The sequence below is a fragment of the Bradyrhizobium sp. USDA 4011 genome, assembly GCF_054063415.1.
Genome location: NZ_JBSSGG010000002.1, coordinates 1 through 114,364, shown reverse-complemented (window position 1 = coordinate 114,364; position 114,364 = coordinate 1). Strand labels below are relative to the sequence as shown.

General features: G+C 62.4%; 106 protein-coding genes and 6 pseudogenes (1 of these 112 cut by a window edge). 63 read left to right on the top strand and 49 right to left on the bottom strand.

Annotated elements, in window-relative coordinates:
- The 12 genes from virB11 to ACVW1C_RS40860 form a co-directional block, all read right to left on the bottom strand.
- Positions 1–763: the 5' portion of a P-type DNA transfer ATPase VirB11 gene (gene virB11 / locus ACVW1C_RS40915; protein WP_028133092.1), read on the bottom strand. Its footprint begins 269 nt before the window's first position; 763 of the gene's 1,032 nt are visible here — the first part of the coding sequence; it begins with the start codon at positions 761–763; the stop codon falls past the left edge of the window.
- A complete protein-coding gene (virB10, locus tag ACVW1C_RS40910) occupies positions 760–1,905 on the bottom strand; it encodes a type IV secretion system protein VirB10 (RefSeq protein WP_028133093.1) in 1,146 nt (381 codons plus the stop codon). Before virB10 ends, virB11 begins: the two co-directional genes overlap by 4 nt.
- Before the next feature lie 11 nt (positions 1,906–1,916).
- Positions 1,917–2,768: a P-type conjugative transfer protein VirB9 gene (gene virB9, locus ACVW1C_RS40905; protein ID WP_028133094.1), complete on the bottom strand. Its 852-nt coding sequence runs from the start codon at positions 2,766–2,768 to the stop codon at positions 1,917–1,919.
- The gene (locus ACVW1C_RS40900) at positions 2,765–3,436 is read right to left on the bottom strand and encodes a virB8 family protein (RefSeq protein WP_028133095.1); all 672 of its coding nucleotides are present in this window, start codon (positions 3,434–3,436) and stop codon (positions 2,765–2,767) included. Before ACVW1C_RS40900 ends, virB9 begins: the two co-directional genes overlap by 4 nt.
- 343 nt (positions 3,437–3,779) lie before the next feature.
- Positions 3,780–4,766, bottom strand: coding sequence for a type IV secretion system protein (locus ACVW1C_RS40895; RefSeq protein ID WP_028133096.1), 987 nt, complete (start codon positions 4,764–4,766; stop codon positions 3,780–3,782).
- 11 nt (positions 4,767–4,777) lie between these two features.
- Entirely contained in the window at positions 4,778–5,023 is a 246-nt protein-coding gene (locus tag ACVW1C_RS40890; RefSeq protein WP_028133097.1) for an EexN family lipoprotein, read from the bottom strand.
- Positions 5,020–5,742, bottom strand: a complete 723-nt coding sequence (gene virB5 / locus ACVW1C_RS40885) for a P-type DNA transfer protein VirB5 (RefSeq protein WP_049819862.1) — start codon at positions 5,740–5,742, stop codon at positions 5,020–5,022. The genes ACVW1C_RS40890 and virB5 overlap by 4 nt, the downstream gene beginning before the upstream one ends.
- Positions 5,739–8,105, bottom strand: coding sequence for a VirB4 family type IV secretion/conjugal transfer ATPase (locus ACVW1C_RS40880; protein WP_028133099.1), 2,367 nt, complete (start codon positions 8,103–8,105; stop codon positions 5,739–5,741). The genes virB5 and ACVW1C_RS40880 overlap by 4 nt, the downstream gene beginning before the upstream one ends.
- A complete protein-coding gene (locus ACVW1C_RS40875) occupies positions 8,095–8,436 on the bottom strand; it encodes a type IV secretion system protein VirB3 (RefSeq protein WP_028133100.1) in 342 nt (113 codons plus the stop codon). The genes ACVW1C_RS40880 and ACVW1C_RS40875 overlap by 11 nt, the downstream gene beginning before the upstream one ends.
- Positions 8,436–8,732 (bottom strand): TrbC/VirB2 family protein, encoded by a 297-nt coding sequence (locus ACVW1C_RS40870; RefSeq protein WP_028133101.1) that lies wholly within the window; start codon positions 8,730–8,732, stop codon positions 8,436–8,438. Before ACVW1C_RS40870 ends, ACVW1C_RS40875 begins: the two co-directional genes overlap by 1 nt.
- A 76-nt stretch (positions 8,733–8,808) precedes the next feature.
- The gene (locus ACVW1C_RS40865) at positions 8,809–9,375 is read right to left on the bottom strand and encodes a lysozyme family protein (RefSeq protein ID WP_028133102.1); all 567 of its coding nucleotides are present in this window, start codon (positions 9,373–9,375) and stop codon (positions 8,809–8,811) included.
- A gap of 38 nt (positions 9,376–9,413) precedes the next feature.
- Positions 9,414–10,049 carry an acyl-homoserine-lactone synthase gene (locus tag ACVW1C_RS40860; protein WP_049819863.1) on the bottom strand — a complete coding sequence of 212 codons (636 nt, stop codon included), beginning with the start codon at positions 10,047–10,049 and terminating at the stop codon, positions 9,414–9,416.
- Between the two features lie 424 nt (positions 10,050–10,473).
- On the opposite strand from ACVW1C_RS40860, the gene ACVW1C_RS40855 reads away from it, so the two are divergent.
- On the top strand, positions 10,474–11,202 hold the full coding sequence (locus ACVW1C_RS40855) for a helix-turn-helix transcriptional regulator (RefSeq protein WP_028133104.1): 729 nt from the start codon (positions 10,474–10,476) through the stop codon (positions 11,200–11,202).
- A gap of 48 nt (positions 11,203–11,250) precedes the next feature.
- On the opposite strand, the gene ACVW1C_RS40850 is transcribed toward ACVW1C_RS40855, so the two are convergent.
- Positions 11,251–11,538, bottom strand: a complete 288-nt coding sequence (locus ACVW1C_RS40850; protein WP_080672093.1) for a WGR domain-containing protein — start codon at positions 11,536–11,538, stop codon at positions 11,251–11,253.
- A 410-nt stretch (positions 11,539–11,948) separates the two neighbouring features.
- Here ACVW1C_RS40850 and ACVW1C_RS40845 point away from each other — a divergent pair.
- From ACVW1C_RS40845 to ACVW1C_RS40760, 18 genes and pseudogenes are all read left to right on the top strand, one after another.
- Positions 11,949–13,375, top strand: a pseudogene (locus ACVW1C_RS40845) (replicative DNA helicase).
- A gap of 490 nt (positions 13,376–13,865) precedes the next feature.
- Complete coding sequence (locus ACVW1C_RS40840) at positions 13,866–14,042, top strand: hypothetical protein (RefSeq protein WP_028133105.1); 177 nt, start codon at positions 13,866–13,868, stop codon at positions 14,040–14,042.
- A 209-nt stretch (positions 14,043–14,251) separates the two neighbouring features.
- The gene (locus ACVW1C_RS40835) at positions 14,252–15,151 is read left to right on the top strand and encodes a DUF3991 and toprim domain-containing protein (RefSeq protein ID WP_028133106.1); all 900 of its coding nucleotides are present in this window, start codon (positions 14,252–14,254) and stop codon (positions 15,149–15,151) included.
- A gap of 309 nt (positions 15,152–15,460) precedes the next feature.
- On the top strand, positions 15,461–16,063 hold the full coding sequence (locus ACVW1C_RS40830) for a DUF1419 domain-containing protein (protein ID WP_028133107.1): 603 nt from the start codon (positions 15,461–15,463) through the stop codon (positions 16,061–16,063).
- Between the two features lie 10 nt (positions 16,064–16,073).
- Positions 16,074–16,631: a hypothetical protein gene (locus tag ACVW1C_RS40825; protein WP_049819864.1), complete on the top strand. Its 558-nt coding sequence runs from the start codon at positions 16,074–16,076 to the stop codon at positions 16,629–16,631.
- A 160-nt stretch (positions 16,632–16,791) separates the two neighbouring features.
- Positions 16,792–21,885, top strand: coding sequence for a helicase-related protein (locus ACVW1C_RS40820; protein WP_319335182.1), 5,094 nt, complete (start codon positions 16,792–16,794; stop codon positions 21,883–21,885).
- 251 nt (positions 21,886–22,136) lie between these two features.
- The gene (locus ACVW1C_RS40815) at positions 22,137–23,825 is read left to right on the top strand and encodes a ParB N-terminal domain-containing protein (protein WP_319335179.1); all 1,689 of its coding nucleotides are present in this window, start codon (positions 22,137–22,139) and stop codon (positions 23,823–23,825) included.
- Positions 23,826–23,909: 84 nt separating this feature from the next.
- The gene (locus ACVW1C_RS40810) at positions 23,910–24,380 is read left to right on the top strand and encodes a hypothetical protein (protein WP_319335176.1); all 471 of its coding nucleotides are present in this window, start codon (positions 23,910–23,912) and stop codon (positions 24,378–24,380) included.
- Positions 24,377–25,249, top strand: coding sequence for a DUF7007 domain-containing protein (locus ACVW1C_RS40805; protein WP_456763314.1), 873 nt, complete (start codon positions 24,377–24,379; stop codon positions 25,247–25,249). Before ACVW1C_RS40810 ends, ACVW1C_RS40805 begins: the two co-directional genes overlap by 4 nt.
- A gap of 3 nt (positions 25,250–25,252) precedes the next feature.
- Positions 25,253–25,462, top strand: a complete 210-nt coding sequence (locus ACVW1C_RS40800) for a hypothetical protein (RefSeq protein WP_319335172.1) — start codon at positions 25,253–25,255, stop codon at positions 25,460–25,462.
- Complete coding sequence (locus ACVW1C_RS40795) at positions 25,459–25,782, top strand: hypothetical protein (protein WP_319335169.1); 324 nt, start codon at positions 25,459–25,461, stop codon at positions 25,780–25,782. The genes ACVW1C_RS40800 and ACVW1C_RS40795 overlap by 4 nt, the downstream gene beginning before the upstream one ends.
- Positions 25,783–26,177: 395 nt before the next feature.
- Positions 26,178–26,765 (top strand): hypothetical protein, encoded by a 588-nt coding sequence (locus tag ACVW1C_RS40790; protein ID WP_319335167.1) that lies wholly within the window; start codon positions 26,178–26,180, stop codon positions 26,763–26,765.
- A gap of 295 nt (positions 26,766–27,060) precedes the next feature.
- A pseudogene (locus tag ACVW1C_RS40785) lies at positions 27,061–27,777 on the top strand (ArdC family protein); the annotation flags it as partial.
- Positions 27,778–28,108: 331 nt separating this feature from the next.
- Entirely contained in the window at positions 28,109–29,464 is a 1,356-nt protein-coding gene (locus ACVW1C_RS40780; RefSeq protein ID WP_254985791.1) for a tyrosine-type recombinase/integrase, read from the top strand.
- Positions 29,461–31,302, top strand: coding sequence for a hypothetical protein (locus ACVW1C_RS40775; protein WP_089172861.1), 1,842 nt, complete (start codon positions 29,461–29,463; stop codon positions 31,300–31,302). Before ACVW1C_RS40780 ends, ACVW1C_RS40775 begins: the two co-directional genes overlap by 4 nt.
- Positions 31,303–31,337: 35 nt before the next feature.
- Positions 31,338–33,464 carry a hypothetical protein gene (locus ACVW1C_RS40770; protein ID WP_254985788.1) on the top strand — a complete coding sequence of 709 codons (2,127 nt, stop codon included), beginning with the start codon at positions 31,338–31,340 and terminating at the stop codon, positions 33,462–33,464.
- On the top strand, positions 33,461–33,901 hold the full coding sequence (locus tag ACVW1C_RS40765; protein WP_089172863.1) for a hypothetical protein: 441 nt from the start codon (positions 33,461–33,463) through the stop codon (positions 33,899–33,901). The genes ACVW1C_RS40770 and ACVW1C_RS40765 overlap by 4 nt, the downstream gene beginning before the upstream one ends.
- A 221-nt stretch (positions 33,902–34,122) precedes the next feature.
- Positions 34,123–35,046: an ArdC family protein gene (locus ACVW1C_RS40760; RefSeq protein ID WP_089172864.1), complete on the top strand. Its 924-nt coding sequence runs from the start codon at positions 34,123–34,125 to the stop codon at positions 35,044–35,046.
- 14 nt (positions 35,047–35,060) lie between these two features.
- Here ACVW1C_RS40760 and ACVW1C_RS40755 read toward each other — a convergent pair whose 3' ends face one another.
- Complete coding sequence (locus ACVW1C_RS40755) at positions 35,061–35,489, bottom strand: MerR family transcriptional regulator (protein ID WP_089172865.1); 429 nt, start codon at positions 35,487–35,489, stop codon at positions 35,061–35,063.
- An 86-nt stretch (positions 35,490–35,575) separates the two neighbouring features.
- Between ACVW1C_RS40755 and ACVW1C_RS40750 the strand changes: the two genes are divergently transcribed.
- From ACVW1C_RS40750 to ACVW1C_RS40710, 9 genes and pseudogenes are all read left to right on the top strand, one after another.
- Entirely contained in the window at positions 35,576–36,001 is a 426-nt protein-coding gene (locus tag ACVW1C_RS40750; RefSeq protein ID WP_089172952.1) for a mercuric transporter MerT family protein, read from the top strand.
- A 23-nt stretch (positions 36,002–36,024) separates the two neighbouring features.
- Positions 36,025–36,312: a heavy-metal-associated domain-containing protein gene (locus ACVW1C_RS40745; RefSeq protein ID WP_089172866.1), complete on the top strand. Its 288-nt coding sequence runs from the start codon at positions 36,025–36,027 to the stop codon at positions 36,310–36,312.
- 1 nt (position 36,313) lies between these two features.
- Positions 36,314–36,553, top strand: a complete 240-nt coding sequence (gene merF / locus ACVW1C_RS40740; protein ID WP_089172867.1) for a mercury resistance system transport protein MerF — start codon at positions 36,314–36,316, stop codon at positions 36,551–36,553.
- 4 nt (positions 36,554–36,557) lie between these two features.
- Complete coding sequence (merBA, locus tag ACVW1C_RS40735; RefSeq protein WP_089172868.1) at positions 36,558–38,795, top strand: bifunctional organomercurial lyase/mercury(II) reductase MerBA; 2,238 nt, start codon at positions 36,558–36,560, stop codon at positions 38,793–38,795.
- A gap of 126 nt (positions 38,796–38,921) precedes the next feature.
- A pseudogene (locus ACVW1C_RS40730) lies at positions 38,922–39,137 on the top strand (zincin-like metallopeptidase domain-containing protein); the annotation flags it as partial.
- 672 nt (positions 39,138–39,809) lie between these two features.
- Entirely contained in the window at positions 39,810–40,121 is a 312-nt protein-coding gene (locus tag ACVW1C_RS40725; RefSeq protein WP_454652795.1) for a DUF736 domain-containing protein, read from the top strand.
- 136 nt (positions 40,122–40,257) lie between these two features.
- Positions 40,258–40,566 (top strand): type II toxin-antitoxin system RelB/DinJ family antitoxin, encoded by a 309-nt coding sequence (locus tag ACVW1C_RS40720; protein WP_028133125.1) that lies wholly within the window; start codon positions 40,258–40,260, stop codon positions 40,564–40,566.
- Positions 40,563–40,859, top strand: a complete 297-nt coding sequence (locus tag ACVW1C_RS40715) for a type II toxin-antitoxin system RelE/ParE family toxin (RefSeq protein WP_028133126.1) — start codon at positions 40,563–40,565, stop codon at positions 40,857–40,859. Before ACVW1C_RS40720 ends, ACVW1C_RS40715 begins: the two co-directional genes overlap by 4 nt.
- Positions 40,860–41,312: 453 nt before the next feature.
- Positions 41,313–41,624 (top strand): DUF736 domain-containing protein, encoded by a 312-nt coding sequence (locus tag ACVW1C_RS40710; RefSeq protein ID WP_028133127.1) that lies wholly within the window; start codon positions 41,313–41,315, stop codon positions 41,622–41,624.
- Between the two features lie 147 nt (positions 41,625–41,771).
- Here ACVW1C_RS40710 and ACVW1C_RS40705 read toward each other — a convergent pair whose 3' ends face one another.
- The 7 genes and pseudogenes from ACVW1C_RS40705 to ACVW1C_RS40675 form a co-directional block, all read right to left on the bottom strand.
- Positions 41,772–43,706: an ATP-dependent nuclease gene (locus ACVW1C_RS40705; RefSeq protein ID WP_028133128.1), complete on the bottom strand. Its 1,935-nt coding sequence runs from the start codon at positions 43,704–43,706 to the stop codon at positions 41,772–41,774.
- Between the two features lie 29 nt (positions 43,707–43,735).
- A complete protein-coding gene (locus tag ACVW1C_RS40700) occupies positions 43,736–47,257 on the bottom strand; it encodes an ATP-binding protein (RefSeq protein ID WP_049819869.1) in 3,522 nt (1,173 codons plus the stop codon).
- 3 nt (positions 47,258–47,260) lie between these two features.
- Positions 47,261–48,559 carry a metallophosphoesterase family protein gene (locus tag ACVW1C_RS40695; RefSeq protein ID WP_245269306.1) on the bottom strand — a complete coding sequence of 433 codons (1,299 nt, stop codon included), beginning with the start codon at positions 48,557–48,559 and terminating at the stop codon, positions 47,261–47,263.
- A 453-nt stretch (positions 48,560–49,012) separates the two neighbouring features.
- Complete coding sequence (locus tag ACVW1C_RS40690; RefSeq protein ID WP_028133130.1) at positions 49,013–49,927, bottom strand: nucleotidyl transferase AbiEii/AbiGii toxin family protein; 915 nt, start codon at positions 49,925–49,927, stop codon at positions 49,013–49,015.
- Positions 49,924–50,661 (bottom strand): type IV toxin-antitoxin system AbiEi family antitoxin domain-containing protein, encoded by a 738-nt coding sequence (locus ACVW1C_RS40685; RefSeq protein WP_028133131.1) that lies wholly within the window; start codon positions 50,659–50,661, stop codon positions 49,924–49,926. Before ACVW1C_RS40685 ends, ACVW1C_RS40690 begins: the two co-directional genes overlap by 4 nt.
- A 61-nt stretch (positions 50,662–50,722) precedes the next feature.
- Positions 50,723–50,924: pseudogene (locus tag ACVW1C_RS40680) on the bottom strand (hypothetical protein); the annotation flags it as partial.
- Positions 50,925–51,503, bottom strand: a complete 579-nt coding sequence (locus ACVW1C_RS40675; RefSeq protein WP_249762023.1) for a DUF1612 domain-containing protein — start codon at positions 51,501–51,503, stop codon at positions 50,925–50,927.
- Between the two features lie 40 nt (positions 51,504–51,543).
- Between ACVW1C_RS40675 and ACVW1C_RS40670 the strand changes: the two genes are divergently transcribed.
- Complete coding sequence (locus tag ACVW1C_RS40670; RefSeq protein WP_245269307.1) at positions 51,544–51,645, top strand: DUF4326 domain-containing protein; 102 nt, start codon at positions 51,544–51,546, stop codon at positions 51,643–51,645.
- 12 nt (positions 51,646–51,657) lie between these two features.
- Here the strand turns inward: ACVW1C_RS40670 and ACVW1C_RS40665 are convergent, their stop codons facing one another.
- Positions 51,658–51,846 (bottom strand): WGR domain-containing protein, encoded by a 189-nt coding sequence (locus tag ACVW1C_RS40665; RefSeq protein ID WP_049819871.1) that lies wholly within the window; start codon positions 51,844–51,846, stop codon positions 51,658–51,660.
- A gap of 332 nt (positions 51,847–52,178) precedes the next feature.
- On the opposite strand from ACVW1C_RS40665, the gene ACVW1C_RS40660 reads away from it, so the two are divergent.
- Positions 52,179–52,895: a hypothetical protein gene (locus ACVW1C_RS40660; protein WP_456763313.1), complete on the top strand. Its 717-nt coding sequence runs from the start codon at positions 52,179–52,181 to the stop codon at positions 52,893–52,895.
- Between the two features lie 125 nt (positions 52,896–53,020).
- Here ACVW1C_RS40660 and ACVW1C_RS40655 read toward each other — a convergent pair whose 3' ends face one another.
- Positions 53,021–54,205, bottom strand: coding sequence for an RHE_PE00001 family protein (locus ACVW1C_RS40655; protein WP_049819873.1), 1,185 nt, complete (start codon positions 54,203–54,205; stop codon positions 53,021–53,023).
- 257 nt (positions 54,206–54,462) lie between these two features.
- Here ACVW1C_RS40655 and ACVW1C_RS40650 point away from each other — a divergent pair, with 257 nt between their 5' ends.
- Both ACVW1C_RS40650 and ACVW1C_RS40645 read left to right on the top strand, forming a co-directional pair.
- A complete protein-coding gene (locus ACVW1C_RS40650) occupies positions 54,463–54,696 on the top strand; it encodes a DUF433 domain-containing protein (RefSeq protein ID WP_028133134.1) in 234 nt (77 codons plus the stop codon).
- Positions 54,696–54,890 carry a DUF5615 family PIN-like protein gene (locus tag ACVW1C_RS40645; RefSeq protein ID WP_413815323.1) on the top strand — a complete coding sequence of 65 codons (195 nt, stop codon included), beginning with the start codon at positions 54,696–54,698 and terminating at the stop codon, positions 54,888–54,890. Before ACVW1C_RS40650 ends, ACVW1C_RS40645 begins: the two co-directional genes overlap by 1 nt.
- Positions 54,891–55,297: 407 nt before the next feature.
- Here ACVW1C_RS40645 and ACVW1C_RS40640 read toward each other — a convergent pair whose 3' ends face one another.
- Entirely contained in the window at positions 55,298–55,570 is a 273-nt protein-coding gene (locus tag ACVW1C_RS40640; protein WP_028133135.1) for a type II toxin-antitoxin system VapB family antitoxin, read from the bottom strand.
- A 140-nt stretch (positions 55,571–55,710) separates the two neighbouring features.
- Here ACVW1C_RS40640 and ACVW1C_RS40635 point away from each other — a divergent pair, with 140 nt between their 5' ends.
- The 11 genes and pseudogenes from ACVW1C_RS40635 (at position 55,711) to ACVW1C_RS40585 (ending at position 67,354) form a co-directional block, all read left to right on the top strand.
- A complete protein-coding gene (locus ACVW1C_RS40635; protein ID WP_028133136.1) occupies positions 55,711–56,799 on the top strand; it encodes a hypothetical protein in 1,089 nt (362 codons plus the stop codon).
- A 144-nt stretch (positions 56,800–56,943) separates the two neighbouring features.
- Positions 56,944–57,162: pseudogene (locus ACVW1C_RS40630) on the top strand (integrase); the annotation flags it as partial.
- A 540-nt stretch (positions 57,163–57,702) separates the two neighbouring features.
- Positions 57,703–58,908, top strand: coding sequence for a plasmid partitioning protein RepA (gene repA, locus ACVW1C_RS40625; RefSeq protein WP_049819874.1), 1,206 nt, complete (start codon positions 57,703–57,705; stop codon positions 58,906–58,908).
- 2 nt (positions 58,909–58,910) lie between these two features.
- Positions 58,911–59,930: a plasmid partitioning protein RepB gene (gene repB / locus ACVW1C_RS40620; RefSeq protein WP_028133138.1), complete on the top strand. Its 1,020-nt coding sequence runs from the start codon at positions 58,911–58,913 to the stop codon at positions 59,928–59,930.
- Positions 59,931–60,146: 216 nt separating this feature from the next.
- Entirely contained in the window at positions 60,147–61,379 is a 1,233-nt protein-coding gene (repC, locus tag ACVW1C_RS40615) for a plasmid replication protein RepC (protein WP_028133139.1), read from the top strand.
- A gap of 650 nt (positions 61,380–62,029) precedes the next feature.
- Positions 62,030–62,836, top strand: coding sequence for a ParA family protein (locus ACVW1C_RS40610; RefSeq protein WP_245269309.1), 807 nt, complete (start codon positions 62,030–62,032; stop codon positions 62,834–62,836).
- Entirely contained in the window at positions 62,826–63,812 is a 987-nt protein-coding gene (locus tag ACVW1C_RS40605) for a ParB/RepB/Spo0J family partition protein (protein ID WP_049819875.1), read from the top strand. The genes ACVW1C_RS40610 and ACVW1C_RS40605 overlap by 11 nt, the downstream gene beginning before the upstream one ends.
- 415 nt (positions 63,813–64,227) lie before the next feature.
- Entirely contained in the window at positions 64,228–64,746 is a 519-nt protein-coding gene (locus tag ACVW1C_RS40600) for a plasmid mobilization protein (protein ID WP_049819876.1), read from the top strand.
- Positions 64,743–65,816 carry a relaxase/mobilization nuclease domain-containing protein gene (locus tag ACVW1C_RS40595; protein WP_028133146.1) on the top strand — a complete coding sequence of 358 codons (1,074 nt, stop codon included), beginning with the start codon at positions 64,743–64,745 and terminating at the stop codon, positions 65,814–65,816. The genes ACVW1C_RS40600 and ACVW1C_RS40595 overlap by 4 nt, the downstream gene beginning before the upstream one ends.
- A 519-nt stretch (positions 65,817–66,335) precedes the next feature.
- Positions 66,336–66,626: a hypothetical protein gene (locus ACVW1C_RS40590; RefSeq protein ID WP_155253177.1), complete on the top strand. Its 291-nt coding sequence runs from the start codon at positions 66,336–66,338 to the stop codon at positions 66,624–66,626.
- Between the two features lie 56 nt (positions 66,627–66,682).
- Positions 66,683–67,354, top strand: a complete 672-nt coding sequence (locus ACVW1C_RS40585) for a hypothetical protein (RefSeq protein ID WP_155253178.1) — start codon at positions 66,683–66,685, stop codon at positions 67,352–67,354.
- A gap of 41 nt (positions 67,355–67,395) precedes the next feature.
- On the opposite strand, the gene ACVW1C_RS40580 is transcribed toward ACVW1C_RS40585, so the two are convergent.
- A complete protein-coding gene (locus tag ACVW1C_RS40580) occupies positions 67,396–67,872 on the bottom strand; it encodes a hypothetical protein (protein WP_454652785.1) in 477 nt (158 codons plus the stop codon).
- A 178-nt stretch (positions 67,873–68,050) separates the two neighbouring features.
- Between ACVW1C_RS40580 and ACVW1C_RS40575 the strand changes: the two genes are divergently transcribed.
- The 5 genes from ACVW1C_RS40575 (at position 68,051) to ACVW1C_RS40555 (ending at position 71,544) form a co-directional block, all read left to right on the top strand.
- On the top strand, positions 68,051–69,001 hold the full coding sequence (locus tag ACVW1C_RS40575; protein ID WP_049819878.1) for a restriction endonuclease: 951 nt from the start codon (positions 68,051–68,053) through the stop codon (positions 68,999–69,001).
- Between the two features lie 72 nt (positions 69,002–69,073).
- Complete coding sequence (locus ACVW1C_RS40570) at positions 69,074–69,436, top strand: hypothetical protein (RefSeq protein WP_028133152.1); 363 nt, start codon at positions 69,074–69,076, stop codon at positions 69,434–69,436.
- A 67-nt stretch (positions 69,437–69,503) separates the two neighbouring features.
- The gene (locus ACVW1C_RS40565) at positions 69,504–69,752 is read left to right on the top strand and encodes a hypothetical protein (RefSeq protein ID WP_028133153.1); all 249 of its coding nucleotides are present in this window, start codon (positions 69,504–69,506) and stop codon (positions 69,750–69,752) included.
- Positions 69,753–69,779: 27 nt separating this feature from the next.
- Positions 69,780–70,948 (top strand): IS3 family transposase gene (locus ACVW1C_RS40560; RefSeq protein ID WP_152343783.1). Its coding sequence is split into 2 segments (ribosomal slippage): positions 69,780–70,068 and positions 70,068–70,948, totalling 1,170 coding nucleotides; the frame shifts between segments, so codons are not numbered across the junction.
- Between the two features lie 74 nt (positions 70,949–71,022).
- Positions 71,023–71,544: a hypothetical protein gene (locus ACVW1C_RS40555; RefSeq protein ID WP_319335154.1), complete on the top strand. Its 522-nt coding sequence runs from the start codon at positions 71,023–71,025 to the stop codon at positions 71,542–71,544.
- Between the two features lie 67 nt (positions 71,545–71,611).
- Here ACVW1C_RS40555 and ACVW1C_RS40550 read toward each other — a convergent pair.
- The 5 genes and pseudogenes from ACVW1C_RS40550 to ACVW1C_RS40530 all read right to left on the bottom strand — a co-directional run.
- Positions 71,612–72,017: pseudogene (locus tag ACVW1C_RS40550) on the bottom strand (GGDEF domain-containing protein); the annotation flags it as partial.
- Positions 72,018–72,089: 72 nt separating this feature from the next.
- The gene (locus ACVW1C_RS40545) at positions 72,090–72,881 is read right to left on the bottom strand and encodes a hypothetical protein (RefSeq protein WP_319335151.1); all 792 of its coding nucleotides are present in this window, start codon (positions 72,879–72,881) and stop codon (positions 72,090–72,092) included.
- Between the two features lie 325 nt (positions 72,882–73,206).
- Positions 73,207–74,454 (bottom strand): type II toxin-antitoxin system HipA family toxin, encoded by a 1,248-nt coding sequence (locus ACVW1C_RS40540; RefSeq protein ID WP_028132960.1) that lies wholly within the window; start codon positions 74,452–74,454, stop codon positions 73,207–73,209.
- A complete protein-coding gene (locus tag ACVW1C_RS40535; protein WP_028132961.1) occupies positions 74,447–74,782 on the bottom strand; it encodes a helix-turn-helix domain-containing protein in 336 nt (111 codons plus the stop codon). Before ACVW1C_RS40535 ends, ACVW1C_RS40540 begins: the two co-directional genes overlap by 8 nt.
- Positions 74,783–75,032: 250 nt before the next feature.
- A complete protein-coding gene (locus ACVW1C_RS40530) occupies positions 75,033–75,191 on the bottom strand; it encodes a hypothetical protein (protein ID WP_456763312.1) in 159 nt (52 codons plus the stop codon).
- Between the two features lie 510 nt (positions 75,192–75,701).
- Here ACVW1C_RS40530 and ACVW1C_RS40525 point away from each other — a divergent pair.
- From ACVW1C_RS40525 to ACVW1C_RS40510, 4 genes are all read left to right on the top strand, one after another.
- Positions 75,702–78,134, top strand: coding sequence for a TerB N-terminal domain-containing protein (locus ACVW1C_RS40525; RefSeq protein WP_319335191.1), 2,433 nt, complete (start codon positions 75,702–75,704; stop codon positions 78,132–78,134).
- Entirely contained in the window at positions 78,131–79,462 is a 1,332-nt protein-coding gene (locus tag ACVW1C_RS40520; RefSeq protein WP_319335148.1) for an ATP-binding protein, read from the top strand. The genes ACVW1C_RS40525 and ACVW1C_RS40520 overlap by 4 nt, the downstream gene beginning before the upstream one ends.
- Entirely contained in the window at positions 79,431–81,671 is a 2,241-nt protein-coding gene (locus ACVW1C_RS40515) for a DEAD/DEAH box helicase (RefSeq protein ID WP_319335145.1), read from the top strand. Before ACVW1C_RS40520 ends, ACVW1C_RS40515 begins: the two co-directional genes overlap by 32 nt.
- Before the next feature lie 291 nt (positions 81,672–81,962).
- Positions 81,963–82,379, top strand: coding sequence for a hypothetical protein (locus ACVW1C_RS40510; protein ID WP_319335142.1), 417 nt, complete (start codon positions 81,963–81,965; stop codon positions 82,377–82,379).
- Positions 82,380–82,836: 457 nt separating this feature from the next.
- On the opposite strand, the gene ACVW1C_RS40505 is transcribed toward ACVW1C_RS40510, so the two are convergent.
- Positions 82,837–84,393: an ISL3 family transposase gene (locus ACVW1C_RS40505; protein WP_028132974.1), complete on the bottom strand. Its 1,557-nt coding sequence runs from the start codon at positions 84,391–84,393 to the stop codon at positions 82,837–82,839.
- 820 nt (positions 84,394–85,213) lie between these two features.
- On the opposite strand from ACVW1C_RS40505, the gene ACVW1C_RS40500 reads away from it, so the two are divergent.
- From ACVW1C_RS40500 to qatD, 6 genes are all read left to right on the top strand, one after another.
- Positions 85,214–85,555, top strand: a complete 342-nt coding sequence (locus ACVW1C_RS40500; protein ID WP_049819828.1) for a nucleotidyltransferase domain-containing protein — start codon at positions 85,214–85,216, stop codon at positions 85,553–85,555.
- Positions 85,545–86,015: a HEPN domain-containing protein gene (locus ACVW1C_RS40495; RefSeq protein WP_028132975.1), complete on the top strand. Its 471-nt coding sequence runs from the start codon at positions 85,545–85,547 to the stop codon at positions 86,013–86,015. The genes ACVW1C_RS40500 and ACVW1C_RS40495 overlap by 11 nt, the downstream gene beginning before the upstream one ends.
- A 402-nt stretch (positions 86,016–86,417) precedes the next feature.
- A complete protein-coding gene (locus ACVW1C_RS40490; protein ID WP_028132976.1) occupies positions 86,418–88,298 on the top strand; it encodes a KAP family P-loop NTPase fold protein in 1,881 nt (626 codons plus the stop codon).
- A complete protein-coding gene (qatB, locus tag ACVW1C_RS40485; protein WP_028132977.1) occupies positions 88,279–89,148 on the top strand; it encodes a Qat anti-phage system associated protein QatB in 870 nt (289 codons plus the stop codon). The genes ACVW1C_RS40490 and qatB overlap by 20 nt, the downstream gene beginning before the upstream one ends.
- Positions 89,145–90,419, top strand: coding sequence for a Qat anti-phage system QueC-like protein QatC (qatC, locus tag ACVW1C_RS40480; protein WP_028132978.1), 1,275 nt, complete (start codon positions 89,145–89,147; stop codon positions 90,417–90,419). The genes qatB and qatC overlap by 4 nt, the downstream gene beginning before the upstream one ends.
- The gene (gene qatD, locus ACVW1C_RS40475) at positions 90,416–91,162 is read left to right on the top strand and encodes a Qat anti-phage system TatD family nuclease QatD (RefSeq protein ID WP_028132979.1); all 747 of its coding nucleotides are present in this window, start codon (positions 90,416–90,418) and stop codon (positions 91,160–91,162) included. The genes qatC and qatD overlap by 4 nt, the downstream gene beginning before the upstream one ends.
- Positions 91,163–91,349: 187 nt before the next feature.
- Here the strand turns inward: qatD and ACVW1C_RS40470 are convergent, their stop codons facing one another.
- The 5 genes from ACVW1C_RS40470 to ACVW1C_RS40450 form a co-directional block, all read right to left on the bottom strand.
- Entirely contained in the window at positions 91,350–91,484 is a 135-nt protein-coding gene (locus ACVW1C_RS40470) for a hypothetical protein (RefSeq protein WP_283805916.1), read from the bottom strand.
- 1,374 nt (positions 91,485–92,858) lie between these two features.
- Entirely contained in the window at positions 92,859–94,748 is a 1,890-nt protein-coding gene (locus ACVW1C_RS40465) for a cytochrome c/FTR1 family iron permease (protein ID WP_028132980.1), read from the bottom strand.
- A 313-nt stretch (positions 94,749–95,061) separates the two neighbouring features.
- Complete coding sequence (locus tag ACVW1C_RS40460; protein ID WP_028132981.1) at positions 95,062–95,337, bottom strand: hypothetical protein; 276 nt, start codon at positions 95,335–95,337, stop codon at positions 95,062–95,064.
- Entirely contained in the window at positions 95,337–96,017 is a 681-nt protein-coding gene (locus ACVW1C_RS40455; protein ID WP_028132982.1) for a methyltransferase family protein, read from the bottom strand. Before ACVW1C_RS40455 ends, ACVW1C_RS40460 begins: the two co-directional genes overlap by 1 nt.
- The gene (locus tag ACVW1C_RS40450; RefSeq protein WP_409907716.1) at positions 96,014–96,217 is read right to left on the bottom strand and encodes a DUF2933 domain-containing protein; all 204 of its coding nucleotides are present in this window, start codon (positions 96,215–96,217) and stop codon (positions 96,014–96,016) included. The genes ACVW1C_RS40455 and ACVW1C_RS40450 overlap by 4 nt, the downstream gene beginning before the upstream one ends.
- 336 nt (positions 96,218–96,553) lie before the next feature.
- Between ACVW1C_RS40450 and ACVW1C_RS40445 the strand changes: the two genes are divergently transcribed.
- From ACVW1C_RS40445 to ACVW1C_RS40435, 3 genes are all read left to right on the top strand, one after another.
- Positions 96,554–96,805, top strand: a complete 252-nt coding sequence (locus tag ACVW1C_RS40445; RefSeq protein ID WP_080672070.1) for a hypothetical protein — start codon at positions 96,554–96,556, stop codon at positions 96,803–96,805.
- Positions 96,806–97,025: 220 nt separating this feature from the next.
- Positions 97,026–97,718 (top strand): helix-turn-helix domain-containing protein, encoded by a 693-nt coding sequence (locus ACVW1C_RS40440; RefSeq protein WP_319335139.1) that lies wholly within the window; start codon positions 97,026–97,028, stop codon positions 97,716–97,718.
- Positions 97,719–97,869: 151 nt separating this feature from the next.
- Entirely contained in the window at positions 97,870–99,072 is a 1,203-nt protein-coding gene (locus tag ACVW1C_RS40435) for an acyltransferase family protein (protein WP_080672071.1), read from the top strand.
- Between the two features lie 267 nt (positions 99,073–99,339).
- Here the strand turns inward: ACVW1C_RS40435 and ACVW1C_RS40430 are convergent, their stop codons facing one another.
- From ACVW1C_RS40430 to ACVW1C_RS40410, 5 genes are all read right to left on the bottom strand, one after another.
- Positions 99,340–99,849 carry an RNA polymerase sigma factor gene (locus ACVW1C_RS40430; RefSeq protein WP_245269293.1) on the bottom strand — a complete coding sequence of 170 codons (510 nt, stop codon included), beginning with the start codon at positions 99,847–99,849 and terminating at the stop codon, positions 99,340–99,342.
- Positions 99,850–100,342: 493 nt separating this feature from the next.
- Positions 100,343–100,648 carry a copper-binding protein gene (locus ACVW1C_RS40425; protein WP_028132987.1) on the bottom strand — a complete coding sequence of 102 codons (306 nt, stop codon included), beginning with the start codon at positions 100,646–100,648 and terminating at the stop codon, positions 100,343–100,345.
- Between the two features lie 33 nt (positions 100,649–100,681).
- Entirely contained in the window at positions 100,682–101,161 is a 480-nt protein-coding gene (locus tag ACVW1C_RS40420) for a cupredoxin domain-containing protein (RefSeq protein ID WP_028132988.1), read from the bottom strand.
- A gap of 47 nt (positions 101,162–101,208) precedes the next feature.
- Positions 101,209–102,564, bottom strand: coding sequence for a multicopper oxidase family protein (locus tag ACVW1C_RS40415; RefSeq protein ID WP_028132989.1), 1,356 nt, complete (start codon positions 102,562–102,564; stop codon positions 101,209–101,211).
- A gap of 10 nt (positions 102,565–102,574) precedes the next feature.
- Positions 102,575–104,023 carry a TolC family protein gene (locus ACVW1C_RS40410; RefSeq protein WP_028132990.1) on the bottom strand — a complete coding sequence of 483 codons (1,449 nt, stop codon included), beginning with the start codon at positions 104,021–104,023 and terminating at the stop codon, positions 102,575–102,577.
- Positions 104,024–104,625: 602 nt separating this feature from the next.
- Here ACVW1C_RS40410 and ACVW1C_RS40405 point away from each other — a divergent pair.
- Entirely contained in the window at positions 104,626–104,892 is a 267-nt protein-coding gene (locus ACVW1C_RS40405) for a hypothetical protein (protein WP_250173577.1), read from the top strand.
- A gap of 111 nt (positions 104,893–105,003) precedes the next feature.
- Here ACVW1C_RS40405 and ACVW1C_RS40400 read toward each other — a convergent pair whose 3' ends face one another.
- From ACVW1C_RS40400 to ACVW1C_RS40380, 5 genes are all read right to left on the bottom strand, one after another.
- Positions 105,004–105,333, bottom strand: a complete 330-nt coding sequence (locus ACVW1C_RS40400; protein WP_028132993.1) for a hypothetical protein — start codon at positions 105,331–105,333, stop codon at positions 105,004–105,006.
- 32 nt (positions 105,334–105,365) lie between these two features.
- Positions 105,366–106,142 carry a cytochrome c3 family protein gene (locus tag ACVW1C_RS40395; protein ID WP_028132994.1) on the bottom strand — a complete coding sequence of 259 codons (777 nt, stop codon included), beginning with the start codon at positions 106,140–106,142 and terminating at the stop codon, positions 105,366–105,368.
- On the bottom strand, positions 106,139–106,846 hold the full coding sequence (locus ACVW1C_RS40390) for an iron reductase (protein ID WP_028132995.1): 708 nt from the start codon (positions 106,844–106,846) through the stop codon (positions 106,139–106,141). Before ACVW1C_RS40390 ends, ACVW1C_RS40395 begins: the two co-directional genes overlap by 4 nt.
- 1 nt (position 106,847) lies before the next feature.
- Positions 106,848–108,575: an FAD-binding oxidoreductase gene (locus tag ACVW1C_RS40385; protein ID WP_454652788.1), complete on the bottom strand. Its 1,728-nt coding sequence runs from the start codon at positions 108,573–108,575 to the stop codon at positions 106,848–106,850.
- Between the two features lie 345 nt (positions 108,576–108,920).
- Positions 108,921–109,607: a Spy/CpxP family protein refolding chaperone gene (locus ACVW1C_RS40380; RefSeq protein WP_028132997.1), complete on the bottom strand. Its 687-nt coding sequence runs from the start codon at positions 109,605–109,607 to the stop codon at positions 108,921–108,923.
- Between the two features lie 222 nt (positions 109,608–109,829).
- Here ACVW1C_RS40380 and ACVW1C_RS40375 point away from each other — a divergent pair, with 222 nt between their 5' ends.
- Entirely contained in the window at positions 109,830–111,566 is a 1,737-nt protein-coding gene (locus tag ACVW1C_RS40375) for a DUF3141 domain-containing protein (RefSeq protein ID WP_456763311.1), read from the top strand.
- On the opposite strand, the gene ACVW1C_RS40370 is transcribed toward ACVW1C_RS40375, so the two are convergent.
- The 3 genes from ACVW1C_RS40370 to ACVW1C_RS40360 all read right to left on the bottom strand — a co-directional run bounded on the left by ACVW1C_RS40370 (position 111,563) and on the right by ACVW1C_RS40360 (position 113,870).
- A complete protein-coding gene (locus ACVW1C_RS40370) occupies positions 111,563–111,871 on the bottom strand; it encodes a DUF1622 domain-containing protein (protein ID WP_319335132.1) in 309 nt (102 codons plus the stop codon). The genes ACVW1C_RS40375 and ACVW1C_RS40370 overlap by 4 nt on opposite strands.
- Before the next feature lie 129 nt (positions 111,872–112,000).
- On the bottom strand, positions 112,001–113,239 hold the full coding sequence (locus ACVW1C_RS40365; RefSeq protein ID WP_456763310.1) for an OpgC domain-containing protein: 1,239 nt from the start codon (positions 113,237–113,239) through the stop codon (positions 112,001–112,003).
- Entirely contained in the window at positions 113,232–113,870 is a 639-nt protein-coding gene (locus ACVW1C_RS40360; protein ID WP_049819832.1) for a YqaA family protein, read from the bottom strand. The genes ACVW1C_RS40365 and ACVW1C_RS40360 overlap by 8 nt, the downstream gene beginning before the upstream one ends.
- Between the last annotated feature and the right edge of the window lie 494 nt (positions 113,871–114,364).

The window sequence follows — 114,364 nt, the reverse complement described above, 5'->3', positions numbered from 1 at the left end:
CGTCGCGCAGCTCCTGCAGCAGAATGCGGTCAGGCCGCATGCGCAAGGACGATTCCAGGAGTTCGCGGGGGCCGATCTTGGCCACACCCTGCCCATCCTTGGCATAGAGCAGCCGGACGCAATTTTGATGTGGGATGACCAGCTCGGCGGTGTCTTCGATGGTGATGAGCCGCTCGTGCTCCGGGATCGCCGCAATCAACGCCTTGGATAAAGTAGTCTTGCCCGACCCGGTTGCTCCCGAAATCAGGATATTGCGACGGGTGCGCACCGCAAGCTCTAGGAACTCGCGCCAATGGCCGGCTTCTTTCAGGGCCAGCAGTCGATGCTCGTCGGCATCCAGGTCGTCACTCGCGGAGCGGACCGCATCAAATAGCTCTGCCCGCTCGAGCGCTTTCAGGTTCATGGTCAACGATGAGGGCTTGCGGATCGTGAGACTGATCATGCCCGCCGGGACCGCGGGTGGCACAACGATCTGACAGCGCTCGTCGCCGATCAGGCTGGTCGAGACCACCGGGTATTCCGGCCCTATATCCTGTCGGGTGTGGCTGGCGGCTGCGGTTGCAAGATGTGAGAGGTAAGTTTGCGTGAGGGCAGCTAGCTCATGCCGGGTCCAACCGTCAGTCCCCTCCACGAAAACCTCGCCCGGACGGTTGACGACGATTTCAGTGAGGGTGTCGTCGGCTAGGTATGGAGCCAGCGGCTCGAGGTACCGCGCCAGCACCAACCGTCCGCCATCGTGATTGCCCGATGTGCCTGCGCTCATTTCGTCACCACAGCCGGACCCACGATGCCTCCGGGGAGGGTACGGTCGAGAATTTGGGTGCGGCTCTCGATCCGCTTGAGTTGGTAGACAGACGAGAAATCAAGATCGCGCGCGACAAAGATATTCACGAGCTCGCCTTGGTTCTTGCTCAGCGTCGGCGGGATGTTGATGGACTGCTCGACGGCGATGCCGGCGGCGGTGTTGCTCGCACCAGCAGTGTTGTTGATCTGGATTGAGCCGTCTTGCAATTGCTGCCGCCCGATCGAGGAGGCATCGCTGACGATCGACAGCAACAGCGCCGAACCGAAGCGCTCCCAGAAATGCGTGTCGATATCGCCGTCGAACCCTGCGCGGCCCAGTCCATCCGTGGCAGGCGAGGCCAGCGCCACGATCACGCCCGTCGGCGTCTTGGCGCGCGCCCATAGCACAAACATCCGTTTGGAGCCGCGCCGGACATTGCCACGATATTCCCCGACGACTTGCGTGCCCTTTTCCATCAGCACCACGTTGCCGGAATCTGACATCACATCGCGCAATACGACGCAGGAGACGAAGCCAGCCACATCTGAGGACATCGCGGTCTCGAGTACGCAAGGGATCGACGTGCCCTGGGTGACGAGAAGATTGCGATTGGGAAGTCGGGCTGCGCGCACGCCTTCGATTGGCGTGGGTTTCAGCTTGTCCGCAAGCTCGTTCCGTGGCTCGGCCCGCCCAAAATCAAAGGGATCGACCGGGACGCTTCCGGTCAGGCCATCACGGGGCGGACGCCCCGATGCGACCGGCCGGTTATAGGCCAGTACCGGCGCGCGCCGCGCGCTTTCGAGCATCTGGTCCGCAGCGGATACGGCGGCCGCCGGTGTGACAGCAATAGGTGCGACCGGAATGGACGCGGTGGTGATGGGTGCGGCAGGTGGCTCTGCGGCGGGCTCGAAGGCGGCCGCCTGGCGGATCATGAGCTTGCGGGCGGACTCGCCGACCGGCTTGTCGCTTTTCCAGGTTCCCCAGATGACCAGAAAGGCGAATGCGGAGAGCGCTAGCGCGCCGAAGCCGCGTTTGAGCATCGCTGTTCGACCGTTGTCCCCACCTCCAACCGGGGTAATGCCGCGCTCGCCGGCAAGCGTCTCGTTCTCAAGCTCGGTCATGTTGCGCCCGCCTATCGTGCCTTAAGGATTGGAGATGGCCTCTTCGCCCGCCGCTCGATCGAGGGGCTCGTGGTGTTGGTGCCGGGATTGACGCCGACAGCATCGAACGCTTCATTGAAGATGCAGAGCACGATGTCGCCCTTGCGCAGCCGAAACTCGCGGGCAGTGGCGTGGACTACCACAAGCTCGCCGCGGACATCTTTAGGGACGAGACTTTCAGAGCCGTCCGAGTTGATCAGGTAGATCGCCGGGATCTCCCGATTGCCAGCAAAGCGGAACGTGGTCTCCTTGCCGTCGTCGAAGACGGCTTCGGGTTCGAGGTCGATCGAGCCCTGGGCCGAAAAACGCCAGTTGCGCGCGCCGTAGGCATGGTGCAGGTCAAACGTCTGATCGATCAGCGCGCCTTCCCGCTCGGCGCCCCTGGCAGCGGCCTCGATGCGCCGACGCTCGATCTCGTCGCCTGGGTAGGCGAAGCGGACGACGAAGTAGCTGTCGGCCAGCGTCGTCTCGGCGATCGACAACTCGAACTGATAGGAGCGCTTGCGTCCATCGGGCCGGGTGGTGACGACCTGCAGATTGGTCGGTGGGTGCTTTTCGCGCGGCTTGAGGAACAGGATCGAACCCGCCGGTGCAACTTCCCATGCGATGGCGTCACCAATGGCGACATGGGCGATTTCCTCGTCATCGGCAAACACGACCTGGGTCGAGGCGCGAATGACGCCATTGAGGCGGACCACGTTGGCTGGGTCATAGGTCACGGTGCGTACGCGCGCATCGTGTTGACCGGGCGCCGGCTGCTGCAGCGCCAGCACCGGTGCCGCAAATCCAAGAGCTAAAGTCATCAAAAGCGCAAAACGTTTCATGGCACGACCTCCGGATCGGCGCGATATTCTGAAACCAGAAAGCCGAGCGGATTGATCAGACGGTCGGCGGACGACATCGGTGCGTTGGCGTAAGAGAAGGTTAGGGTCGAGACCCAATGGGTCACATGGGTTTCCTCGCCCTTGCGGGTCTCTTTCATGAACCGCACAGATGCGACATTGTCGGCCAGGAGTGAGATCGCTTTGATCCGGACGGTGGCAACACCAAAACGGCCTTGGACGACCTGTGGGCTTTCGGGATTCGACCCACGGTACCAGGCTGCGAAGCGGGCTTGTTCGCCCTGCCCGGAAAGCAGCGAAATCGTCCGAAAATTGGTTTCGGCTTCCGGATAGCTGTAGCCTTCACGCGCGCGAACGTAGCGACCAAGGAAATATTTGGTCACCGCTTCGTCGTATCGCGCCGGCGTCGAATTGAGGGCGGAGACAGTGTCCACAATGCCAGTGGCATTGTCGACCCGGATCACGAACGGCTCGACTGTCTTCAGCGGCGCCAGCGCTGCGACCGCTCCGACCGAGGCGATCGCCAGTGCGCAGGCGCCCGCGGCAATGACCCAGGCTATTCGCCGCGAGCGATGGGCCGACAGCAGGAGATCTTGTTCCCATCGCCGCGAGTTCTCAAAGTAGGCTTTCAGATCATCATGCCCGACCATCTCACGCCTCCCTGCCGCAAGTGCGATACGAGGCCGCAATGTTGGTCCAGCGGCCAGACGCGGCGAGATGGGTCGAGGGTACGGAGGAATTGCCCTCGCCCTTCCGAATGATGGGTGCGGATGGCGAAGCTGGTGGCTCCGGTGTCGCCGGCGGCGCGCCGGACTCCCAATCCCACAATGAGCGGTTAAGCGGCCGCCGCGCCGTACCGTCACATGACGGCGGTCCCTTTGACCAGGTCCCGCAGCCGCCAAGCTGGCATGCGATGACGCAAATGATGGATAGTCGACGCCACATCGTTCTGATGCCCCTGTCTTGCTTGTCGCCTGGTGCCGGCGACCTTGCTTACGCAGCCGTGGTCCCCTGGGATTTCGCACGCCGGATGCTGCCGCCCTGGCGGCTCGCCCGTATCGCGGCGAGACCGCGGCTGGCCGACCAGCTGGCGCCAGCGTAGGCCCCTCCCGCCGCGGCCGTGGCATTGGCAATCAGTGGGTTTGTGACCAGCCGGCTTGCGAGCGACGCCCCACCTCCGGCGAGACCGCCTGCGATGGTCGGCAACTGAAGCGCGATATATCCGGACAGACCGAGCACGGCACTGATGGCGACCGCGGCGACCACCATCTCGCCCGCCGTTCCTGCGTTGGCTCCAAACCTGTCGATGAAGCCGCTGACGGTGGACAGCATCAACCCGACCAGTGCGACAACCAGGACCAGCAGGATCACGAAGTTCGCGAGCTGCCGAAGCCAGGCTTCTGTAAACGGGCGCGTTGCCTCAAATAGTCCCAGCGCTATGAAGATCGGGCCGAGTGCGATGACGACGCCTAGACCAACCTTGGCATAGAGCAGGATAGCGAACTGTAAGAAAGCACCGACTGCCACAAAAACGAGAAGAATGCCCGCAATCAGTGCCGGCGCCACATCGGTGATTCCCGCTTGATCGTAGATCTTATTGGCGACGTCGATTCCTTTGGAGAGAAGTTGATCGAAGGGCGCTCCCGAACTGGTATTTAGCCCTGAGCCCGCTAATGCATTGCCGATTTCTTTCGGCAACGAGTCGAAGAACAGACTCGTGACATATTGCTGAAACGCGCTGGAATTCGTCGCCAGCAACACCACGACCACGATCCGCATCGCCCGCCAGGCGAATTCCATGATCGGCTCAGAGATCGCGCCGCGCATCACGGCAAAGCCGTAGAGAATGACGTAGAGCGTCACTGCGGTACGAAGTGGACCGTCGATGTAGGTGGCGAGATTCGAGACCGACGTCGACACGAATGCCGTGATCGGTTGCTCGAACTCCTTCAGGAAACTGTCGAAGACGTTTACGGCCATCGTGGCGGTCCTTATTTCAGGGCGTCCTTCATCTCTTTGACGAAGGCTTTCTTGCGGGCTTCATTGGCGTTGATGCAGTCGGGAGTTTTCCCGCGTTCGCCCGGATTGTCGCGGCACGCCTTGAGAGCCGTGGTGAGCTCGTCCCGGTGATCCAGAAACCAGCCGACGGTCTTGGCTTGTTGACCCTTGTCGGCGTCGTTGCAGCCCACGAGAGCCGTGGCGCCGGTGAGGAGAAGAATGGCAAGTCTCGTCTTCATTGCAGGGCTGCCTTCATCTCATCGACCAGTTGCCGCCGTCTCTCCCGTTCCCGCTGCCCATCCATGTCCGCGCGGGCCTGCTGGATCATTGCCAGCCCCTGCATTCGGAGCACGTCGTTCTGCAACAGCGCCTGTTCGGCCTGCAACCGCGCTGAGAGATCGAGAATCTCCTTGGCGTCGGTCGCCGAGCTGATGCGAGCCCTGAGCTCCTCAAGCGCATCGATGCGCTGCGAGGCGGTGTCATACACTGCCTGACCCATGGAGTGCTTCGCCCCGGTCTGCCGAGCGATCCGGTCGAGCTCGCTCCGGTAATAGGAATTTCCGCTGTTGCCGGCATAGGCGCGATTCTGCGAAAGATAATGGTTGATCGCGTCGGCGAAGTTGCCGCCACCCTGCCCCGCGACGAGACGTTCGATGTCCGAGAACTGCTGGGGCAGAACTTTCCGGAACTGTGGCGTGTTCAGGAGCGCGCCGATATCATTGGCATTCGTCCGCTTGTTAAAGCTGTCATAGAGCTGCTTGGCCTGGCTCAATTGATCCTGTGCGACCTTGAGCTGCGACGTCAGGGTGTCGACCTGCTTTTTGAGTTCAGTCAGCTGTTCAAACTGACGCGCATAGACGCTTGGGTCGAACACGATCTCCGCCCCTGCGGGTGAGGCCACCAAGAGGGTGATGACGGACAGGCAGGCGAGAGCCGCCGGCATACGCTGAACCATCATTGGGCCTTCCTCCGTTCCGCGTGAAATAGCGGCAGCCATTGCGCCGGGTCATCGCCGACTTGCTTGCGAATGCCGTCGAGCAGTTCGACGGTTTCGGTGCGTCCCGACAAGACGGCGAGTGCATCGTCAAAACCGCCGAGGTCGAGTTCCGCCACCACCGAATTATGGCCTTGCTTGACCAGGAAGCGCCGGCTTTCAGGAGCGAGCTCCTCCTTGATCAGGCGGAATTCCGTGTCGGTCAGATGAAAGCCATCGACATAGTCCGATCGTGTTCCGCGCGCGTTTGGCAGGAAGATTTGTGTCGGGCATTGTTCGACAATGGTGTGCGCGATCGGCGAGGCCAGCGCGTCGCGTGGCGACTGCGTCCCGAACACCATGACGCCGTTCTGCTTGCGGATGGTTTTCAGCTTGTTGTTGGCGAGATCGCGAAATGCCTCGTCCCCAAGCGCCTTCCAGAACTCGTCAATGTCGATGATCAGGCGCCGGCCGTCGATTAAGCGCTCCACTCGATGGAACAGATACATCATCAGCGGCGTGCGCACCGTGGGATGATCCAGGAGATCGGTCATGTCGAAACCAATGAACCGAGCGTCGAGACCGATCGCATCCTGATCACCATCGAGCACCCAGCCAAAAGGAGCGCCCCGGCACCATCGCTCGAGCCGCGCGCCAATGCCCTCGCGGTCTTGCTGTCCAAGAAAAGCCCGCAACGTCCCGAACGATCGCTCTGATTGCCGCAGCTGACCGAGCGCTCGCAGTCCGGAATCGATTCGTTCCTCCTCGATCACGGTCAGCGGGCGGTCGTCCGGCGTGACGAGTTTCCTCACAAGTTCGCTCAGGAAGGAAAGATTTGCTGGCGTCAGCTCCAGCGCCTTGAGCGGCGCGCACCCGCTCGGGGCGCCGTTGTGGAGCGTCAGATAGGTGCCACCAGCGGCGCGCACGAAAATCTCGGCGCCCCGATCCTTGTCGAAGAAAACGTAGGACGCACCTAACCGCTCGGCCTGCGACAGCAGGAAGTTCTGTACGACGGTCTTGCCGGATCCCGAGGGGCCGCAGATGAAGGTATTGCCGAGGTCGCCATGATGAAAAGAAAAATAGAAGGGCGAACCGGACGCGGTCTTGAGCATTGCAACCGCCGGTCCCCAATGGTTGCCCGCAGGCTGTCCGGTCGGATAGGTGTGGAACGGTGAGAACGCCGCGAAATTCCGCGAGTTGATCGCGCCCGTGCGTGCCCGATATTTGAACAGCCCGGGAAGCTGGGCCCAATAGGCTGCTTCAAGTCCAAGATCTTCCCGGGCGACCACGGCACCCGCATCGGCCAGTGCGCGCCTCGCCACGCTCATGTGCTCCTGCAGCTGCGATGGCGTATCGGCGTAGACCAGGAGCGAGAGGTGATGGTCTCCAAGCACGAACCGATTGGATTCGAGATCGTCGAGCGCATCAGAGAGCTCGTCGATCTGCGAGGCCGCCGGATCTTGGGCCGAGACCAGCTGGTTCTGCTTGCGCGTCAGGACCGTCTTGGCGTCCGCCTTCGCCAGAAACGCGAATGATTGCGTGACGATGAGCTCAAACGGCGCGGAAAGCAGCGCGTTCAACAGGCCAGGCCGGGTCGACGCGGGATATTCCTTGAGGCCGAACATACCGGCGAACCGCGATCCGCCGGCGCTGCGGATTTCGAGGGCTTCGCGGCCGAAGATGACACGGTTTGAATAGAGTGCCGGGCCGATCGGCCCTTGCGGCAATGGCATCGCCATCCATTCCGCCGAGGCGAGCGCATGGAGCAACTCCATCGGTTCCGAGAAGGTGATGCCGTCGCGCTCAAACAATCCAACCGCACGGGCGCCGTAACGGTCGAGTGCCGCGACGATATCTCGCGTTGCATCGTCCAGCCGTTTCAGCGCCCCGCTGTCCACCTCGGTGGAATTCCCTGCGCTTCGGCCGAGCCGCCGAAAGAAGGCGGCCGCCGTATCGGTAGCCGCTCGGCCGGGATGACAAACCAGGGTTAGATAGAGATCGTTGCGAAACAGCGCTTCCTTGCAAAGTCGCTGGCGATATTGTGCGTCAAGCGCCGCTGCAAAGGTCGACCTGAAGGTACCGTCGGGATAGACCGATGTCCGGCGGCGCACCAGGTGGCTCCAGAGCGCCAGCTGCGGATCTGCAACATTGCGCAGGGTGAGATTCAGCTTGGCATGTAGATCGTTCAGGTCCGATGTTTCGGCAGTCTCGAACGAAGCGCCGTCGATCCGGATTACCGCCAGCAGGGCGCGGGTTGTCAGACTGATCACCGTGTCAGTGACATGCCGGCCGAACGGCAGATAGACATCGGGCTCGATCTCTCGGGTTTTAAGCGCCCTATTGCGCATAACCGAGCTCCCTTGTTTGATATCTTCGGACGAGTTTGAGGGGCGTGCAGGACGACCCGCCCCAGAATGCGGCATTGCGCGCGCGTCCTCGGGTTTCGATCCAGGCGAGCAGAATCCGGAACATGTTCGGGTCGTGCCGGCAGATGATGCGGCAGAGCCCATGGATCGGAATCGCGACAAGGCCGTAGACGATGCTCCCAGCCACCAGAAACAGGATGCAGGAAAACATCACGTTGAGCGCCATGGCCTCCATCGTGACGCCGGCGATCATGGCGGGACGCGTACAGGCGAGGAACAAGGTGTCCTCCGTGAGACGCGCGGCCTCAACCATCAGTGACCTCCGGTCAACGTTGAGACCACCTCGGAGGCGCCGAATGTGATGGCGACACCGAGCACGACATAGGCGGCCTTGCGCAGATCGAGATAGCCGAACATCCAGGCGATGCCGACGATGATGACCGCCAGCGTCGCCAGTAGCCGAGCGACGTTGCCGGTCAACATGTTGACGATGTTCTGCAGCACGCCTTCAATGTTCGCGGTCTGCGCCAGCGCCGGCTCGGCCAAAGCGATGCTAAGGACGGCTCCCATGCAAAGGAGGGCAGCAGAGTGTTTAAGAGGAGAAGTCATGGCACGGCTCCGATTGGCGCTGCAGCCGGACCCCAGCCCGGACCGCGGATTGAGTTGAGATGAAAAACGGCGATCTTCATCGTTCGTAAACAAAGGCTGACGTGCCTAGTCCCGAGCGATAGACGTCCCAGGGCCGGCGCTCGCTGGCAGAGGCGGCCGGTGGATTGATTGTTGTATCGCCGGTGGGACGATCACGCCCGGTGGTCGCCATCGGTTCACCGGGCTCCGAGACTTGACCGGAAGCCTTGGGCGCGAAGCTCGCGACAACCTTGGCGATTGCCTGGTCGCGATCCGCGCTTTTCATGCTCGCCGCTTGCAGGCGCGCATCGAACAGTCTGCCAAGGCCAGCAATGTGCTGGCACGCATCGAACGTCGTGGCAGCCGTCAATCCAGCCTTCTTTGTTTCCTCGGCATCAAGTTGAGCGAGACCGGCTCGGACCTGCTGGCGGGCGGCGATAGCCTCGGTCGCGAGCTGGATGGCTTCCTCACGGTCGGTGGCTTGAATTGGAATCGGCTTGCGCCCTTCGATCGTGATGAGCAACGGCTCGAACGAGCTCGCCTGCCGCACGATTGCCATTAGCGGCCGGACCATTGTCGTCGGGGAACATCGCTCGACAAGAGCCGCGAATGCAGCGGGATCCATGTTGAGAGCCTTTTTGTGAGGAGCTGAGACGTTCGATGCTAGGCTGCGATCGCTAGGTTCGACGGCGCGTCAATTGCACGCCCTGAAATCTGCCCGGCCGCTCGGATCGCGCCGAGCGCCTCCTCGCTGATCGGCAGCAATCCAGCCACGGCGTTGGTCGTCCCGATTTGACGAGGCGTGCCGAGGCGATCGAGATGCCATCCGACCCGGCGCAGGATGCGTTCCATGCGCAGATCAGTGACCGTTGCGATGGCCTGAAGATCGTGCTGCTGCCCCCATTCGATCATGGCTGCAAACAGCAGGAACGTCGCATTGCGCAGACCATTCTCTGCTGTTGCCGCCGCACTCTTGGTGTCAACGCAGAAGCGCGAGCTCTCCCAGATTCTGGCCGCCCTCGGCGCCGGGTTGCCATCCAGCAACACCGGGAACGTATCGGCCAGCATGTTGCGTCCGGTGGTGGGCAAAAGGCGAACGCAGCCAACAACGTCGCTCTTCTCGAGCGCCAGGAGATAAGTCGGCTTGAAGGTGTCGTACTGATCGATCTCTAATCCGTCGCGGACAGAGACGTCCCAGTCGAGTCGTTCCTTGAACACACGCCCTCGCAGGCGGTGCATTCCCATTGCCAGTTCAGAATCGTGCAGGAGCGCCGCACGCGTGCGAACAGTGACCTTCATTCTTAACCTCAAACTTACGAATCACAGCTTCGAGATCAAGAAAGCAGTCACGGTCACGGCGTTGCGCTGTCAGTTCTGACAGGGCCTTGTGGTTCTGCTGGGTCGCGAGCCGCATTCGCAAGGCGCAGTTATCCGCGCGCACTTTGGAAACTCTATAAGTTCGTGACGCGCGGATCTGACAGCGCAGGAAATGGAATTCCTTCACCTTTGCAAATGAAGAAAAATGGTTGCTTTGAGTGGCCGCGGTCCAGAGGTTTTTTTCTCCTTCGTCGTGGGTTCGCGTTGCTGCTGTTGTTCTGACAGGACGGTACCGAATTGTTCGTGCCGCAAAGCTGCCGCAACCTCACCATACACGGCCTGCACGTAGAGCGCGAAACGTCGAAGTGCTCACGTTCTAGGAACTTGGAATAGCTGAAGTCGCGCAATGAAAGATGTCAAAAGAACATGCAATGAATTGGTCGATTGTCTTCATTCTGCCCGTACGGAGGATGATTTTAAGCGCATCGCGGAACGAACCGCGCATGCCTTGGGATTCCGGTGGTTCGCTTATTTTGGGCAGCGCGCGAACGGCCCCAGTCTGATCTCATCCTATCCGAAGAGTTGGACCAGCCACTATTTTCGGGAAGGATATGACAACATCGACCCCGTCCTTCAGGAACCGCGAACCACAAGCCGGATGGTCCTATGGGATGGACGGTCAGCGCGAAGCGCAAAGTCGGCGAAACAGCGTCGCCTGTTTGACGATGCCCTGAGTTTCAAGATCAGGACCGGTCTGACGGTACGCATTCCCTCAAGTCAGAATCAGTTTGCGGCGTTCACGCTGGCCGTGGACGAACGCAGTCTTGGATTCGATCGCTTCATCGAGAGCTCGCAAGACATGTTGGAAATGGTGGGTCTCACCTTCCATGCGCACGTGAGTGCCAAGATCGGACGCGCCTTGGTAGGCGACGGGAGCATCAACCCGCTGACACAGCGCGAACGGCAGTGTCTCGGATGGATATCCGATGGCAAAACCATGCAGGATATCGCAGAGCTTCTTGATGTCAGCCCGCGAGGTGTGAAGTTTCATCTGGACAATGCCAGGCGAAATCTTGCTGCATTAACCCTCCCGCACGCTGTGGCGCTCGCATTTCGGCAGGGATTGCTTCCGTAATGCGCAAAACACTCGTCCGGCTTGTAGGGTGCTCCCAAGATCGACCGCTCAATCAGGTTGCGGACTGGGCGGTCGCATCCAGGGCGCGGGACTCTTTGGTACATAACCACGGCGTGTTTTGCGGACGAGCCAATCCTCGAGCGCTTCCACGGCCTGGACTCTCCCGGCAAACAGATCCATCCGCCGGCGGCCGCGTTGGCCAAGACGTCCCCATTCGCGCACCAGCGCCGTATCACCGAACAGAGTCGGTTCGATCGTGAGTACATAGAACCTCGCCATATTGCGGGCCGGATCGCAACGTTGAAGCACGAGGTATGGCACCGTGAGTTCGGACATGCGCAAGAATCGCAATTGTCGGAACTGACGTCCAATTAAGTTATCGAATCGATCAGGCCTAGCGATTCAGAAATTTAATACCTGATTAAGGCCTATCGCGGCGTTCAACGATCGATCTCGGAAAATACACTGGCTGTTGTGCGATTCTGATGGCGAAGAAAATGGGCGTCGCACTGCGGGCCGGGCTGTTGGCTGCGCTGAAGCCCCGCGAGCGGGTCTTCCCCCTTGCGGGCTGCCATCCCTGACGCAAACGGGCGGCAGGCCCGGCCTATTGTAGCGCGAATCGATTGGTTTTGCCCTTATTGGCGGTACACTTCCTCAAGCGAGGGCGATTCGTCGCCTATACCATGCATGATCCCTTGTCCTTCGTAGGTCCTGCACTTCAACATTGGGCCGGCGGACGGACGAACATGACAGAAGCAGTATTCAAGCTGAAATCGCCGCAGGCTTCGCCCTATCGCGAGCTGCCGCACAACATCGAAGCTGAACAAGCGCTGCTCGGCGCCATCTTGATCAATAACGAAGCCTTTCATCGTGTTGCCGATTTCCTGAAGGCAAATCATTTCTTCGAGCCGCTGCACGGTGAAATCTTTGAAGTGATCAGCGAGCTGATCCGCTCGAACAAAGTGGCCAATCCGATCACCCTTAAGACCTTCTTTCCCGCCACGCTCGTTGTCGCTGGAATGTCGATCGCGCAGTATGTCGCGCGCCTGGCCGCGGAGGCGACCACGATCATCAACGCGGTCGATTACGGCCGGACTATCTACGATCTTGCGGTCCGGCGTGAGTTGATCAGGGTCGCCGAGGACATGCTCAACGGCGCATTTGAAGCGCCCGTCGATTGCGCTCCAGCGGATCAGATCCAGCACGCCGAACAGCTCTTATATGAAATCGCCGAAACGGGCCGCTATGGTGGGGGCTTCGAGACGTTCGAGACTGCGCTGGACAGCGCTATCGATAGAGCCGCAGAAGCCTACCAGGCGAGGGCAGGCTTTCTGGCCTTGCAACCGGTCTCAAGGACCTCGATGCCAAAATGGGAGGTCTGCAGCCAACAGACCTCATCATCATCGCCGGTAGGCCCGGCATGGGAAAGACATCTCTAGCCACCAACATAGCGTTCAATGTGGCAAGCGCCTACGATGCCACGCAGCAAGTCGATAGCTCGGCAAGACCGACAGCTGGTGGCATCGTTGCTTTCTTCTCGCTGGAGATGTCGTCGGAGCAACTTGCCACTCGCGTCATCTCCGAGCAAACAGAGATCCCCTCCTCCGACATTAGGCGTGGCGACATCGACGCGACAGCTTTCGGCAAGCTGCTCGAATGCCGTCAGAAAATGCGCCGGCTGCCGCTCTTTATCGACCAAACCGGCGCCGTCTCCATCGCTCAACTCGCGGCCCGTGCGTGCCGCTTGAAACGACAACGAGGACTGCACCTCGTTATCGTCGACTATATTCAGCTCATGCAGGGCAAGTCGCCGCGTGCGGCGCAGAATCGGGTGCAGGAGATCACCGAGATCACGACCGGGTTGAAGGCGCTGGCCAAAGAACTCAATGTGCCAGTCATTGCGCTATCCCAGCTTTCACGGTTGGTCGGGAACCGCGATGAAAAACGTCCGCAACTTTCAGAACTTCGCGAGTCCGGCTCGATTGAGCAAGACGCCGATGTCGTATTGTTTGTGTTTCGTGAAGAATATTATCTCAAGAACAGGGAGCCCAAGCCCGGTACCGACGAACATCTCGCTTGGGAATCGGAGATGAGCGCCGCTCGTGGCAAGGCGGAGGTCATTGTCGCTAAGCAGCGGCACGGTCCGACAGGTACGGTGCCCATGACATTTTAAGGCGAGTTCACCCGCTTCTTCGACCTTGCCGAAGAGGATCACCTGCCACGCCGATCAGGTTAGGCGGCAACACCGATCTCTCATTCACACCCTTGTCGGCGGCGAGAAGAGTTCCTGCTCGCACCGTGTCAGAGCCGACTACACGTTGGTCGAGCTGACTTAGCTCGTTTGCAGGCGTCACCACGCCTTCGCCGTCTCACCCAAAAGGATCACACGTGTCCTTGCGCCGCCCGGATCAAGGCGGCATGGGCGCTCCGCGGACGAAGGATGTGCGGTTCGGCACACCATGCTTCCGGACAAGGACCAGCCCCGCTCTCAAATGGGCTTTCCTTGGTTCAGGTACGGCCTTCCGCGATCAACCCGCAAGGGGTTCGCGACGCAAGCGTGCGACCTCTTCGGCTTCGCCTCTCGAGGTGACCGCAGCCGTCCCCGAACACGTCGGGCGCCTGTCGAGCGGGGATGGTCCCCGCCGCAAGACGGGAGCCTTTCAATGTCGCACAATCTTACTCTCGCTCAGAACCACGCCTTTGATCTCGCCCGCACGCTGATGGTGCCGGTCATCCTTTTTCAGACCGATAGCGAGTTCGGCGTGATGGTCTCCAGCGAGTACGACGGCGATCAGGACGCCATCGTTCATGAGTACGACCCCTGGTGCCCGGCTCATTGAGCCGGGTGACCGGCTGCCGCTGGCGCCATGCCGGCTGCAAGGGAAGCGTTGCCGCGCCCAGGTGTCTGACAAATTCGACAGCTTGTCCGCGCGCCCTTGCGTCCGGCAGGCTTCGCGGCCGGTCGGTGATGTTCCGTGGAAACTTGGAACAGGTGAGACCAACAGACGAAAGGGTCGGACGTCGCTTGCGCGAGATCCGGAGCAGAAAAATGGACAAGAAAGAAATCGAAGAGCTGCGCGAAAAGGTCGGTTGCGCCGCCCTGCTGGAGAAGGACGGCTGGAAGGTCGACGTCAAGGAAAGCACCCGCCGCGCAATCAAATATCGCCGCGACAGCAACATCATTATCGTCATCCACGAAGGTCGCGGCTGGTTTGATCCATTGTCACCGGCGAAAGGGGACGTGTTTTCGCTCGCCGTACACCTCGGTGCCGATGGGTTCGTCGAAGCATCCGAGCGTGTTGCAGATGTTGTTGGCTTCGTCCCCGCTGCACCAGCATGGCAGCACACGGCAAGGCCCAAAGCCTTAGCGTCCATTGTAGAGCGGTGGAGACGTCGTTTCAGACCGCGCCCCGGCTCGCCAGCTTGGCGCTATCTCACCGGCGAGCGCGCCCTGCCGGCCGACATCCTGAAGCAGGCCGTCGCCTGCGATCGGTTGCGAGAGGGCCCCCAGGGCAGCATGTGGGCGGCGCACAGCGATTCTGCCGGAGCCGTCACGGGTTGGGAGGAGCGTGGGCCGGCATGGCGCGGTTTCGCCACTGACGGCACCAAGGAGCTATTCCGCTTGGGACCGGCCGAGTTCGAGCGGATCTGCATCACTGAAGCGGCCATCGACGCCATGAGCCTTGCCGCGATCGAGGACCTGCGGTCCGACACTCTTTATGTCAGCACTGGCGGCGGCTGGTCCCCGGCAACGGATGAAGCCATCCGTGGTCTGGCCAAGCGCGCCAACGTCCACCTCGTGGCAGCAACCGACAACAATCGGCAGGGCGACGTCTATGCGGCTCGTGTTCGTGCGATCGCCGCAGAAGCGAGCGTGGGGTACGCGCGATCACGACCGCGCGCCGACGACTGGAATGAGGATCTGAAGGCCCTGACGGCGACCTCTTGATGTAGTAGCGGACGCAAGCCTTGGCCGGTGGTCGCAGCGGCAAGGCCGTCATCAGTGCGGCCCTGATGCTGCCGGCGATTGGCAGGAGAAGGAGATCGAACAAATGAGAAAGGAAAAATGAAAGGGAATTGAGGCGCTGCCGCATGCCCGGCCAGCGCGTCAAGGGTGAAGCTTTCGCCCGCGTTCCGCGGCCCTTGACCCGCCGAACCGGTGAGGCGGCCGGCGAGGAGGTCTGATGAAGGGCTGAAGTGACGAAGAGATCAGACGGATCGCTCGCGCTTCAGCCCGGCCAGGCCAAGGGAGCCGCCGATGCACACCTCACCCAATATCCGCAAAGTCTTCGAAGGCGTCGCCACGCGCCAGGACATGTATCGTATGTTCAACCGTCATCGCGGCAATCCGGCCATGGCCGCGGGGGAGGCACGGCACCTCTTCGCCGGCGAATGGTTCGAGATCGCGGAGTCCGAGCACGATTACATGCTCGACATCCTGCCGCCGCTATGGATGCGCGGCGACATGTTCGCGATGCGCGAATTCGTGACCGATAGCGTGACGAGCGTCTTCTTGTCGCTCTGGATCGACGGCCGCAAGCGCTTCTTCCATGGATACTGCGACCTCTCCGATCGCAGCACCCCGGAGAGCATGAAGCGGGCCATCATCGAGCGCGAATCGCGGCCGGTCCGCGCCATGACTCGCGACGAACGCCTCGAGCACATCTGGTCGAGCACTCACGACGACTATCGCGGCTATGCCGGCGAGCGCTGGCCCGCCGCGCTGCAAGGCAAGCGCACCGTGCTGGTGTATTGCGGAGGGGCGGGCACGGTGCTGAAGCTTCTCGACGATCTCACCGACGACGAGGTCGCCGCCAAGCTGCCCGTGCAGCTGCGCCATCTTCCGCCGCTTGCGGCCTGAGGAGGGCAATATGGCAGACTATCACTCCCCGACCGTCGTCCAGCCGGATATCCCGGCTGTGGACATGACACCGTTGGAACGCCTGATCCTTGATCTCGTCTTCGACAGCGAGAATAGCGAAGGCGGCATCTACTATTATTCATGGTGTGGACCGAGCGACGTCGTCACCTTGTCCATCGACGATCTGCGGACCGCTTGGGCGGCGTCCCGCGATCACGGCCAGAGCAGCATAGGTGACCACGTCATCGGCCTGCTCTCGCGATACGACGCGGACGCCAGCGACGATCCGCCTGATGATATCGACGTCGATCTCACCGACCCCGACGCCGGCTGGGACCGGATGTTTCAAGACATCGTACGTCGCTCGGCGGCGATCGACGAAATCGTGGTCACAACGGCGTTTACCTGCACGAAGATGCGTCCGGATGGCTTCGGCGGCAGCGTGATGCTGATCACGGTGGATGCCATCCGCTACCGGTCCACGACCGACATCCTTGAGGAATTCCGGATCGAGGCGGCCAAGGCGGCGGCTGCTCGTCAAGTCCCTTCCTCGACGGACAACCGATAGTCCAAGCCCCTGACGACCTGCGACCAGCCCGGCCAAGCGCCGGGCTTCGCTTTTTCGGCGCCGGCAGACCGTCCGGGCCCTCCTCCAACCCACTGTGAACGCCGTCACCCGCCTGCTTGCGGACCGGCGACACGCGCCCTCGCCACAAGGAGAAATTTCAATGGCGCTCAACGATCCCTTCACGCTCGATCTGTTCAGCAATAGCTCACTCTCATCAGGTCTCGGCCTCGGGGTAACGGCTTTTCCTTCCGCGGCAGAGCATGATCACGTTATCTCGCCAGCAACCAATGCTCCTCCCCTTCCGGCTGCGTCTACCGCGTCGAAGCCCGCAGTGTCCTTGGGTGAGAATTTCCATCTCGTTGGCAACCGCGGGCTTGCGAAGAGCTGGCGCGGTCGCGCGCAGGACAATCTCGCCGCCATCCGCCTCGCAGCCGGGATCGAGGCTGACCATCGTCCGGCGACCTCTGAGGAGCAGGCGCAGCTCATCCGCTTCATCGGCTTCGGCGCGTCGGAGCTCGCCAATGGTGTTTTTCGGCGCTTGGGTGAGGATGAGTTCCGCAAGGGTTGGGAGGACATCGGTAAACAGCTTGAGGATCTCGTCGACGCACGCGCCTACGCCTCACTCGCGCGCTGTACCCAATACGCCCACTTCACGCCGGAATTCATAGTTCGTGCCGTCTGGGCAGGTCTTCTGCGGGTTGGCTTCCGAGGCGGCCGGATCCTTGAGCCGGGCATTGGCAGCGGGCTCTTCCCGGCCCTGATGCCGGCCCCGTTGCGCGACCTCTGCCACGTCACCGGAGTCGAGCTCGATCCCGTGACCGCGCGGATCGCGAAGCTGCTGCAGCCTCGCGCCGCGATCCTCAACGAGGACTTTGCGCGGGCGGAGTTGAAGTCCCACTTCGACCTTGCAATCGGTAACCCGCCGTTTTCTGACCGCGCCGTGCGCAGCGACCGCGCGTTCCGCGCGCTCGGCCTGCGTCTGCATGACTACTTCATCGCAAAGTCGATCGATCGCCTCAAGCCCGGCGGGCTTGCCGCGTTCGTCACCTCCTCCGGCACCATGGACAAGGCAGATGCGGCTGCACGTCGGCACATCGCCTCGATGGCGGACCTTGCCGGAGCGATCCGCCTGCCAGAGGGAAGCTTCCGGGCCGATGCCGGGACCGACGTCGTGGTCGATGTCCTTTTCTTCCGAAAGCGCCGTCATGGCGAACCTGCCGATGGCGGCGCGTGGCTCGACCTCGCCGAGGTCCGCGCGGAGACGGAGGATAGCGGAGCGATCCGAATCAACAGGTATTTTGCCGAACATCCCGAAATGGTGCTTGGTGAACATGCGCTAGTTTCGGGTCCATACGGCGAGACCTACACCTGCTTGCCGCGCTCCCGCGGCGATCTGGATGAGGCGCTTTCTGCCGCGATCCTCCATCTCCCGGGAGCCATCTACGACGGCGAGCCGGAGACGGTCAGCCCCGGTGACGCCGAGCCTGCCTTTCATGCGGGCCGGGAGGAGCTTGATCCCTCCATCCGCGAGGGCAGTTATTTCATCGGGTCGAACGGCGCCTTGATGCAGATGGTCGACGGCGCAGCCGTCACCATCAAGATCAGGAAGGGGCGCTCCACCGATGGCATCTTCGAAAAGCACGCGCGCATCATCCGCAAGCTGATCCCGATCCGCGACGCCGTGCGTGAGATCCTCAAATCCCAGGAAACGGACCAATCCTGGAAACAGCCGCAGGTCCGGCTTCGCATCGCCTGGTCGAGCTTCGTGCGGGACTTTGGACCCATCAACACCACCGTGGTGTCGTTGATCGAGGATGAAGAGACCGGCGAGGCTCGGGAAACGCACCGCCGGCCGAATCTTGCGCCGTTCGCGGACGATCCCGATTGCTGGCTCGTTGCCTCGATCGAGGACTACGACCTCGAGAGCAACACCGCGAAACCGGGGCCGATCTTCACCGAGCGTGTGATCGCGCCGCCGCCTGCGCCAGTCATCACCTCGGCCGTCGACGCCCTTGCCGTGGTGCTCAATGAGCGCGGCGCCGTCGACCCGGAGCACGTCGCTGAGCTCCTGCACGGCGATGTCGACACTGTGATCGATGAACTCGGTGATGCGATCTTCCGCGATCCGGAAAGCGGCGCGTGGCTGACAGCGGACGCCTATCTCTCTGGCGCCGTGCGCTCCAAGCTCGCGGCCGCACGTGCCGCCGTCGCGCTCGACCCATCGTTCATCCGCAACGTCGCGGCGCTCGAGCGGGTGCAGCCGCCAGATCTTCGCCCCTCCGACATCACGGCCCGCCTCGGCGCGCCCTGGATCCCCGCGGCCGACATCATCGCCTTCGTCAAGGAGACGATGGATGCCGACATCACCATCCACCACACGGCCGAGCTTGCCTGCTGGACCGTGAATGCGCGGCAACTATCGTGGACGGCGGCGGGCACGACCGAATGGGGCACGCACCGCCGTCACGCCGGAGAGCTCCTCTCGGACGCGCTGAACTCGTCGATCCCGCAGATCTTCGACACGGTGAAGGAGGTCGATAGCGAACGGCGCATCCTCAACACCGTCGAAACCGAGGCGGCCAAGGAGAAGCTCGCAAAAATCAAAACCGCATTCCAGACCTGGATCTGGTCCGATCCGGACCGCACGGATCGCCTCGCGCGGCTCTACAACGACACCTTCAACAACATCGTCCCCCGCCACTTCGACGGGTCGCATCTCCAGCTTCCGGGCGCCTCAGGCGCCTTTTCTCTCTACGGACACCAGAAGCGTGCCATCTGGCGCATCATCTCCTCCGGAAGCACCTACGTCGCCCACGCCGTCGGCGCCGGCAAGACGCTCTCGATCGCGGCCGCGATCATGGAGCAGCGCCGGCTCGGCCTGATCAACAAGGCCATGCTCGTCGTGCCAGGCCATTGCCTGGCGCAAGCCGCGCGTGAGTTCCTGGCGCTCTATCCGAACGCCCGGATCCTCGTCGCCGATGAGACGAATTTCGTGAAGGAGAAGCGCCATCGCTTCCTCTCGCGGGCCGCAACCGCAAACTGGGACGCGATCATCATCACCCATTCCGCCTTCAAGTTCATTCCCGTTCCGTCCGCCTTCGAGCAGCAGATGCTTCAGGACGAGCTTGAGGCTTATGAAGAGCTACTCACCCGCATCGACACGCAGGACGGGCTTTCGCGCAAGCGTGTCGAGCGCATGAAGGAAGGCCACAAGGAGCGGCTGGAGGCGCTAGCGTCGCGCAAGGACGACCTGCTCACGTTGTCGGAGATCGGCGTCGACCAGATCATCGTCGACGAGGCGCAGGAGTTTCGGAAGCTCTCCTTCGCCACTAACATGACCAGCTTGCGCGGTGTCGACCCGAACGGCTCGCAGCGCGCCTGGGACCTCTATGTGAAGTCCCGTTTTGTCGACATGAAGAACCCCGGCCGCGCACTCGTGCTTGCCTCCGGCACGCCGATCACCAATACGCTCGGCGAAATGTTCACCGTGCAGCGGCTGATGGACCACGCGGCGCTGCGCGAGCGTGGCCTGCACGAGTTTGACGCCTGGGCGTCCACCTTTGGCGACACGTCGACCGAACTCGAGCTTCAGCCTTCGGGCAAATACCGGCCGGTGACGCGCTTTGCCCAGTTCGTCAACGTCCCCGAACTCATCGCCATGTTCCGCTCCTTTGCCGACGTGGTGCTGCCCGAGCACCTGCGCGACTATGTGAAGGTCCCACAGATCGCCGGCGGCAAACGCCAGATCATCACCGCGGAGCCGACCGCAGCCTTCAAGGCGTACCAGCGCCTGCTGGATGAGCGCATCACCGCCATCGAGGAACGCGACCGCCCGCCGGAGCCGGGCGATGACATTCTCCTCTCGGTCATTACCGATGGCCGGCACGCCGCGATCGACCTGCGCCTGGTCGATCGAGGCCAGGACAACGAGGCGGGCAACAAGCTCAACGCCCTCATCGCCAATGCCTTTCGCATCTGGATGGAGACTGGCGATAACATCTATCGTCGCAAAGACGGCCAGCCCTTCGAAACGCCCGGTGCCGGGCAGCTCATCTTCTCCGACCTCGGGACGATTTCCGTTGAGGCCTCGCGCGGCTTCTCGGCCTATCGCTGGATCCGGAACGAGCTCGTTCGCCTCGGCGTGCCATCCTCCGAGATCGCCTACATGCAGGAGTTTAGGAAATCCGAGGCGAAGCAGCGCCTGTTCAACGATTTCAATGCCGGCAAGGTACGCTTCATTATCGGCTCGTCCGACACGATGGGCACCGGCGTCAATGTCCAGCTTCGCCTGAAGGCCTTGCATCACCTCGACGTCCCCTGGCTGCCGTCGCAGATCGAGCAGCGCGAAGGCAGGATTGTCAGGCAAGGCAACCAGCATTACGAAGTCGACATTTTTGCTTACGCGACGCTCGGCTCGCTCGACGCAACCATGTGGCAGAACAACGAGCGCAAGGCCCGCTTCATCGCCGCCGCGCTCTCTGGCGATACCAGCGTGCGCCGCCTCGAGGATCTTGGCGAGGGCCAGGCGAACCAGTTCGCGATGGCCAAGGCGATCGCGTCTGGCGATCCGCGCCTGATGCAGAAGGCGGGGCTTGAGGCCGAGATCGCTCGCTTCGAACGGCTCCGCGCCGCCCACATCGACGACCAGCATGCCATTCGCCGCCAGATTCGCGATGCCGAGCGCGAGCTCGAGCGCGCCACCCGTCGCATCAGCGAGATCGGGCAGGACATAGTGCGCTTGGTGCCGACCGCGGGAGACGCCTTCGCGATGACCGTGACGGGTACGGGCTTGAGGGAGCGCAAGCTCGCCGGCCGGGCGCTCATGCAGGAGGTCCTGACCCTCGTCCAGCGTCAGCACGACAAGGAGACGGTCATCGCCTCGATCGGCGGCTTCGACCTCACCTTTGAAGGCCAGCGCCTGGGACGTGACGGATACCACTACACAACCGTCCTTCACCGTACCGGCGCGGAGTTTGAGATCGAGCTTCCCGTGACGGTGACGCCGCTCGGTGCCGTCGCTCGGCTTGAACATGCCCTGTCCAACTTCGACGGCGAGCGGGAGGCGTATCGGCATCGCCTCACTGAGGCGCTCAAACGACTCGCCACTTATGGCGCGCGGGTCGGAGAGGCATTCGCGTTCGACGCCGAACTCGATCAGAAGCGAGCGGAGCTCGCGGCTATCGAAGCCGAGCTCGCCGCGACGGGCGAGGGAGAAGGAAAAGGAGCAGGAGAAGCACGCCGTATCGCGGCGTGATCGGGAGACGGAGAAAAACGTCTCGCAGAGCGGTCGGCGCGGCGCCGCTGGCGCTCAACCGACCGTCTCGCGAACCCGGCCACGGCGCGCTCGCAAGGCGCGCTACGGCGCCCTGCTCACGCCTGCCGGGCAGGGATGCTCGCCGGCAGTTGCGCCGCTCCGACCGCCCTGCGGGCCGGAGGGGGTCTTCGGGAAGAAGACGAAGAAGGCCGGCCGAGGCGGCGGGCCAAACCCCTCGATGGAGCATTGCCATGGAACTGAGATTCGTCGATCCGCGCGCGCTGAAGGAGAACCCCGACAAGGCGCGCCACTCCAAATCCAATCCTCAGGCCGACGCCTTGCTGCTCGCCACGATCAAGGCGGTTGGCATCGTCCAGCCGCCCGTGGTGGCTCCCGAGAGCGACGGCGGCAACGGTTACGTCATCGATGCCGGGCACCGGCGCGTGAAGCAGGCTATTGGCGCCGGCCTCGAGGAGATCGCGGTCCTCGTCGTTGACCGTGCTGAAGATGGCGGCGCCATGCGGTCGCTCGCCGAGACGTTGGCGCATGAGCCGCTCAATCCGGTCGACCAGTGGCGTGCCATCGAACGGCTCGTCGCGCTCGGCTGGACCGAGGAGGCGATCGGCGTCGCGCTCGCGCAGCCGGTGCGGCAGATCAAGAAGCTGCGCCTGCTCGCCAACGTGCTGCCGGCAATGCTGGACCAGATGGCGAAAGGCGACATGCCCGACGAACGCCAGCTTCGAACCATCGCCTCGGCCTCGCTCGAGGATCAGAAGGAGGTCTGGAAGAAACACAAGCCGAGCAAGGCCAATCCCCAGGTTTCATGGTGGAGCGTCGCGCAGGCGCTGACCAAGACGCGGATGTACGCGCGCGATGCAAGCTTCGGCGAAGACCTCGCCCAGGCCTATGGCATCCTTTGGCAGGAGGATCTGTTCGCGCCGGCCGACGAGGACAGCCGCTACACGACCGATGTCGAGGCCTATCTCGGCGCACAGCACGAATGGATGGCGAGCCATCTGCCCAAGCGCGGGGCCATCGTCGAGGTCAATGAGTATGGCCAGCCGAAGCTGCCGCCAAAGGCCGACCGTGTCTATGGCAAGCCCGGCAAATCCGACCATACTGCGATGTATCTTGATCGCGATGGCAAGGTGCAGTCCGTCTGCTACCGCATGCCGACGCCGAAGAAAACCGACGTGGCCACGTCCGACGACGGCGCCGCGGAAGCGCCGAAGGCGCGCCCCGACGTGACACGGCGGGGCATGGAGATGATCGGCGACCTTCGCACCGACGCCTTGCACGAGGCGCTCGGCCGGGCGCCAATCGAGGACGACACGCTGCTCGCGCTGCTCGTGCTCGCCTTCGCCGGCCAGAATGTCAGCACGACCTCCGGCAACGCCGATGGCTACGCGCGCATCGAGCGGCACGGCGCGCGCCTGATCGACAAGGACGGAAAGCTCGCCTTCGACCGCGAGACTCTCCAGCAGGTGGCCCGTGCGGTGCTGATCGACGTGTTGTCGTGCCGCGAGAACCGCTCCGACAGCGGCATCGTCGCGCGGGTCGCAGGCGAAGCGATCGGTGCCGATAGCTTCCTGCCAAATATGGGTACGGAGGAGTTCCTATCCTGCCTGTCTCGCACCGCTCTCGAAGCGGTTTGCGGCAGCACGCCCGTGCTGCCGCGCCCGCGGGTAAAGGACACGCGCGCCGAGCTCGTCAAGCACTTCGCCGATGGGCGCCTTGTGCATTCCGTGGCGTTGTTCGCCCCCGCGCCAGACAAGATCGCGGCCTGGATTGACCGCTTCTCCGCGGCTGACGCGGACGAATTCGACGATGCGCCCGACGAGTCTGACACCGGCGAAGAAGAAGACACCTTGGGCGAGGACGTCGCCGGTGACGATGCAATCTCCGAGCCGGCCGACTCCTTCGCCCTCGCGGCCGAGTAGACCCTCTCTCTTCTTTCGAACACTCGCCGCCGCCGGCCTGGTCCGGCGGCGGTTCCGTCTTCAACGCTCTGACAGGAGGACGATATGTCCGCACAAGAGATCTACGACCGCATGCCGCTCGGCTCTTTCATCCGCTATTCGGACGGTACACCGCGGCCGCCCGAGCGCTTCAAAAAGAAGCTCGCTGCCTGGGAGAATAACAACAATGGCGGTCGCCTCGTCCGCAAAAGCGAGCCGCACATCGTCGGCGCGCATATGACGCCGGCAAGCATCACGCTGCACCAGGGCGACTTCGGCAGTGCCGGCGTCATCGTCCTGAAGGTCTTCAAGACCTTCTCGGTGAATTCGCCGCTGACATTCACCGTGATCGAACGTCCGAAACCCGGACAGGTGCGCGTTCTCAATCGCGTCGGCGCCGATGCCGAACTTCTACACCTCGCCGACACACGCGCCGCCGCCGAAGCGTGGCTCGCGTCGCATCGCTATTCCGACGCCGTACTCGAAGAGGTCACTGCCAATGAGAGCTCGTGCACGGCTGAAGGGAGGGCGGCATGAACACGCCGCAACCCGCCCCTCACATCGAGGATCCCACGCGCGCCTCGGCGGAGGTTTTGTTTGCCCGCACCCATGACGGTCTTCTCGTGGCCAGGGTTGGTGACAACGCCTTTGTCATGATGCCGGGTGCCGATGGGCGCTATTATCTCGCATCGGCCTGGCGGTTGCACGGGTCGATGGAACAGTGGATACGCGCCGACTTTTACGGTCATGGCGGCGAGCTGGAAGACGAAACCGCCTTCCGGGCGCGTGTGCATGAGAATGCCGAACATCAGCGCCAGCGGGCCGCGCTCGGCCGGCGAGAGGTTCGCTCCCGCGCAAATACGCCCTGGGGCGTATCGCAGGGCGCGACCCTCTATTCGGACGGCGTGGTCGCACATTCCACCGCGGGGCACGGCGGTTTCCATCTCGACGCCGCCCACAACGCGAGGGTCCACCCTGCCCTTCGCGCGCCTGACGGTTGGTACGAGGAGGACTGCGCCTGGGCGGCCATCGCGCAGGCCTTCCCGGAGCTGTTCACCGATTACGAACGGCGCTGCGCTGAACGGACGATCCGGGATTGGTATCGCGACGCTTGGGAGGCGATTCACGGCCGGCCCCTTCGACCGGGCGAATCCCACGAGAAGGATCGGCGTGACTTCGAACGCGATCATGCCATCTGCTGGGTCGTGATCTCTGCCATCCGCTCTGACCACCAGGCCGGCATGACGGAATGCGTCGCCACACTTGGTGGCGATCGCCGCGCGGCCGAACAGCGCCGCTATCTCGTCCCTTCCGACGAATACCGCCCGGGCCGCTTCGGCTTCGTCATCGATGACGCGCGGCACCGTCTCTACGACGGCCCCTCGAACTTCGTCGGATGGAGGTGACCTATGCCATGGCATCGCATCGCCAAAGCCTTTGGCTGGCGCGAGGCCACCGACGAGGACGGCATCGCGCCCGTCCTCGTCGTCTGGCACCCGCGGCTCGAACGGCATTACAGCGGAGATGACGCGTGGAAGCTTGCCGTGCGGCTCTCCGTCCACGCGCCGGAGTTCAGCGCGTCTTCGCTCCGGGAAAGGCTACGGAAGACGATTCCATGAACGAGGCGATGCAACAACGCATGCTGCAGGCGAGGATCGAGGCGTCCGAGGGCGACACGCGTCGCCACCTTCGCATCATCGAACGCCAGATCGTCTCCCGCGCGGAGCGCATGACGGTCACCGATCGCGTGAAGCGGCGACAGTCTCGGCGCGGCGCGTTAACCTGGACCCGCGCCGACGAGCGGCTGTTCCAGCAACATGTTGCGGAGCTCACACTGGCGCGGCGTGGCGAAATCGATGCCCTGATGCGCAAGCTCGAGTGGCAGGAGCTAGCGATCGTCGCTCTGCGATCGCGCCACAGCAGCGTGGCGGCGTCGTGACGATGCTGCGTCCGGGCGGACATCATGTCGGCGAGGCCTTGGCGGCACGGACGAAACGGCGAGCTTGGAGGAAAACGGCCGGTCATGGCGAGCCAATCCCGGTTCGCGGTCGAGCGTAGACCCCCGGCCATCGCTCCCTCGGTTTGTGCTGCGGTCTAAACCGGCCGCGGTCCGCTTCAAGGGCAAGTCGCAAGCGATCGGCGGCCGCCGTCTCGACATGGGGGGCCGCGGCCTTCGCAGACCTAAAGGCCCGCTCGGCCGCACCCCGCCCATGCTCGCCGTGCAACCGCCGCCCCCTGAAGCGGCCCGCTCGCGCCGGTTCTGGTCGACCGCACCCGAGGGAGCGACGGCCGCGGGCCGAAGCTCCCAAGGCGAAACCGAGAAAGGATCTCACCATGACCAAAACTGCCCGTTCCGCGCGCGCCAGCGCCCGTGTCATCCCGCTTCGCAAGGGCACCACGCTCGAAATGGTCCGGCTCGCCTGTCCAGACTCCGCACAGGCACAACGCATCTCCGAAAGCTTCGGCCTGGCGATCCTCGACAGCGACGGCATCCGCTATTTGCATGAGCGGTTCATCATCGAGACCGCCGACGCGCTCAGGGACGGCCTAAGTGAACGCGCCATGCAGATCCACCTTCAACGGATCGTCGGTGCTTATGTCGGGTCCGCGCACGGAGCCGGCCAGTTCTACACCCGAGCAGTTACTGAAGCGCGAGATGCGACCGCCAAACTCGCCAACGACAGCCGCGATGAGGACCTCGACGGTCCAGTCGGCTTCGATAGCCAGGCACAGCGCAAGCGTGAATTCGCCGCCGACATGGGCGCCCAGGCTCACGCGCTTCGCATGGCGGCCGAAGGCGCCGTCGCCGCCTACGAAAAGGTCATCGGCGAGGCCTGGAAACCTTTCGAGCGGCCTGTCGACAACACGACCGATACCGTCGGCCGGAAAGCGGCCAAGGCGCAGATGTCCGCGTTCGACTGACCGACCAGCGCGGGGCTTCGGCCCCGCGCCTTTTCCTTCGGCCACCGACGGACCGGTCCCGCCAGACCGGCCCTTTTTCGTGTCGCCACTGCAACGAAGGCAGCCGCCGTCCGTGCTGCTCGCCATCATCGGCTCCTCCCGGTCCGTGGTCCTGCGCCGGACCCAATGTCCGCGCAACGGCTTCGCCGTCCTTCGCGCTGCTTCGGCCCTTCGGGTGCGCGGACTTTGGGCCCGGCGGTGGCGGACCTCGTGAGGAGCCGCGATGGGCGCGGCCTCCCGAACGGAGGTTACTATAATGAACAGGAACGGAGAAAAGGCGCGAGGCGACCTGTATGCCCGCATCACGGACCGCATTGTCGCCGAGCTCGAACGCGGCGTGCGCCCCTGGGTTCAACCTTGGACTGCCCCGAATATCGCGGGCCACATCACCCGTCCGCTGCGACACAACGGCCAACCCTATTCGGGCATCAACGTCGTTTTGCTTTGGTCAGAGGCCGTCGCGCGCGGCTTCCGATCTCCGATCTGGATGACGTTCAAGCAGGCCAGCGAACTCGGCGCGCATGTCCGCAAAGGCGAGACCGGCAGCACTGTGGTCTATGCGAGCCGCTTCACCAAGTCCGAGACCGACGCTCACGGCGACGAAGTCGAAAAAGATATCCCCTTTCTCAAAGCCTATACCGTCTTTTGCGTTGATCAAATCGATGGCTTGCCCGAGCATTACTACGGGCGGCCGGCCGCTATCGCATCAACGATCGAGCGCAACGCGCACGCCGACGCTTTCTTTGCTAACACCGGCGCGATCGTTCGGCACGGCGGCTCGATGGCCTTTTACGTGCCCTCGTCCGATCACATCCAGATGCCAATGATCGACAGTTTTCGCGACACGGCCTCGTATGTCGCCGTCAGAGCGCATGAGACTGTGCATTGGACCGCTCCCGCTCACCGCGTCAATCGCGATCTCAGCCGTTACAGCAAGGATCGTAGCGAACGCGCGCGCGAAGAGCTGATCGCATTATCCTGACACTGTGATCCTGTCTCAGAATCAGGCATGGGGAGGCATCATCGGCGGTTCCGATGAGGCTCTTCAGACGTCCGAGTCAAGCGTTCCCGCAGCGTAAGCGAGGACAACGCTTGACGCGGCGGCGACTCCACAAGCTTGTTCATGGGGTGCAGGCAAAGTCCTGCACCCCTGCCACGTGGCGAACGGGAGAGCGCGAGGGGAACCCCTCGCATTCCAAACAAAAGAGTTGCGCCGAAGGCGCTCCGTTCAGGTATCGTGCGTGCAGTTATATTTTACCGACCTTGGCGCTGTTTCGCGCCCGCTTTCCATAGATGGTTTCGCAGTGAACACTGCGCCCGGCGCGCTTGACACGGCCGAGCGCGCCGGGCTGATCGATGACATGCCCTTCATCCTGATGGATGACGGCAGCTACGATCTTGATCTCAACCGGTTCTTCCGCGCCTGTCCCGCTATGGGGGCGCGATCGCCGAACACGTGGCGCTCCTACGCACGCGATATTCTTGTTTGGGCACGCTTCCTCCACGAACGCCGCGGCGGCAAGACGGTCTGGCAGGCCGACCGCCATGACGTGTTGGCGTTTCATCGGGCACGGCGCCTGTCGGACGCCGCATACCGCATTTCGGCGTCGAGCTGGAACCGTTGCGTTGCCGCGCTTGACAAGCTTTATCGCTGGGCCGTTGAAGAGGAGATCATCACGACCTCGCCCTTCGGCTACGGCGTCGCGCTACGGCGGGCGTCGGGTAGGCGCGCCATGGTGGCCGTCACGACGAACCGGGCACGTGAGCGCGCAGCGCGTCGGCACGATACCCGATACATTGACCTCGGCCGCTACCTGCTTTTTCGCGACGTCGGGCTGAGAGGACGTCTGCCGGACGGTTCCGAGGATCCTGCGTGGCGTGGCCGCAATGGGGAGCGGAACGCCCTCTTCGCCGAGCTTCTCGTCACGACCGGTTTGCGGCTGACCGAGGCCGGCAGCCTGCTCCTGACGGAGCTTCCGCGCCTGACCGAGGCTGGATCGCGCTCAGCGCCGTTCGATCTTGCCGGTCCGATCGCCAAGGGCGGACGGCCACGGCGCATCCCTATTCCCCGCAGGGTGCTGAGGATGATCGCCGACTACATCGACTTCGAGCGCACGATTTCCGCCTCCCGGTCCGAACCGGCGCTGTCCGATCCGCTCTGGCTAATGCCGGTGGACAGGAAGGTAAGAGATGACGCAGGCAAGCGTGTTCGGGTCGACCGCCTGACGCCACGCGAGCGCCGGCGCGTGCTGATCGGTGCACCCGCTACGGCGCAGCATGCCGTGCTCTGGCTGACCGAATGCGGCCAGCCTGTCCCGCCGGCCACCTGGGAAGCTGCCTTCCGCCGGGCCTGCGTCCGCTGTCGTCGCTTCGGCATCGAGATCGACGTGACGCCGCATACCTTGCGGCATACCTTCGCCGGCAACATGCTCTCCATGCTGATCCGCGAGCAGATCGGCTCGGTGTTCGATCCGCAGGACCGGCACGGCGCGGCCTACCGGCGGATTCTCTGCGATCCGCTGCAGAAGCTGCAGCACCTGCTGGGGCACGCCAGCGTGACCAGCACCTACATCTATCTCGACAGCCTTGCCGAGGCGCAGGAGCTGGTCGAGGCGGCCGCGGATCGCTGGGCAGAAGATACGGCTGGAGATGCCGCATGATTGCCGCGATGACTGCCTTAAAGCGGTGGCCGGGCCGCCGTGCACTGTTTCCCGAAGCCTTGCCCGACCCCGAGGGTGAAGCCGTCGCTGCGATCGCGTCGCTGCGCTTCTCCGTCACGCTTGCGGACCGTAGCAAGACAATCGACCTGACGATGCTCAGCGGCCGCAGGGCGTTGGCCCGGAGTTTTGCCGGTGCTCTCTGGCGCGCCTGCCAGGTCGGCGGTCCGGCCGGCTCGATCTCGACCGCTTCCGCCTATGCCAATGCGCTTAAGACGTTCTGGCGGTATCTCGACGCCGTTAGTCCCCACGTCGTCAGATTGTCCGACGTGAGCGCCGCCTGCATCGACGGCTTCGACGCCTGGATGGAGGAGAGCGGCCTGCATCCCAATCACCGGCTGCACCGGATGAGCAAGGTGCTCAACTTGCTGCGGCTCGCCGAAGCCGCCGAGCCCGGCCGCCTGCCGCCCGATGCCTCGCGGCGCTTGATGTACACGAGCGACCGGCCGGGCGTGCGCGCCCGGCCGCGTGATGCCTATGGCGACGATATCGCGAAGGCGTTGCGGACCGCGGCACGCACCGATCTGGCCGCCATCATCCGTCGCTTCGCTGACGCAGATCGAATGCCGACGGTCGAGGACGCCTTTCGAAGCAGCGCGCTCGCGGCGGCACACGAAGCGGCCATGGCGGCGATCGATGCGGAAGGCGTCATTGGGCACAGGCATCCTCTCTTCAAGCGGCTCTACACACTCCGCCGTGAGAGCGGCTTGCCGAACGATCGCCTGATCCACGATCTGCATGGCCGCCGGCACCTGCTCGCCGCCGACCTCGTGTCGCTCATAGTCCTTGTCTCGCTCGACACGGGGCTCGAGATCGAAGCGATCAAGGACCTGCGGGCAGATTGCCTGAAGAATCCGGCGGGTGGCTATGTCGAGATTGAGTATTGTAAGCGGCGGGCGCGCGGCGCTGAGTGGAAGCGGCTGCGCGTGCGCGACGGCGGTTCCTCGACTCCGGGCGGTCTGATCCGCAAGGTGCTGCAGTGGACCGGCCCGGCGCGAGACCGGCTCGGCGCCGATACGCTCTGGGTCCACTACGCCTGGGGCCGCTTGATCCCGCGCGTGCTTGGCATGAAGGAGCCTGTGGCTTCATGGACCCGCCGGCATGACATCCGCGATGAACAGGACCAGCCCCTTCGTCTCAACCTGACTCGCCTGCGCAAGACTCACAAGGCGGCATGGTACCGGCGCACGGGCGGCCAGCTCGAGCGCTTTGCCGTTGGGCACAGCACCGCGGTTGCGGCCAATCACTACGCCGACATTCCCGCGCTTCGCCATATTCACGAAGCCACGATCGCCGACGCCATGAGCGATGCGCTTGACGCAGCCCTGCGTCCCTGCGTGCTGTCGCCGGACGAGGAAGCGGCCGTCCGGGTCGATCCCGACCACGCGACCGGTCTTCCCATTTCCGGCGCCGCCGCTGTCACCGCGTTGCTCCGCGGCGAACAGGATGTCTGGCTCGCCAGTTGCGGCGGGTTCTACGCGAGCCCGTTCGGCCCAGAGGGCGAAGCCTGTCCGTCGCCCTTTTGGGGCTGTCTCGAATGCAGCAACGCGGTGATCACGGCCCGCAAGCTGCCCGCGCTGCTGTCGTTCCTCAGCTTTATCAGGACGCAGAGACAAGCGCTCACCGAAGCCGACTGGACGACCAAGTTCGGCCGCGTTCATGGCCGGATCGCCGATCAGATCCTGCCCCGGTTCAGCGAAGCCGAGATTGATGAGGCGCGACAGGCTGCGGCTGCGGACCCGAGGCTGATCTACCTTCCGCCTGAAGCGGGAGCGCCATGATGCCAGCACCGATCACACTTCCAGCCAGACCTTCTTTGCCCTCGGTCATTTACAGTGACGACGAGCCCGTGCTCGCCGGCGTCGCAATCAGGGACGATGCCGACCGCGCGCAGCTCCACCGTTTCGGTGACGATCACTGGGATTTGAGCGCCGCCATCTTCCGGGTGAACGCGCGCTACAGCAATTACCGGCTCAACTTCGCCCGCATCGCCGATCCGGTCACGCGCCGTCTGGCGAAAGAGTATGTAATCGCCCGTCTGCGCATCCACTTGCCGGGATATCGTGCGCCCTGCGGCGCGACCTCGGCGATCCGGCTTCTGCGCTACATCCAGCACTTTGCCGCGTTCCTTCGGACGCAGCTCGGCGCCGTCGACCTCGGCCGAGTGGATCCGGCTTTGCTCGACGCCTATCTGGTGCATGCCCGCGACGGCGGCCGGAGAACGCCCCACGAGACGGTGAAGTATGTCGAGGTGCCGATTGACCTGCACCACCTGGCGCCGTGGCTGACCGGCGGCGGTATCGGCTTTCTGCCGTGGCGCGGGCGCGCCGCGCACCGTGTCGCCGGCCGGCCGCCGGCGCCTGCCGAGAACGCCACGCCGCGCATTCCCGAGCCGGTCATCGGCGCCATGCTTCGCTGGGCGCTCAAGTATGTTGAGATCTATGCACCCGACATTCTCGCGGCGCGGGCGGAGCTGGATGCTCTCGAGGCCCGCTGCGCCCGGCTGATGGCGCGGGATCAGCAGACCGGACGGGCCGTCGCCAGGACCTATCGGGCCCGCGTGGCGAAGTGGCTCGACGCGCGCCGGGCTGCCGGCCGGGGTATCCCGATCTGGGAGCGCGCGCCCAACGCCGCCCGCCGGATCGATCCGCTGACCGGCCAGGAGCTGCCACCCTACAATCTGCACTTGATGCGGCTGCACGCCGGTGCGCCGGAGAGCGGCCGCGTCAGCCAGTCCGAGGCGACCGCGCGACTGATCGAGGAGATGGCTGCCGAGCTCGGAACCGAGGTTGGCGGTCTCGATACGCCGATCTCCATTGATCCGGACACCGGCCTGTCATGGCGCGAGCGCTTCGACGGCCTCAGTCTCGCCCGCGAGGAGCGGATGCTGCAGGGCGCCTGCTATATCGTCTGCGCCTATCTCACCGGCATGCGCGACAGCGAGGTGCAGGCGATGCAGCCGGGCTGCGTGTCGCCGGTGCGTAGCGGCGACGGCCTGGTCGAACGCTATCGGGTGCGCAGCACCGTCTACAAGCGCCATGGCCCGCGCGGCGTGACGGCCGACTGGATCACCATTGAGCCGGTCGCCCGCGCCGTGGAAGTCATGGAGGTGCTCTCGGCGCGCAATCGCAAGGAGAAGGGACTCTCGTCCCTGTGGGTGACGCTGAAGGATTGGCCCTGGAGCGCCGATCACCTCGGCATGGGCGCAACGGCAACGCTCAATCTGTTCCGCGACGGCCTGGACGCGCGTTCGGAAGGCGGACCAGCGATCCCGCGCCCCGGCGACGAGCCGTGGAAGTTCACGACGCGGCAGCTGCGCCGCACAATTTCCTGGTACATCGCCAACCGGCCGTTCGGCACCATCGCCGGCAAGATCCAGTACAAGCACGCCTCGGTCGCCATGTTCGAAGGTTATGCCGGATCGGCGCGGGCCGACTTCCGCCTCGCCGTCGAGCGCGAGCGCGCGCTCGGCCAGCTCGACGACATTGTCGCCCATTACGAGGCCTATCTGCGCGACGAAGGTCCGGCCGGACCGGGTGCGGCGCGATTGCGACGGGAGTTCGCCCGCGTCCACGACGAGATCGGTGATCTTCCCGGCCGGATCATGGACCGCAAGCGGTTGCGCACCACGCTCGCCCATCTCGGACGGACGTTGCATGTCGGCTTCCTCAATGACTGCCTCTTCGATGCGGCGACCGCCCTCTGCCTCACGGACGTGGCGGATCCCGAGCGAACGGCGCCGGCGCTTTCCCGATGCAGTCCCGATCGCTGCCCGAACGCCTGTCTGACCGCCCGGCATCGCGAGCCGTGGCAGGCCTCGATCGCCGAGGGCGAAGGGCTGCTTGCCGACCGGCGCCTGTCGCCGTTGCAACGCGAAGCCATCGCGCGCGACAACGAACGCAAACGCCGGCTCATCGCACCCCTGATAGAGGGCGCCGCATGAGCGCGCTCGGCCCGAAGAGCGAGGCGGCGCTGCGGGCGGCGATGGCACGGCTGCTCGACGGCCGCCCCGAGCGCACCGACGGCGCGCTGACCGTCGCCAACCTGGCGCGCGAGGCCGGAGTCAGCCGGGCGACGGCGAACCGTGCGGTCGATGTTCTCGCCGAGTTCCGTGCCGCCGAAGCACGCCACCGGCGAGCCACTCCGAGAGCCCTCAAGGAGCGCATCCGCGCGCTCGAGGCCGAGCTGCGCGCCGTGCGCGGCGCCGAGATCGCCGAGCTGCGCGGCCTCGCCCGCACGCTCGCCCAGCACATCCAGGTGCTGACGCTGCAGATCGCCGAGCGGGATGCGGTGATAGCCGGTCTGCAGGACGAGCTTGACCGATCGCGCGAGGCCAAGGTCGTCGCGCTGCGACGCCCGCCGCGAGACGGCGCCGGCTGAGAGCCGCGCAACTGCCTATCGTCGACCGGTCTTGCGGTCGTCGGTCATGGGTGCCTCTTCAAGCTCGCCCGTCGAGGCAGGGGCTCGGGTGTGGCAGACGCTGCCAGCCCATCAACCCTGTTCCGCACCAGCACCGAGAACAGGGTGTGACGGGCCGGCCCCCCCGCGTCTGCCCCTGCCGCCTCGCCCTCGACGGAGAGGGCGAGCTGAAGGAGGCACCCATGACCACAGATCGCAGCAACTCGACCCGGACTGATATCTACGAGCGTGTCACCAGCCAGATCATCGCCGCCATCGAAGCCGGCGCCGGCGACTACCGGATGCCGTGGCATCACGACGGATCGGCCATCACCACGCCGGTCAACGTCGCCTCGTGCAAGGCCTATCGTGGCGTCAACATCCTCTCGCTCTGGGCCGCGGCGCACGCGGCCGGCTATCCCGCCGGCATTTGGGGCACCTACCGCCAATGGCAGGCGCTCGGCGCCCAGGTTCGCAAGGGCGAACGCGGCCATCTGGTCGTGTTCTGGAAGACCACCGATCGCGGCGATGCGGACGCCCAACACGGCGACGAGGATCGCGACGAGCCCGCCCGGCGGATGTTCGCCCGCGGCTACACCGTCTTCAACTGCGCGCAGGTCGACGGCTACACACCGCCCGAGACGCCGGAGCTGCCCGAGGTCGAGCGGATCGAGCGGGCCGAACGGTTCTGCGCGGCCCTCGGCATCGACATCCGCCACGGCGGACCGCAGGCCTACTACCGCCCGTCTACCGACCAGGTGCAGATGCCGGAGTTCGCCTGCTTCCGCGACGCGGTCGCCTACTACGCCGTGTTGCTGCATGAATGCGGCCACGCTTCCGGCGCCAGGCATCGCCTCGACCGCGATCTTTCCGGACGCTTCGGCTCGGCCGCCTACGCGATGGAGGAATGCACGGTCGAGCTCTTGAGCGCGATGATCTGCGCCGATCTCAACCTGAGCGTCGAGCCGCGACCCGACCACGCCCGTTACATCGCCTCCTGGCTCAAGGTGCTGCGTTCCGACTCGCGCGCCATCTTCACCGCCGCGAGCAAGGCGCAGGAGATCACCGACTGGATGCACGCGCAGCAGGTCGGCGATCGCCAGCACGAGGTCCGGGGCGCCGCATAGGCGCCCCTGCTCGATCAGTTGACGGTTCGCTCCTGGAACAGCGTCTCGATCAGCGGACACTCCGGGAGCGTGCCGTCGCCGCACTGGGCAACGACGTCCTCGAGCACCCGCTCCATGCGCCTTAGGTCGGCGATCTTCGCCCGGACGTCGGCAAGGTGGACGGCAGCGACATCGCGTGCTTCGGCACAGGGCCGGTCGCGCTCGTCAACGAGACGCAGGAGCTCACGGATTTCGTCAAGCGAGAACCCGAGCTCGCGCGCCCGCAAAACGAAGCGAAGCCGCCGCTCGTGAGTGCTGTTGTAGCTGCGATAGCCGCTCGCCGTGCGCGGCGGCTCGGGCAGAAGGCCGACCTTCTCATAATAGCGCACCGTCTCCAGATTGCAGCCCGTCCGCCGGGCGAGCTCGGCCCGCTGTATGCCCTTCATCCCGGCGTGATCGCCCATCGCAAAAAGCCCTCTTGACTCTGTAGTTGCTACAGACTGCACACTAGCGCCTGGATAGGAATTCGGCAAGGAAAGCGAGTCCTGACATGAATGCATCGCGATATGGACCAGCAGACATTGCACCGACTGCAGCGAAGCTGACGACGCCCGAGCAGAATGAGGTCCGGCGGCAGCGCCTGGTCGCAGTCGGCGGTATTCTCGGCGCCATCGGCGCCTCGTCCTGCTGCATCATTCCACTCATCCTGTTCAGCCTTGGTATCAGCGGTGCCTGGATTGGCAATCTGACGGCACTTGCCCCCTACAAGCCCTTCTTCGTCGCTGGGACGACAGGCGTTCTCGGCTACGGCTTTTACCTCGTCTACTGGAAGCCACGGCGAGCCTGCGCCGACGGCGAAGCCTGCACACGCCCCGCCCCCAGCCGCCTCGTCCAGATCGGACTCTGGATGGCAACGGTTCTCGTCGTTGCTGCCTTCGCCTTCGACTACGTTGCTCCGCTGCTGCTTTCCGCCTGATACCGAAAGGAGAGCCTCCCCCTATGAAGAGTTTGAGCGTTTGCACCCTGATCGGCTCGCTGATGCTGGCCCCTGCCGCCTGGGCCGGCGAGCGCACCATCACCTTCGCCGTCGACAACATGACCTGCGCCACGTGTCCCTACATTGTGAAGACCACGATGGCGGCGGTCCCCGGCGTCGCGAATGTGACCGTCTCCTTCGAGGCGAAGACCGCGACTGTCACCTTCGACGATGCGAAGACGAACCCCGATGCCATCGCGGCCGCCAGCATGAATGCCGGTTATCCGGCCCACCCGAGGCAGGGCAGTTGACATGAACGACCTTGCCCTGGTCCGCACCGGCGTGGCGGGCGGCATAATAGCTGCGATCTGCTGCGTGACACCCATTCTTGCCGTCCTGCTGCCGCTCGTCGGTCTGGGCGCGTGGCTCGTCAGCGCGGATCTGATGGCGTTTTCACTGCTGGCCGTCAGCCTGGGACTCATAGCGTGGGGCCTCTACCGCCGCCGGGCGAATGCGGCCTGCGGCGAGAGCAAGAACCACAAGGAAGCCTGAAGCCATGAACGATTGCTGTGCATCCTCCTCCCGGGACAAACCTGCCGTTTCTCAGCCCGCGACACTGCCGAGCTTCGCCGTGCGGCCCGATGTTACGTTTCCGGACTGGTCGGCCGTCACATTGCCGGCGGTCCGAGACGCCTTGCAGGCGATGGTCGGCTCCGACCACGTGCTCAATCGCTGGAGCGGCTACGATCCCACCACGGACCGCGTGCGCGTTGCGTTGCTCCAGCTCTACGCCGAAGACGGGCAGGCCCCGGCTATAGGCGCGCTTGCGGAACGTGCAAGTTTGAGCGAGACGGCCATCTGGCCGTTGCTCGCAGAACTTCGCCGGCGCGACCTCGTCGTTCTCGACGGCGAGCAGATCGTCGGTGCCTATCCCTTCACCGACCGCGACACCGGCCATCGGGTCACGCTGGACGGACATGTTCTCAACGCCATGTGCGCGGTCGACGCGCTCGGCATCGGCGCCATGACCGGTCGTGACGTCGCGATCGCCTCGCAATGCCGCCATTGCGGCGCGCCGATCCGGATCACGACGCGTGAGCGAGGACGGGCGCTGGCCGCCGTCGCGCCGTCGACGGCCGTCATGTGGCAAAGTGTCCGCTATGAAGGCGGCTGCGCCGCGAGCTCGCTCTGCGCGACGACCGCCTTCTTCTGCTCGGACGAGCATCTCTCCCTCTGGCGCGACGAACGTTCTGCCGACAAGCCGGGTTTCCGGCTGTCGATCGAGGAAGGACTGCAGGCTGGCCGCGCTCTGTTCGGGCCGAGCCTTGCTGGACTCGATACGGCGTCGAAGAGCACGGCGGTCGCAAGCCGCCCCTTCCCGGCCAACGGCCGCAATGGTGGCACCTACGACCTCGTCGTGATTGGCGCCGGCTCGGCCGGCTTCTCTGCCGCGATCACCGCCGCTGATCAGGGCGCCCAAGTCGCGCTGATCGGCAGTGGTACCATCGGCGGCACCTGCGTCAATGTCGGCTGCGTACCATCGAAGACCCTCATCCGCGCCGCTGAGACGCTGCACAACGCTCGCGTGGCAGCCCGTTTTGCCGGCATCACAGCCGAGGCCGAACTGGCCGACTGGCGCGGAACCGTTCGTCAGAAGGACGCGCTGGTTTCGGAGCTGCGCCGGGCCAAGTATGTCGACCTGCTCCCCGCCTACAACGGCATCGCGTATCGCGATGGGCCGGCGCGCCTCGTCGACGACGGTGTCGAGGTGAATGGTACACGCATTCCGGCCGGCAAAATCATCATCGCTACCGGCGCGCGGCCGGCAATCCCCGCCATCCCTGGGATCGAGACCGTGCCGTATCTGACCAGCACGTCGGCGCTCGAGCTTGAGAAGCTGCCGTCCTCACTGCTCGTCATCGGCGGCGGCTATATCGGCGCGGAACTCGCCCAGATGTTCGCCCGTGCCGGCGTCAAGGTGACGCTCGTCTGTCGCTCGCGACTGTTGCCTGAGGCCGAGCCGGAGATCGGCGCGGCGCTGACGGGGTATTTCGAGGACGAAGGGATCACTGTCGTCTCCGGCATCGCCTACCGTACGATCCGCAAGACTGAGGGCGGCGTTTCACTGACCGTTACGCGCGACGGCGAGGATATTGCTGTCGGCGCCGATCAGGTGCTGATTTCCACCGGCCGCACGCCCAACATCGAAGGCCTCGGGTTTGCCGAGCACGGGATTGCCATCTCGCCGAAGGGCGGCATCGTCGTCGATGACCGCATGCGCACGACGCGCGCTGGCATCTATGCCGCCGGCGACGTCACCGGCCGCGACCAGTTCGTCTACATGGCTGCCTACGGTGCCAAGCTCGCGGCCAAGAACGCCCTTAACGGCGACAGCCTGCGCTATGACAACAGCGCCATGCCGGCGATCGTGTTCACCGATCCGCAGGTGGCGAGCGTCGGGCTGATCGAGGCCGCAGCGCGCGCCGCCGGGCATGCGGTCCGCGTCTCGACGATCGGTCTCGACCAGGTGCCCCGTGCGCTTGCCGCCCGCGACACACGTGGGCTCATCAAGCTCGTCGCCGACGCCGGCAGCGGCCGGCTGCTTGGCGCGCACATCCTCGCGCCGGAAGGCGCCGACAGCATCCAGACCGCAACACTGGCAATCCGGCAGGGGCTCAGCGTCGACGATCTGGCGGACACGATCTTTCCGTACCTCACCACCGTCGAGGGCCTGAAGCTCGCGGCGCTAGCCTTCGACAGGGACGTCGCCAAGCTGTCCTGCTGCGCCGGTTGAATAGTGGCAAGGGCCTCTGAGCACCCCTCGAATCTGTCTCACGCGTCGAGATCGATCGGAAGCGTGTGGATTTTCAGACAAATGCCGCCGAAAAATCCGCCTGAGACAGGTTGACTGTTCAGATAAGTCGCCGAACTCGGGAGCTGCTTCCTCTGCGCGGATCTCGGGATCTCTCCCGAACTCGAACCGCGGCCGGATCATGCGAGCTACCTCGCATCGTGGTTGGAGGTTCTGTCTAATGAGAAGCGCTTTATCTTCTCGGCTGCCGCGCATGCGCAACGCGCCGTCGCCTATCTCCACGACCTGCAGCCGAAAGCAGCAGACGTCGAGGAGGCGGCATGATGAGCGCACAGCGCGATTCGCGCCGACGCTTGCCGGCCCTTCCTTGTCCGGCGATCAGCACAGAGACCCTCGCTCCTTGTCGGCTGCTCGACGGCCAGCCCGCGCCCTTTCCTCGGGCTGGATATCGCGAACCGACAGCGGCCTTGCCGGCCTTCCTTCGAGGGAACCTAACGTTCTGGCGTTGCGCAGGTCATCGCTGTGCCGAGTAAATCGCGGTCGCAGCCTGTGCGTTCACCTTGCGGGCCCTGTGGCTCTTGTCGGCCGGGCAGCGCGCTTACCTTCCCGGTTCGGCTCTCGACCCGCAAGCTTGAGGAATTGAAAGATGTGTGCGGTGATCGGTGATCGGGTTCTTTCGTCGGTCGGGTTTCGATGAGCGCAAATCGTGTCCCTCGGCCGTTTCTTCAGGCACACCCACGTCGTCCTCGATTTGGCATGTCTGACCGAAGGCCGTCGTCGCTAAGGCGCCGCCTCGCTCTTATCCCCGCAACAGCCGGTTACGACTTTCTTCCCCTGGCCGCTCGCGCGTCCATTCCTCGCGCAAGACAAGAAAGTCGTGCCCTGGCTGCCCTCTACTGCGTGCCGGCCCCTTCGGGGTGCGGGTCGATCGCCTCCGGTCTGTCGCCAGCCATCGAGGCCGCGATGGGCGGCCCGGGAAACTGAAAGGACACGACAATGGCGACCATCGGCACCTTCACCTCGAGCGGCACCGGCTTCACCGGCACGGTTCGCACCCTCGCGCTCAATGCCAAGGCCAAGCTGGTTCGGGTCGAGAACCCCTCCGACAAAGGACCGCACTTCCGCATCTTCGCCGGCAGTGTCGAGCTGGGAGCGGCCTGGCAGAAGACCGCCAGGGACACCGAGCGCGACTACCTCTCGGTCAAGCTGGACGATCCGAGCTTCCCCGCTCCGATCTACGCCACCCTGATCGAGGTGGAAGGCCAGGAAGGTCTCCAGCTCATCTGGTCCCGCCCCAGCCGGGATTGATGGGCTCGACGCAGCGGCTCCGCCGAAAGGCGGGGCCGCCTGGCTGCTGTGCTCACCCCCGGTCACGGGGCCGTGACCCCTCTGGCGCATGTCATTCAAATGCATTACATTGGCCGTGAATAAAGGAGGTCGCGCTATGGCTTCGAATGCCCTGGTCCAAACCCGAATCGATGCGGACGTAAAAGAAAAGGCTACCGCGGTTCTGGAAAACATGGGTCTCACGGTATCCGACGCCGTGCGGATCCTGCTGACACGCACGGCCAACGAAGGGATGCTTCCGCTGGAGCTCGTGAGCAACAGCCAAGCTTACGATAGCTGGTTTCGTGAGAAGGTACGCCAAGCGCTGGCGGATACCCGGCCCGATCTCGATGATTCCGAGGTTGAAGCGCATTTCGCGGAACGCCGTGCCGCTGCGCTCCGAAAAGCGGCGGAGCATGAACGGTGAAACTCGTCTGGTCGCGCTTCGCGTTGTCCGATCGCGACGGCATTTTCAGCTACATCGAGGCCGAGAATCCCCGCGCCGCGGTTCATGTTGATGATCAGATTGCCGATGCCGCGCGGCGCCTGCTCGACTTTCCGGATAGCGGCCGGCCGGGGCGTGTCGCTGGGACGCGCGAGTTGGTCATTCCGCGTACATCTTATGTCGCGGCGTACCTGGTCGACGGCGATACCGTTCGCATCTTGCGCGTGCTTCACGGCGCGCAGATGTGGCCCGACGAACTTACCAATGACGATTGAGGCCGGCTCCGTACGATATCCTGCGGCCGGAGCTCCCAGATAGGCTGGTGATCAAGCGCGGCGTTAACTTGGGCTCGACACTGACTTTCAGCGCCGGCCTTAGGGCACGGTTGGTCGGGAATGCATGAGCAGTTGCAACGTCACGGGGAGCGCGTCCGCCATCGCGTTCCTCGGCCGTTTCTTCGGGCACGTCCACGTCGTCCTCGATTTGGCATGTCTGACCGAAGGCCGTCGTCGCTTAAGCGCCGCCTCGCTCTTATCCCCGCAACAGCCGGTTACGACTTTCTTCCCCTGGACCGCTGCGCGTCCATTCCTCGCGCAAGACAAGAAAGTCGCAGCCTGGCTGCCCTCTACTGCGTGCCGGCCCCTTCGGGGTGCGGGTCGATCGCCTCCGGTCTGTCGCCAGCCATCGAGGCCGCGATGGGCGGCCCGGGAAACTGAAAGGACACGACAATGGCGACCGTCGGCACCTTCACTTCGACCGGCAACGGCTTCACCGGCACGGTTCGCACCCTCGCGCTCAATGCCAAGGCCAAGCTGGTTCGGGTCGAGAACCCCTCCGACAAGGGACCGCACTTCCGCATCTTCGCCGGTAACGTCGAGCTGGGAGCGGCCTGGCAGAAGACCGCCAGGGACACCGAGCGCGACTACCTCTCGGTCAAGCTCGACGATCCGAGCTTCCCGGCTCCGATCTACGCCACCCTGATCGAGGTGGAAGGCCAGGAAGGTCTCCAGCTCATCTGGTCCCGCCCCAGCCGGGATTGACGGCCCGACGTAGCGGCCTCGCCGAAAGGCGGGGCCGTTTCTCTAGTAAAATGCCAATACCGCTTCTATGAGCCATTGGCCTAAAGCCTCCTTTCCAGCGTGGGGCTGACATGCCGCTCTCCGATGTCTTCGTTAGGCTTGCGATTGTTACACCTGCCCTTGAGCAAATGTGAGGATGTGGCCAACCAGTTTCTCAAGGCTCGCCGGCACAGCGTTCTCCTTCGCTAGACTTTCGAGATGCATTGCGATGTGGACGGGGTTCTTGGAGAAGCTGCCGGCGGGATTCCCGAGCGCCTTCGTTACCTGGCCGAACGTTTTATCCCAGATCACCCCGTCGACTTCTGACCGGAGTGTCGCGCCCAAATTGATGGGCCACTGAACAAACCGATCATGCCAGACAACGGTCGCCGGAAATGGGTCTCCTGCATTGCCGCCCATAAGCGTCAGAAGGTTACGGTTATCGGCTTCGTGCTTGGGCCGCTCGTTTGCACTGGTCTTGTCACCATCAGCGTCAAAGATTGCAAGGCTGGGAATGGCCAACTCCTCTGCGACGATAAGCGGTTCCAACAAATAGCCCTTTCCATTGACGGGAATGAAATGAGCGCCGAAACGGCGAAAATCATTCCAGCGATCGGTCAGAACGAGCCAGGACGTGAGATAGGCGACATCCTCAAGGCCTTCAACGAAAACCACGCGGGGCGCGAAGAACATCTCCGTCAGGTGGGGCTGCAGTGCCTGATGAAGACGCGCCATCCGGGCGGAGGGCTTTTCCGGCTTTTCGCCGGTAACCGCACTGATTCGGTCCGCGAGCTTTTGAAACTCGAGTGATGTGATGTTCGAGCGCTTGGCAGCGACGTCCCGTCGCACCATCCGCACGCATTCGAACTGCCTGCCAGAAACAAAGTATGGGCTGTGGCTGGAGACCACGATCTGTGCATTACCGGCACAAAGTTGATGGAGCACATCGGCCAGATAGCGCGCTTGCGGCGGATGCTGAAACAGCTCGGGCTCCTCGATGGCGAGAAGAAGGGTCGGAGCCGATGCATCGTCGGCTGTTGCCAGTTCTTGAAGGAGGGCGAGGAGATACGATCTCTGCAGCCCGTGACCAAAGCGCGCCAGTTCGCCTTCAAAATTGCCTTCACCAGCAAATAATCGCGCCATCGGCTCGTCTATCTGTACCGACTTCTTGACGTCCTCCATCCAGGCCAGTCTGGCGGTCGCCTCTGGGTGGGCGAAGTGAGCGAGCCGTTCACTAAGCGACTTGGAGATTTCCGCCAGTGCGCCCTGCTGCGCATCGAGCAGCAAGCGATACCGGTCCCGGGTTTCTTCTTTGAGCTTGCTGATTTCGTCGCCGAAATTGACTTTGGCTCGAACGGTTCTGGCAAGAATTTTTCCAAGCGCGGTGTTCTTCGCCTCCACGTTCTCCTTCGTCGCGTCTTTAATCGCCGGCAGATAAATCCATTGGACGTGGCGAGACAGACGATTGGCGCCCTTGCTGAATCCATAAAATTGATCCTCGCTCGGGATAAGCTCGCAACTCTCCGGATGAGCCTCCTCATAGGCGCGTAGCGCATCTCGCATTGCATCCTTGGCGCCTGGTTTGGGCAGGTCCGCGCCATACTTGCCGAGCAGTTGCTCATAGAGTGCCCTACATTCTCCCGCCGGCCTGCCGTCGTTGTACGCCTTAAAGAACGGCGCAAAATCGGGCATCGCACTCCTTTGTCCAAACTGGCGGACCGATGCGATTTTCGTGTCCGGGTTGAACTCCGCTCTGGCGGTGACGATCAAGACGTCATGGCGGACGTATTCTGCGAAATCAGTTTTTGCAGCTTCAGACAGATCATCAAACGTCACCGTAATTTCGATTGGGTCTCGCGTATTGCGGTTGTGAAAATCTTCTTCATCCAGGTCGATGACATTGGTGGAAGAGGCGTCCTGTTCGCGAAAGAAGATATTTAACGCGCACAAGACAGTTGATTTTCCAGAACCGTTCGCGCCGACCAAGGCGGTGTACTCCTCGAGCTCCACCGTGCACTCGTGGAATGAGCGAAAATTCTTCATATGAATGGACTTGATCTTCACTTACCCTTCTCCCGGTCCAATTATTGATGTTACCCAGCTGCGGCGGTTTGCTCGTCACCGAGCGACTCCACGATGACCGAGAGGTCGTGAACACGAACCGTTGGGCAGATCCTTTTCGCGATCTCGCACAGGTGACGATGATGCGTGAGGTAGACGACTTGTCCAACGCCGGCCATCTCGGCAAACAGCCGGAATGCTTCTTCGGCGCGGAAGTCGTCAAACGTCTCCATGATGTCGTCAGCGATGAACGGCACAGGGCTTCGCGCTCGGACGAATTCGTGGTAGCCGGCCACGCGCAAGGCCAGATAGAGTTGAAAGCGCGTACCTTTCGATAATTCGTCGGCCGACTTTGAGCCGCCGCCCGCCGACAGGGCGATCAAGGTTTCGCCGTCCTTGCTGGGCTGGGCCACGAGCCCGCTGTAGGCGCCGCGGCTGACCGTCCGAAATGCCGCGGAGGCGCGCATCATCATCGCGCTGCGATGGCGCTCGCGATAAGCGCGCAGCGCCTGCTCCATGGCGACCGTGCCAGCACGCAGTTGCAGGTAGCGTCCAGCGCCGTCCTGGATTTCAAGCAACGTTGTGCGGCGACGCTCCTCGATCTCCGCGACCTTCGAGTCCCCTCCGATCGCCTCGACCTGATCGATCGCCTGACTTCGCGTGGCGAACAGTTCGTGACAGCGCTTGTCTTGGTCGTCGAAACGTGCCTTCAGCTCGAAAAGCTCTGCCTCCAGCGCTGGTCGATCGGCAGTATCGAGGATGCGTTCGGCTTCAGTGATATCGGAGAGGCGCAATGCTTCGCGAATTTCATTCTCCGCGTCGTCGACGTCAGCCTGCAGTTCATTTCGTTTGCCGACGTCCAGGAGCTTTCCGGCGACCTCGGCCAGCGAAGTGACGCCGAAGAACGACGTCATCGTGCTCTTCTGCCCTTCGTGAATCGCCAGCGTTTCGGTAAGCAATCGTTCCCTCTTGCGCGCATCTTCGAGACTATCAGTCGCCTTGGCACGGCGGGCGCGATCTGCGACCGCGTCGCGAACACGATCGCCGACGCGTTGCGCCAGATCGAGGACCGTGTTTGCGCCAGCCGGAATCGTCATCTCGCTGCAGATGGCCGCAACTTCATCGCGAAACGCGGTTTGGTCCTTCTCCATCTTTTCGATACGGTCGACCAAACCCGCTCTTTTTTCGAGAGCAGGCCCGAGATCAGCCGCAGCCGATAGAATCTCACGCACGGTCGCAAGCGTCGGAATTTTACCCCTCTCGCCGAACCAGCACCCCTGGCACGCTGTTGTCCAGGACGCGACCCAGGTCTGCTCATCTGCGTTCGCCTGCTCCGCAGCGCGTTCCCGTTGCAGCAGCTCGCGTTTCCGCTCGCCCACCGCGGCGCGCAGAGACCGGAGCTCGCCTTCGTGGTCGAGGATCACTTGAGCCGTCGTGAGAAGACCGTCGAATCCGCACTCAGGATCATAGGATAGGCCGGCGCTATCGAGTGCTGCTCTCAAGCGGTCATTAGCGTCTTCTGCATCGGCCTTGGCGTCGCGCAGGTCGCGCTCGGCCGTAAGAACGGCCTCTCGTGCCTCCAGCGCCTTTTCGCGCCGTGCGAGCCAGCCGTCGAGGTCTGACAGCGTGATATCGTCGGAAAACGATACCGCCATCGTGCGAACAGCGGCAGCGATCTGATCGCGGATTGACTGCATGGCCGCAGAAGTTGCGTCTTTAAGTTCAATGACCCGCGTCAATTCAGCTGCAGCGATGGTGAGTGATTGTCCGTTCTGATGGAGTTTTGCCAAATCTGACATATGCGCTTGGCGGCTCGACGTAACGACGTCGTCGTATCGCAGCGCACTCTCGAACGCATCGGCGGATGTGGCCTCGAGATCACGGCGGTGCGCGGACCAGGCTTGCTCACGCTGTGTCCGGATGGCTGCCGCCTCTTGGTCGGAGACGACGCCTGTCATGCTGGCGATGGCGTCGCGTTCCGCCTCGAACCGGCGGATCTCGCTGGTCAGCCGATCGATATCGACGACATGCTGACGGAACTCCCGCTGTGCCTCGTCAAGCGCCAACTTCCACTGTTGGATGGCATCGCCACTAGGGCATCGCATACCGACGAGATCCTCGACCTCGCCCTGCCAGGGATGCAGTGTACGGAGGCGGTCGCTCAGCGTCGAGATTGCGGTCTCGCGGGCCCGCTCCGCCAATCGGCGCCGTGCGGTATGGTCGGCGTTACGCGAAGCGGCCACGGCGGCCGTCAGTCGGGCGATCGCGCCGTCCCTGCCCCGCTCGGCTTCCCGATTGGCCCCGGCGTCGCGCAGCGCAAGCTCCGCATCGGTCAGACGGCGACGGGCGTCAGCAAGTTCCGCCGCCGTGGTGCGGATGGCGCTCTCAACGCCCGAACGAGATTCGACCAATTCGCGCAAGCCGCCGACCGTCGAGGCGCCGAGTAAGAGTCGACGAGGGTCCGCTTCGCCTTCCCGTTCCATCCGTGTCAAGATGCCGGACACGGCCAATTCCGCCGCTTGCAATTGCATCCGGCGCTCCGGGATGTCCTTCTCCGCTGTCACATGACGGGCTCGCAGGTCGGCGAGCCGCTCCACTCTGCTGAACAGCCGCAACGCAGGCTCGTCAATGACGATCGATTCGGCCTCGGCGCCAAGCCGATCGATTTCGTCGGCGACCGCCCGTGTTTGTACGCTGAGCTCTATCTCCTCCTTCTGCAGCTTCGGCAGGTCCATGTTCCAGGCTGGCTGCGGAGCGGGCAACTTGGCGAGCGGTTGGAGGCGTTCGCGGAGCGTTCGGAGCGCGGCGAGACGCGGCAGAGCAGCGAGGTGTCGCTGGATTTCATCGAGCCGCGCCTGGATTCGCGTTCGTTCACCGATCGCTTCATCATATTGTGACGAAGCTCGGTCGCGGATGTCGATAAGTCGGGCATAATCAGACGCCAGCGTATCCAACCGCTCGCGTTCGGCTTTCAATTCGGCGAGGCGCGTCTTGAGATCGGTGAGAATCCCACTCCGCGCGCGGTATTTATAGAAGCCATCGGCCTCTGCCCTCAAGTCGAGCAGTCTGCGGCTGAGATCAGCAAGGCCCGCACTGGCGGAAAACAGCAGTTCTCCAAGATCGCCCTTGCTGGCGAGAATGCTCTCGCCGCCTTTCTCCAGGGTCTCATCATCAAGTGAAAACATCGTCCGATATGACTCGCGATCGATACCGCCAAGTTCTCCGCGAATGACGGTTTCGGCAATCGGTCGATCGTCGGCATCCAGCAGGCTGTTCTGCGGCCGCTTGATCCGGACGAGTTCGCGGGCTTCAGCGGCGAGTTCAATGAGGCCTCCCACCCGCATAGTTGGATAGGGATGAAGGAAGCCGAACGGACTCTGCGTTCCCATTCCGAACAACAGATCAAGGAAGGCCGCGAGAGCCGTCGACTTGCCCGCCTCATTCGGACCATAGACGATGTGCAGGTCAGGTTGGCCTTGTGGCTTCTCGCCGAAGTCGATGCTGCGGCCGGTGAAGTTCCCGTAGCGGGTGAGATCGAGGCGCTTGAGACGCATGAGCTATGCGCCTCGTTCGGATGCATGGAGCTTTGCAAGAATATCGTCAGCGCCCTCTTGCGCGATAAGCGCGAGGCCAGCCTTGAAGGCTGTTTCGTCGACGCCAAGGCTGTCGCGGCATTCCTGTGGAAGGTGCGCTCGCAGTTCTTCGGCGACCGCCACGAGCTCCGTCTGAAACGCTTCCGACTGAAGCACGTCATCCACGATGAGGCGCCGCAATTCGGCGAGCGGGTCGGCGGTGGAGTTTGCACTCTCGTCTGGGGGACGGGTAGCCACTTCGAGTTTCTCGATCCAGCATGCACCGATGAGAGAGCCACGATCATCCGCCTCGGCTTTCAGAAGATCGAGATCGCGTCGAACCCGCCAAGACAATGGCGTGGCGCCGGTCAAGCGCAGTCGGGCGACGAAATGTTCGGAAACAACGGTTCCGCGCGCGCGTTCCAGCGCGTGCGTCATAGCGGTGATCAGATCGCGCCAGTCATCGAGGCCGGTGACGTCGACAGATATCCGTTCAAATTGCGCTATGCTGGTGAAGCGCTCTTCGATGTGGATCGAACGATCGTCTCGAATGGTGACAAGCGTCACCGACTTTGCGCCGGATTCATTGATGTCGCGCCCTTGCGGCATGCCCGGCATCACGACTGCACAGGTCCCTTCCACGACCGAGCGCTTATGGACATGGCCCAGGGCCCAATACTGGAAGCCGGTGGCTTGCAGATCAGCAAGGCTGCATGGCGCATATGGGTCGTGACCGGGAGCCCCGGCAAGACTCGTGTGCATGATGCCAATGTTCACGGCGCCCGCGACAGGAGACTTGAACTTTGCGATCAGGCTTTCGGGCGCGTGCGGTTGAGCAAAACTCAGGCCATGGATTGCGACTGGAAAGTCCTCCGCCGCCCGATCGACTGCCACGGCTTCAGCGCGGCCGCCAAAGACCTTTACCGAGTCTGGAAAAATCAACTCCTTGGTGATTCGCGAGAGCGCGTCATGATTGCCGCGAATGGCGAAGACGCGAATTCCAGCCTGATGCAGTCGCCGGATCTGTTCGGCCAGGAAACGGGCCGTTTTCATCGACGTCTGGTCACCATCATAAAGATCGCCGGCCAGCAACAGCGCGTCGACACGCTCTTCCAGGCACAGATCGACGATCCGGACGAAAGCCCGCCGCGTCGCGTTCCCAACTAAATTGGCAAGATCGGGATTGCGCAGGGCAAGCGAACGCAGCGGAGAGTCCAGATGGATGTCCGCGGCGTGAACGAAGCGATACAATGCGATGATCCCCTCCCCTGGCAACTCAATCAATTAGGCTTCCGCCCAAACAGCCAACGTCGTCAAAAATGGTTCGCCTCGGGGCGGCACAATCGCGACAGACTTGGGTTGTTATTCACATTCTACCGGAGACATGCAGCTGCCATTCGGCAGCATGACCCCGTTTGTCTCCCGCCTTTTAATTTCTCCGATCGCGCGCGCCGTGGCTTGCCGCGCTTCATCGATTAGCCTCCGCGTGTGGAGGCGATCAAATTCCTTAAGTACATGAAGGCCCCGTGAATAGCTTTTGATATGCGATTCGGGATTATCATTGAGATCAGCATCTTCCGCAATAGTTGAGATGCGCTCCGAATTCAACCAAAGTCTCAGAGCGCAGCTCGATATCCAGTGAAATGATCTGTGCCTGCGGGATGCATTGGTATGTCGTCATCTCCTCCGATAATTGTTACGTGTCATATCTGCCAGTCGAAGCTCGTCAGCCCGTAGTTACCCAATCAACCGCGCGAGCGCGTCAGATTGCTCAGTGAACTTTAGGGCGTTGGCCTTCCGAAGATGTTCCAGGTTCTGTAGCTTCCAGCGCGGGCCGGGGAGCTGCTCTAGGTGCGGCACATCTAGTAGCGACCATTCGGGCGCTGCAGCGACCAGCGAAAGCAGGAAGCGGCGCTCAACCGGGCTCAGACCTTGCTGCAGTTCGCGCATCATTCGCTCGCGCGCTGCCAAGAGCGTATCGAGCTCAATGGGTTCGGCGGTCATGCCCGAAAAATTGTGGTCGAACTCCTGGCGGATATCCCGCAGCGATGGAAACAGGACCTCGTGCACCGGCCGGTTATGGCTTGCGAGATAAACAATGAAAGCGCGGCGGATACCGGCGGTGATTCCCTCGTGTGCGAAAAGCTGCATGACGTCGAACAGATCGCGGGGATGCTGGCGGTCCATCGCCGCAACCAGCTTGCCGCCATACACATCTTCGAACGACACTACCGGGATTTCGAGATCCGCCTGCAGCGTATCGCGCGCAGTCTCTGTCAGCGACGCCATGCGCGCCGGATGGACGGTGCCGCGCATGACGAAGTTAACCTCGATCTTGACCTCGAGGCCGCCTCGCCGCGCCAGCAGCTTGGTCTCGCCGGAATCCGCCGCAGCCGGCGCATGGGTTTGGAAGCCTTGCTTCTGCAGGCGCGCGGCGGACTGGCGGATGGCCTCGTTGATGCGCCGCAGCGCCTGCTCGCGCGGTAGTGTGTGGTCGGCAAACACCAGATCGAGATCGACCGAGAGCCGCGGCATGTTGCGCACGAACAGGTTGATCGCCGTGCCGCCCTTGAGTGCGAACGTATCGTCGACGAGCACCAGCGGCGCCACGCGCGTCAGCAACCGTGCGGTGTCGAGGTAGATCTGGTTCATGGCTTCAACACCAGTAGCCCGTCAGCCGAACGGGATACCCACGGCCGGTCGCTACCCTTGGGCAACTGGGACGGGTCGAGCTTGTCGGCCCAGGGCTGAGAAAGCTCGCGACCGAGCTGCAGGCAAAGGCGCACGGTCTTGACGCTGGTGCAGCGCTTGAGGAGGTCGCGCAGCACGTCGGTACGCAGACTGTAAGTGCTCTCGACCAGCTCGCGCGCTTCCTGCAGCGGCTGTCGTATCCCGACCTCGCTCAGCACCTCCAGCAGTGCGCGTTCGGGCGCCGAGACGAGGGGGCCGTCCTTGCGGTTCTCGAAAGGCCGGGCATGAAACAGCGCACCGGGCTCTTCCTTGAATAGCCGCTTGCGGTGGTACTCGGCCGGGAAGCGCAGGGTAAACCACTCAGGGAGCCGCCCCGCTTTCCAGCCGTAGAGATGGAGGGCAGGCCGTTGGGATAGGTATTGGCGTATGCCGTGCCAGTCGAGCGCGGATTTGCCACCGACATGCAATCCTTCGAAGCTCCGCTGCAGCAAGACCAGGCTTGGGTGTAACGCCGGAGGATCGTTCGGCCGGCAGTAGACGCCGCGTGCGAGCCGTTGCAGCCAGCCGGCACGGACGTAGTGGACGGCAAGGTCGGCCGATATTCCGAGGGCGACGAGGTCATCGGAGGTCAGCGGCGTTCCGGGCGCTAGGTGGGTATAGAGCCTGTTTAGCTTGTCCCTGTGAGTCGTAGCCATGCTACGATAATATGAATAATTCCAAAATTTCGCAAGCTTGGATTTGGTGCAAAAATCGTAGTCAGGCTACGATAATGCTCATTATTCTAAGGGAACCAACGAATTTTAGGTCTCGACCGCCGGACATCGTGTTGGCGATAGAGACGAGAGTTGACCGCATTCCATGCAGGAGCCTGGACGGCGCTCGCGGCATGACGCAGAGCCTGAACGACGGTGCCGGTCGGACTGCCGGGAGCGATCAAGTGCTTGGGCGAAGCGAGCCGCTACTGCTCCAAATGCCCAGGCAACCGCGTCCTTGCTCGGAATGGGGCGTCTAAAGAATCCCCCAGGCCCTGTACCTTCCTCCCGGTCGCCTCGTGCAGCCCAAGTTCGGCGACGAGATCGTGGGCGGCACGGGACGTGATCCTGGGTTCGACCGCGATCATGCCGGCCGAGACGATCGGCCGGGTCAACACGTAGTCGACCAGTGCCGGCAGCTTTGAGGTGGCGCGGCCGCCGGCGAGTTTTCGCGTGAGCAGATTTTTCGTCATCAGCCAGCGGTCGTGGTCCTTGCCGCCGGCGGCGGCAGCAGCCGTGATCGCCTCGAGCTGCACGGCGAGCCGAGCTGCGGCGTCACGCGGCCGCCGGCGTTCGCGCGGGATGGCTTTGAGCCCGTCATGCAGGCAGGGAAGATGCCAGCGGGCCTTGCCGCGGCTGCGCAGCAGTGCCGCGGCGAGCAGCCGGCCGAGCCAGAGGGTGTGCTGAAGCGGTTCGATCGTGACCCAGGCGTCAGCCGCGAGTGCCGCCGCGAGCGTCGGCGGCAGTGTGCGGGATCGGGCGTGCCGTTCGCGCCCCCAGGTCATCGCGGAATATCGCGCGCGGATCGTCGCGCAGCCCAAACTGATGAATGCGCTCGACGAGCTGCGTGGCCGCGATCTCGTCTGCTGGTGCGCGCCGCTGGCTTGCCACGGCGACGTGTTGCGGGAGCTCGCGAACAAGATCTGACGACGCGGCGCCTCAGCAGTCGGCATATCCGCGGCGGCGCTTGCTGCGCTCGAGACGGCCCATCGCGCCGTCGGCCTCCTCCGGCTTGCCGAGGGTCTCGATCATGGATTGGCCGGCAGCTCCGATCCTGCCCCAATTGCGAACCAGCGTCGCCCCGCCGAACAGCGTCGGCTGGATCGACAGCGTATAGAACCGCCGCATGTTCAGCGTGGGATTGATGCGGCGAAGATGAAGCGGCTCTGTCCCAGTTCTGCATGAACGGATTCTCGCTTCCTTCGGAAGCGCCGTCTAATTGCTTTATTGAGTCGGTCCGCTCGATTTATTGTGCTGATAGCTCGGCCGCGCTAGGCCCCGGTCTCGCGGGCCCCATGTCGTGCGAGAGCTCTCCGAACGTCGTCCGCCCATGCTGCCTGGACACGAAGGGATTTGGGCGAGCCGCCTTTGGCGGACGGCTCTATTCGCTTCGCTCACGGAGCCCGCAAGCGGTCTCCGCCCTTCGGGTGACGATCCTCTCGCGACCCGCGGCGGCCGTCGTGCCCTACCTCTTTCTCTTTCTGACTTCCTATTCTGCACCCGCCACTGCGGCGTCAAGGACATCGCGGTCCCCCCAATTTTTTGCCGTCGCCAAGTGGGCGCCGTCAAAAAATCGGTTCCCCCGCTCGCCGGCTTCGCCGGTCGCTACGCGATCCCTGACCCCTCGCGGCTACGGTGCGGCCTCCTTTCGTCAGATCGAAAGGAGACACATCATGTCTGATATCGACCACCTCACGCTGTTCACGCAGTTCTGCGGCTTCAAGATCGTGGTTCTGGCCAATCGGCTCGGATGCGACAACGGTCTCGCGCGCATCGCTCACGACCGCCTCATTGCCAGGCTCGGTGATCTGATCAATTTGATGCGCGACGCACTGGCTGCGGAGCGCAACCTGCTGCTCGATGAATCCTCTCAGCAAAACCGGAACGCTGCCGAGGACCTCTACTGGATCGCCGAGGAATACGCGCATCGCTGGCTGTCGGATCGGCCGGTTCCGCTTCTCGACGACCTTACGATTGATCTGGCGACGCGGGAGGTCTTCGACGCCCACGCGAGGCGCTGGCGTCCTCTCGAGGACGGAGGTCCGTGGCTGCGCAATGTGAGGGACGCCGAACTCTGCGGACTGCGTCGAATCATTGACGAGATCGCAGCGGAGACCGGCGTGAGCTTCTCCGCTTGCCGCATCGTCTATGACGCATCCGATGGCGTGACGCTCTGAGATGCGAACGAGAGGCAGTTCCTGCCGCCTCTCGTCTTTGCTTTACACAGGCCTGGCAGCACCGATCCGATCGACTGGCCGGACCTGCCGGCGGTCGACGCCGCGATGCAAGTGCCGCTTTCCGCTCACAGAATTCCCCATGCTCGGTACCTTCCTCTGCCGGTCGCCTCGTGCAACCCGAGTTCGGCGACGAGATCGTGGGCGGCCCGGGAGGTGATCCCGAGTTCGGCCGCAATCATGCCGGCCGAGACGATCGGTCGGGTCAACACGTAGTTGATCAGCGCCGGCAGTTTTGAGGTGGCGCGGCGGCCGGCGAGTTTTCGCGAGAGCAGGTTTTTCGTCATCAGCCAGCGGTCGTGGTCCTTGCCACCAGCGTCGGCGGCAGCCGTGATCGCCTCAAGCTGCACGGCGAGCCGCGCCGCGGCGTCGCGCGGTCGCCGGCGTTCACGCGGGATCGCTTTGAGCCCCTCATGCAGGCAGGGAAGATGCCAACGGGTCTTGCCGCGGGCGCGCAGCAGGTTAGCGGCGAGCAGCCGGCCGAGCCAAAGTGTGTGCTGCAGCGGTTCGATCGTGACCCAGGCGTCAGCCGCGAGCGCGGCCGCGAGCGTCGGCGGCAGTGTGTGACTCTGGTGGACGATGGCGCGCCAGTCGTCGAGACGCTCGTCATCGTCCCAGTCCAGATCGTACACCAGTGAGTCCCGCTCGGATCGGACTTGGCTCGCGCTGGCGAGCATCCGCTCGGTCTTGGCATTCGCGGCATCGACCGCCGCGAAGGTGGCGGCCAGATGCGGATCGATCTCGATGATGCCGAGCGCGCCATCGAGATCCTCCTCGTTCTGGCCCCCGCCCCCATCGTGGTCCATCGCTGCGTCGCCTTCCTTCCGGTTACTCTTCCCCTCCTTGGCCTGCCCACCCCGGCCGCGCAGCTCGGCGAGGCCGCCCGCAGATAGTGCCCAGTCGGGTTTTTCCGCGGCGATGCGACGGCGGGTGCGCAGGACTGTATGGGCGCGGGTGAGCTCGTGGGTGGGGGCGCGGATGTCCATGCCTTCATCGTGAAGAACGAGATCTTCGAGGTGGACGAGCTCACCTTCCAGCCATAGACTGGCGCACGCATCGGTGAAGTGCGTCCGGCTGATCCACCCCTCGCGGATCGGGCTTTTGGCGAGGCGCTCGTCGAGCCGGGCGAGTGCGTCCTCGGCGGAGGCGAGCGGACCGGCGATAGAGGCCCAGGGTAGCGGATCTGGGATTTGGTAGCCGGATGGCAAGGTCTTGATAACCTTAACGGGAATCGTCGAAACGGAAGCTATCATAGAAGTAGCTTCCGTCATAGCGATGCGTGTTCCCGCCCCTTTTCGATAGTGATAGCGCGGAATCGCAAATCAGCGATTCTGGCCGCCAGAGGTCTGGAAATCGCATTCCCAGGGAGGACTAAGATCGACGAGAGGTCGCGTCCCCGCCCCTCCCCTGCGGAGGGCGCCTGTCCCTTTCCGGACGTCGCTGTTCTTCTCGAATGCCCGCTTGGCGCCGACTTATGATAGGCTGGCGTTGCGATGCCGAGGTGATACGCATGAACGAGTTTAGCCGAATTACGCAAGATCCCGCCGTGATGGGCGGGAAACCCTGCATACGTGGCCAGCGCGTCACCGTCGGCATGATCGTCGGCCAGATCGGCGCCGGCCGCAGCATCGATGCGCTGCTTGCCGACTATCCCTATCTCGCGCGCGAGGACGTGCTCGAGGCCTTGCGCTACGCCGCCTGGCGCGCCGAGGAGCGGGAGGTCGAACTGCAGCGCGCATCCTGATGCGATTCCTGATCGACATGAACCTGTCGCCGAGCTGGGTTCCTTTCCTCCAGAACGCGGGGTTCGAAGCGGCGCATTGGTCGGCGGTGGGTGCTGCGGACGCGTCCGATCGCACGACCTCGATTTTTCGACGATCCTCGCCGCGACGCAGCGCCGCAAGCCGAGCGTCATCCAGATTCGCGCCGATCTACTGACGCCAGTGGCGATCGGCAGCGCCGTGCTCCGCGCACTAAACCGAGCGCGAGCTCGCCGAAGGCGCCTTGGTCTCCATCGATCCCGACCGCGCGCGGGTGCGTATTCTCCCGCTCGGGTCGTAAATTTCACCGTTTATCGGCAGGGTCGGAAATCAACCCGCAAATCGGCGATTCCGGCGGCTAGGCGCCTGCAAATCGGCCCGCCCGGTCCCCGGATGGACGAGAGACCATGCCAGCCCAGCCCCCCTCGCCCCTTCCGCTGTCTTTTCGGTCGGCGCCGGCCGTCTGCGCAGGCGCGATCGTGGTCAGGCGTCGTCGAACGGACCGTCGCAAAATACCTTATCGGCAGCGCGCATTGCGGCGGGCACGCAGCTTCCGGCCAAAGTCGACACCAACATCGAGCAGAGTCACCCCGGCCTCGTCGAACTCGGCGTTGCATCATCCTCGTACAGGCTGTCGCGGAACGCCTTGTCGGCAGGTTTGCCGCTCTGCGGATCGGCCTTTGTCCTCAAATCGCGACAAAATTGGACGCCTAGGTCGACCAAGGACGGCCTGCGCTGCTCGCGCTCGAGTTCATGGGCGAGCGCCGTGTGCACGGCCTCGATCAGTCGGATTTTCTTCAGCCCGGCGACCCTGCGGGCCAGCGCGTCGGTCTCCGGATTCTTGATATGGAAGGCCATGAGGCGCTCCTTTAGCGCGTATCGTGTATCCTTATACAACATTCCGGATACATCTCGTGAAGGCCAGGGATTCTCGCCAAATCTGATGGAAAAGCTCATAAGGACTCGGCGGAGGCCTAAATTTTTATGGTTAACATTCTATGAGCGCCACCCCTCTTCGCATTCCCGATGCGGCCTCGATCGAGGCCGTTCTGGCAGGGCTCGATCCCGCCTCGGCCGACACGGATCTCATGCCCGCGCTCGCCGCGGCCTTTCCGAGCTTCGATTTCAGCCTGGCCCGCGTCGACGATGATTATTGGCGCGACACCCGGTCGGTCATTCGGCCCGACTGCACCCGAGCCGGGGAGCTGCGTCAGTGGATGACGGCCGAGCTCGCCAAAGATGGCGGGGATATCAAGGCGCTCTGGACGCGCCTGAAAGACATTGATCTGCAGATCACCGAGTGGCGCGGGACCAGCGCCTTCGTGTTCGCCCCAACCGGACCCGGGGCGGCCGATTATATCCAGATCGCACTTGGCCGAGAAATGGAGTGGCGCGCTCGTCCGATCGTCAATCCGGGCTATCGACCTTGGGGGGAAGAGGATCTGCTCGATCCCAGCTGGTCCCGCCAGTCCCTGCCCGAAACGGACCGCCTCGCCGGCCCGGTCTACCGCCTGCTCGACCGCGCCGGCGGCGCAGTCGTCCATATCCGCAGTTTCCTTGATCGCTGCAGTCGCGTCGAGCGCGACAAGCGGGAGGCCAAGCGGCCCGAGATGGAGCGGCGTGTGATCCGCGAAGTCGGGCCGCAGGGAACGCGCGAAACGCCATTCCTCGAGGCGGTCCCCGACTGGTTCGACTACGTGCCGCGGGAGGTGCGCTTCTTTCAAGACTGGGAGGGATCGAGTGCCCGCGCCCATCGCGTCTTTGAGCATTGGGCGCTCGATGTTCGTGATTATACCCACAAGGGCGAGCGCGAAGTCGGTTTCATCCCCCGGCCGCTGAAGCCCCCCAAGGAGCGGCTGCTCATGGCATCGGATGTTTCGGTGCATCTGCTGATGGATCGGATTGAGGCCGTGGACAGTGAGGTCGGCCTGTCCTTCGGCTGGTTCTTCTTGATGACCCATGGCCATTGGGTTGATCCCGACATCGGCATGGCGATTGCGCAAGGCCTGAAGGCGCAGCGCGTTCGCCTGCCCGATCCCGACGCTCGCGTGCTGCTGCACTGGGCGGATCGGACCTATGGCTTTTAGAGGAACTCCGGCCATAGACGACCTCACCTCGCGCGTACTCGTCTCGGATTCGGAAGCGCGGCGGGCGGGCCCTGCAGCTCGACGCGCTCTCGGCGGTCCTGCCGATGGAACGGCGCGACAGGCTTGCGGAGCTCCTGACCGACAAACCTGATCGTGAAGCACCGCTGCACGATGGCGGGGCTCGATGCGCGGGAGTTTTCCGCTCACGAACTGCGTGCGGGGTATTTGACCGAAGCAGCGCGACGGGGCGTTGCTTTGCCCGAGGCTATGCAGCAATCCCAACATCGCTCGGTGCAACAGGCGGCCAGCTACTACAATGAGGCTGAGCGCAGTCAGGGACGCGCCGCCCGCTTGGGAGTTTAGCGCAGGGCGCCGCTGAGTTGTCAGCGTACAACTCGCCAAGTGCCGCCTCCTCGCCTCTAGTCCAAAGCTTGCACTCGCAATCGGCAGAAAGCCGAATTTGTCGCGCGGATTAGGAATTTGTTTCCGAAAAGTGTCTATGTTGATAAGCGCGGGTTGTTCACAAATCGGCCTCGTTTATGATTCGACTCTGACGTTGCGGCGTTCGTCGGTCGCAGCAGGCCGCCTCCATTAGCGAGGCCCGATTGCGAAATCCGCGAGTCGGATCAGTCGGTTGCTTGCTCGCCGGCGCAATGCTTCGGTCCACTATGCGACGAACTGATTCGGGAAATGACTCCCGCCGTCGTTAAGTTGTCAGCAGTACAACTGCATATTTCCCGGACTGATTCATGTGCGACGACGCCGATTGGTCTCGCAACACTCGTAGCCGTTAACTTCTCGTTAACTCAATAGTCCTTGCGGCGTCGAAAGAATCGGGCATTACTCGGCATCAGCGCTTTTTGAGACCAACTGCTCAATAATCCGCAGATGCAGAGATCGGGAATGCCGACGTCGACTAAGATCCTAGAACATAATGTGCGAGATCTGCGGTCGCTGATCAATGCGGACGCGGCGGAGCTATCGGCGCGGTTACGTGCGCAACAGCTTCGCGACTTTCCGCCCGCGGCCCAAAAGACCATACGCCGCTTTTCGCCGGCGGAAGCCGCTCGCTTTATAGGCATCGCCGAGGGCTATCTTCGGCAACTCGTATCGGAAGGGAAGGGGCCGCCCGCGCCACCCAACACCCGTCGGAGCTATTCGATCGAAGAAATCGACGAGCTTCGCAGTGACCTCGATAGCACCGGTAAAGGGGCCCGTCGATACGTCCCACGCCGACGCGACGCCGAGGCGCTGCAGGTCATCTCAGTAATGAATTTCAAGGGCGGTAGCGGCAAAACCACCACGGCCGCACATCTCGCCCAATATCTTGCGTTCCGCGGCTACCGGGTCCTTGCAATCGATCTCGATCCGCAAGCGAGCCTCTCGACACTTTTTGGGCATCAACCCGAACTTGATGTCGGTGAGAATGAAACGATCTACGGCGCCATTCGCTATGACGCCGACCGCCGGGAAATGCCGGAGATCGTCCGCGGCACCTACATTCCGAACCTTCACATCGTTCCAGGACAGCTCGAACTCATGGAGTTTGAGCATGAGACACCCAAGGCGTTGATAGCACGAGAGAGCAACGACTCACTGTTTTTCGCTAGGATCGGCGAAGCTCTGGCCCAAGTCAGTGATGCCTATGACGTCGTCGTAATCGATTGCCCCCCGCAACTCGGTTTCCTTACGCTCTCCGCGCTATGCGCAGCGACCGCGGTCCTGATCACAGTGCATCCCCAGATGCTCGATGTGATGTCGATGTCTCAGTTCCTCAACATGACGGGGAGCCTTCTCGACGTTGTCGCGAACGCCGGTGGCGCCACCCAATATGATTGGATGCGCTATCTGGTCACTCGCTACGAGCCTAGTGATGGGCCACAGACGACAATGGTCGGTCTGATGCGCTCAATCTTCGGCTCGCGCGTGCTGACCCACCCAATGGTGAAGAGCACCGCGATCGCCGATGCCGGCCTCACCAAGCAGACCCTCTACGAGGTTGAGCGGCAGCAGTTCACCCGGGGCACCTATGATCGGGCCATCGAAGCGCTCGATCTTGTGAACGGGGAGATCGAAGGTCTGATCAAACAGGTCTGGGCTAGGAGCTGACCATGGCGCGCAAGATCAATTTCGATCCACCCGTGGTGGACGCCTCGGCGCAGCGAGCAGAAATGCACGAAGCAGCCCCGCAGCGCTCGCGACCTCTTCTCGGGCTCGAACGCCCGATCAAACAATCGAGCGCTCTCGGGGCAATATCGCAGTCGCTGGGCGGCATCTCCGAGAAGGTCAAGCGCGCGGAAGAAATCGAGCAGAAGCTCATCGAAGGCCAGGTCATCGTCGAACTCGACCCTGCGCTGATTGATAACTCCTTCGTGCCCGACCGCATGGAGGCTACCGAGGAGCAGAACGTCGCCTTCCGCGAGCTCATCCGTGAGCACGGGCAAAACGTCCCAATCCTGGTTCGTCCGAAGCCTAATGGCGCTGAGCGCTACGAAGTCGCATTCGGCCATCGCCGTCTGCGGGCGGCCCGCGAACTGGGCATAAAAGTGAGGGCAGTGGTTCGCTCCCTCACGGATGAACAACTCGTCATCGCGCAGGGCCAAGAGAACAGCGGCCGCACCGATCTGACCTTCATCGAGCGCGCGCGCTTCGCAGCGCGGCTCGAGGATCGGAAATTCTCCCGCGAGATCATCATGGCGTCGCTCAACGTCGACAAGGCTGCGCTCTCGCGCCTCATAGCGATTGCGACCAGAGTCCCGGCCCCGGTCATCGACGCCATCGGGCCCGCGCCAGCCTTCGGCCGCGTGCGCTGGCAAGAGCTAACCGACCTCTTGGAGCGAGAGAACAATCGTACCCGCGCACTTGAGATAGTCAAAGCTCCGACATTCAGAGCGTTGGACACCGACAAGCGCTTCGAGGCGCTTGCAGATGGCCTGCGCGAAAAGACGTCGCGCGCCCGCGCCGAAACGTGGGCCGCGAAGGATGGAACGCACGCCGCGAAGGTCTCGCGCGCCGGAAAGAAGCTTACTCTGATATTTGATGATCGCGTCGCTCCGAGGTTTGGCGACTTCGTCCGAGAGCGGTTGCAAGCCCTTTACGACGAATTCAAAGCCGCCGACCCACCGGCATGAACCGAACTTGCCTGGTCGGAATGAGCCGGCCGGATCAAGACCACCGCAACTACGTCGGAGAACCATAGGCAAAAGAAAAAGGCCCCCGTCACGTCGCCGTTCCGGAAGCCCCTTCTTTGTATTGGCATTCAAAGAATCGCACTTCCGCGAATCACTGTCAAGCGTTCTGGCGCCGTTTCGGCGAGCGAATTTTCTTTGCCCAGCTGAGGCAAAGACATGCAGTCACACTCCCCAACGACGCCCTTTGGGCGGCGGTCGTTGACGCTCGCCCATGTGGCAAGCCAGATGGTCGCAACCGAACGTCCTCCCGAAAAGATCGTGCACAAATGGAAGATCTTCCACGCCATCTGCACGGCACGGCCGCGCCTTGGGGTGTCGGAGCGCTCGCTCTCGGTGTTAAACGCGCTCCTGACCTTCCATCCTGAGACGGCGCTGACAGGGGAGGATGATCTGATCGTCTTCCCGTCGAACCATCAGCTCAGTCGTCGGGCGCACGGCATGCCGGCGTCGACGCTGCGGCGCCACCTCGCCGTGCTGGTCGACGCGGGACTGATCGTTCGGCGCGACAGTCCAAATGGCAAGCGCTATGCGCGGAAGGACGATGCCGGCGAAATCGAGCTCGCCTTCGGCTTCGATCTGTCACCGCTGGTCGTGCGCTCTGAGGAGTTCGAGAGCCTGGCGGCTGATATTGAAGCTGAGGCCCGCGCCCTTAAGGTGGTGCGTGAACGGATCACGCTGTGCCGGCGCGACATCGCGAAGATGATTGCAACTGGCATCGAGGAAGGCGTCCCGACACGACGGGCAGGGCAGGGGCCCGCCGATTGGCAGGAGGTGCATGCCGCCTTCCGCGCAATGGTCGCTCAGATTCCGCGCACCGCGACGCGCCAGGAGCTCGAGCCGATCGCCGACGAGTTGTCGCAACTTGCCGACGACGTGCTCAATCTTCTGGAAGCACACATCAAATCGAAGAATCCGAGCGCCAATGAGTCCCACTCTGAGCGCCACATACAGAATTCAAATCCAGATACCCCTATTGATCTTGAACCTAGCCTTCGAGAAGGCAGGGCGGCGAGAGCTGAGCCTAAACCTCAACCATCGCGAGTCGCCGAGAGTACGTATCCGTTGGGAATGGTCCTGAGTGCATGTCCGGACATTGTCGATTATGCGAAGGGCGGAATTTCGAACTGGCGCGATTTCCTCGCCACCGCGGCCGTTGTGCGATCGATGCTGGGGATCAGCCCGAGCGCTTGGGAGGAGGCGCAAACCGTGTTGGGTGAAACGCAAGCGGCGGTCGTCGTCGCCTGCATCTTGCAGCGTAGCGGCACCATACGATCAGCGGGCGGCTACTTGCGCGGGCTAACGCGGAAAGCGGAGGTTGGGGAATTTTCTCTTGGGCCGATCCTGATGTCGCAGATCAACTCTCGGCTCCACGAAAAGCTACGAGCGTGAGCGATGGGTAAGAGCCGGCTGGATTGGATTCCGGCTTGAGCGGGCGTAGCGATGTCGTTCGGCGCAAGCAGGCGACGTTGCCGATCTTACGGGGACCGGCGGAAGCGACGATCACGGGTCTTTCTCGGCTGGAGCCGTCGCTCCGGGCTGCATGACTTTTAGCCGTCGGCGGCGCGTCGACAATGGAGAGGAATCCGCTTGCGAGATTTATCCGGTAGCGGAGACCCGACTGGGATCCGCTCGAGCCATCGGCACAAAATTCGATGCTTTCAGTCTGGGGCGCGGAGCGGCTCTTGCCCTCGTCGAGGTTTGGTGGGCGTCGGCTTTGTTCGTCTTCCCAGGCGAGGTGGCGTCGCCTCAGAACGTGTTGGTTTGAACCAACACGGCTAGGGCATGCGCTTTGCTTTTGGTGTCTTGCGTCAACACCAGTATGCGCCAGTCCAATGGAGGCGAACTCATCTCGGCTGAGCGCCTCTTTCCAGCTGTGGCTCGGCCTACCTGACTCTTCTGGCAGGGGATTTTGTGCCTGGCTTTCAGGATTCTGCGGCACGCGCTGGTCCGCAGCGGGTGTTGGTTCAAACCAACACGGAGGATGAAGAGGCCGGTCTGATCAGGACCGGGCCGGTAGGCGAAGCACAATTCGGAGGAACATGGATGAAACGGGCGCAGGTGGTTTCATCAAGGACCACCCGGTGAATACGATCGTCATCAACAATCAAAAGGGCGGCGTCGGCAAAACGACGCTTGCCGTGCATCTGGCCTGGTTCATGGCGGAAGCTGGCCGCCGGGTTCTGATGATCGACGTTGATGCGCAGGGCAACGCTACCGACACGCTCAAGCAGCACACAGGGTCGATTTCGGCGGCCGATCTCTTCAAGCCTGCGACCCGGTTTGTCGCTGGTGAAAACCACGGCATCACGCTGGCGCCGGCCGACAGTTCCTTGACGGATATCGACCGCGGTAATGCTGCTGCCGTCATGACCCTGCAGCAGAATCTCGCGGACGTTGCCGACCGGTTCGATGTCTGCGTGATCGACACCCCGCCATCGCTTGGCCTTCGCAGCGTCGCCTGCCTGGTCGCCGCCTCGCATGTGTTGGCGCCGATTTACCTGGAAGATTATTCCGTAAAGGGCGTTAAAGGCCTGATGCAGACCGTGATCGGTGTGCAACGACGGTACGGTCGTCAGGACACGCGATTCCTCGGCCTGCTGCCGTCGAACTTCAACACCAAGTCGCCGCGTCAACGAGTGCATTTGGAGCAGTTGTTGCGCGAAGCCGGCAAGTACGTGTTCCCAGGCCAGATTGTTGCACGGGACGGCTATGCCGAAGCGGTTGCGGAACGGGTGCCGGTGTGGAGCTTGAAGCGTCGCTCGGCGCAAGAAGCAGGTCGGGAAATCCGCGCAGTTCTCGCCAAGATCGCAGAACGGCTCGATCAGGAGACCACGAATGGCGCTTGATCTCAGCTTCAGGGAACTCGTCGACGTCGCGGCAAACCCTGGCTCAGCAACCGGGCGGCCGCTCTTGGTCGCGATTGACTGTATTGACGAAGACCCCGATCAACCACGCCGCAACTTCAGCGAACCGGAACTGGAGGAGCTCTCCCAATCGATTGCCGGGCATGGCGTGCTGCAACCCATCGTGCTTCGCCGTTCTAATGAGGATGGACGCTACGTCATCGCCATGGGCGCGCGCCGGTACCGCGCGGCGCAGCGCGCGGGGTTGCGTGAAATGCCCGCATTCATTCAAGACGTCGCTTTACCCGACCGATACGCTCAGATGATCGAGAATATCCAGCGCGATGATTTGCGCGCGGCCGAGATCGCGAGGTTCATCGCTGACCGGTTGGACGCCGGCGATACTCAAGCGGAGATCTCGCGCAAGCTGGGCAAGCCAAGAGACTGGGTGTCGCGTTACGCGTCGGTTCAAAGCATGCCGGAATTCCTTCGGGCGCGACTTGAGGGCAGTTCGATTCGTGCTCTTTATGAACTCTACCAAGCCTGGCGCACGCACCCCGACGAGATCGAGCGGCTATGCGCGACGCAGGACAGCTTTACCGACGCACAGGCTCGGCAACTGGCCCGGGATGTGCGCGCGCACGGTGGTCGTGCCAATCCCCGGAACGAATTGCCTGCTCGACAACCTCGAGCCGAAAAATCCGATTTCCTCCCGGAAGCAGTGCTTCCACGCAACGCTGCGAAAGACCGAGAAGCAGCAACCGAGAATCAACCGCCAAAAACTCGCGTCGTTTCACAATCGAGGTCGGCAGCATCGCTGGCAATCAGGGTTCGGTATCAGAACCGAGCCGGACAGCTTGTTATCGATCGGCTCGCGACGCAGGGCTCCCGTCACGCTCTGGTGTTGGTTGATGGCGCGGACCACGAAGAAGAAGTTCCGGCGTCGGCGCTCACGATCGAGGAGATCCTGTCGAGATGAACTCGTTCGACACTTTCGCTGCCGCCGAGACAGACTATCGGCGTGTGCCGACGGAGCGACTTTCCCATCCAAAGGATGGCGCGTTAGCGCAGCAGCCGAAGGCCGAACGCGCTCCCCATAGCGCCGTAGAGAGGCCGCAGGCTGCTGGAAAGTCGCGGTCCACATCGCCGGTGTTAGTTAGTGCCTTCGTTTCCTTTGCCGGCGCATCGGTATTTGCGATACCTACTTCGCCAAGGGACCGCCGCGAGCGGAATGTGGCACAGAGGGCAGGGGCCCTCGATCGCTCCACAGCGGCGAGCGTTGAATGCAGAGAGTGTTGGTTTGAACCAACATCAAGGGGCAGATTTTTTTGCTCTCTAGTGCAGGATAGGCTTCGCGCCAGCGATGTATTACATCGTGATTGGGATTGGAGTGCATGGCTCTGATCTCGCTTCGCGTCTCGGACGAGGTCGCGGCGCAGTTCTCCGTTCTTGCAGCTACCCAGGGCGGAAAATCCGCGTTGCTGCGGCGTCTCATCGCTGATGCACTCGCTGCACCAGCGCCGCGCATCTTGGCGTTGCCGGTCGGACGGCCGGAGAAGGTGACGGTGCGATTTCGCGAGAGCGAGATGCGGCAGCTCGCTGAAGTTTCACATCAGCGCGGCATGACGCGAACCGGCTGGATTGTCGCGCTGGTGCGTTCACGGTTGGGGTCGCCTGTACAGCATTCCCCGAACGAGCATGAGGCGCTTCGTGCGATCGTGCGCGAGCTCAACCGGATCGGCGGCAACATCAACCAGATCGCGCGCGCTGCAAACACCAGCGTGCTGCAGGGCAGGGCGGTTGAGCCGGATCTATCCGCAATTCAAGAGGCTAAATTGGTCATTGAAACAGAGCTCGCGCGACTACGTAGTGCGCTGCACGGCAACGCGGATTATTGGGATGGACGGCGATGAGCCGGCGCTCGGCGCGGCCGACCGACCTCGTCTCCGAACTTCCGCCGATCTCGTATGTCTGGGAAACGCCCAATCGGCGCCCCCGGCGGGCGGAGTGGGATATCCCCGATCCGGCCGCTCCCGGCCGCCTTACGCCGGCGATGCGTGCAAAGCTCGAACGCATTGTGCGTCGAGCACCGGAGGTGATGGTCAAGATCACGGGCCGCACCAAGGGCGTGGCGCATCTCAAGTCGCACCTTGCATACATCACGCGAAACGGCGAGCTTGATGCGGAAACAGAGCAGGGGGCGACCCTAGCGGGTCGTTCCGGATTGAAAGATCTGCAGCAGCAATGGGAGGATGATGCCGGCCTCGACGATAAGCGACGCCGCGATGGGTCGCTTTCGATCAACATCATTCTGTCGATGCCGGCTGGCACAGATGCCGTGGCCGTCAAGGATTCAGCCCGGGCATTTGCCATCGAGACGTTCGGCGACAATCACGACTACGTCTTCGTCCAGCACCTCGATGACAAGCATCCCCACGTGCACTTGACGGTTCGCTCACTCGGCCACGACGGCAAGCGCCTCAACCCTCGCAAGGCGGATCTTCAGGCGTGGCGGGAGCGGTTTGCTGGCGAACTCCGGCTTCGCGGGATCGCGGCCGAGGCCACGCCGCGGCGAACCCGCGGACGGGTTCGAAAGGCCGACCGCGGGGCGGTCCTCGCTATGCGCAAGCGAAAGATCACACCCGATGTCGACCGGCTCGCCCGTAAGGAAGTGCTTTCGGAGGTCAGGGGCGGCAGGACTGCCAAACACGCTTGGGACGAACAGATTAAGTCACGTCAGGAGGCGATCCGGCGGCGTTATCTCGACTATGCCGCCGAGCTGCAGCGCTCCGGAGTGGCAGCGGATCACGAGTTAGCTCGTCAAGTTCGGCAATTCGTCAACGACATGCCTGCTGTCGAAACCCGACGTCATGAGCTGAAGAATGAGCTTGCGGAGCTCGCCAATATCCGGCGCCGAGACGCAAAGCAGGACGTTAGTGCCAAGCCGCGCGGTGAAGCGCGAGGTGATGAGCGGGCCAGATAATCGAGCCCGCGCCTGCGGCGGCTCCGGACCACCCTTCGAGGCACGCTAAGCTAACCCAAACCGAGACTCCCGAACCAGACAATCAAGCAAGGGCGCGCAGCGCTGGCGGCGTTGAAACCGACTGTCGAGAGCCTCAAGGCGAGTAAAGCAACGCCGCGATCCTGACCGTGGGTGGCTTTTTTTGTTACAGGACGCGTTGCCATTCGCTGATATCTTCTGGGATACCTAGCTTGGACGGGTCTCCGGCGGATGGCCAGAAACATGTGCCGTTAGCGAGAGCCTCTGCCGCCGATCCCGGCGAAGCGTGGTGCTCTAACTTTTCATCATCGAACACCAGATCGTAGCCCATCGAATTCGGGACAATCTGCGCCAACCCCGCGCGTGTTCTAAAGACCCACCTCGCCACTTCCGCGCTCTCCGCTTTCGAGCCCATCCCATCGCGTATTGACCGTTCGCCACGTTCTCATTACGTTCTCAGCAAGTCAAGGTTGATTTGACGCGTGTGGCGGGCGGACATTGTTGGCGATGGTTTCCTTGCTTATTGGCTTTGTTCTGAGCGTTACCGTGGCGGCATTGGTCGCAAGGTGCATCAATTCCAACGGTGGAGGTCGCGTTCGCGCCGTGATGCTTGGTGCCTTGGTTTCGACGGTGCTTTCTGTCCTTTCTGATTTTACCCTGGCTTACGCTCAGCAAGAATACGACCGTTCATTAGAAGCCGTCGTAAGCCGCGCTCTCGTCGCGGCCTTCATCGGCCTCGTGATCTCATTGTTTGTCACCTCGAAATCAGCAATTAGAGCAACGGCCGAATGAGATGGTGAATTGATTAGCTGGGAGGAGCCCTGAAGCACGGGGCCAGCGAGGGGCTGATGATATTCAGTTGGCTAAGGGGAAAGAAGAGCGAGCCGAGTCGAGGCGAGCTTTTCGCGCAGTCATTTGATTTGGACCTGCCAGTTCTGATTGATTTGATCGGAAGGCGACTTGCAAAGGAAGCCACAGCAGAACGGGCCATGCTGCTGGTCGCATTTAAGAACGCGCGGTCTGAACTGAAGATGTTCCGGCGGCTCAAGAAAGAAGAGAGGGCAGGCGTTCCGACCACTTACGCGGAATTTGGCAGGGCTACGGCTAAGTTGTTTGATAAGTATCCTCCGACGCAAGAAAGTGAGCCAGAAATCCCCAAGGCTGCGGAGTTGAAGCATCGGCGGCTATTTCATTTCTACAGAGCGAGCATGGTCGGCGCTATCTCTGAACGCGGGCACGAAACTAATCAGCAAATGCACGCAGTGGCCGAAGTGTGGGGCGAATATATAGCGAGTTCCGGACATCTGACTTCGATTGCCAAGCACTCCCGTCTCTGGTCCGAAGACGAACTTAGTTGGTGCGCCGCCGACTTCGACGACGAAATGCAAACCATAAACGTCGCTCTAACCGTCGTGCCGGGATTCCTTTGGCAACACGAAGAAATGCTCGCGATGGCTAAGAAGAGGTTTGGCCTGCACAGGACGACCTTTCTGACTCGAGGCCACGACAACGAGATATAGCGCGCAATGCTCGCCAAGCCAGCCAATGCCGTGCCCCAGACCTACTTGCAGGCGATCTCCAGTTCGTCAGTATCACGAAGGGCTTCGTCCTTTTCGTTTGCCTTGGCGCTCACAAACTTCATGCTCACCCGCGGCGGAACCGCGAAGTCTACGTCGAGATAGGCAGCACCGAGGCGCATCGTGCTTTGGATGCGTTTTGCCGTCGCGGCGCTTGTGATTAGGGCGGAGACCAACACCCCGCCGCCGGTCGCCCTCGCGGCAATAGCATTCACCTTCTGAATGTCAGTGTTTCCATTCGACTTCAGTCGAAGCCGAGCCTTTGGTGGAAGTGCCCAGGTGACCTTAAACGTCGTAACCTCATAGCCCATCTGTTCGAGTATTGGCAAAGCATCGCCGACCTGTTGCGTAAAAGTGTTGAATTCTGTCATCATCTTGCCAGTCGCGTCCGAAAAGTCTGGCAGCGAGAGATCAGGCATTGACGGCAGCGAAACGGACGGAAGTGAGGGCATGGCGGGCATCATGTCTCGCGCTGATTTAGTTATACTGTCGATCCGGCTAGGGGCCGAAGCGTCTTCCGAACTTGCGACAGTGGGAGCAACGATCAGCAGTAAAAGGGCGAATATAGCTCTCATATGATTCCCTTGGCCAAGGCATAGGGCTGATATAAATTTAGTCATACTACCTTAGGACGCGGCTATGTTCGACGCAATTACAGAAGGCATTAAGAAGTGGCTTGTGGGCCGATTTGCTTCAGCGATTAAACATACGACTCGGGCCGAGGATCGGGTGCTTGCCATTCAATGGCTAAGCGAGTCTCGCGCTGTCGTTGCTAGTGATCTTCGACCGATTGACAAATTTAGGAAGCTGAACTCGCTGATTTCCTCGCGAACCGCAATCGTGGCGATTGCGAAGAGCGTTTCTGAGGCCGTTTCAAATTACCGCAACTCGGACCTTCCGTTGCCGATGAAAATCGCTTTGCCCGCGACCTTGGCCGCCATTCCCTTGGTCGGGGGACACGCGGCGGGTATTGCGGCGTTCGGCGGTGCTCTTGGCGTTCCGGTTTTACTGCTCATCTTTCTCGGGGCGGCAGGCATCACTTCGATAATCGAGGCGGTCGTTACTAACCCAGAGGCGCGACCTCACATTGCTGAAATCATTGACGCCATAGTCGAAGATCAGCGTTTGCGGCGTACTAGCACACAAATGAAGACCGCGATGAAAGAGCAGCCGATGGACCCGACCCGCTTTTCTGTTCCGCCAGAGGAAGCGGCGTTGCGGGCTTGCCTACTCGGCATGGACCCGTTTCTATTCGAGCGCCATACGATGAGTTTCTTCGACGCTGCGGGTTTTGAGGCATGGGTAACGCGGAAGTCAAACGACTTTGGTGTTGATGGTTTTGCTATCCACCCTGAAGGGCTGATGATCGTCCAATGCAAGCGAAACGCGACCGAGAACAGGGTGGGTCGTCCGGCCATCCAACAATTCAAGGGAGTAATTGAAGAGCAGAACGCTCTGCGTGGTTATGTCGTCACGACATCCACCTTTACGGAGGAAGCTATTGAGTCCGCTCAACTGTCAGACAAGCTTATTTTAGTCGACATGCAGTCTCTCTTGGGTTGGCACGCTGAAGCTCCGACCTTCTCATGAAGGGCGCAGGACGGGCGGCTGTACGGATAAACCCGAACATCAAGCCATGAAACAGCGACGGATAGGGGTAGAATGACGGGCAAAGCAACGAAGGACAAACAGGAAAGGCGGCGAGCGTTCGGGTTCGGGATAGGCTTAACGGTGTTCGGGATAGCCGCATTAGTCTTTGAGTGGTTTAACAGAGACGCGGTTGCGATTGTTGGCGCCGTGCTACTGGGCTTTGTCATCGGGATGCTTGTTGGCTTCTTTGTGCAGGAGGCAAAGGAATGGACACGACAGGCGATGACGGCATCTGTTGCAGTAATAGCGAGTGCGGGCGTGTTGGCGCTGTTGCGGTATGCTGCCCCTGACCCGCATGACGTTTGGTTCTACCCGGCCGGTCTCGTCATCGGTTTCGGGTTCGGCACGATTTGGGACGCAGTCAATCCGGCGTAGCGGCAAGAGGCGGTTGGCTGGGGAAGGACCTTCGGTGCGATCACTAGTTCTAACGAGTCTCTTTCTCTTGCTGTCGACCATCGACCTGCATGCAGATGACAAATCCCTTGCCGACAAGGTGAAGTCTACGTGGCGCTCGCAAACGGGCGAAACGGCCGAGCAAATATTTGCCAAGACCTCGAAGGTAGCGCATTTTGTTCCGAGAGGCTGGGAGGCTGGTCAAAAGACCGACGAGGGCGACGCCGTTTTCTTCTCGTGGGCTAAGCACCGAGCAGATAAGTCAGTGAACTTCCTCCGAATGAGTGGACACCTGTAGTAGGCTCGTTGAGCCTGGAGGTGTTGAATGGAACGTGCACGTCGGTCGTTTACTGAAGAGTACAAGCGCGAGGCGGCGGGGTTGGTGGTGTCGAGCGGCCGCTCGATCGGGTCGGTAGCCAAGGAGCTCGGTCTGCGCGACTCAGTGCTGCGGCGCTGGGTCGATAAGCTCCGGCGCGAGCCGGCATCGGCGGCGTGGCGCCCCACCACGCAGGCGACGCCGATGTCGGCGGACCAGGCTTCGGAACTCGCCGTGTTGCGCCAGGAGAACGAGCGGCTGCGGATGGAACGCGACATTTTAAAAAAGTCGATCGCGATCTTTGCCGGAACCCGAACATGAGCTTTCGCTTCATCGAGGACCATCGCAACACCTATCCGGTGCGGCTGATGTGCGCCGTGCTCGAGGTCTCGCCGGCCGGCTACTACGCTTGGCGCGACCGCCCCGTGAGCGAGCGGGCAAAATCCCATGCCGCGCTGCTGGCCGAGATACGGCAGGTCCATCAGGACAGCAGCGGCCGCTACGGCAGTCCCCGCGTCCATGCCGCTCTGCGCAGGCAGGGACGCAGCGCCAGCCGCGGCCGGATCGAGCGGACGATGCGCCGGCATGGCATCCGCGCCATCACCGCAAAGCCACGCCGTGTGCGCACCACCGACAGCCGTCACGACCTGCCGATCGCACCGAACCTGGTCGCGCGCGACTTCACGGCGGAAGCCCCGAACCGGGTCTGGCTCGGCGACATCACCTACATCCCGACCGCCGAGGGGTGGCTTTATCTGGCCGCCGTCATGGATCTGTTCAGTCGGAAGATCGTCGGCTGGGCCATGCGCGATCACATGCAGGTCGAGCTCGCCTCCGCAGCCCTGACGATGGCAATCCGGGAGCGGCGGCCGCAGGCCGGATTGATCTGTCACACCGACCGGGGTGTGCAATACGCTTCGCACGCTTATCGCAGCACCCTTATGGAGGCCGGCATGACGGCATCAATGAGCCGCAGGGCCGATTGCTACGACAACGCCCCGATGGAAAGCTTCTTCCATACCCTGAAGACCGAGCTCGTCCATCATCGCAACTACAAGACCCGCACTGAGGCCCAGCGCGATATCTTCAGCTTCATCGAAGGATTCTATAACCGGACAAGGCTCCATTCCGCACTCGGATATATCCCCCCGATCGAGATGGAGCTAAAAGCCGCTTAACCCGTCCACTTTATCGGGGGAAGATCACAGACGACGAATACACGATTGCTTGGGTTGTGGCGCCAAATGGCACGATGAAAATCGGGCCGCCTTATGCAAAGCCGATAGAGCTGGGTTGGCAAGCGTTTGCACTCTCACTCGTTGCCAGCGAAGTCACCGACGACGAAAAGGAAGTGAACCTTCGCTTTCTGCACGATCCCCTCAATTACAACTTCGTGACGACCGCACAAGGCAAGCTGGGTGACCTTCTGCGGCGCGGCCGTTGCGCAATCGGCGATCCGGTAGCTGTGGACTATCTGCCGAAGGTGAGTGAGAAGCAGATCGAGAAGGGTGACCTGTGGAGAGTTCAGCTTTCGGTCAATTGCAACATTCCGGGGCCTCGTTATTTCACCCGCGATGGAATCGTCATTTTCGAGAAATGCGAAGGGCAGGATTGGGAGCCGCAATCGTTCTTCGCAAAGCGCATCGCCACGTATGCTCCCGGCTCATGGTTCGACCGTCCAGACTCGAAAGAGCAAGAGACATTCGATGCAGCCCGAAAAGCCTTTGAGGGGGCGGGCGTGCCGCTGCGATCATTACAGGCGCCTTCGAGGTGAGGCGCGATCTCTCTCGTGGTAAAGCCGCGATGGCTCGACGGAGCTTGATTTAGATGCAGCGTGCGCAAACAGCCGGTGACGGCAGATTCAGCGCGTGCAGCATGCCGAGGTCGCGAAACGCTCGGCGCGCGTTTCTCGCCGACGGGCTCGCAGCCGCCGGCGTCCGTGCTCTGCAGCATGAGGGCGAACGGCCGGCCGGCGGACTTGGGCCGCCAGGATCCGCGCCACCGCGCGGAGGCATGCGTCGCCGGCCTGATGGCCGTATTGATCGTTGAACTTCTTGAAGTGATCGACGTCCACCTGCAACAACGAGAGAGGCGTGCCGTCGCGCTTGGCCCACGTCCATTCCTCGGTCGCTCGTCGAAATGGCGCCGGTTTGCGATGCCGGTCAAACCGTCGGAGGTGCCGAGCGCGGCGAGCTTGTCCTGCAGGTCCCTCTGTTCGGTCATGTCGCGCGAGATCGCCACCACGCCGCCCGGGAAGTGTCGTCATCGGATAGAAAGCCAATACAGGTGATTTCTATAATTTGGTTCCGCGGCTGGGCTTCAGGTTTCGCCGCTGATGCGTCCCTCCTCGCCGAGCGGTACGATCCAGCCGCCTGCGCAGTCATACCGGGCTAATTCATCAGCATGCACGGCCGTCGCCAAGCGATTGCGCACAGTGTCCGGCTCTGCGTCGATGGCTGCGCGAATGAGATCGCGCTCGATCCCGACAAGGACCGGTCGGAGGTTGAGACGAGCGAGCACTTCCTGGTCGGCGGGTGCGAGATCGGCGTCGGTGACTGGTCCCGCGCGGGTAACGATGCCGCCGACAAGGCCTCCAATGGCGCTTACCTTCTCCACGTCCCTTATCGGAGCGGCATCGAGCAGCGCTCGCGCGTGTACGAGATCGTCCCGGAGCCTTCGGGCAAATGGTTGATACGTGAGACGATGGAGGGCGCCCGCCAATTCGGCATGACCGAGTGGCTTGATCAAGTTGGCGATATGCAACCGAAGAAGGCCGATGAACAGCGCGTTTTTCTCTTCGGGAGCGATTGGCTCGCCTTCATCGACGGGATCGCGGACCGAGAGATGGACATCAGCTGGACTAGCTTCAGCCATTCCCCAGCGCGTTGCGATTGCGATGCGCTTCACCGTGACTTTGCGACCTTGGGCGGTGACGTCGATCCGCCCAGCCTGCGTCCACGCTCGATCCAGCGCCTTCGCGGGTCCTCCGACATCATGGCAGCCTTTTGCCTCGGCCACCGTTAGGGAGGAAAGGTCAGAGGCGCAGGCGATCCAATCGGGCAGGTCGCCGCGAAACAGGCGCTTGACCCTGACCTGTCTGCGGCGGTCCAAGTCGATGGTTCGGCTGCCGAGATGTGCAAAGATCGAAAGATTGAGGTGTTGTTCGAGATAGGCGCGGGCGACGAAGCGTCCAAACAGACCCGCGCGACCTTGACTTCGCGCGCCTGTCCTAGGGGCTCCTTGAAGACAAAAGGCGTTCCCGCACCGGTCGGCGCCAGCAGCGCGTCGAGAATGGACCACGCGCCATAGGCGGCACCGGGTGTCTGCAGCACCTCCCTAATTCCGGCATCCTCGATATCGGAGATTTCAAGATCGACGGTCGGGCCGGCCACGGGGCTCGCGGCTGCAGGGTCGAAGCTATGAAGAAATGTCCGTGTCAAAGCGCTAGCGCTCGTTTGAGATCGTCGTGCTCGAACGCGCTGGCCATGCGATTGATTTCGGCCGCGCGGGCGCCGACGGCTTTGGCCGTGTCGCGCCAGGTCGCGGTCGCGGTCGCGACGTCCTTGATGATCGCGCGGGCCTGCGGCAGCGTAAGCCCAAAATATTCCGACGCGGCTTCGAGCAGATCGAGCGAGCAGGTGCCTTCATCGAGGTCGATGTTCGTCGTCAGCACCCGCGCCTTCACGTCGGCGGGGACGGGATTGAGGTCGTAAGCCGGCGAGAGCGACCACCCCGTCTTTCCCAGCCAGAGGAAACCATGGTTGCGCAGATGATCATCGACATTAGAGATCAGCACGTTGAAGACGACACGCCGGTAGAGGGCGTGAGCGTCCGTCTTTCCTTGCGCACCATGTTGCGCGAGAGCGTCGACAATCTCCGGATAGCTTCCGCGCTCGCCGTCTTTGGCGCCCATCATCGCCATGGCCGACAGGAACGGGATGCGGACGGCGTCATTGCGATCGAAACGGCGTGACAGCATGACGGCCTTGCCGGCCACCTCGATTAGTTCGTGTTGCGGAGTGGCGATGCCGGCCTTGCTGGCGAGCCGCAGTGCAATCCCCTCCCAGGTCTCCATGCTGTAGTCGTCGGTCTCCTTCGGAAACTTGGCGATCGAGAGATTGCCGTGCTGGTCGACGACCGAGGCCTTCGGCCGGGCACCGCCGAGGGAAGAGCCGGGCGCGAAGATGAGCTGGAGATCTTCGTCCGTTTCCTCGTCGCGGAGAATGCGCTCGGTGATCTGGAGCAGTCGGCCGAGTTCGATCAGGGCGGGCACACCAGCGCGGGTCGGCGCCTGGAAGGTCTCTTCGCCGACCCAGCGGAAGCGGAGTGCGCCAAGTCGCGTTTCGTCGGCAACACCGAGCAGATAGTCACTTTCTGCAAGCGTGCGAACCGCGCGGCCTTCGCGGTCGGCGAGGCGGCGTTCGGCGCGCTGCATGAGACGGCGGCCCCAGGTGTCAGGCGCGGAGTCGCCGATGGAGCCGAACGTTGCCAGTCCGGCAGGAGGAGCAAAGGCGCCGCGCGTCAGGGCGAGGGCGGGTTCCAGTGAGAACCGGTCCGGATCGTCAAGCCACGCGCCATCGTATTCGAAGAGGATGGTCTCTGAGCCTCGGGCACGATTGCTCCTTGCCAGTCCGATGCGGCGCGTGCGGCCGCCGAGATCGATATGCACCTCGAAGTCAGCCATTGCTTGAGGCTCCGGTCTTGCGCTTGAGGTGGATATGCTTTGGCAGCTCGGCGCTGGCGAGCGCCTGGCCGACACTGTCGTTGCTGATGTCCGCGACCTTGATCAGGCCGTCGAGCAGGCCGAGCGCCTGAAGAACGCCGGCATAGATGCCGATACTGACGTTGGTGTCGCCGGCCTCGACTCTTTGCAGCGTCGAGCGGGACGTGAAGGCGCGCTCGGCGACGACCGCCATCGGCAGCCGCCGGCGCCGCCGGGCATCGTGGATGTCGGCGCCGAGCTTCCGCAGGGCCCGTCGAACGGCGGCGGGAGGATTGTGTGGGGTCGGCATTTGGTACCTTCATGCTACAGATTTGCTAAATATGTAGCACCAAGCTTACAAATATTCTAGCCCCTCAGGACCGGTATTACCGTAGTGAGACGGCGAGGCGTTCGCCAAAGCGTATATAATCGGCCAGGAAAAAGGCCTGTTGGTTCAGAACTTCAGAAACTGGCGTAATCTCCGAACGTCGATATTTGCATCTCGTGACCGAGGGTTGAGGTGAGCCCATTACCTGTGAGCGCGAGCTGTTCGCGCTCCCTCATCCGGCCTCCCGCTCGGTGACGATGCTATCTTCCAGTAGCGGAAGGTCGAGGCTCGGAATTTCAGGCATGGCCTTGCCCGCGATGGCCTGAAGGTCTCCGACCATTCCAACCGTGGAGTCGATAACCGCCAGTATCTGCGTCTCCGCTTGGCCCACTGGCGGCCCATGAACTTTCGTTCTTTGTCGAGATCGTCGCGCATGTCATTGAACTTCTCGACCACAGCCTTATTCCGCAGCGATTCCTTGTTCGCATGCCAAATGGGCCAGAATCCTGGTTTGACTGGCCCCCAGTTCGCATGGCGCGGCGCCCACCTCGCCTTTGACATTGGGCCCCCGACCGACAACGGTTGACCGTATCGTTGCAATTGAAAGTTGTGAAGCAACCGAAAGCCATTGTCGAAACCGTAGTGTCAAATTGAAGCTTCCAGCCATGAGATTTGACGCCCGGGGGCATAACGAGAACGGACAAATGGCCGCGCTTACAGGGGAATTACGCCAATCTCGGTCCGGCGGATGCAGGTTTCCCGGGAGAGGGCACTACCGGGAGGAGCCTGGACACGACCTTCGACGATTGTACTTCGCTGCTGTCACACGCTATTTCTTGACGAACGAGCGGTGGGGATCGACGGACATATGGGGCGGCGCAAGGGCGGGTCTACGGCAGGAATGGGCTTGCTGCTCGTGTTGGGCGCGATCTACGCGGCCCTCAGCGCTGCTTATCGGTTCGTGGTGGAAAATCTGGCCGCGGTCGTGGCCGTCTGCACGGTCTCCGGTCTCGTGCTGCTCCTCGGCTACCTGTTCTCGAGGGCTGGAAAGCGACGCGAGATCGCGGCACGGCGATCGAGCGCGCAACACACTCCGCCGCCGGTCATCGAGCCACCGGCAGCGGACCCGGTAAGGATCGCGCCGGCCTTTCGCAGGGGGCGGGCTCCGGCGCCGGCGAGGTGGGTGCCGCCGGGAGAGTCGGTCATCGTCCAGGGCATCACCATCGGGGCCGGTCGCTTCTATCTCGGCGAGGCCCTCTTCTTCGAAGGCCAAGAGATCGACGGCTACGTCATCAATCCCAAGCTTTCCGCGCGAACGTCGCGGCCGGACGTCGCCGGAGATTCCATGCCGTACTGGCCGTCCTACGCGGACGTGACGCCCGCGGCCCGCCGCGCGTTCCTCGATTGGATGTCGAGCGGTCGGCGGGACGATTCCTACGGCATCGGGCACGTCTTCGTGTTCTTCTACGGGCTGGAGCACAGGCTTTTCGTCGATCGGGACATCGCGAGCGCGCCGGACTGCATCGCCGAGGTCGAGAGGCTTCTGGCGAGGCGGGCCGACAGCGAGTCCTTCCAGGGCTACGGGAAGCGGTTCGTGGACGTCGCAAGATGCGCCGCCGGCATGCCGCTCGCCGTTCCGCAACCATCAGCGGAGCGGTCACACTCTCCAGAGATGGACATTCCGGTGCGTCTTCACCTCGGGCGGCGTCTGGCACAATCGTCGACGATCCTGTCCGAAGACGCTCTGCTTTGGGTTCTCGCGTTGCCGGACGTGTATCTGCGTACCGCGGCGGTCCGGTGCTTCAACGAGTTCGTGGCCCTTTGGCATCTGCGTTTCCGGAGCGCGTTTCCGGAAGGATTGAACGTCACGACCTCCGGCAACATCGATCTTCAGTACGAAGCAGCGAGCCGGGCCTTCCGGGTCACGGTGGACGGTCCTCATCGGGCCTATCCCGACGTCGCGAAGGCGACGACGTCTCCCGAACCATTGAGGCGCCTCGTGCAGGAATGTACCGACGAGCTCGACGGATTCAGCCGGCTTCTGGGCCGCCAGCCCGAGGCGCGCAACTCGGTGCAGGCATCGCTTCTGCTTCCGCCCGATCTCGTGTCGGAAATCGGCTTCGAGGCGTTGCGTTCGTTCGGGGAGCGTCTGTCGGAAATCATGGGGGGCCAGAGCCGCGCGAGCACGACCATGGGGACCGTGCTGCGGGCGGCCGATTTCGATCTTCCGGAGAACGGCAAAGTATCGTCCGGGCTCGCCGACCAGCTCGGACAAGTGCTCGATCGGCTCGACATCGCGATCGAGCCGGATCGGCGCTTCGGCGGCGCGGTCCCACAGCTTGACGATCAGATATTCCTATTCAAGGCGCCTCGCGGGGGGCCGGTCGACCCGGAGCGCCAAGCCTATCGGTCGATGAAGGCCCAAGTCGAGGTCGCCGTGCTCGCGGCGGCGGCGGACGGCGATTCCTCGAGCGACGAGATGTCGCGGGTGATCGCCGGGATAAGGGACGGAGAAGACCTCAGCGCGATCGAACGCGCGCGCCTGATCGCGTTCGCGGTCACGATCTTCAACAACCCGCCCAAGCTGTCGAGAGTCATGAAGCGCCTGGCGGAGCGCAGCGATGCCGAACGGGAGGCCATTGCCGACGCGGCGGTCGCAGTCGTCGGCGGCGAACAGAACGTGCGGCCCGACGAGGTCAGATTCCTCGAGAAGCTCCACAAGGCACTGGGCCTTCCCAAGGAGCGGGTCTATTCCGAGCTGCACAGAACCGTGTCGCGAGCGGACGAACCGGTATCCTTGTCCGTCGAGAGACGGGAGGCTGGGGTGCCGATCCCGAAAGGGCGACCGGTCGCTACACCGATTCCCGCTGCCGCACCGAGTCCCGTCATTGTGCCGGCACCTGTCCCCACACCGCAGGGTGTCGTCGCGGCCGCACCCGTCGCCGGAATCCAGATCGATGCCGCGCGCCTGGCACGGACGCAGCGGGAGACCGATGCGGTCGCGGAACTGCTCGCGAACATCTTCGAGGAAGACACGACGCCGGCTCCCGTCGAGACGCTGGTGGCATCCGCCGCGAACGAGGTCTCCTTCGAGGGGTTGGACGGCCCCCATACGGAGCTCGTTGAGCTTCTCGAGCTGAAGGGATCGATCGCGAGAGCCGAATTCGATCAGCGGGCGCGCGCGATGAAGCTTCTGGCGGACGGCGCGATCGAACGCATCAACGACTGGTCGTTCGATCGCTTCGAGGAACCGCTGCTCGAAGACGGGGACGAAATCGTCATGGTCCCGCATCTGCGGGAGCGACTAGCTGAACTGAGAGAGACGACGGCATGAGCAAAGCGCCGAAGACGATAAAGCCGAAGGAACGGGACACCATCATCCAGGCGCTGAGCGCCGGCGTGGTCCCGCGCGTCGGACTTCCACACATCCAGGTCGGCAGAGCCGCGGAGATCGGAGCGTTGGTTCGTGACGTCGACCGCATCGCGGACGGCGGTGCCGCCGTCAGATTCGTGATCGGCGACTACGGCGCCGGCAAGACGTTCTTCGCGAACCTCATCAGGCTGATCGCGCTGGAGCGGAAGTGCGTTACCGTGCACGCGGACCTGGGGCCCGATCGCCGCATTCACGGCAGCGGCGGTCAGGCGAGGGCGCTCTATTCCGAAGCCGTCCGGAACATGGCAACACGCACGAAGCCGGAGGGCGGGGCGCTGGCGGCGGTGGTGGAGCGGCTCGTCACCGACGCAGTCAAGGAGGCCGGAGAACGGCAGATCCCGGTGGAGAAGGTGATCGACGAGAAGCTGGCTCCGATCCAGGAGTTCGTCGGAGGCTACGATTTCGCGACGGTGCTGAAGGCCTACTGGCGCGGGAGCGAAGCTTCGAATGAGGAGCTTAAGCTCGCGGCCCTGCGTTGGCTGCGCGGAGAATTCTCGACCAAGACTGAGGCGAACAAATCCCTCGGCGTTAGGACCATCATCGACGACGACAGCGTGTACGATTCGCTGAAGTCCCTCGCGTGCCTGACGAAGGTCGCAGGCTACGCCGGCCTTGTGGTGATGTTCGACGAGATGGTGAACATCTACAAGCTGCAGAACGCCCAGGCGCGCAAGTCGAACTTCGAACAGATCCTCCGCATCGTGAACGATGCGCTGCAGGGAAACACCGCCAACATAGGCTTTCTCATGTGCGGCACGCCGCAGTTTCTGCTGGACACCCGGCGCGGCCTGTTCAGCTACGAAGCGCTGCAGTCGCGGTTGGCTGAGAATCAGTTCGCCACCAAGGGCCTCGTCGACCTTTCGGGCCCGGTCATAAACCTCCAGAGCCTCACGCCGGAAGATCTCCTGGTCCTGCTGTCCAACGTCCGAACGGTGTTCGCTGCCGGGGAACCGTCCAAATATCTGGTCCCCGACGAGGCGTTGACCGCCTTCATGGCTCACTGCGATCGCCGCATCGGAGAGGCGTATTTCCGCACGCCGCGGACGACCGTGAAGGCCTTCGTGCAGATGCTTTCCGTGCTCGAGCAGAACCCGGGCACGAAGTGGCAGGATCTTCTGGGGCAGGTCGACGTACCCGCCGATCTGCGCGGCCAGCAGGAGGCGGTGCCCGAGGGTGGCGCGCAGCCCGGAGACGACGATGAACTCACCAGCTTCCGGCTCGGGACTTGAAGCCGCCTACCACCTGTTGCATCCGAAGATCCGCCGCTGGATCCGCGACCAGGGCTGGGACGAGCTGCGCGAGATCCAGGCGCGCACGATCCTCGCCGTGCTCGAGGACGACCGCGACATTCTGATCTCAGCGACAACTGCGGCGGGCAAGACGGAAGCGGCTTTCCTCCCGATCCTGACGTCGATCGCCGAGCGCAACACGTCCGGTTTCTCGGTCCTGTACATCAGCCCGCTCAAGGCGCTCATCAACGACCAGTTCAGGCGGCTCGAGGGACTGTGCGAGAGCATGGAAATCCCGGTGGTCAAATGGCACGGGGACGCGCCGCAGGCCGAGAAGAAGAAGGCGATGAACAAGCCGGACGGGATCGCCCTCATCACCCCGGAATCGATCGAGGCGATGTTTGTCCGCCGTCCGGCCGACGCCAAACGGCTGCTGTCGGCCGCCGAGTTCATCGTCATCGACGAGCTTCATTCCTTTTTGCAGGGACCGCGGGGACTGCACGTGGCCAGCCTCTTGCGGCGGATCGACGCGATGGCAGCGCGCCCCGCCCGGCGCGTCGGTCTTTCCGCGACGATCGGCAACCTGGACCAGGCCCGCGCGTGGCTGCGGCCGCGAGATCCTACGAACGTCGAAGAGCTCGTGGCGAAGTCGGACGCTCCGGAACTGCGCCTTCAGGTCAGAGGCTACGTCGAGCCGCCGGACCTCGACGATCCGGATCATGCGGAAGGCGGCGGAGCGGGTCCGGAGCAGCAGGTGCCGCGGCGGATCGCGCTCGATGCGATTTCCGATCATCTGTTCGAGACGCTGCGGGGCGAGAACAACCTCGTGTTCGGCGGATCGCGGCGGACGGTGGAATCGACCGCCGACCGCCTGCGCAGGCGCTCGGAGAAGGCCGAGGTACCCAACGAGTTCTACCCGCATCACGGAAGCCTTTCGAAGTTGCTCCGCGAAGAGCTCGAAGACCGCCTGAAGGAAGGTAGATTGCCGACGACGGCGGTATGCACCTCGACGCTAGAACTCGGGGTGGATATCGGCTCGGTCAAATCGGTCGCGCAGATCGGCGCGCCGCGTTCGCTCGCCTCGTTGAAGCAGAGGCTCGGGCGCACCGGCAGGCGACGCGGGACGCCGTCGATCCTGCGCATCTACCTGCGCGAACCGAACATCGACAACAAGTCGGGCTTTCTCGATCGCCTGCGTCTCAACACGATCAGGTCCGTCGCCGTGGTCAGGTTGTTGCTCGAAGGGTTCGTGGAGGAGGCGCGCGCTGCGCCCGAGATCGCCTCGACGCTCATCCACCAGATGCTGAGCGTGATCATGGAGCGCGGCGGCATCGGGCCGAAGCCGCTCTATGACCTATTGTGCGGCCCGGGGCCCTTCGTCTCGGTTTCCACCAGCGACTTCGCTTTGCTGCTCCGGCATCTCGGCAGCGAGGCTGTCCGCTTCATCGAGCAGGCGGGCGACGGAACGTTGATGCTCGGGCAGGAAGGCGAGAAGGTCGGCCAGTCCCGGAGCTTCTTCGCGGTGTTCGAATCGAACGAGGAGTGGCGGTTGACGACGGGCGGACGCACGCTTGGAACGTTGCCGATCATGCATCCCGTCCACAAGGAAGGACTCGTCGTCTTCGCGGGCCAGCGCTGGATCGTGCAGGACCTCGACGAACAGACGATGACGCTGGTGGTCGCTCCCCATCCGGGCGGCGTCGTGCCGCGCTTCGAGCCAGCTGCCGGCGAGCCGGCCCACGACAAGCTGATCGCGGAGATGCGCAAGGTCTATCTCGCCGACGAGGTCCCGCCCTATCTCGACGCCAGAGCCCGGGATCTGCTGGAGGAGGGACGCGAGATGTTCCGCGAGCTCGACCTTGAGAGCCGATCGCTGGTCGAGGAAGAGCGCGACACGCACGTCTTTCTCTGGCGAGGATCCCAGGCGACTGCAGTCTTCAGCGCGGCGCTCGCGATGGCCGGACTCCAGCCGGGAGTGCACGAACTCGGCGTCACGGTCTCCAAGATCAAGGAGAGCGAACTGCGACCGATCCTCTCCAAGCTCGCCGAAATGCGAAATATCGATCCCCACGACGTCTCGGAGTTCGTCGCCAACATCAAGGTCGGGAAGTTCCGGGAGCAGGCCCCGGAGAATCTGGCCAGGTCTCTCTGGGCCAGACAGAATGGCGACAAGGTCACTGAAATTCCCGTCATGGCTGCAGCTCTGTAGCGGTGTCGCCTCGTCTTTTCGAAGTCGAATGTCGTACGCCTCGTCAGATGGCGCTTGCGAACGCGTTTTGCCGGTACCTAGAAATGGTGGAGACTTTCTGAGGTCCGATTATAGAGGCGGTCGATGGTGACGTGCGCGCCGGTTCGAAATGCTTCCATCGCGAAGCGGCGTCGACGACGCGCGGGGCTGCCGAACCGCCTAGCGGATGAATGTCATGGGTCGACAGGGGGGCTCGAATGCCTCTAAGATGTAAAGGAAGTAAGTTCGCGCAAGCCGCGTACGGGTGGGGCAGTGAACTTCCAGGTGGCGGTTCTCAAGGTGCTGGTCAGCTATCCGGACGGGTTCGCCGTCATGGAGGATATCAAGCGCGATATGGCGATTCTGGCGACCAGCGGACGGGATTGGTCCGAACGGACGAAGCGATTGGCAGCCCGCGTGCCTGACCTGGATATCTTCTCCCAAAGTCTGATCGAGCGGCTGAATGGCGGCTGGCGTATCACTAACAAGGGACGCGCGGTTCTCGAGATCATGGAGGCGCGGCCCGCACCCGTCCAAACAACGGAGCTGCCTGACGTCCGCGCGGTCGAGGAGCCGACGCCAGCCACGACTCTGTCACCGATGCCTTCGATAGTGCCAGTTCGGCGCATGCGGAAACGAAGCCGACGCCAGCGCGATGCTATCCGGCGAAGACAAGCGGCTGCGTCGTAACAAACCGGGCTAACCAGCGAATTTCAGCGTTCGGATAATAAGAAATTATTCCATAATCTATGTTATGCGAATACGAATTCATTAATATTTTCAATTACATGTTCATCATCGATGTCGTACACACGTGATTTTGGCACGGCCGTGTTTCGAGTTTGGCACGGGGTTCGATTGATTAGACAGAGCTTTTGGGATTCGCTGTCTTCCCTGTTGGCCTGGACACTATCTCAAAACGAGACTGAAATTTGGCACGCGGCTGGGCTGTCTAACCGATCCCTCGGGCCTAGCAGAGACGCCTCTGCAGCTGTGCGTCGCCGACGGCGCTCGGCCTTGTTGGTCGCTATCGCGCGGTCAGCTACCGTGCGATAGCGGCAAGGCTCGGACCTGTCAATCGGCTCCCAAATTTGACCCTTCATCGGCGTCCAATTTTGGCTCTGACGCAATCTTGGTGCAGCTCCTTTCATTCTGCGCCGACTAACCGGGCTTGGAGCAGATCGATCTTCCCGCGGCCATACATTTGGCGCCTGACGAGCTTGAGGCGCGTAATCTGTCCTTCGGTTTGTCCGTTCGACCAGGGCGACGTGATTGCGGCTCGGACTGCCGCTTGGTCTCTCCCGACGCCGCTCGCGAACGAGGCGACGAGACTGGCGCGGGCACGCTCGATCCAAGGAGCGAGGCCCGCCTCGGTCTTACGGCGGATCATCAGGTGGAATTCGGCGATGATCTCGCGTGCCTCGACCAGAGTTGGCACGCCAGCTTCGATCGCCGCGACCGTGACGGTCTCCGCTTTGGTGAGCAGGTCCCGTCCGATTGTCATGAGGCGAGCGATCGTTCTGGCCGACGGAATCCTCTGAAGGTTTTGTGTGTCGGTCCTTTCCGCTCGTCGTCTGCGGGTTGCCCACTCGCTGATGACACGGAGCGAGCCTCGGAAGCCACGCCCTTTCAAACGGCGCCAAAGTTCAGCACCGTTGCGGCAGCCAGACGCCCACTGCTCGTCCAGCCATGGCAAGTGCACATCCAACGAACTTTGTCGGGTTCGGAACACGTCGTGACGTTCGCCGCGGACCACCTGTCGCACCAGCTTCCTGCTGTGGCCGGTCTGACGCACGATCTGCTTGATAGGTATGCCATTCTTCGACAGAGCCAGGATGACCGCGTTGGTCTCCTCGCGGCGCAGATAGCCCTCATACTGGAGGCGCTCAGCGGCGGTGAGTAGCTTGGGATCGATCGTGGTCGCACCGAGGACGGTGCGTATCTGGCGCATCGATTTGCGGACGGCATCGAGGAAGGCGCGACTGGCGTTCTCCATCAGATGCCAACGGTCGGCGACCTGTACTGCGTGCGGCAGGGCCTTGGCCGCGGCTTCGCCATATCCGCCGCCGCGGTCACGGGCGACGATTGCGATCGAGGGATGAGCAGCGAGCCAGGCTTGGGCCGTCGCCGGCTCACGATCCGGCAACAAAGTGACGACCCTGCGCCTTTCCAGGTTGCAGACGATGCTGGCGTATCGGTGATTGCGCCGCCAGGCCCAGTCATCAATGCCGATGACCCTGAGCGGGTCAGCTGGGGGACGGCTACGGTGCCGAACCACCCGAAGAAGGGTATCTTTGCTCACCGGCAGCATCAGCCGCTTTGCGAAGACTGCTGCCGGTCTACCCCCAAGCGCCAAGCCAAGGTGGTGAACGATGGACTCCAGCCTCGCGGTGCGGCGCGCCGAAGGCGCCAGTACGCCTTCGCCGAAGCGCTCAGTGAAGATCTGACGCCCGCACAGAACCGCGTCGCAGCGAAAACGGCGGGCGATTACCAGGAGCTGGACGATCCGACCCGAGAGCGGCAGATCGGTCACGCGGCGCCGGTAGCGGCTATGGACACGCCGCGAAACCGTTCCGCACGATGGACACAGGCCGACGCTGCCGGACGCCCGAACCACAACGATCGCCTTATTACCCTCGTAGTAAGCACTCTCTACAACAAACCCACGCGGCACCAAACTGGAGCGGTGGAGTGCCTGCTGCATGGCGCTGATTCTCCTCCAATCAAAGCGCCAGACATCCTCCAAACTGCATCAAAAGTGAGTCAGAGCCAAAATTGGACGCCGATGAAGGGTCAAATTTGGGAGCCGATTGACACTCCGGCGAAGGACTTCTGAGCTCGCCGCACGTGTACGGACGTTCGACCATCGTCGTGAAAGTCTCCGTCCGCTGAACCGTAATCCGCTCCGTCTCCGGCAGATGAGGCTTGATTACGGGTTGAGGAAGCGCAGTTTCGATGCGAACCTGGATGTTGGGGTCGACGGCTTGCCCGAATGCCGGGGAGCCCGCAAACGACAATATGCCGATGACCAGAAAACGACCCGCTCTCGCACGCATGGCGCCCCTCACGCTGTTTTGGGTGGGATATCTTGCGCGTCGGTATTGGTCGCCGTTACCGATGGCCGCTGCGGCCATCCTCCTCGGATTCGAAGGCCCGGTGCTATATGCCCAGCCGTCCGGAGTAGACCCGAATATCGGAGCGAGGATCGAACAATCCCTGCCCAGTCCGGCCGATCGGCTCCTCAATACCCCGTCTCAAAATGCGCCCACCGCGTCCCCGAAATCCAAAATCAAAAGGTTCTATCCCAAAAACAGCCATCGGCATGGACGATGATCCGCCTTCGGATAACCTCCTCGGCAAAGCAAATGTAATGCCGGAACCAACGAAGATTAGCGAGGTGGGGAGCAAACACAACCCTAGCGGGCGCGTTTTCATCAATTTTTAACGCAAGCGAGCCGGCGTTGACTCTCGCCTGACCGAGGCATAGTTGCTTTGGTGGTTGTCCTTAAAATCGTTGTCAGACCATGAAGCGGCCGCTCGACCGTCCAGTCAGACTAACGCCAATTCAGCTTGCCCCCCTGGTGAGCGCGGTTCGTGCGACATTTAAACCCGCCGAAATATGGTTGTTCGGAAGTCGAGCGAGAGGGGACTCCCGTCCCGATAGCGACTGGGATCTTCTCGTCGTCCTGCCGGACAACGCGCCGGACGAACTGACCGACCCTGTAGAGACTTGGCGGATCGCGCGCAGCACCTGCCTACCGGTGACGCTGCTCGCAACGAAAGTTCGCGACTTAGAGGCGATCTGGGGGATACCGAATACGATCGGGTACGATCTTTCTCGGGAAGGTGTGCGCCTTGTCGACTGAGCTTGTGATAGCCACCAGCCTGCGCCTGGCGAAGGCCAACCTGGACGCCTTTAAGCTGTTGTTGGAAGGCTCGAACCGCAATGCGGCCTACCATGCGGAACAAGCGCTGGAACATATCATCTCAGCCATCGCCATATCCGAAAACATCCACTATCCGCGGAGTCAGCAGCACCAACTAGATACGATGGCCCGCGCGCTTCCTGAAGACAACGCGTTGCGATCCGATGTCATCGAGCTCTCTTGGCTAGAAGCCTACGCGACGGCCTATCGGTACCCGCGAACTAAGGGCACGATGGTCGATGAACCACCGCATTCTAGGCTCGAACCAACGTTGAATCAGATCGGACTTATACTCCAGAAGACCGCAGAGCATTTTGGTGTCGACCTCGATGCGAGGAACGCACCGGCTCACCGTGCCGATCCGCCTCGGACGCCGATTCCGCCGCACGGCATCAAATAGATTCTTCCCTCGCGGGCGTCTTCTTCGCGCATCCGGTCGGTAGTCAAGACGTCGGAGCCGCAGCTCCGTATAGGAATAGCACTCGCCGGACGGCCGAAATGGCGAGATGTCGACGGCGTCATCCGGAATCAGGCCGCGATCATCGGCTACTTCGACGACTTCAAGCTGATGATGATCCTGACGTTGGCCGCCGCGCCCTCCTCCTGCTTCTTCGCGGCGTTCTGCCGGCCTCTTCCGGAGAGAGGACCGCGGCGATGGAAACTTGAAACACAACAACTATAGGACGTAAGTAAAAGGTCTCGGTTGCATTTACCGATTCCGAAAACGATACCTAACAACGCTGCCGTTGCTCGCAGCGCCGATTATTCGATTTCACCCCTTTAAGCACACGCGAGATTGCCGATGTGGCCCGACAACGAGACCGAACGGGACTTCCTGAACTTCTCCGGCGTCGCCGAGACCGTGGCCGAGATCATCGTCCAGGCCAAGGGCCGCCCGATCTCGATCGGCGTGTCGGGCGCCTGGGGCATCGGTAAGTCCTCGATGATCAAGCTGACCCGCTCCGCCATCGCCGCCAGGGAGAACGAGAGCGGGAAGAAGGCGTCCGACAAGTACGTCTTCGTCGAGTTCAACGCCTGGCTCTATCAGGGGTACGACGATGCGCGCGCCGCGTTGATGGACGTGATCGCCGACAAGCTTGCGAAGGAAGCGGACAGCCGACAGACGGCCCTTGACAAGGTCGCAGCTCTCGCCAAGCGGGTGAAATGGCTCCGGGCGGCGAAGCTCGCCGCGACCTCGGCCGCCTCGATCTACCTCGGGGTGCCTCCGGTCGGGGCCTTCGGCGAGATATTCGAGCTCGGCAGGAAGGTCTGGGCCGAGGGCGTTGGGAAGGAAACCGGCGACGCCACCAAGAAGGCCGTGACGGACGCGGCGAAGGAAGCCGGCGAACTGCTGAAGCCGAAGGAGGAAACGTCCCCGCCGAAGGAGATCCAGGCGTTGCGCGACGCGTTCGAGCAGACGCTCGACGAGCTCGGGATCACGTTGGTCGTGTTGATCGACGATCTCGACCGGTGCCTGCCGGAAACCACGATCTCGACGCTGGAAGCGATCCGCCTGTTTCTCTTCCTCAAGAACACCGCCTTTGTGATCGCTGCCGACAACGACATGATCAAGCACGCCGTGCGGAAGCACTTCGTCGGCGTCAGCGACGACCTTCTGGTCACCAACTACTTCGACAAACTCATCCAGGTCCCCATCCGGGTGCCGCAGCTCGGCACCCAGGAGGTCCGCGCCTACATGATGCTGCTGTTCGTGGACAACAGCGAGTTGTCCGACGACGACAAGGAGAAGATCCGTGCCGCCATGATCGATCAGCTTAAGCGGACGTGGCAGGGAAAGAAGGTCGATCGGGCCTTCGTCCAGTCGCTCGGCGTGAAGCTGCCCGAGCATCTCGTCGGCCAGTTCGACACGGCCGAAAGGCTCGCCTCGCTCATGACGACAGCGTCGGGAATTCTGGGAAATCCGCGGCTGATCAAGCGCTTCCTGAACGCGCTCTCGATCCGCATGACGATCTCGAAAGCGCAGGGCGTCGGCGTCGACGAGGCGGTGCTCGCCAAGCTGTTGCTGTTCGAGCGAATCGGCGACACCGCGGCCTATGCGGAACTGGTCAAGCACGTCAGCGCCTCGGGCGAGGGAAAGCCCGCGTTCCTTCAGGAATGGGAAGACGCCGCGACGGCCGGCCGCGATCTCGATCTGAAGGCTCCGTGGAACGCTCCCTTCGTGAAGGAATGGCTGGCGCTATCGCCGCCACTTCACGACCACGACCTGCGCGGCGCGCTCTACGTCGGCCGCGAGCAGGCGCCGCTGATCACGCCCGAAGACCGCCTGTCCTCGGAGGCGGCCGAGTTGCTCTCCGCGCTGCTCGAGCATCCCGACATGGCCCACCAGCTCAAGGACAGGTTGACCCGGGTCTCGCGCATCGAGATCACCGTGATGATGGACCGCTTGCTCGAGCGCGCCAGAAAGGAACAGGATTGGGGCGTCCCGCCGATCCTCAACGCCTGCATCGTTCTCGCCGATGCCGACCCGCCGCAGGGAGCGCGGCTCGCCGCGTTTCTCGCGGACCGCCCTCCGCAGCAGATCCAACCGAACATCATTCCGAAGATCGGCGACCGCCCGTGGTCGGGAAGCGTGCTCGATGCTTGGAATTCATCGCCTGACGTTTCGCGCCCGGTGAAGACGGCGATTAGAAAGACGAGAGAGCATGGGAACGTCGCAGTCTAGTGACGGCCCCGGTCCTGGCGTGCCCTTGGTTCCTCCTTGGACGCCGGCTGCACCGCAGGATCCCGTACCTCCCGCGCCCCCGCCCGGAGCTCCGGACGTCCCGCCGGGCATTCCTCCGACCGATGGCGTCCCGCCCGCGCCTCCCGCAGCGCCGCCGCCAGTTCTGCAGCCGGCGCCGCTGGCACCCGAACGACGGTTCGGCGGCGTCCGAACGAGCCTGGGCAACTTCGCACGATCCGGAGACGGCCGCGACCTCAGGCGCGGACTCGGACATTACGTCCGGAACGGCTACGGAGGGTCGAATTTCGCAACGCAGCGGTTCGGCGGCACTGCCCAGACGGCGGGATCGCTCGGCCACGCCCTCTATTCCACCGCGCAGGGCAATGCGGACGCTCCCGTCGATGCGGCTGCGCTCGCCGGGCGCTCCACCGAGGAGATCGCGAGCGCGATCATCGAAGCGGTCAGACCCATCGACGGGACGCAGGACGCGGAAGCCGAACGCGCGTCGATCCACGACGCGATGTCCGAATTGCTGACCCAATACCCGGACGCCGACCTCCTCGACCTGTCCGCCCCCGAACGCGAGTTCGTCATCGAGAAGTTCACGGCGATCGACGTGGCGCGACGCTTCGAGCTGGATGTCGGCAAGACGTTGCTCGAGAGGGCGCCAACCGCGACCGTCGCGCTGGCTCGACTGAAACAAATGCGGTCATACATCGCCGAGACTGTGGCCGCCTCCTTCCGCAAGCTCAAGGAACAGGGACGCACGCTCACGGCCGGACGCGTCGCGCGCGTCGTCCAGGCCGCGCTGCGCGAGACGTTCGAGGTCTTCGAGGGGTACGAAGAGTGAAATTGCTTTGCGCACCGGCCGAGGTCCGTCGGCTCAAGGAAAGAGACACGCTCAGGGTCGTTCTCTACGGCCAGGCGGGGGCCGATGATCGCGGCAGCGCCGGTGCCGCCGTGCGCAACGAGATTCGCAGGGCGCGTCTGGCCCCGAACCGCAGGGCCTGGGATCTGCTATCCATCGCGATGTCCGTCATGGCGGCCGATGCGGCGGGGCGACGAAGCCTAAGTCCGGATGGCTGGACACGCGAGTTCGAGATGGAAGTCGCGGTCGCCGAACCGGCGTTCTGGAACGGGACGGCGGACCTCCTCGCCGACGCGCTGTCGTTTCTCACGACCGACCGATGGCAATTCCGCTTCATCGCCGGCGGCGCGGCACCGCAGCCGCCAGCCGAGGTATTTCGGCCGCCCGAAGGCTGCGTCGTACTCCTGTCGGGCGGGCTCGACAGTCTAAGCGGCGCCATCGACCTTGCAGCGTCCGGCGAGCGACCCGTCGCGATCAGCAAGACTGTCCGGGGCGATGCCGAAAAGCAGCTTGGGTTCGCTTCGTCGATCGGCGGTGGTTTGCGGCATTTTCAGTTGAACGACAACGCGGCCGTCCCGGGCACCGAAGATACTTCTCAAAGGGCGCGCTCGATCATCTTTCTTGCCTTCGGCGTCCTCGTCGCAACTGCGCTCAAGCCATACCGTCCCGGCGGCAGCTTGCCACTCTACGTCTGCGAAAACGGCTTCATCGCCATCAACCCGCCGCTGACGGGAAGCCGCATCGGCAGTTTGAGCACCCGTACGGTACATCCCTACTTCCTCGCGAGGTTTCAGGACGTTCTCGACGCCGCGAAACTGGGCGTGAGTATCCGCACTCCGTATGCCGAGAAGACGAAGGGCGAGATGCTGAAGGAGTGCGCGGACCAGGACCTGCTGCGCGCGTTGGCGTCGAGCTCGACGAGTTGCGGCCGCTTTCAGCGCTACAACTATCACCATTGCGGGCGGTGCGTCCCATGTCAGGTCCGCAGAGCGGCTTTCCTTGCGTGGGGCGAAGAGGATCCGACCGACTACGTCTATGAACATCTTGGTCGCGACGATCCGGATCACGCTGGCTTCGACGACGTCCGCTCGGTCGGCATGGCGCTGGCAGCCGCGAAGGGCGCGGGGTTCGACGACTGGCTTGGCGGAGCCCTTTCGTGGCCGGGTATCGAGGAGCGCGACGTGCTGAAGGATATGCTACGCCGGGGGCTTGGCGAACTCGGCGCCTTGCATGCAAAATACGGTGTCAAGTGATCGACCTGCACGCCCATCTCGACCTCTATCCCGATCCGGTCGCGACAACGAACGAGTGCATCGAGCGCAGCCTGTTCGTCCTGTCGGTGACGACGACGCCCTCGGCCTGGTCGGGAACGGCGGCACTGGCGAAGGACGCAGCGCGCATCCGTACGGCGATCGGGCTGCATCCTCAGATCGCGCAGGAACGCCGGGGCGAGCTCGGGCTCTTCGAGGAACTGCTCCCGCGATCGCGGTACGTCGGAGAGATCGGACTGGACGGCGGACCCGAGCTCAAGACAACGTGGGACATCCAGCTCAGCGTGTTCGCCGAGATCCTGCGCATGTGTCACGTCGCCGGCGGCCGCGTTATGACGATCCACAGCCGGCGCGCGGCCACGCCCGTTCTCGACGCCCTAGCTTCCGAGGCCGACGCCGGCGTGGCCGTCCTTCACTGGTTCTCCGGATCGCGACGCGAGCTTCAACGCGCGATCGATCAGGGATGCTGGTTCAGCGTGGGGCCCGCGATGCTCGCCGGCGAGAGAGGACGCGCGATGACCACGCTGATGCCTCGCGAACGCATACTTACGGAATCGGACGGGCCATTTGCCCAGATCGACGGCCGCCCTCTCTTCCCGTGGGACGCCGCCGCCGCCGAGACAACGCTGGCCGGCCTCTGGGGCGTCGGGGAGGAAGAGGTACGGGCCCAACTGCTGGCGAACCTGAAACGACTGACCACTCAGGATTCACAACGATCACGGTGACGGGATTGCCCGAATGAACGAGGGCTGGGTTCACCCGGCGATCGAAGCGCCGCGAAGGTCAACGAGAACTGTCAAATTCGCGATCAAGAGGTCTGGAAGGCGCCGAAGTCGGCTGTCCGTTGAGCGCCCAGACATCTTTCCCGATCGACGACCCCCGTCCCAACAACGACCCGCCGCCGTCCAGCGGCTAATGGCGTCCGTTGGAAACGGCGGCGGTGAGAGGTTCGCGGGAAACCTGAAAGTCGCCTTCGCCGCTGAATTTCTTCCGCATCATGCGCAGCAGCGAGCGCCCCTGCCGCTCGGTCACCGGATAGGCGGTCATCGGTTCCGGATCCTCCGGGAAGCTTGGGCCAACGACTTTGCGGACCGCTTGGATGCTCAAGCTGGCGCTCGCGCCCTCGAACAGAAGTTCATCGGTTGCGGGATGCCATACGCAAACGACTATTGCTAACATTGCGAGAGCTCTTTCTTGAAGGCCTGCCGTTTGTCGTACGTCTGCATGCTACTGGGGACACGGCCGTCCCTCCCCCTAGTTGGAGATTTCAAACGCGGATGAAAATGGCGCAAAAGATCGTCGTAGGCATCTAAAGATGCGTTGACAGCGTGGGGTCGGCGAGTCGCTTGGACGTGTCACTCGCCGCAGGGGCAGCGAGCCGACCAAGCCTCGGGACTGCCGGATAAGGCCTTTACAATTGGCAAGCGGCGGCAAGACCGCGACTCGACGCAACGCCGACGGACGCAACACTCGCGTCGGCTGGATTTGACATCCGGTCGGCCCTTCCGGAGCTATGTGAAGCTAAGCCGTCTTGCGTTCCCCATGGGCTCTTCAAAGACGCGTCGCGGATGTCCGGTCGTGAGCAGGCCAATAGGTTAGGGGGGTGACCCGAGAGGCCCATCCCATGGCTGCCGCCCCTGGGACCCCCGTTTCCGCCGACGACAGGGGCATCGGGCAGCGCCTCGGTATCTCCAGCCACAAATCGCTATAAGCCCGCTGGGGCAGACGGGTGGACCGGCAGGGCGGCATCCGCCCCCCGGCTCTCGCGCAGCAGGATCGTCGCGGCTGCCCCGAGGAAGGTCTACAACGAGCTCGTCGCATCCGGAGTCAGCGCCGTTTGGAGGAGGTATTAAAATACCTAATTTCGATCGGATCCAGTTTTCTGAATCCTATCCTCGGAGTTCTCTAATTAGTCCGGGGAGTAGCGGCGGATCTGCTACTTTAAGGCCATCGCTAAGGCCCTAATAAAGCAATCTTAACTAGCTTCTAGCACTAAATAAAAGAAAGCTACTTTTCTTTATTAGGAACTCTGCCGGTCCTGACCGCCAGGGCGGATCTCGAGTCCCGCGTGGAGCGCAAGCTGTACGCGGCGCTGCGCGGCGGGCGCGTATTCAAGGGCGATCTCGCGGTCTCCTACCAGCGGTTCGGCATATCGACGAAGACGCTGGACGTCTTGCGTTCCCCAGGAGCTCTTCAAAGACGCGTCGCGGTTTCCGGTCGTGAGCAGGCCAATAGGTCAGGCGGTAACCCGAGAGGCCCATCCCATGGCCGCCGACCCTAGGACCCCCGTTTCCGCCGACGACAGGGGCATCGGGCAGTGCCTCGGGTATCTCCGGCCACAAATCGCTAGAAGTCCGCTGTGGCAGACGGGTGCACCGGCAGAGCGGCATCCGCCTCCCCGGCTCCCATTTTCGAGCCAACCTAGGTCCTGCGGCGGTTGAGTGCGAAGCCGGCAGCTAGGGCGGCTATCATCGCGATCTGGGCCGCAACGGTCTGCGCGGTGGGAAAAAGACCTACCATCGACAGACGGGGTACTGCGCGCAGCGGCGCGATGCCGATGATGCCGGCCTCCTGCAGCGCGGATACACCCTTGCCGGCGAGCACGACCGTGAGAACCGCCATGAGCCAGGAGCTGTAGGTGAAGAACTTGCTGATCGGGAGCCGCCTGCTGTAGCGCAGCATCGCCCATGCGATGACCATCAGCGCGATGCAGGCGCTGAGCGCGCCAGCGAGGATCGCACCGCCGTTCCCCTGATGCCAGAGCGCGGCGTAGAACAGGATGGTCTCGAACACCTCCCGATAGACGACGACGAACGCGAGGACTAACAGAAACCAGGCCGAGCCGCCGGACAGCGCCTTCGACATCCTTTCGCGGATATACCGCTGCCACTGATCCGCCTGCGCCTTGCCGTGCATCCAGATGCCGACCGACAGCAGCACCACCGCCGCGAAGATCGACCCGAACCCTTCGGTCAATTCGCGGCTCGCGCCGCTGATCCCGATCACCCAGGTCGCGACGACCCAGGTGAGGAAGCCTGCGACGAGCGCGCCGATCCAGCCCGCGTGCACGTACGGCATGACTTCCATCCGTTCGGCTTTGCGGAGAAAGGCGATCATGGCGACCACGATGAGGAGCGCTTCGAGACCCTCGCGCAGCAGGATCGTCGCGGCCCCGAGGAAGGTCGACAACGAGCTCGTCGCATCCGGAGACAACGCCGCCTGCGCGTCGTCGAGGAGACCGTCCAGAACCCGAACGCGATCCGAGAGCAGGTCTGCGGTCTCACTCTGCACGGCCGCGCGATACTCCCCCATCAGTCCTTCGATCCGCTCCATCAGCGTGCGGTCGCTTGCGGTCAGCGCCGGCTCGATCGGCTCGAAGCCGTCCAGATAGGCGGATAATGCGAGCTCGCCAGCGCGTTTGCGATCCCCCGCCCGGACAGCCTCGACGCTCTCCGTCAAGCGTGTCCGGACAAGCGATAGCGCCCCATCCTGCTGCGCGACGGCCGCCGGATGGCGGCGCAGGTACGCGATGAGGGCGTCGGCTTTGTCCTGCCCGATCTTGGCGGCGAGCGCCGCGGGCATCGTTCCGATCAGCGTCTTCAGGTCAGGAAGAAGCCGATGAAGTGACGCATCCCTCTTCCAGAGGCGTTCGCCTTCCACCGCGGGGGCGTCCGGAAAGGCAAACTGGCCGACGTAGAACGCCAGCGCCCAGCGCTCATCGACCGGCAGTCCTTCGAAGCTCGCCATCGCCGTTCCGTCCAGCCCTTGCGTAATGACCTGATAGAGTCCGAACACGCTGCGCTGACGGGCACGGTCGGCATCCGTGAAGTCGACGGGAGGGGTATCCAGCTTGGCGGCCTCCGGGCCGTGACCGTCGCCGGCCTCTCCGTGGCAGGCTGCACAGTTCTGGACGTACAGCGTCGCAGCGCGCGCGAGATCAGGAGCTTTTGCCGGCGCAAGCGGCACGGGATAGGCCGCAAGGAGCGCGGCCGCCAAGCGGTGCGCGATCTCGGCAACCTGTTCGGGCTCGGCCTTTTCGGCGATCGCGCGCTTCAGTCTATCGGCTTCGCCGAGGAGCGTCTCCTTCTCGGGCTTCGGCGGGAGCGCCTGCAGCTTTTCGGCAACTGTAGCGGCAAACTCTTTCTGCTCCGCATATTCCGAAGGGCTGGACACCTGTCCGTGCGCCACCGCGCCTGCATAGTCGACCGCGATGTAGTCGAGCAGACGCCAGGTCGTCTCGACGTCGCCGGTTTCGGCCCTGGCCGCACCCAAGAGCACGAAAGCGACCACGGCGAAGAATGCGAAACGCAACGGTCCGGCTTTCACAACGATGCCTAATGAATCAATGGGGATAAGTTGGTACCGTCCGGGTACCGGCCGCTCAATTGGAGTTGCTCTAATCTGCTTGCAGATCACCTTTTGTTGAGAAGCCCCGACGCGTCCTCCGCGCGCCGCTGCGGCAACGAAGGGCGAGCATCATCATGGTGGTGTCGGTGGTGTCGTCGCCCACCTGTACGGCGTCGCCCCGAGGTGACCGCGAACGCCGATCGCTTAAAACCCCGCTATGCCCCGCCCGCGACAGGTTCCGGCGTTGGATCTGGTCACCCCTCTCTGCCGGAGGGTTTCAATCGCAGGGAAATTCGCGGGGAGTTCTCTCGAGGCTTGCGTTTACCTCTATCTCGGCCTGCCGGAAGAGTTCGTCCAGCGCCTTGCCTCCTTCCGCTACCGCTTGGTTCGAGGGGATACGGTCGCTTTGCGCGGCTTGAAGTGGCCCCCGCATGGAATCCCGGACCCTGTGGAGCCAAGTCACGGGACTGCTGTTTTCCAACGCGCGATCGACGAGCTGGCTGCGTATGATGCATTCGAGCGCAAGAATGCGCCCTTCCTTCAGTGCGTCCATCAAACTCCCCCGTGTCGGTAGCCGTCAGAAGAGTTCCGCCCGATGACACGACCTATACGCGGGATGAATCCGGGCACCTCGGCCGCGTACTTGTCGTAGCCTTCCCCGAACTGCGCCCTAACCGCACGCTCCTCGCTGCGGGCCAGTTTCACGTACATGGCGGCCAGCACCGGAAACATCGCAAGCGTGAGAATGGTGGGCCACTGGACGAGAAAGCCGAGCATCACAAGAATGAACCCGACGTATTGCGGGTGTCTTACGAAGCCATAGGGGCCGGTCGTGGCCATGCCACGGACCCGCTGCGCTTCGTAGAGCACTTTCCAGGCAGAGGAGATCAGCAGGAAGCCGGCGCCGATCAGGAGAAAACTCAGGATATGGAATGGTCCTGCATGCGGGTGGGCTTTCCAGCCGAACATCATCTCGAGAAGATGGCCGGCGTCGTGCGAGAACCAATCCACGTCGGGGAAGCGAGACTGCAGCCATCCCGACAGGAAGTATATGGTAAGCGGAAAGCCGTACATCTCCACGAACAGCGCGATCAAGAACGCGCTGAAGGCGCCGAACGAACTCCAGTCCTGCGGCGTCTGTGGTTTGAAGAAGGTGTATGCGAACAGGATGAAGATCGCCGAGTTGACGATGACCAGGCTCCATAGGCCGTAGGCGGGCGTCGCTTCGCTCATGACGACCTCGGTCCATCATTGGCGCCGTGTCGATCGTGGTGATGACCGCCATGCATGAAAAAATGCATCAACGGGCAAGCAAGAAGTGGCAGCCAGATCAACACGCCGAGCACGTGAGCCCGGTGCTCGGTGAACAGAAGGGCTCCGGCGACGATCAGGAATCCGAACAGCACTATGCCGGCTCGCGCCTTGACCGACATCCCTTCTCGCGCGCGCTGTTCATGTCCGGCGTAGTCTCTCGAAAGCATCTGCCTGTTCCCCTGACGATCTGAGAACATACGTCAGATGTGTTCTGTGCTTCTTGACCCACATCAACTTCACGTCGTGGTCTCGCCGGTGGGCGTTGTCGCGACATATCCGTACGCGTTTTCCTGAGGGCCTCACCGCGCCGGAAGGCTTGAGGACACGATAAAATTTGCGTCGCGCGAAGGCAAACAATCGATCCTCTTTCTTGATGTGAATCAAGATTCTCACGCGAGATCTGCGGTCTAAGAGCTTCATCTCACTTCACTTGAAAGTACACGGGAGAAGGACTCATGATCCGTCGTCAACTACTCGCCGCCACCATCGCCCTTGGCTTCGCCACGCTGCCCGCGGTCGCACAAACAACGACCTCGGACGAAAAGAACGGCCACCACTACTCCGGTGGACCCAAGACCGAGGTTCCGCATCACATGGGGGCCAAAGAGGACACGGGCCCGAAGGCCGCTTCCGATGGAGGAAGCCACCACTATACGGGTGGCCCGAACTCTCCGACGCCGCATCACATCGGACCAAAGAAGAACTAGCTAGCGCGACAACTCGGCTTCACTACCGCATCCAATTGCCTGCCCGGAAGGAGCTCGCCTTGTAGATTCTTCCGAGCAGCGGGCCGCCGGTAGGCTGGCGTCCCCTGCTCCGTCGAAGTCGTGGCTATTCGATGTGGCGATGAAGGCTCAGTTTGGCGGGATCCGCCTCTCGTCGCCGCGACCCTGCACGTCCCGTAAACTCTCTTCAGCGAGAACGTTCATGCCAGCCCTGATTGCCGACGAGCGGTGTTCCGTCCACTGCTTCGACGACTGCTCTCTCCCCTCCTCCTCGAAGAGCAGAAAATCGGCCGGCGACGAACCGATCGCGCATATGGGGAAGATCGTTCAGTACAAGCGGGGGGCCGAGATATTCGGCCAGGGCCAGCCCGCTCTCTACCTTTATCGCGTGCTGACCGGCGCCGTCAGGACCGTGTGGATATCCAACGGCGGCCGACGGCAAATTCGAGACTTCTACCTGCCAGGTGATTATTTCGGCCTTGAGATGGGAAGCGCGCACTCGCTGTCCGCCTACGCGATCGGCGATACGCAAATAAGGGTCATCAATGTACACACGATCGCCAAATTGACTGGCCGTCGAAAGGACGTCACGCACCAGCTCCTTCAGGTGAAGGACGACGAACTCGTCCGTCTTCAGGATCAGACCCTTCTGCTCAACAAGACGGCTGAAGAACGCATCGCCTGGTTTCTCGTTCGAATGACGGCCCGCAGCGAGACACAGAAATTCATCACGCTGCCGATGCCACGCAAGGACGTCGCCGAGCACCTGGGTCTCACGATCGAGACGGTCTCACGAACGATGAGACAATTGGAAAGCGCAGGCCTGATCAAGTCGCTGAGCCGACGCCGGATCCAAGTCCTGAACGACAAGGCTCTCAGGAAGCTCGTTTCCTGAATTCGGCCGCGCTGCGGCTCATCCGCACAACGACCGCGGAGTAACTGGCCGCACGGAAGTCGAATGCTGTAAGAAATTTCCTCGCACGGCGTCTATCTATCGCGCTCATTTGTTTCCGGTCGACGCACGTCATCGTCGCCCGTCCCTCACGATGGATATCGCCCTGCTTCTCCGAGCCCCGCGGTCGCACGCCGAACCCGAGAACAATCGTGCCATTCGGCAGGTCACAGTGCACAACGCTGCGATCGATCGCGTCCGTGCGTTATTGATGCTACTGGTGCTCCTGCATCACGCCGTCATTCCCTACACCTACTTTGGAGGGACCGACGCTGAGAAGTGGATCGGCTTCGATACGATCGTGCTGGCCAACGACAGTTTCTTCATGGCTATGTTCTTCTTCCTTTCGGGGCTGTTCGTGTGGCCGGGCCTGGCTCACAAGGCAGCTCCGGAGTTTCTGTCTCAACGCTTGGTCAGGCTCGGGCTACCCTTCGTAATCGCCGTCTTCACCATCATTCCCCTCGCCTACTATGCTCTCGAACTGCGGCAGACTCCGGATATCAGCTTTGGCGAATTCTGGTTAAAAACGATCACTGTTGGGCCGTGGCCAAGCGGACCGGTCTGGTTCCTCTGGGTGCTATTGGCGTGCGATGTCGTGGCGTGCGCCCTCAGCCGAGTGGCGCCCCGTTTGTTGGACCCGGTGAACCTGCTATCGGTACGCAGTTACGATCGGCCGCATGAGTTCTTTGCAATCCTGGTGGTCATCACTGGAGCGGCCTATATCCCGTTGCGCGTCTACTTCGGCGCCGGTCATTGGTTTGAGTTCGGCCCGCTTTCCGTACAGGCGAGTCGCGTCTTGCTCTATCCGAGCTACTTCTTCCTCGGTGCCGCCGTCGGCGCGGCCAATTTGGACCGCGGCCTGCTCGGCACGAATGGGCAGCTCCAGAGATCTCGCTTGAGTTGGGCGCTCGCCGCCATCGTTACATATTGCCTGCTGTGGGTCCTGATTTACGTGAAGCGGGAGCACCTCGGCAATCCCGTGTGGCTGCCCGCCTGGTATGAGGTGAGCTACGGCTTTCTGTTTGTCGTCTTTAGCGCAGCGATCATGTTCGCCTTACTCGGTCACTTTCTCAGACTGAACCGATCCGCCTTGCCTCTGCTGGATTCGATCCGACCATATGCATATGGCATGTTCCTGGTGCACTACCCGATCGTGCTCTGGATTCAGTACGGTCTGTTCGACGTGGACCTTGACGCAATTGCCAAAGCGCTCATCACGTTCGTGCTGGCCGTTTTGCTCAGCCTGGCCACGACGGCAGTCTTGCGAGCTCTCCCCGGCGCGCAGCGGGTGCTGTAACCTTCACTTCTACGCATGCAGTCGTCGCGGGATGGCTCACGTCGGCGCAAACGCGGCTGGAGGCCCTGAATCGGGTCAACCACGGCTCCGCACTTGCGATAGACCTTTGGAAGCACTCATGCCACCGTTCTCTCCGACAGGAGCGTGATGGGCTGCCGCGTGTCACCGCGGGCGACCTGCAAGCAACTCCCGATGGACGCCGCGCAATGGACGTAAAGCGCGAAGCGCGGTCCTGCGGTCGGCGCGGAGCGGGATTCAGCACGGGACCTATGGCCGGTCGCAGCGACACGCCCAAAAGCTTTCTTCACGGCAGATCACGCATCTGCTTTCGAGGCGCTCCTTCAACGCCTGACGAGCACGATAAAGGCGCACCGTAAGATTGTTCACCGTTATTCCGAGATCGGCCGCCACCGCCTCCCTCGACTCGCCGCCAAGATCCACTCGTCGGATGACCTCGGCATGTTCCGACTTCAGCGATAGCAAGTGCGCGTAGAGGCATTCGCACGCCAGTTCGACTTCGGTAACTGCCGCAAGTCGATCGCTTAGTTCGGTGGAGAGTGGTGTCTCTCTGATCTTGTGTCGCGATGTCTGCCGGTGAAAATCGGCGATGGTTGTCGCCAAGACCTTGCTGAGCCAACCGCGCACCGACTCCGCATCTCTGACGTCGGCGGACCGCTCGAGCGCCTTCAAGACGAACACCTGCAGCACCTCCTCCGCATCCGCGACCGAGTTGAAGCGCCTCTGAAGATAATTCCGCAGACGATCGTAGCTGTCCACGATCGCCGTCCGAACCGCAGTGCGCGCGGTTGCCGGCGTCCGTACCCCATGCGGGTTCGCAGCGACCAATAAGTTATCGCGCGCCGATTTCATCTCGATCGCCCGGGTGCGACACCTGCGACCGCGTTGTGATCGCCGCATGGACGAGACGCCTCTTGCGCAAGAGATAGCGCGAGCGGAATCCCGATCACGGCGGCTGCAGCCGAAAGGTCGAAGACGACGGAAGCCAGGCCTCGCGACGCGAGATGTCCCGCGGATGATAACTCCTCGGTCTGGCCGAGACCGATTTCGGCCGCCCAACAGTCAAGCGTCGTTGGCACGCGTGGTACAAGTTCGCCTTCGGAGCGTTCCGTCCCAATTCTGAATTCATGCAGTCCCATGGTCCACACCATCGGGGAGAACTTCGTTGCAGGTCCCCGGCCGATATCTCCAGGCCTGATCACACCGCGGTTGCCGTCGGGGCCGATTCACCGATCCGCCCCAACGGCCGCGGTCATTTCGCCTTCTGAAGCTTGGTGATCGTGATGCCACCGGTCTGTCGTTCGACCTCGAACTGGACCTTATCGCCGGCCTTGACCTGCTTGAGCATCGACGGATCGGAGACCCGGAAGACCATGGTCATCTCCTCGTCGTCCATATTCAGGCTCTTTATCGGGCCATGCTTCAGGGTGATCTTGCCGGCGCCCTCGTCGACCTTTTTCACTTCTCCGGTGACGAGGTTCGCTTGCGCGAACGCGGCGACGGGAGCGACCGCGATGGCGACGGCAAACAGTGCGGATCTCACGGATAACTTCAACATCCTACTCTTCCTCTTCTTCTTGCTATGGCCGACTTACTTCACGACGATCTTTCCGATCATGTTGCCCTCGCGGTGACCCGGAATGAGACAGGCGAATTCGAACTCGCCGTCCTTGCTGAATTTCCAGACCAGCTTCGGCGCGAGCCGCTTCGCGTTCGGGTCGTCATGCTCCATGTCCGGATTTTTCCTCATCGCTTCGGCGTGCTTGAGATTCTCCGCGGGGGTCGCGAGTACGAATTCGTGGTCGAGTTCTCCGCTGTTCCGCAGCATGAACTTCACTTGTTCGCCCTTCTTCACCTCGACCCTGTTCGGCACGAAAGCCATCTTGCCGCCGGGCTCGCCCATCGTGATCGGCACGATACGGGCCGGCTTTTTGGGGTCGCCAGGTTCGCCTGCGGAATACGATTGTTCATCGTGTTGATGCCCATCGTGATGACCGGGGCCGGCCAACGTTGCGGTCGAAAGGGACATCGTCATCGCGACTGCGGCGATCACATTGGTGTAGTTCTTCATCGCTTGTCTTCCTTGCTGGGGTTTCATGCTCGGTGTCTTCAGGCGTCTCATCCCTTCATTCCCTTCATCGGCATCCGATGGCCGCCGTCCGGTCGGCCGTCTTGCCGCGATGGCGCCGTAGCCGGCGTCTCGATTTCGTAGGCAACCGTTCCTTGAGGAAACTTGTACGGACCCGGATCGCTGTAGTCGTCGCGCGCCATGCCTTCACGGATCTTTACGACCGTGAACATGCCGCCCATTTCGATCGGGCCGAACTGTCCGGACCCCGTCATCATGGGCAGCGTGTTGTCGGGAAGCGGCATCTCCATTTCGCCCATGGCCATGCCGGTCGACCCCATCGCCATCGAATCCGGGGCGAGCCTCTTCACCGCTTTCGCGATATCTTTCTTCGAGACGCCGATGAGAGTTCTGAGATCGTGCCCCATCGCATTCATCGTGTGATGCGACTTGTGACAGTGGAACGCCCAGTCGCCGGGGTTGTCGGCCAGAACTTCGAAAGCCCGGATCGATCCCACCGGGACATCAATCGTGGTCTCGGGCCACTGCGCGTTCTCCGAAACCCAGCCCCCGTCCGTGCCGCTTACCGAAAAGCTGTGCCCGTGAAGGTGGATCGGATGGTTGGTCATCGTGAGATTGCCGATCCGAACGCGCACGCGATCGCCGAGCCTCACGGGCAAGGGATCGATTCCGGGAAAGACGCGCGCATTCCACGACCACATGTTGAAATTCGTCATCTCGGTGACCTTCGGCACGTAGGTCCCCGGGTCCATGTCGTAGCTGCTCATGACGAAGACGAAGTCGCGGTCGACCGGCCGGAAGCGTGGGTCCTTGGGGTGGACCACGAACATTCCCATCATGCCCATCGCCATCTGGACCATTTCGTCCGCGTGCGGGTGGTACATGAAGGTGCCGCTGTGCTTGAGCTCGAACTCGTAGACGAACGTCTTGCCCGGATTGATGTGGGGCTGTGTCAGACCGCCGACGCCGTCCATGCCGCACGGCAGGATCATGCCGTGCCAATGCACGGTCGTGTATTCCGGCAGCTTGTTCGTGACGAAGATGCGGACCTTGTCGCCTTCGACGGCCTCGATCGTCGGCCCCGGCGTCTGGCCGTTGTAGCCCCAGAGGTGAGCCTTCATGCCGGGTGCGAATTCACGAACGACAGGCTCGGCGACCAGGTGGAACTCCTTCCAATCCCCGTTCATCCGCCAAGGCAGCGACCAGCCATTGAGGGTCACGACGGGTCGGTACTCTCGTCCGCTCGTCGGATACAGTGGCGGTTGGCTCGTCACCTTGTCTGTCGTGGGCGCCTCGGGAATGCTCGCCGCCTGCACGCGTCCGGAGACCATGCTCGCGCTCGCAAGCGCCGTTGCGGTGCCGAGAAAGTTTCGTCTCGATATCATGCTCATCTCCTCATCCTCCGCTCGCCAACGAATTGGTCGATGGACGGCTCTCTGGTTGATTTTCGGAACGGCCTCCGCCGTCGACCACGCTCTGCAGGTCGGAGTGGGCCAGCCAGAAGTCGCGTCGGGCATCTATGGAAGCTCGCTGCGCGGCGATCCGCAGCTTGGCTTCCGCCAGCAACGCAAAGACGTCGATCTGCATGCTGCCGTAACGCAGTTGCGCCTCATCCGAGATGATGTTTCGCAACGGCACCACCTCTCGCTGGTAGTGGCCGGCAATATCGTAGGTGGAGCGGTAGACCCGGTATGCGTCTCGCGCTTCGGAACGCACGTTCACTGCCTTCTCGGTCAGCCGATTGAGGGCGATGTTGTAACTTTCGGCGGCCTGGCGGACGCGCACCTCGCCGCCATCGAAGATCGGGATCTGCAACTGAAGATCGAAGCCGCGTTGTCGGAACGGCGCTCCTTCGGGCTCCTTGGTCTTCCGGCTGATGCCGGCGAGATCGAGCAACGTGACGAAGCGCGTCGCCTCCGTCAGATTGAGCGCCTTCGCCAGAAGATCGAGTTCGATGCGAGCCATCTGAAGGTCGACGCGACGTCCTACAGCCTCTACTTCGATGTTCGGGAGCGACTTCGGGCTACGTGGTAGTGCAGGCAAAGCCTTGGGGAGCTTGAAATCGACCTGCCCGCCCCAGACGCCGAGCAGTCGTGCCAGCCGTTCCCGTGCGGACGTGGCTTGTTGCCGGGCGGTAGCGAGATCGGCGGTGATTTCCGCGTAGAAGACCTGTTCGCGAGCCTGATCCAACTTGTTCAGACCACCGGTTTGCCCGAGCTTCTCCGCGAGCTGGGCGATGGTCTCGGCCGTCGTCTTCGTGTCGGACAGGAGAGCTGCCAGCTCGCTGGACCCGGCTGCCTGGTAGTATGCCCGTCTCACGTCGGCAGCCAGACGCAGTGTCTCCAACGCTGCACGCAGTTGCGCTTCATGGAATCGTCGTCGGGCGATTTCCGAGCGGAACGGCAGCGTCGCCAACGCGAGGATGTCCCCGACGACTTGACGCTCGAACTCGAATCCGCCGTCCCCCGATATGCGGGAAAGGGAAAAGGTGGGATTAGGCGGCAGGCTTTGCTCGATCGCGTCGGCTTCGGCCAGGGCGAGCTCGTTGTAGGCGGCCTGGAGGCCCCGATTGTTCAGCAACGCGATCTGGACCGCGGACTCCACCGACAAGGTCCGGCGTAGGAGCTGCGTCACCAGGGCATCGGCTCGTTCGCCGTCTTCGACGGATCGAACGGCAATCACATCCTTCCTGATCGTATTGGACACGACGTCGGCGACGCCGGACATGCCCGCATCCGGAGAGAATGCGGCGCAGCCCGAAAGCAGCAGCGCGAACGACAGCGCAACGATTCCTGGCCTCGATGTGGAAATGAGCGAGGTACGGTTTGAAGTGGCAAGCTGCATGCCTTCCCCTACTTTTCGTTCTTCGGCGCAGGTGCCACGCGCTGGTTCTGCTCCCGCCATCCGACCGGCGCCGCTGGCCGGAGACTGACGTAGGGCCTGGTCGTGGGTGCATATCCGACGCGGGCCACCTTGGCCGTCGGGTCTGCTGGATCCGGATTTTTGACGGGCGTCGTGACTGCACAGCCGGCGAGAAGCGGGCAGAGCAGACCGATCAGAATCGCGCGCTTTGCGATCGCGCGCCTAGATTTCATTCGCGAGAATGCATTCGATGCGGCGGCGTCATTCGCCACCATTTGCGCCAACATAGATTTCCCCTGATAAGCACGGACGTACGACTACTCGCGCCCCGAAAAGGAGCGCGACTGCCCATCAATTGCGTGCTTTCAGGCTATTGGCGGCCGATAAAGCGGACCGAGCGCTTCGCCGGCGCAAACGGAGTCCGGCTTGAGTTCGCACCGGGATTGCAGAGGCGCGAACTGGAGGAGTGAAGGCGATTTAGGAGAGACCGCGCTAAGACACAATACGGAGCCGCAGCAATTGCCATGCTGGTCGTCAGAATCGCGATCGACGGGATCGGACGCCGGCGCAACCTCCTGGTGTGAATGGCTGGCTACCTTATCACCACCATGGCTGTGCTGCTGTCCGGACGCACCATGCTGATGGTCGCTGAGGGCATGCTGGTGATCATGACCGTGCTGGTGGCTATGGCCATGCTGATGATCGTGCGCGTGATCGGCGACCTGAGATCGCTGAACCAACAGTTGGGCGAGATCGGCGGGAAGCGGGACCGCCAGAGAGGGGGTCAGCGAGCCAAGCAGATACGTGATGGCGACAAACCACCCCCACCACCTGCGCGCTGGCCTCGTTAGTCTAATCATCCCATTTCCGTCGGTCGAACGCGCGAAATATAGCTCCTATTACGCACCGCGCCAATAGCGGAACGTCATTGCCGGCGATCGGCCAAGCGTGATGTTCCGCAGTCACCGGTTCCTCCTCGGTTTCTTACGGGGCGTGATCCGGGACCCCGCTGCGACACCGGCTTCAGGGTAGACATAGGGCTGAGGAAGAATGTCGATCAATCGTCCCGGGCTGGTCCGCGCCTCGCTGGGCCAGTAGCGTCGGTCCGAGATGGTCACACCGGCGTGAGCATCGACCGCAGCCATGGACACGATCAGCAGCAACGAAAGACACCAAAGTCGCCCCTGCCCAATCGGCATCGCTTCATTGGCGTCGGGCACACTGGCGCTCGGAGCCATGATCTCAACTTTATGATAGCGGCACATACGCCGCACAAAGTTGATCCAGATCAAGAATCGGCTTGAAAGGCGTCGGGCAACTTGAATCAATGGTGCTTGAACCATCCAACACCTTTGATGTCGTTGAACGAGTCGGTGCGGTGGCAAAGGAAGCATTGCTCGACGCTGGCATGTTCCTGTCCCGTGATCGATCGGTCCATCATGACGAAGTGATGCATGTAATGGCTTGGCGGAGCCTGATGGCATTGCGCACATTCCTTGGAGGTAGGAGACGGATGGAGAAACTGCGGAATACTCCACGAAGCCAGCGCGTGGCAGCCGCCGCATTCGCGTCCAAGCAATCCGCGGTGTGGGTCTCGGTTGCTATGGCAACTCGCACAATCGAGATCGGTCTTTTCCGCTTCGTCAGACTTCGGGACTTTCAGGAAATCCTTAAGGTCCGAGATCATCTGACCGGTGATCGAGTTCGCCGAAGCGCCGCGCTCTCGGGAAAAGCCGCCGATCCGCAGGAGCATTGCGTGATCCATCTTGGTCGGACGGGCGCCACCCGCATGTTCGAGATGACACCCTCGGCACTCTTTGCTCGTCGCGTGGAACGCCGTCGCCTGCTTTCCCAGGTCCGCAGCGGCCGTCGTATGGCAGGCGATGCAGGCGGAAGTCTCGACGCCCCTCACCGGCGTGTGACAAGTTTCGCATTTGTCGGCCAGGAACGCGTGTTTTTCCGAGAGAGGTCCGGGAACTACTGCATCCCTCCACCCCACAACGGACGACGACCCGCCTTTGTACAGCGCCGCGGATACCGCTGCCACGCCGGCGACGGCGAGCGTGATGCACACGCTGTAGACGATAGCTCTGAAGCTCACGCGAGCCACCGAAGTCCGTAGTAGACCTCTCCGGCAATATGCAGCGCCAGCATCGCGTACATCGCGATCGCAGCGATTACGTGAACACCGATCCACTGCATGAAGACCTTCTTGATGGCCTCCTGGGATCCGATCGAATATTCGATGTCCGAAATGCCCTCGACGACCTGCAGTATCGGGACCTCCTGCACAGCCGATGCGCTTGCCGGAGGCGCAACGCCGGGATCACCGATCTCACTCTCCGCAAGGGCAAGCGCGGTCCGATCGTAGGTGGCCCGTAGCGTAGCGAGGCGGGATTGTTGTTCGCGGATCTCGGCGGCAGTCTGCGGCAGGTAGTACCGCCCCACGAAGCCGGTCACGACCACGACGAGCATGCTGACGATGAGCGCGATTCCCAGCGGGCTTTGAAACTTGTGTCCCGTATGGAGGAGCGCGAGGAAGGCCGCGACTATCCCGGCGTAGACGTGAAATTCCAACAGCGTGCGCATGGAGACGATACGGCCGAGAAGAGGCTTGAAGCCGCGCACGTACTTCGCAAGGGGGTAGATGAGAAGGAGCACCATCAAGCCGGCTGCTGATGCTCCCAAAGCGAAGCCGGCCAGGCTTCCCGCAAATCTCGGATCGGAGTGGAGAAGAAACGCCGGAGCCAGCAGCAAGAGGCTCGCGAAGACGATATCGACGATCAATCGCTCCCTGCCGCCCATCTCAAGCCTCGACGACCAGATTCCCAACCGACTTCGCCTGGCAGGCCAGTATCATCCCCCCCGCCTTGTCCTCCTCGGTAAGGGCGTCCTGGACTTCCATCGTGACGCTGCCTTCGATGAGGTGGGTCTTGCAGATACCGCAGGTGCCCGCACGGCAGGAATAGTCGATCGAGACGCCGATGGACTCGGCGACTTCAAGCACGCTCTTGTCCGGAGGCAACGGAGCTGCCTTGCCGGACTTGGCAAACCGGATGGAGGCCGTCGCCGGGCCGATCGAAGGCGTCCCGCCCTTGATCTCGGACTCCCCACTTTCGATAACCGTCCGTCCCGGAGGCGGCACGGCGCCGAGCGCGGGTCCGAACGCCTCCGACTTGACTTGCTCCGGCGGTACGCCAAGTTCGACGAGCGTCTTCTTGAGTGCCTGCATCATTCCAGGAGGGCCGCATAGATGGACGCGCCGCTTGGACAGATCGGGGACCGAGCGCGCAAGAAACTCGGCCGTGATCTGGCCCTCGCTCCCCATCCAGGTCGTACCTGCCGCCCGCGCCATGGTGGCGGCAACGTGGAGGTTGTTCATCCTGCGTTGCAGATACTCCAGTTCGTCACGAAAGATGAACTGCTCGGTCGTCTGCGCGCCGTAGACCAGATAGACCTCCCCGGGCCAGGAAATATCGAAGAGATATCTAATCGCTGCCATCAATGGGGTAATACCGACCCCTCCACCGATAAGCACGACACTGTCTGCCTCCTTGCCGGTGAAAGTGAAGGCCCCGGAAGGCGCCATCACGTCCAACAGATCGCCTTCCTTGATTTCGTCGTGCATGTACTCGGAGAACACGCCTCCATCTTCGCGCTTGATTGTCGTCTCCACGTAGGCCGTCTGAGCCGCAGAGGACGCGATCGTGTAGGATCGTCTGACGGTCTTCGCGTCGATCTGTGCGGAGTAGGTCAGAAACTGGCCCGGCAGGAATTCGAAGGGAATGGCGCCGCCTTGCGGATTCTGGAGCCGAAAGGTCCTAGAACTCGGCGTCTCGTTGAAGATGGCGCAGACCTTCAATTTGCCTTTCCAGAGCCCTCTCCCCTTCGTTGGCTCGCCGCCGGCTGAAGTCGCCGCGGCCGGCGCAATGGTCTCCTGGATCCGGGCGGCGGCGCCTGCTGCGGGGGCTGCAGCGACCGTGGCCTTTGCTCTCGGCGCATCAGCCGTCGGAATCACGGGTGCCGGCATCGATCCGGATGCGGCGACCGGCGACCGAGTCAGCCGATCGACAAGCGCGTTGGCCCGACGCATGCGCACGGCATAGACGGCCAGCATGCCGAACGAGACGATCGCGAGCAGGCCCATCGTGATGACGTGGAACCACGAAACGCCCAGCACTCCGTCGGAGGAAGGGCGCTCCGATTGCGAAAGATTCATCTGGCTCTTGAACCAGTTCTGCGCGATCTGCTGCGGAGACTTTCCTTCCTCGAGCGAGCGCAACACGATCACGCCGCTCTGCACCTGGTTGAGTGCCTCCCGAATTTGGCGCGAAGCAAGATCCGCTTCGATGGCCTTGCCTGACGCGAGGGCGTGCCGCAGCGCCATTTCCGCGTTGGCCATGCCATCGATTTCGGCGCCGATCCGCGCGCGAGCCTGAGATTCGAGCTCGCGCCGGCGCTCGGCGGAAAGAGCGGGCATTTCCATCAACGACGGATAGAATTCCTTACGCGGGCGTCCCATCATCTCGCCCATCATACCCATCATGCCAGAATTCGACTCGCTCGGCACCGCTGCGGGCGCCGAGCCTCCCGACGGTGGGCTTGCCATAGGCGCACCGGCGCTTCCCGTATCGGAGCTATTCGGGTGGTGCGCGGAGTGACCATCCCCGCCTTCCGCCAAGCGCCATGCCGAACGTGTCTCGGCAGGCTCGCCATGTTGGCGTGCATCCCCCGGGACCAACCCGGGGAGTGAGGGCGACGCCGCCAGCCCGGCCGTCGCAAGAAGCGAAGCGCAAAGGATCACCGCTCGCAAAGCAGCGCTACGTCGGGAGGCAAATTTGGGCATCGATACGATCGTCGTTTTTCAAGCATGCCTTCGTCAGAACGTCGCGATCAAAGGCAGCAGGATGGAATCCGCCGTCTGCTTTTGCCCGTCACTGAGCGATCCGTAGAGCCGACTGAAGGCGGTGCGAGCCGATTTGATCGCCTCCAAACGCTCGTTCAGGTGCTGCTCATACCGAACGATGCGGTTGGGCCCCGTCATGTTGTCGTCCATGACAAGCTGCTTTCGCGCCTCCAGCAGGTGTTGCCGACTCGAACGCAACGCATCGGCCAACAGATTCCAGTCGGCCAATTGCTTGTCGTTGATCTGCAACTCGGTTTTGAGGAAAGAGATACGACCTTCCAGCCGCTCGGTGACGTCCATGGGACCGCTCGCCGAGACACCCGCTCCCATGCCGCTGCCGGACGGCAACATCCGATTGTGCATTCGCTCCATCATCTGCATCATCTGCATCATGCCGGAGTCCTGCTGCTGGCCCGGCATCTGACCTGGCCCCTGCATCTTCATCTTGTCGTCTGCCGACCCGCCGCTCGCAGCGCCGGGTTGGGACATGTTTCCCATGCTCGAAGGGTTCGACGAATCGGACTTCATCTTCATGTCGTCCATCATCGCGAGCCGCTCACGTCCATTCGCAGCGACTTCGGCCGACGCCAGCCCAACCGAAACAAGACTCATGACGATGATCGTCGCCGCAGTCCCCATGAACCTTTTCGCAGTCACCATAATCTCCTCCAACTTTCAGTCAGACAAATGTCGACCGCCTCCCTAACCAACTCGAGTGCGACTAATCTTGAGGTAGATCAACAACGCGGTTGATAGCTTCGCGTGTTACGCTGCACTGTCTAATATAGACGCGCGACCCGTCAAAAAATTACACTCGTCTCGCGACAGCGACTTCGCTATTAGCATCGAACCTTCGAAGCGATCTGATTTCAGGAACAGTCGATGCACGCCGCCACCAACTCGCAGCTCGCAACACCCAAAGACTTGCTCGGCGACGATCCAACGCGCCCAGCCCGCTCGCCGGAAGGCGGCGATGCGCTGCAAACATACGCTCGAGATCTGCTAGAGCGCTCGATCCTGTTCTGGGACACGCTTCGGCAACGAGCGGACAACCTGATCGAACACGAACGGCAAGGATCTCCGCCCCTGCTCGACTTCCGCTTCGAGACGATCGTTGACGCTCGCCAGTTCGAACGCCCCGTCAACTACGTGCTGCTTCGCATCCTCGATGAGAATGTGGACACCGGATCGGAGGCGAAACCGCCTGTGGTGGTCTTGGATCCGAGGGCAGGACATGGACCCGGCATCGGCGGATTCAAACAGGACTCCGAGGTCGGCATCGCGCTGGCGGAGGGCCATCCGGTCTATTTCGTATCCTTCTTCCCTCAGCCGTGTCGCGGCCAGACTCTCGCCGACGTCTTGCACGCACTTCGGCGCTTCGTCGAGGCGGTGAGCACCCGGCATCCGGGGCAACCACCAATACTGTACGGAAATTGCCAGGCCGGTTGGGCGGTGACCCTGCTTTCCGCGGACTGCAGCGGTCTCGTCGGCCCCGCGGTACTCAACGGCTCCCCGCTCTCATATTGGTCGGGCGAAGCCGGCGTGAATCCGATTCGGCTCGCAGCGGGATTCAACGGCGGAGCCTGGCTCGCACACCTCGTTGCCGATCTCAGCGATGGAAGGTTCGACGGCGCGTGGCTTGCCCAGAACTTCGAGAGCCTGAAGCCCGAGGCGCAGTGGGAGAAATACGTCCAACTGTTCACGCATATCGATCGAGAAAGCGAACGCTTTCTCGAATTCGAACGCTGGTGGGGAAGCTTCTTCTTCCTGAGCAAGGAAGAGATTCTGGCGATCGTCGAAAACCTCTTCATAGGCAACCAGCTCGAGGGCGGCCGCTTCCGCATCTGCGAGCATTGCGTTGCCGATCTGCGCCGTATACGGAACCCGCTGATCGTGTTCGCGTCCTACGGCGACAACATCACGCCGCCGCATCAGGCGCTCGGCTGGATTCCCATCGTGTACCCGACGACTGGGGATTTGATCGAGGCCGGCCAACGTATCGTCTATTTGACGAATCCGCACGTGGGTCATCTTGGGATCTTCGTCTCCGGCAAAGTGGCCCAACGCGAACATCGCGCCATTCTCGCCAGCCTTCCGGACATCGAAGGCCTGGCGCCCGGTCTGTATGAAATGAAGATCGAGGATCGCGCCCCCTCGGACAGCCTGTCGAATCTACCTTTTGCAGTGCGGTTCGAATCCCGGAAGGTCGAAGATCTCAAGTTTCCTCGTCCGGATCCCGCCTTCGCGCGCATCGCGGACTTCTCCGCGATGACTGAAAGCATCTATAGCGCCTTCTTCAGCCCTCTCGTTCGGGCGAGCTCCAATCCCTTCTTGGCGGAAACCGCCAAATGGCTTCACCCGATGCGGATGAGTCGATATGTCTTTTCGGCGTCCTTTTCGCCTTGGCTTTACGGCCTGCCAAGCCTTGCGAAGGCGATCCGTGACGACCGCTCGCCCCTTTCAGACGACAATCCCTACCTCAAGAGCGAGCGCACCCTCTTCGATCTCGTCACCACGCTGATCCAGACGGCCCGATCGAATCGGGACGCCTCTTTGGAGCGCATGTTCCAGGTCCTGTATGGGATACCAACCTCCCGCGACACCGGATCGTCGCCCTAGAGCTCCGCCCCATCCGCCTCATCGGCGGCTGGCTTGCGCCGCTGCCAAGGCAGCCGACCTTCGATCTCGATCTGAAGGGAGAAGCTTAAGAACGTACGGATCGCGATGATTACCGCGAGAATTCCGAGTCGATCGAACGACGGTACGATCGCGACCATTCCGATGATATCTGCGGCGATCAGGAACTCCAACCCGAGCAAAATGCCTCGACCAAGGTTCGCCCGGTACGACCGAAATGCATCGACAAATGCTCCCTGCCCCATTTCGCGAAGCGCAAACGCCGTCGCAGTCACGACGCCGCCCACGATTACCAGCACTCCAAGCAGTTCGATTGCGGATGCGGTCCAATGAAGGCCGTGCAGGATCGCGCCCTGCGTCTGGTCGGCGAAGATTCGCTCGGAAGTTATCATGCCGACCTCAAAGCAAACCGAACGTCACGATTCGACATTGCCGCCCGATGAATTCGATCTTTGGCCGGACGACAAGCTCTTGTCGACCTGCTTTGACCAGGTTCGATAGTACGCAATCATCGTCAGGATCCACAGGCCCACGCCTCCGACCAGGAGCTGGGCCAACAAGCCTTCCGAACCGAAGTCCAGAACGAAATGGGCGATGAAGGACAGGAACAGCCCTACGCAGAACACGGGCAGAGATTGCTGCCCGCACCTGATCAGCGGCTGAAGGATGGGCCATTGAAGGCCGGGCCAATCGACGGGAATCAGCGATATGCCGGTGAATACCAGGCTGGCCAAATGCGCGACTCGGTAGGGAGCAAGATTGGTCTTGTCGTTTGGACTGAACATTCCGGCGGCGACCTCGGGAATGTAACGTTGCAGTTCCGGGATTCGCTCGGCCAGCGAGACCATCAGGGCAAACAGAAGAAACGCGACGCTCAGAGCCAGGATGAAGGGCGACCGAAGTAGGGCACTGCACGCGGCGGCTCCTCCAAGAGCAAGCCACGCACCGGCGACGAAAAGCAACTGCCATGTGAGCGGGTTGAAGTACCAGACCCCCGAGGGATAAGACGCAAAATTCCAGTCGTAGTGACGCGCAGCGAGGTACAGCGCGATCGAACCGATCATAACAGCGTTGCGCCATCTGAGCATGAACCACAGCACAATCGGGAATGCCGCCATCAGCACGATATAGAGTGGCAAGACGTCCAGGTTGAGCGGCTTGAATTTCAGCATAAAGCCTTGCGTGAGGGTTTCGACCGGGAAATCCATCAGCAGTTTGACATTGAACTGGTCCATCAAGTGCGGCGTATCGAACTTGTGCGCGAAATAGTGCACTGACGTCAGATACACGAAGAACAGCAGGAGATGAGCGACGTAGAGCTGCCACACCCGACGAAGGAGCCTGGTCGCACCTATCACGAAGCCATGCTCCATCATGATCCTCCCGAACACGAACGTCGCGGTGTAGCCGGAGATCAGCACGAACAAATCGGCGCCGTCGCTGAAGCCGTAGTTTCGCGTCGTAAACCACGCCAGGACCGAATCGGGAATGTGGCCCAGGAAGATCAACCAATTCGCGAGACCCCGAAACAGGTCCAGTCGGAGATCTCTCTGCGGTTTCGGCAGCCCGAACCTTAGGGTCGTCGCCTCCCGGAAGCGCTCCTGTATGAAGATGGCAATCTGTAGCGTCCAGCCTCCAGTCTTTTCGTCAGCCAATCCTAGCTTCCTCACTTCTTTCGCTGCCGGCCCCGCGCACCGACGGAGAGACGATCGGCGTTCTCCCTTCGCGGCTCGCCGTCAGGCTGGCAGCGATCCAGCGGTGTTCGGTGAAAAAGCGCAGCGCCAATGGGAACCGCGTAGCCAAATACGCGTAGACCAAATATTTGATAACCTTGCCGACAAGGATAGCGACGAAGACGTCCGCGATCGGCAGCCGATAGATCCCCGCTACCGCAAGCATGGGCAACTTGGGGAAAGGCAACGGCAAAGCCATCAGTCCGAATATCGCCATTAGACCGTATTTTGATAGCCAATCGGTAGCTTGTAGCCAGGCTTGCGAGCCTGCGAGGTCCGGAAAACGGGCGAGCAAGAGATTCCAGCCGAAGTGGTGAAACGCGAGATACAGGCCGAGCGAAGCGATCGCGCTTCCCATCGCGGCAATCGAAGCGATCAACATCCATCTGCGTCGGTTGGCCAATGAAGCAGCGACGACCAGCCACTCCACGGGCACGCTCATCGACAACGCGGAGATAAATGCCGTCAGCCCGACCAACGGAACGAACGACCTGCGCTCGGCTCGGGCGAGCACCATAGCGACAACCTTATGCGTCGTCGCGTGAACGATCATCTTCCCTCCGGTGAGCGAACCTTTGCGAAGCGGATTCGCTCAGGACGTTTGGAAGCGATTCCCGCCCTCGCCTCCGCTATACGGCGCGTGCTATCGGCGCGGGAGTAGATGGTCGATGAGAGGCTCATACGGATCCAGGATGTCTCGGCTGCCGGAACGTGAGCTGGTGACGCGAACCGACGATGTTGATTCGGCAGCGCCCAATATGGATCAATTTTCGACTAGCCACATCATGCACCATCTTAATGCTCGAACTCTGTCGTCGCGCGAGTGTTATCCCCGCTGCGACGACAGAGTATGCCCGACAGTCCGGGGCTTATCTTGAGCTGCCGGGCGAGCGAGTGCAGCGGTCCGGATCGTCGTCACGCTGCGGGCGTACGATGATCCAATTCAGCGTTGCGGCCATTGCGCCTTTCCTATCCTCGAAATATCGATGGCCGATCGCAATGCCGACAGACCGCTTTGTGAACGGTCTTGACCACTCTCAGATGCGC

What these genes read in the sequence shown, in the direction of transcription:
- virB10 (WP_028133093.1), bottom strand. Translation starts at nt 1,905, where the DNA reads ATGACCGAGCTTGAGAACGAGACGCTTGCCGGCGAGCGCGGCATTACC.
- virB9 (WP_028133094.1), bottom strand. Translation starts at nt 2,768, where the DNA reads ATGAAACGTTTTGCGCTTTTGATGACTTTAGCTCTTGGATTTGCGGCA.
- ACVW1C_RS40900 (WP_028133095.1), bottom strand. Translation starts at nt 3,436, where the DNA reads ATGGTCGGGCATGATGATCTGAAAGCCTACTTTGAGAACTCGCGGCGA.
- ACVW1C_RS40895 (WP_028133096.1), bottom strand. Translation starts at nt 4,766, where the DNA reads ATGGCCGTAAACGTCTTCGACAGTTTCCTGAAGGAGTTCGAGCAACCG.
- ACVW1C_RS40890 (WP_028133097.1), bottom strand. Translation starts at nt 5,023, where the DNA reads ATGAAGACGAGACTTGCCATTCTTCTCCTCACCGGCGCCACGGCTCTC.
- virB5 (WP_049819862.1), bottom strand. Translation starts at nt 5,742, where the DNA reads ATGATGGTTCAGCGTATGCCGGCGGCTCTCGCCTGCCTGTCCGTCATC.
- ACVW1C_RS40880 (WP_028133099.1), bottom strand. Translation starts at nt 8,105, where the DNA reads ATGCGCAATAGGGCGCTTAAAACCCGAGAGATCGAGCCCGATGTCTAT.
- ACVW1C_RS40875 (WP_028133100.1), bottom strand. Translation starts at nt 8,436, where the DNA reads ATGGTTGAGGCCGCGCGTCTCACGGAGGACACCTTGTTCCTCGCCTGT.
- ACVW1C_RS40870 (WP_028133101.1), bottom strand. Translation starts at nt 8,732, where the DNA reads ATGACTTCTCCTCTTAAACACTCTGCTGCCCTCCTTTGCATGGGAGCC.
- ACVW1C_RS40865 (WP_028133102.1), bottom strand. Translation starts at nt 9,375, where the DNA reads ATGGATCCCGCTGCATTCGCGGCTCTTGTCGAGCGATGTTCCCCGACG.
- ACVW1C_RS40860 (WP_049819863.1), bottom strand. Translation starts at nt 10,049, where the DNA reads ATGAAGGTCACTGTTCGCACGCGTGCGGCGCTCCTGCACGATTCTGAA.
- ACVW1C_RS40855 (WP_028133104.1), top strand. Translation starts at nt 10,474, where the DNA reads ATGAAAGATGTCAAAAGAACATGCAATGAATTGGTCGATTGTCTTCAT.
- ACVW1C_RS40850 (WP_080672093.1), bottom strand. Translation starts at nt 11,538, where the DNA reads ATGTCCGAACTCACGGTGCCATACCTCGTGCTTCAACGTTGCGATCCG.
- ACVW1C_RS40840 (WP_028133105.1), top strand. Translation starts at nt 13,866, where the DNA reads ATGTCGCACAATCTTACTCTCGCTCAGAACCACGCCTTTGATCTCGCC.
- ACVW1C_RS40835 (WP_028133106.1), top strand. Translation starts at nt 14,252, where the DNA reads ATGGACAAGAAAGAAATCGAAGAGCTGCGCGAAAAGGTCGGTTGCGCC.
- ACVW1C_RS40830 (WP_028133107.1), top strand. Translation starts at nt 15,461, where the DNA reads ATGCACACCTCACCCAATATCCGCAAAGTCTTCGAAGGCGTCGCCACG.
- ACVW1C_RS40825 (WP_049819864.1), top strand. Translation starts at nt 16,074, where the DNA reads ATGGCAGACTATCACTCCCCGACCGTCGTCCAGCCGGATATCCCGGCT.
- ACVW1C_RS40820 (WP_319335182.1), top strand. Translation starts at nt 16,792, where the DNA reads ATGGCGCTCAACGATCCCTTCACGCTCGATCTGTTCAGCAATAGCTCA.
- ACVW1C_RS40815 (WP_319335179.1), top strand. Translation starts at nt 22,137, where the DNA reads ATGGAACTGAGATTCGTCGATCCGCGCGCGCTGAAGGAGAACCCCGAC.
- ACVW1C_RS40810 (WP_319335176.1), top strand. Translation starts at nt 23,910, where the DNA reads ATGTCCGCACAAGAGATCTACGACCGCATGCCGCTCGGCTCTTTCATC.
- ACVW1C_RS40805 (WP_456763314.1), top strand. Translation starts at nt 24,377, where the DNA reads ATGAACACGCCGCAACCCGCCCCTCACATCGAGGATCCCACGCGCGCC.
- ACVW1C_RS40800 (WP_319335172.1), top strand. Translation starts at nt 25,253, where the DNA reads ATGCCATGGCATCGCATCGCCAAAGCCTTTGGCTGGCGCGAGGCCACC.
- ACVW1C_RS40795 (WP_319335169.1), top strand. Translation starts at nt 25,459, where the DNA reads ATGAACGAGGCGATGCAACAACGCATGCTGCAGGCGAGGATCGAGGCG.
- ACVW1C_RS40790 (WP_319335167.1), top strand. Translation starts at nt 26,178, where the DNA reads ATGACCAAAACTGCCCGTTCCGCGCGCGCCAGCGCCCGTGTCATCCCG.
- ACVW1C_RS40775 (WP_089172861.1), top strand. Translation starts at nt 29,461, where the DNA reads ATGATTGCCGCGATGACTGCCTTAAAGCGGTGGCCGGGCCGCCGTGCA.
- ACVW1C_RS40765 (WP_089172863.1), top strand. Translation starts at nt 33,461, where the DNA reads ATGAGCGCGCTCGGCCCGAAGAGCGAGGCGGCGCTGCGGGCGGCGATG.
- ACVW1C_RS40760 (WP_089172864.1), top strand. Translation starts at nt 34,123, where the DNA reads ATGACCACAGATCGCAGCAACTCGACCCGGACTGATATCTACGAGCGT.
- ACVW1C_RS40755 (WP_089172865.1), bottom strand. Translation starts at nt 35,489, where the DNA reads ATGGGCGATCACGCCGGGATGAAGGGCATACAGCGGGCCGAGCTCGCC.
- ACVW1C_RS40750 (WP_089172952.1), top strand. Translation starts at nt 35,576, where the DNA reads ATGAATGCATCGCGATATGGACCAGCAGACATTGCACCGACTGCAGCG.
- ACVW1C_RS40745 (WP_089172866.1), top strand. Translation starts at nt 36,025, where the DNA reads ATGAAGAGTTTGAGCGTTTGCACCCTGATCGGCTCGCTGATGCTGGCC.
- merF (WP_089172867.1), top strand. Translation starts at nt 36,314, where the DNA reads ATGAACGACCTTGCCCTGGTCCGCACCGGCGTGGCGGGCGGCATAATA.
- merBA (WP_089172868.1), top strand. Translation starts at nt 36,558, where the DNA reads ATGAACGATTGCTGTGCATCCTCCTCCCGGGACAAACCTGCCGTTTCT.
- ACVW1C_RS40725 (WP_454652795.1), top strand. Translation starts at nt 39,810, where the DNA reads ATGGCGACCATCGGCACCTTCACCTCGAGCGGCACCGGCTTCACCGGC.
- ACVW1C_RS40720 (WP_028133125.1), top strand. Translation starts at nt 40,258, where the DNA reads ATGGCTTCGAATGCCCTGGTCCAAACCCGAATCGATGCGGACGTAAAA.
- ACVW1C_RS40710 (WP_028133127.1), top strand. Translation starts at nt 41,313, where the DNA reads ATGGCGACCGTCGGCACCTTCACTTCGACCGGCAACGGCTTCACCGGC.
- ACVW1C_RS40700 (WP_049819869.1), bottom strand. Translation starts at nt 47,257, where the DNA reads ATGCGTCTCAAGCGCCTCGATCTCACCCGCTACGGGAACTTCACCGGC.
- ACVW1C_RS40690 (WP_028133130.1), bottom strand. Translation starts at nt 49,927, where the DNA reads ATGAACCAGATCTACCTCGACACCGCACGGTTGCTGACGCGCGTGGCG.
- ACVW1C_RS40685 (WP_028133131.1), bottom strand. Translation starts at nt 50,661, where the DNA reads ATGGCTACGACTCACAGGGACAAGCTAAACAGGCTCTATACCCACCTA.
- ACVW1C_RS40675 (WP_249762023.1), bottom strand. Translation starts at nt 51,503, where the DNA reads ATGACCTGGGGGCGCGAACGGCACGCCCGATCCCGCACACTGCCGCCG.
- ACVW1C_RS40670 (WP_245269307.1), top strand. Translation starts at nt 51,544, where the DNA reads ATGAATGCGCTCGACGAGCTGCGTGGCCGCGATCTCGTCTGCTGGTGC.
- ACVW1C_RS40665 (WP_049819871.1), bottom strand. Translation starts at nt 51,846, where the DNA reads ATGCGGCGGTTCTATACGCTGTCGATCCAGCCGACGCTGTTCGGCGGG.
- ACVW1C_RS40655 (WP_049819873.1), bottom strand. Translation starts at nt 54,205, where the DNA reads ATGATAGCTTCCGTTTCGACGATTCCCGTTAAGGTTATCAAGACCTTG.
- ACVW1C_RS40650 (WP_028133134.1), top strand. Translation starts at nt 54,463, where the DNA reads ATGAACGAGTTTAGCCGAATTACGCAAGATCCCGCCGTGATGGGCGGG.
- ACVW1C_RS40645 (WP_413815323.1), top strand. Translation starts at nt 54,696, where the DNA reads ATGCGATTCCTGATCGACATGAACCTGTCGCCGAGCTGGGTTCCTTTC.
- ACVW1C_RS40640 (WP_028133135.1), bottom strand. Translation starts at nt 55,570, where the DNA reads ATGGCCTTCCATATCAAGAATCCGGAGACCGACGCGCTGGCCCGCAGG.
- ACVW1C_RS40635 (WP_028133136.1), top strand. Translation starts at nt 55,711, where the DNA reads ATGAGCGCCACCCCTCTTCGCATTCCCGATGCGGCCTCGATCGAGGCC.
- repA (WP_049819874.1), top strand. Translation starts at nt 57,703, where the DNA reads ATGCCGACGTCGACTAAGATCCTAGAACATAATGTGCGAGATCTGCGG.
- repB (WP_028133138.1), top strand. Translation starts at nt 58,911, where the DNA reads ATGGCGCGCAAGATCAATTTCGATCCACCCGTGGTGGACGCCTCGGCG.
- repC (WP_028133139.1), top strand. Translation starts at nt 60,147, where the DNA reads ATGCAGTCACACTCCCCAACGACGCCCTTTGGGCGGCGGTCGTTGACG.
- ACVW1C_RS40610 (WP_245269309.1), top strand. Translation starts at nt 62,030, where the DNA reads ATGGATGAAACGGGCGCAGGTGGTTTCATCAAGGACCACCCGGTGAAT.
- ACVW1C_RS40605 (WP_049819875.1), top strand. Translation starts at nt 62,826, where the DNA reads ATGGCGCTTGATCTCAGCTTCAGGGAACTCGTCGACGTCGCGGCAAAC.
- ACVW1C_RS40600 (WP_049819876.1), top strand. Translation starts at nt 64,228, where the DNA reads ATGGCTCTGATCTCGCTTCGCGTCTCGGACGAGGTCGCGGCGCAGTTC.
- ACVW1C_RS40595 (WP_028133146.1), top strand. Translation starts at nt 64,743, where the DNA reads ATGAGCCGGCGCTCGGCGCGGCCGACCGACCTCGTCTCCGAACTTCCG.
- ACVW1C_RS40585 (WP_155253178.1), top strand. Translation starts at nt 66,683, where the DNA reads ATGATATTCAGTTGGCTAAGGGGAAAGAAGAGCGAGCCGAGTCGAGGC.
- ACVW1C_RS40580 (WP_454652785.1), bottom strand. Translation starts at nt 67,872, where the DNA reads ATGCCCGCCATGCCCTCACTTCCGTCCGTTTCGCTGCCGTCAATGCCT.
- ACVW1C_RS40575 (WP_049819878.1), top strand. Translation starts at nt 68,051, where the DNA reads ATGTTCGACGCAATTACAGAAGGCATTAAGAAGTGGCTTGTGGGCCGA.
- ACVW1C_RS40570 (WP_028133152.1), top strand. Translation starts at nt 69,074, where the DNA reads ATGACGGGCAAAGCAACGAAGGACAAACAGGAAAGGCGGCGAGCGTTC.
- ACVW1C_RS40555 (WP_319335154.1), top strand. Translation starts at nt 71,023, where the DNA reads ATGAAAATCGGGCCGCCTTATGCAAAGCCGATAGAGCTGGGTTGGCAA.
- ACVW1C_RS40540 (WP_028132960.1), bottom strand. Translation starts at nt 74,454, where the DNA reads ATGGCTGACTTCGAGGTGCATATCGATCTCGGCGGCCGCACGCGCCGC.
- ACVW1C_RS40535 (WP_028132961.1), bottom strand. Translation starts at nt 74,782, where the DNA reads ATGCCGACCCCACACAATCCTCCCGCCGCCGTTCGACGGGCCCTGCGG.
- ACVW1C_RS40525 (WP_319335191.1), top strand. Translation starts at nt 75,702, where the DNA reads ATGGGCTTGCTGCTCGTGTTGGGCGCGATCTACGCGGCCCTCAGCGCT.
- ACVW1C_RS40520 (WP_319335148.1), top strand. Translation starts at nt 78,131, where the DNA reads ATGAGCAAAGCGCCGAAGACGATAAAGCCGAAGGAACGGGACACCATC.
- ACVW1C_RS40515 (WP_319335145.1), top strand. Translation starts at nt 79,431, where the DNA reads ATGAACTCACCAGCTTCCGGCTCGGGACTTGAAGCCGCCTACCACCTG.
- ACVW1C_RS40505 (WP_028132974.1), bottom strand. Translation starts at nt 84,393, where the DNA reads ATGCAGCAGGCACTCCACCGCTCCAGTTTGGTGCCGCGTGGGTTTGTT.
- ACVW1C_RS40500 (WP_049819828.1), top strand. Translation starts at nt 85,214, where the DNA reads ATGAAGCGGCCGCTCGACCGTCCAGTCAGACTAACGCCAATTCAGCTT.
- ACVW1C_RS40490 (WP_028132976.1), top strand. Translation starts at nt 86,418, where the DNA reads ATGTGGCCCGACAACGAGACCGAACGGGACTTCCTGAACTTCTCCGGC.
- qatB (WP_028132977.1), top strand. Translation starts at nt 88,279, where the DNA reads ATGGGAACGTCGCAGTCTAGTGACGGCCCCGGTCCTGGCGTGCCCTTG.
- ACVW1C_RS40470 (WP_283805916.1), bottom strand. Translation starts at nt 91,484, where the DNA reads ATGACCGCCTATCCGGTGACCGAGCGGCAGGGGCGCTCGCTGCTGCGC.
- ACVW1C_RS40460 (WP_028132981.1), bottom strand. Translation starts at nt 95,337, where the DNA reads ATGGACGCACTGAAGGAAGGGCGCATTCTTGCGCTCGAATGCATCATA.
- ACVW1C_RS40455 (WP_028132982.1), bottom strand. Translation starts at nt 96,017, where the DNA reads ATGAGCGAAGCGACGCCCGCCTACGGCCTATGGAGCCTGGTCATCGTC.
- ACVW1C_RS40450 (WP_409907716.1), bottom strand. Translation starts at nt 96,217, where the DNA reads ATGTCGGTCAAGGCGCGAGCCGGCATAGTGCTGTTCGGATTCCTGATC.
- ACVW1C_RS40445 (WP_080672070.1), top strand. Translation starts at nt 96,554, where the DNA reads ATGATCCGTCGTCAACTACTCGCCGCCACCATCGCCCTTGGCTTCGCC.
- ACVW1C_RS40440 (WP_319335139.1), top strand. Translation starts at nt 97,026, where the DNA reads ATGCCAGCCCTGATTGCCGACGAGCGGTGTTCCGTCCACTGCTTCGAC.
- ACVW1C_RS40435 (WP_080672071.1), top strand. Translation starts at nt 97,870, where the DNA reads ATGGATATCGCCCTGCTTCTCCGAGCCCCGCGGTCGCACGCCGAACCC.
- ACVW1C_RS40425 (WP_028132987.1), bottom strand. Translation starts at nt 100,648, where the DNA reads ATGTTGAAGTTATCCGTGAGATCCGCACTGTTTGCCGTCGCCATCGCG.
- ACVW1C_RS40420 (WP_028132988.1), bottom strand. Translation starts at nt 101,161, where the DNA reads ATGAAGAACTACACCAATGTGATCGCCGCAGTCGCGATGACGATGTCC.
- ACVW1C_RS40415 (WP_028132989.1), bottom strand. Translation starts at nt 102,564, where the DNA reads ATGATATCGAGACGAAACTTTCTCGGCACCGCAACGGCGCTTGCGAGC.
- ACVW1C_RS40410 (WP_028132990.1), bottom strand. Translation starts at nt 104,023, where the DNA reads ATGCAGCTTGCCACTTCAAACCGTACCTCGCTCATTTCCACATCGAGG.
- ACVW1C_RS40405 (WP_250173577.1), top strand. Translation starts at nt 104,626, where the DNA reads ATGGCTGGCTACCTTATCACCACCATGGCTGTGCTGCTGTCCGGACGC.
- ACVW1C_RS40390 (WP_028132995.1), bottom strand. Translation starts at nt 106,846, where the DNA reads ATGGGCGGCAGGGAGCGATTGATCGTCGATATCGTCTTCGCGAGCCTC.
- ACVW1C_RS40385 (WP_454652788.1), bottom strand. Translation starts at nt 108,575, where the DNA reads ATGGGCGAGATGATGGGACGCCCGCGTAAGGAATTCTATCCGTCGTTG.
- ACVW1C_RS40380 (WP_028132997.1), bottom strand. Translation starts at nt 109,607, where the DNA reads ATGGTGACTGCGAAAAGGTTCATGGGGACTGCGGCGACGATCATCGTC.
- ACVW1C_RS40375 (WP_456763311.1), top strand. Translation starts at nt 109,830, where the DNA reads ATGCACGCCGCCACCAACTCGCAGCTCGCAACACCCAAAGACTTGCTC.
- ACVW1C_RS40360 (WP_049819832.1), bottom strand. Translation starts at nt 113,870, where the DNA reads ATGATCGTTCACGCGACGACGCATAAGGTTGTCGCTATGGTGCTCGCC.